The 113,269-nt window shown below is 66.0% G+C and carries 102 protein-coding genes and 1 tRNA gene (2 of these 103 cut by a window edge); 46 read left to right on the forward strand and 57 right to left on the reverse strand.

Going from position 1 to position 113,269, the window contains the following annotated elements; all coding sequences use genetic code 11:
- From AC1DYS_RS17310 to AC1DYS_RS17320, 3 genes are all read left to right on the forward strand, one after another.
- Window positions 1–973: the 3' portion of a TonB-dependent receptor plug domain-containing protein gene (locus AC1DYS_RS17310; protein WP_477901311.1), read on the forward strand. Its footprint begins 653 nt before the window's first position; the window shows 973 of its 1,626 coding nt (coding positions 654–1,626); its start codon lies beyond the left edge, outside the window; the stop codon is at window positions 971–973.
- A gap of 41 nt (window positions 974–1,014) precedes the next feature.
- Window positions 1,015–3,135 carry a TonB-dependent receptor gene (locus tag AC1DYS_RS17315; protein ID WP_477901313.1) on the forward strand — a complete coding sequence of 707 codons (2,121 nt, stop codon included), beginning with the start codon at window positions 1,015–1,017 and terminating at the stop codon, window positions 3,133–3,135.
- 72 nt (window positions 3,136–3,207) lie between these two features.
- A complete protein-coding gene (locus tag AC1DYS_RS17320) occupies window positions 3,208–3,846 on the forward strand; it encodes a glutathione S-transferase (protein WP_477901315.1) in 639 nt (212 codons plus the stop codon).
- A gap of 27 nt (window positions 3,847–3,873) precedes the next feature.
- On the opposite strand, the gene AC1DYS_RS17325 is transcribed toward AC1DYS_RS17320, so the two are convergent.
- Complete coding sequence (locus AC1DYS_RS17325) at window positions 3,874–4,140, reverse strand: hypothetical protein (protein WP_477901317.1); 267 nt, start codon at window positions 4,138–4,140, stop codon at window positions 3,874–3,876.
- A gap of 476 nt (window positions 4,141–4,616) precedes the next feature.
- Here AC1DYS_RS17325 and AC1DYS_RS17330 point away from each other — a divergent pair, with 476 nt between their 5' ends.
- A complete protein-coding gene (locus AC1DYS_RS17330) occupies window positions 4,617–6,641 on the forward strand; it encodes a putative bifunctional diguanylate cyclase/phosphodiesterase (protein ID WP_477901319.1) in 2,025 nt (674 codons plus the stop codon).
- A gap of 24 nt (window positions 6,642–6,665) precedes the next feature.
- Here AC1DYS_RS17330 and AC1DYS_RS17335 read toward each other — a convergent pair whose 3' ends face one another.
- Window positions 6,666–6,866, reverse strand: coding sequence for a hypothetical protein (locus AC1DYS_RS17335; RefSeq protein WP_047494050.1), 201 nt, complete (start codon window positions 6,864–6,866; stop codon window positions 6,666–6,668).
- 64 nt (window positions 6,867–6,930) lie between these two features.
- Complete coding sequence (locus AC1DYS_RS17340) at window positions 6,931–8,037, reverse strand: DNA alkylation repair protein (RefSeq protein ID WP_477901321.1); 1,107 nt, start codon at window positions 8,035–8,037, stop codon at window positions 6,931–6,933.
- 154 nt (window positions 8,038–8,191) lie between these two features.
- Here AC1DYS_RS17340 and AC1DYS_RS17345 point away from each other — a divergent pair, with 154 nt between their 5' ends.
- The 4 genes from AC1DYS_RS17345 (at window position 8,192) to AC1DYS_RS17360 (ending at window position 14,005) form a co-directional block, all read left to right on the forward strand.
- Complete coding sequence (locus AC1DYS_RS17345) at window positions 8,192–9,181, forward strand: ABC transporter substrate-binding protein (RefSeq protein ID WP_477901323.1); 990 nt, start codon at window positions 8,192–8,194, stop codon at window positions 9,179–9,181.
- Between the two features lie 6 nt (window positions 9,182–9,187).
- Window positions 9,188–11,530: a PAS domain-containing protein gene (locus AC1DYS_RS17350; RefSeq protein ID WP_477901325.1), complete on the forward strand. Its 2,343-nt coding sequence runs from the start codon at window positions 9,188–9,190 to the stop codon at window positions 11,528–11,530.
- Window positions 11,531–11,546: 16 nt separating this feature from the next.
- Complete coding sequence (locus AC1DYS_RS17355; protein ID WP_477901327.1) at window positions 11,547–12,518, forward strand: ABC transporter substrate-binding protein; 972 nt, start codon at window positions 11,547–11,549, stop codon at window positions 12,516–12,518.
- Window positions 12,519–12,760: 242 nt separating this feature from the next.
- Window positions 12,761–14,005, forward strand: coding sequence for a hypothetical protein (locus tag AC1DYS_RS17360; protein WP_477901329.1), 1,245 nt, complete (start codon window positions 12,761–12,763; stop codon window positions 14,003–14,005).
- 33 nt (window positions 14,006–14,038) lie between these two features.
- On the opposite strand, the gene AC1DYS_RS17365 is transcribed toward AC1DYS_RS17360, so the two are convergent.
- The 15 genes from AC1DYS_RS17365 to AC1DYS_RS17435 all read right to left on the reverse strand — a co-directional run bounded on the left by AC1DYS_RS17365 (window position 14,039) and on the right by AC1DYS_RS17435 (window position 33,700).
- Window positions 14,039–15,103, reverse strand: coding sequence for a PEP-CTERM sorting domain-containing protein (locus AC1DYS_RS17365; RefSeq protein ID WP_477901331.1), 1,065 nt, complete (start codon window positions 15,101–15,103; stop codon window positions 14,039–14,041).
- A 460-nt stretch (window positions 15,104–15,563) separates the two neighbouring features.
- On the reverse strand, window positions 15,564–16,229 hold the full coding sequence (locus AC1DYS_RS17370) for a hypothetical protein (protein ID WP_477901333.1): 666 nt from the start codon (window positions 16,227–16,229) through the stop codon (window positions 15,564–15,566).
- 202 nt (window positions 16,230–16,431) lie between these two features.
- Window positions 16,432–16,506, reverse strand: a tRNA-Arg gene (locus AC1DYS_RS17375).
- 68 nt (window positions 16,507–16,574) lie between these two features.
- On the reverse strand, window positions 16,575–16,799 hold the full coding sequence (locus AC1DYS_RS17380; protein ID WP_477901335.1) for a hypothetical protein: 225 nt from the start codon (window positions 16,797–16,799) through the stop codon (window positions 16,575–16,577).
- 137 nt (window positions 16,800–16,936) lie between these two features.
- Complete coding sequence (locus AC1DYS_RS17385) at window positions 16,937–17,881, reverse strand: carbohydrate kinase family protein (protein ID WP_477901337.1); 945 nt, start codon at window positions 17,879–17,881, stop codon at window positions 16,937–16,939.
- 165 nt (window positions 17,882–18,046) lie between these two features.
- Window positions 18,047–18,982 (reverse strand): AraC family transcriptional regulator, encoded by a 936-nt coding sequence (locus AC1DYS_RS17390; RefSeq protein WP_477901339.1) that lies wholly within the window; start codon window positions 18,980–18,982, stop codon window positions 18,047–18,049.
- Between the two features lie 17 nt (window positions 18,983–18,999).
- On the reverse strand, window positions 19,000–19,788 hold the full coding sequence (locus tag AC1DYS_RS17395) for an L-iditol 2-dehydrogenase (RefSeq protein WP_477901341.1): 789 nt from the start codon (window positions 19,786–19,788) through the stop codon (window positions 19,000–19,002).
- A gap of 4 nt (window positions 19,789–19,792) precedes the next feature.
- Window positions 19,793–21,166: a D-arabinitol 4-dehydrogenase gene (gene dalD, locus AC1DYS_RS17400; RefSeq protein WP_477901343.1), complete on the reverse strand. Its 1,374-nt coding sequence runs from the start codon at window positions 21,164–21,166 to the stop codon at window positions 19,793–19,795.
- A gap of 9 nt (window positions 21,167–21,175) precedes the next feature.
- A complete protein-coding gene (locus AC1DYS_RS17405; protein WP_477901345.1) occupies window positions 21,176–22,222 on the reverse strand; it encodes an ABC transporter ATP-binding protein in 1,047 nt (348 codons plus the stop codon).
- Window positions 22,223–22,249: 27 nt separating this feature from the next.
- Window positions 22,250–23,065 carry a carbohydrate ABC transporter permease gene (locus AC1DYS_RS17410; RefSeq protein ID WP_477901347.1) on the reverse strand — a complete coding sequence of 272 codons (816 nt, stop codon included), beginning with the start codon at window positions 23,063–23,065 and terminating at the stop codon, window positions 22,250–22,252.
- A 5-nt stretch (window positions 23,066–23,070) separates the two neighbouring features.
- The gene (locus tag AC1DYS_RS17415) at window positions 23,071–23,928 is read right to left on the reverse strand and encodes a carbohydrate ABC transporter permease (protein WP_477901349.1); all 858 of its coding nucleotides are present in this window, start codon (window positions 23,926–23,928) and stop codon (window positions 23,071–23,073) included.
- Window positions 23,929–24,064: 136 nt separating this feature from the next.
- A complete protein-coding gene (locus tag AC1DYS_RS17420; protein WP_477901351.1) occupies window positions 24,065–25,372 on the reverse strand; it encodes an ABC transporter substrate-binding protein in 1,308 nt (435 codons plus the stop codon).
- An 845-nt stretch (window positions 25,373–26,217) separates the two neighbouring features.
- Window positions 26,218–30,585: a translocation/assembly module TamB domain-containing protein gene (locus AC1DYS_RS17425; protein WP_477901353.1), complete on the reverse strand. Its 4,368-nt coding sequence runs from the start codon at window positions 30,583–30,585 to the stop codon at window positions 26,218–26,220.
- Window positions 30,586–30,596: 11 nt separating this feature from the next.
- Complete coding sequence (locus tag AC1DYS_RS17430; RefSeq protein ID WP_477901355.1) at window positions 30,597–32,507, reverse strand: autotransporter assembly complex protein TamA; 1,911 nt, start codon at window positions 32,505–32,507, stop codon at window positions 30,597–30,599.
- Window positions 32,508–32,512: 5 nt separating this feature from the next.
- Window positions 32,513–33,700 (reverse strand): vWA domain-containing protein, encoded by a 1,188-nt coding sequence (locus AC1DYS_RS17435; protein ID WP_047494102.1) that lies wholly within the window; start codon window positions 33,698–33,700, stop codon window positions 32,513–32,515.
- A 143-nt stretch (window positions 33,701–33,843) separates the two neighbouring features.
- Between AC1DYS_RS17435 and AC1DYS_RS17440 the strand changes: the two genes are divergently transcribed.
- Both AC1DYS_RS17440 and AC1DYS_RS17445 read left to right on the forward strand, forming a co-directional pair.
- A complete protein-coding gene (locus tag AC1DYS_RS17440; protein WP_477901357.1) occupies window positions 33,844–35,022 on the forward strand; it encodes a GGDEF domain-containing protein in 1,179 nt (392 codons plus the stop codon).
- A gap of 93 nt (window positions 35,023–35,115) precedes the next feature.
- Entirely contained in the window at window positions 35,116–35,787 is a 672-nt protein-coding gene (locus AC1DYS_RS17445; protein ID WP_477901359.1) for a hypothetical protein, read from the forward strand.
- A 14-nt stretch (window positions 35,788–35,801) separates the two neighbouring features.
- Here the strand turns inward: AC1DYS_RS17445 and AC1DYS_RS17450 are convergent, their stop codons facing one another.
- The 3 genes from AC1DYS_RS17450 to AC1DYS_RS17460 are packed head-to-tail and all read right to left on the reverse strand — an operon-like array spanning window position 35,802 to window position 39,320.
- Entirely contained in the window at window positions 35,802–37,814 is a 2,013-nt protein-coding gene (locus AC1DYS_RS17450; RefSeq protein WP_477901361.1) for a S9 family peptidase, read from the reverse strand.
- A gap of 58 nt (window positions 37,815–37,872) precedes the next feature.
- Window positions 37,873–38,466 carry a GNAT family N-acetyltransferase gene (locus AC1DYS_RS17455; RefSeq protein ID WP_477901363.1) on the reverse strand — a complete coding sequence of 198 codons (594 nt, stop codon included), beginning with the start codon at window positions 38,464–38,466 and terminating at the stop codon, window positions 37,873–37,875.
- Window positions 38,466–39,320, reverse strand: coding sequence for an AAA family ATPase (locus AC1DYS_RS17460; protein WP_477901365.1), 855 nt, complete (start codon window positions 39,318–39,320; stop codon window positions 38,466–38,468). Before AC1DYS_RS17460 ends, AC1DYS_RS17455 begins: the two co-directional genes overlap by 1 nt.
- A gap of 150 nt (window positions 39,321–39,470) precedes the next feature.
- On the opposite strand from AC1DYS_RS17460, the gene AC1DYS_RS17465 reads away from it, so the two are divergent.
- Together AC1DYS_RS17465 and AC1DYS_RS17470 are read left to right on the forward strand one after the other, a co-directional pair.
- On the forward strand, window positions 39,471–40,136 hold the full coding sequence (locus AC1DYS_RS17465) for a c-type cytochrome (protein WP_477901367.1): 666 nt from the start codon (window positions 39,471–39,473) through the stop codon (window positions 40,134–40,136).
- A gap of 132 nt (window positions 40,137–40,268) precedes the next feature.
- Entirely contained in the window at window positions 40,269–41,516 is a 1,248-nt protein-coding gene (locus tag AC1DYS_RS17470) for a cyclic di-GMP phosphodiesterase (RefSeq protein WP_477901369.1), read from the forward strand.
- A gap of 3 nt (window positions 41,517–41,519) precedes the next feature.
- On the opposite strand, the gene AC1DYS_RS17475 is transcribed toward AC1DYS_RS17470, so the two are convergent.
- Window positions 41,520–42,227, reverse strand: coding sequence for a GntR family transcriptional regulator (locus AC1DYS_RS17475; RefSeq protein ID WP_477901371.1), 708 nt, complete (start codon window positions 42,225–42,227; stop codon window positions 41,520–41,522).
- Between the two features lie 114 nt (window positions 42,228–42,341).
- Between AC1DYS_RS17475 and AC1DYS_RS17480 the strand changes: the two genes are divergently transcribed.
- Both AC1DYS_RS17480 and AC1DYS_RS17485 read left to right on the forward strand, forming a co-directional pair.
- Window positions 42,342–43,328, forward strand: coding sequence for a Bug family tripartite tricarboxylate transporter substrate binding protein (locus AC1DYS_RS17480; RefSeq protein WP_477901373.1), 987 nt, complete (start codon window positions 42,342–42,344; stop codon window positions 43,326–43,328).
- A 33-nt stretch (window positions 43,329–43,361) separates the two neighbouring features.
- Window positions 43,362–44,636 (forward strand): glucarate dehydratase family protein, encoded by a 1,275-nt coding sequence (locus AC1DYS_RS17485; RefSeq protein WP_477901375.1) that lies wholly within the window; start codon window positions 43,362–43,364, stop codon window positions 44,634–44,636.
- A 19-nt stretch (window positions 44,637–44,655) separates the two neighbouring features.
- Here the strand turns inward: AC1DYS_RS17485 and cueR are convergent, their stop codons facing one another.
- A complete protein-coding gene (gene cueR, locus AC1DYS_RS17490; protein WP_477901377.1) occupies window positions 44,656–45,051 on the reverse strand; it encodes a Cu(I)-responsive transcriptional regulator in 396 nt (131 codons plus the stop codon).
- Window positions 45,048–47,222: a heavy metal translocating P-type ATPase gene (locus AC1DYS_RS17495; protein ID WP_477901379.1), complete on the reverse strand. Its 2,175-nt coding sequence runs from the start codon at window positions 47,220–47,222 to the stop codon at window positions 45,048–45,050. The genes cueR and AC1DYS_RS17495 overlap by 4 nt, the downstream gene beginning before the upstream one ends.
- A gap of 107 nt (window positions 47,223–47,329) precedes the next feature.
- Here AC1DYS_RS17495 and AC1DYS_RS17500 point away from each other — a divergent pair, with 107 nt between their 5' ends.
- The 4 genes from AC1DYS_RS17500 (at window position 47,330) to AC1DYS_RS17515 (ending at window position 50,874) form a co-directional block, all read left to right on the forward strand.
- Window positions 47,330–47,524: a heavy-metal-associated domain-containing protein gene (locus AC1DYS_RS17500; protein WP_477901381.1), complete on the forward strand. Its 195-nt coding sequence runs from the start codon at window positions 47,330–47,332 to the stop codon at window positions 47,522–47,524.
- A gap of 204 nt (window positions 47,525–47,728) precedes the next feature.
- Entirely contained in the window at window positions 47,729–49,306 is a 1,578-nt protein-coding gene (locus tag AC1DYS_RS17505) for an ABC transporter substrate-binding protein (protein ID WP_477901383.1), read from the forward strand.
- Between the two features lie 157 nt (window positions 49,307–49,463).
- Complete coding sequence (locus AC1DYS_RS17510) at window positions 49,464–50,471, forward strand: Bug family tripartite tricarboxylate transporter substrate binding protein (protein WP_477901385.1); 1,008 nt, start codon at window positions 49,464–49,466, stop codon at window positions 50,469–50,471.
- Window positions 50,472–50,496: 25 nt separating this feature from the next.
- Window positions 50,497–50,874, forward strand: coding sequence for a nuclear transport factor 2 family protein (locus AC1DYS_RS17515; RefSeq protein WP_477901387.1), 378 nt, complete (start codon window positions 50,497–50,499; stop codon window positions 50,872–50,874).
- Between the two features lie 110 nt (window positions 50,875–50,984).
- Here the strand turns inward: AC1DYS_RS17515 and AC1DYS_RS17520 are convergent, their stop codons facing one another.
- Window positions 50,985–51,416, reverse strand: coding sequence for a DUF1841 family protein (locus tag AC1DYS_RS17520; protein WP_047494144.1), 432 nt, complete (start codon window positions 51,414–51,416; stop codon window positions 50,985–50,987).
- Between the two features lie 25 nt (window positions 51,417–51,441).
- Here AC1DYS_RS17520 and AC1DYS_RS17525 point away from each other — a divergent pair, with 25 nt between their 5' ends.
- Window positions 51,442–52,185 carry a sulfite exporter TauE/SafE family protein gene (locus AC1DYS_RS17525; RefSeq protein WP_477901390.1) on the forward strand — a complete coding sequence of 248 codons (744 nt, stop codon included), beginning with the start codon at window positions 51,442–51,444 and terminating at the stop codon, window positions 52,183–52,185.
- A gap of 70 nt (window positions 52,186–52,255) precedes the next feature.
- Window positions 52,256–53,392 (forward strand): iron-containing alcohol dehydrogenase, encoded by a 1,137-nt coding sequence (locus AC1DYS_RS17530; protein ID WP_477901392.1) that lies wholly within the window; start codon window positions 52,256–52,258, stop codon window positions 53,390–53,392.
- Window positions 53,393–53,419: 27 nt separating this feature from the next.
- Here the strand turns inward: AC1DYS_RS17530 and AC1DYS_RS17535 are convergent, their stop codons facing one another.
- The 3 genes from AC1DYS_RS17535 to kefF are packed head-to-tail and all read right to left on the reverse strand — an operon-like array spanning window position 53,420 to window position 56,909.
- Window positions 53,420–54,400 carry a M14 family metallopeptidase gene (locus AC1DYS_RS17535; protein ID WP_477901394.1) on the reverse strand — a complete coding sequence of 327 codons (981 nt, stop codon included), beginning with the start codon at window positions 54,398–54,400 and terminating at the stop codon, window positions 53,420–53,422.
- A complete protein-coding gene (gene kefC / locus AC1DYS_RS17540; protein ID WP_477901396.1) occupies window positions 54,397–56,247 on the reverse strand; it encodes a glutathione-regulated potassium-efflux system protein KefC in 1,851 nt (616 codons plus the stop codon). Before kefC ends, AC1DYS_RS17535 begins: the two co-directional genes overlap by 4 nt.
- Window positions 56,247–56,909, reverse strand: a complete 663-nt coding sequence (gene kefF, locus AC1DYS_RS17545; protein ID WP_477901398.1) for a glutathione-regulated potassium-efflux system oxidoreductase KefF — start codon at window positions 56,907–56,909, stop codon at window positions 56,247–56,249. Before kefF ends, kefC begins: the two co-directional genes overlap by 1 nt.
- A 126-nt stretch (window positions 56,910–57,035) precedes the next feature.
- Here kefF and AC1DYS_RS17550 point away from each other — a divergent pair, with 126 nt between their 5' ends.
- The 4 genes from AC1DYS_RS17550 to AC1DYS_RS17565 all read left to right on the forward strand — a co-directional run bounded on the left by AC1DYS_RS17550 (window position 57,036) and on the right by AC1DYS_RS17565 (window position 60,819).
- Window positions 57,036–57,653, forward strand: a complete 618-nt coding sequence (locus AC1DYS_RS17550; RefSeq protein WP_477901400.1) for a ParA family protein — start codon at window positions 57,036–57,038, stop codon at window positions 57,651–57,653.
- On the forward strand, window positions 57,650–58,102 hold the full coding sequence (locus AC1DYS_RS17555; protein ID WP_477901402.1) for a MaoC family dehydratase: 453 nt from the start codon (window positions 57,650–57,652) through the stop codon (window positions 58,100–58,102). Before AC1DYS_RS17550 ends, AC1DYS_RS17555 begins: the two co-directional genes overlap by 4 nt.
- Window positions 58,103–58,201: 99 nt before the next feature.
- Complete coding sequence (locus AC1DYS_RS17560; protein WP_477901404.1) at window positions 58,202–58,936, forward strand: response regulator; 735 nt, start codon at window positions 58,202–58,204, stop codon at window positions 58,934–58,936.
- A gap of 5 nt (window positions 58,937–58,941) precedes the next feature.
- The gene (locus AC1DYS_RS17565; protein ID WP_477901406.1) at window positions 58,942–60,819 is read left to right on the forward strand and encodes an ATP-binding response regulator; all 1,878 of its coding nucleotides are present in this window, start codon (window positions 58,942–58,944) and stop codon (window positions 60,817–60,819) included.
- Window positions 60,820–60,849: 30 nt separating this feature from the next.
- Here AC1DYS_RS17565 and panC read toward each other — a convergent pair whose 3' ends face one another.
- The 10 genes from panC to AC1DYS_RS17615 all read right to left on the reverse strand — a co-directional run bounded on the left by panC (window position 60,850) and on the right by AC1DYS_RS17615 (window position 71,556).
- The gene (gene panC / locus AC1DYS_RS17570; RefSeq protein ID WP_477901408.1) at window positions 60,850–61,683 is read right to left on the reverse strand and encodes a pantoate--beta-alanine ligase; all 834 of its coding nucleotides are present in this window, start codon (window positions 61,681–61,683) and stop codon (window positions 60,850–60,852) included.
- A gap of 1 nt (window position 61,684) precedes the next feature.
- Entirely contained in the window at window positions 61,685–62,557 is an 873-nt protein-coding gene (panB, locus tag AC1DYS_RS17575) for a 3-methyl-2-oxobutanoate hydroxymethyltransferase (protein ID WP_477901410.1), read from the reverse strand.
- Complete coding sequence (bioB, locus tag AC1DYS_RS17580; RefSeq protein WP_477901412.1) at window positions 62,554–63,540, reverse strand: biotin synthase BioB; 987 nt, start codon at window positions 63,538–63,540, stop codon at window positions 62,554–62,556. Before bioB ends, panB begins: the two co-directional genes overlap by 4 nt.
- A gap of 74 nt (window positions 63,541–63,614) precedes the next feature.
- On the reverse strand, window positions 63,615–64,424 hold the full coding sequence (locus AC1DYS_RS17585) for a segregation and condensation protein A (RefSeq protein WP_052197946.1): 810 nt from the start codon (window positions 64,422–64,424) through the stop codon (window positions 63,615–63,617).
- Window positions 64,425–64,485: 61 nt separating this feature from the next.
- Window positions 64,486–64,686 (reverse strand): DUF3460 family protein, encoded by a 201-nt coding sequence (locus AC1DYS_RS17590; protein WP_477901414.1) that lies wholly within the window; start codon window positions 64,684–64,686, stop codon window positions 64,486–64,488.
- Between the two features lie 71 nt (window positions 64,687–64,757).
- Entirely contained in the window at window positions 64,758–65,429 is a 672-nt protein-coding gene (locus AC1DYS_RS17595; RefSeq protein ID WP_477901416.1) for a hypothetical protein, read from the reverse strand.
- 35 nt (window positions 65,430–65,464) lie between these two features.
- Window positions 65,465–67,135: a SulP family inorganic anion transporter gene (locus tag AC1DYS_RS17600; protein WP_477901418.1), complete on the reverse strand. Its 1,671-nt coding sequence runs from the start codon at window positions 67,133–67,135 to the stop codon at window positions 65,465–65,467.
- A 4-nt stretch (window positions 67,136–67,139) separates the two neighbouring features.
- A complete protein-coding gene (gene metG / locus AC1DYS_RS17605; RefSeq protein WP_477901420.1) occupies window positions 67,140–69,194 on the reverse strand; it encodes a methionine--tRNA ligase in 2,055 nt (684 codons plus the stop codon).
- A 73-nt stretch (window positions 69,195–69,267) separates the two neighbouring features.
- Window positions 69,268–70,323 (reverse strand): cupin-like domain-containing protein, encoded by a 1,056-nt coding sequence (locus AC1DYS_RS17610; RefSeq protein WP_477901423.1) that lies wholly within the window; start codon window positions 70,321–70,323, stop codon window positions 69,268–69,270.
- Between the two features lie 18 nt (window positions 70,324–70,341).
- Complete coding sequence (locus AC1DYS_RS17615; protein ID WP_477901425.1) at window positions 70,342–71,556, reverse strand: acyltransferase family protein; 1,215 nt, start codon at window positions 71,554–71,556, stop codon at window positions 70,342–70,344.
- Between the two features lie 166 nt (window positions 71,557–71,722).
- Here AC1DYS_RS17615 and apbC point away from each other — a divergent pair, with 166 nt between their 5' ends.
- Window positions 71,723–72,814 (forward strand): iron-sulfur cluster carrier protein ApbC, encoded by a 1,092-nt coding sequence (gene apbC, locus AC1DYS_RS17620; RefSeq protein ID WP_477901427.1) that lies wholly within the window; start codon window positions 71,723–71,725, stop codon window positions 72,812–72,814.
- Between the two features lie 145 nt (window positions 72,815–72,959).
- Window positions 72,960–75,797 (forward strand): ligand-binding sensor domain-containing diguanylate cyclase, encoded by a 2,838-nt coding sequence (locus AC1DYS_RS17625; RefSeq protein ID WP_477901429.1) that lies wholly within the window; start codon window positions 72,960–72,962, stop codon window positions 75,795–75,797.
- 6 nt (window positions 75,798–75,803) lie between these two features.
- Here the strand turns inward: AC1DYS_RS17625 and AC1DYS_RS17630 are convergent, their stop codons facing one another.
- Window positions 75,804–76,343, reverse strand: a complete 540-nt coding sequence (locus tag AC1DYS_RS17630) for an Mpo1 family 2-hydroxy fatty acid dioxygenase (RefSeq protein WP_047494195.1) — start codon at window positions 76,341–76,343, stop codon at window positions 75,804–75,806.
- A 101-nt stretch (window positions 76,344–76,444) separates the two neighbouring features.
- Between AC1DYS_RS17630 and AC1DYS_RS17635 the strand changes: the two genes are divergently transcribed.
- From AC1DYS_RS17635 to ypfJ, 4 genes are all read left to right on the forward strand, one after another.
- Entirely contained in the window at window positions 76,445–77,848 is a 1,404-nt protein-coding gene (locus tag AC1DYS_RS17635) for a C13 family peptidase (protein ID WP_477901432.1), read from the forward strand.
- A 126-nt stretch (window positions 77,849–77,974) separates the two neighbouring features.
- Window positions 77,975–78,541 carry a deoxycytidylate deaminase gene (locus AC1DYS_RS17640; protein ID WP_477901434.1) on the forward strand — a complete coding sequence of 189 codons (567 nt, stop codon included), beginning with the start codon at window positions 77,975–77,977 and terminating at the stop codon, window positions 78,539–78,541.
- Between the two features lie 146 nt (window positions 78,542–78,687).
- The gene (locus AC1DYS_RS17645) at window positions 78,688–78,963 is read left to right on the forward strand and encodes a hypothetical protein (protein ID WP_477901436.1); all 276 of its coding nucleotides are present in this window, start codon (window positions 78,688–78,690) and stop codon (window positions 78,961–78,963) included.
- Window positions 78,964–79,058: 95 nt separating this feature from the next.
- Window positions 79,059–79,937: a KPN_02809 family neutral zinc metallopeptidase gene (gene ypfJ / locus AC1DYS_RS17650; protein ID WP_477901438.1), complete on the forward strand. Its 879-nt coding sequence runs from the start codon at window positions 79,059–79,061 to the stop codon at window positions 79,935–79,937.
- Here the strand turns inward: ypfJ and denD are convergent.
- Complete coding sequence (denD, locus tag AC1DYS_RS17655) at window positions 79,934–80,962, reverse strand: D-erythronate dehydrogenase (protein ID WP_477901440.1); 1,029 nt, start codon at window positions 80,960–80,962, stop codon at window positions 79,934–79,936. The genes ypfJ and denD overlap by 4 nt on opposite strands.
- Complete coding sequence (locus AC1DYS_RS17660) at window positions 80,959–81,678, reverse strand: FadR/GntR family transcriptional regulator (protein ID WP_477901442.1); 720 nt, start codon at window positions 81,676–81,678, stop codon at window positions 80,959–80,961. The genes denD and AC1DYS_RS17660 overlap by 4 nt, the downstream gene beginning before the upstream one ends.
- Before the next feature lie 177 nt (window positions 81,679–81,855).
- On the opposite strand from AC1DYS_RS17660, the gene AC1DYS_RS17665 reads away from it, so the two are divergent.
- From AC1DYS_RS17665 to AC1DYS_RS17685, 5 genes are all read left to right on the forward strand, one after another.
- Window positions 81,856–82,929, forward strand: coding sequence for an ABC transporter ATP-binding protein (locus AC1DYS_RS17665; protein WP_477901444.1), 1,074 nt, complete (start codon window positions 81,856–81,858; stop codon window positions 82,927–82,929).
- Window positions 82,930–82,995: 66 nt separating this feature from the next.
- Window positions 82,996–84,324 (forward strand): ABC transporter substrate-binding protein, encoded by a 1,329-nt coding sequence (locus tag AC1DYS_RS17670; protein ID WP_477901445.1) that lies wholly within the window; start codon window positions 82,996–82,998, stop codon window positions 84,322–84,324.
- A gap of 79 nt (window positions 84,325–84,403) precedes the next feature.
- Window positions 84,404–85,264, forward strand: a complete 861-nt coding sequence (locus tag AC1DYS_RS17675; RefSeq protein ID WP_477901918.1) for a carbohydrate ABC transporter permease — start codon at window positions 84,404–84,406, stop codon at window positions 85,262–85,264.
- A 23-nt stretch (window positions 85,265–85,287) separates the two neighbouring features.
- Window positions 85,288–86,130, forward strand: coding sequence for a carbohydrate ABC transporter permease (locus tag AC1DYS_RS17680; protein WP_477901920.1), 843 nt, complete (start codon window positions 85,288–85,290; stop codon window positions 86,128–86,130).
- A 103-nt stretch (window positions 86,131–86,233) separates the two neighbouring features.
- On the forward strand, window positions 86,234–86,677 hold the full coding sequence (locus AC1DYS_RS17685) for a DUF1801 domain-containing protein (RefSeq protein ID WP_477901446.1): 444 nt from the start codon (window positions 86,234–86,236) through the stop codon (window positions 86,675–86,677).
- Here the strand turns inward: AC1DYS_RS17685 and AC1DYS_RS17690 are convergent.
- Window positions 86,674–87,384 (reverse strand): FadR/GntR family transcriptional regulator, encoded by a 711-nt coding sequence (locus tag AC1DYS_RS17690; RefSeq protein WP_477901448.1) that lies wholly within the window; start codon window positions 87,382–87,384, stop codon window positions 86,674–86,676. The genes AC1DYS_RS17685 and AC1DYS_RS17690 overlap by 4 nt on opposite strands.
- Window positions 87,385–87,608: 224 nt before the next feature.
- Here AC1DYS_RS17690 and AC1DYS_RS17695 point away from each other — a divergent pair, with 224 nt between their 5' ends.
- The 8 genes from AC1DYS_RS17695 (at window position 87,609) to AC1DYS_RS17730 (ending at window position 97,468) form a co-directional block, all read left to right on the forward strand.
- On the forward strand, window positions 87,609–89,252 hold the full coding sequence (locus tag AC1DYS_RS17695) for a sugar ABC transporter ATP-binding protein (protein WP_477901450.1): 1,644 nt from the start codon (window positions 87,609–87,611) through the stop codon (window positions 89,250–89,252).
- 10 nt (window positions 89,253–89,262) lie between these two features.
- On the forward strand, window positions 89,263–90,246 hold the full coding sequence (locus AC1DYS_RS17700) for an ABC transporter permease (RefSeq protein WP_477901452.1): 984 nt from the start codon (window positions 89,263–89,265) through the stop codon (window positions 90,244–90,246).
- 74 nt (window positions 90,247–90,320) lie between these two features.
- On the forward strand, window positions 90,321–91,277 hold the full coding sequence (locus AC1DYS_RS17705; RefSeq protein WP_477901454.1) for an ABC transporter substrate-binding protein: 957 nt from the start codon (window positions 90,321–90,323) through the stop codon (window positions 91,275–91,277).
- A 19-nt stretch (window positions 91,278–91,296) separates the two neighbouring features.
- The gene (locus AC1DYS_RS17710; RefSeq protein ID WP_477901456.1) at window positions 91,297–92,313 is read left to right on the forward strand and encodes an aldo/keto reductase; all 1,017 of its coding nucleotides are present in this window, start codon (window positions 91,297–91,299) and stop codon (window positions 92,311–92,313) included.
- Between the two features lie 103 nt (window positions 92,314–92,416).
- Entirely contained in the window at window positions 92,417–93,427 is a 1,011-nt protein-coding gene (locus AC1DYS_RS17715; protein ID WP_477901458.1) for a zinc-binding alcohol dehydrogenase family protein, read from the forward strand.
- 115 nt (window positions 93,428–93,542) lie between these two features.
- Entirely contained in the window at window positions 93,543–94,673 is a 1,131-nt protein-coding gene (locus AC1DYS_RS17720) for a mannitol dehydrogenase family protein (protein WP_477901460.1), read from the forward strand.
- An 18-nt stretch (window positions 94,674–94,691) separates the two neighbouring features.
- Window positions 94,692–96,221 (forward strand): UxaA family hydrolase, encoded by a 1,530-nt coding sequence (locus tag AC1DYS_RS17725; protein WP_477901462.1) that lies wholly within the window; start codon window positions 94,692–94,694, stop codon window positions 96,219–96,221.
- Between the two features lie 278 nt (window positions 96,222–96,499).
- Window positions 96,500–97,468: an alpha/beta hydrolase gene (locus AC1DYS_RS17730; protein ID WP_477901464.1), complete on the forward strand. Its 969-nt coding sequence runs from the start codon at window positions 96,500–96,502 to the stop codon at window positions 97,466–97,468.
- Between the two features lie 48 nt (window positions 97,469–97,516).
- Here AC1DYS_RS17730 and AC1DYS_RS17735 read toward each other — a convergent pair whose 3' ends face one another.
- Genes AC1DYS_RS17735 through AC1DYS_RS17755 form a run of 5 tightly spaced genes read right to left on the reverse strand, consistent with a single transcriptional unit; the run spans window position 97,517 to window position 102,214 of the window.
- Window positions 97,517–98,497, reverse strand: coding sequence for a sialic acid TRAP transporter substrate-binding protein SiaP (locus AC1DYS_RS17735; protein ID WP_477901466.1), 981 nt, complete (start codon window positions 98,495–98,497; stop codon window positions 97,517–97,519).
- A gap of 32 nt (window positions 98,498–98,529) precedes the next feature.
- Complete coding sequence (locus tag AC1DYS_RS17740; RefSeq protein ID WP_477901468.1) at window positions 98,530–99,483, reverse strand: tripartite tricarboxylate transporter substrate binding protein; 954 nt, start codon at window positions 99,481–99,483, stop codon at window positions 98,530–98,532.
- 45 nt (window positions 99,484–99,528) lie between these two features.
- A complete protein-coding gene (locus tag AC1DYS_RS17745; RefSeq protein WP_477901470.1) occupies window positions 99,529–100,932 on the reverse strand; it encodes a TRAP transporter large permease in 1,404 nt (467 codons plus the stop codon).
- Window positions 100,929–101,510, reverse strand: coding sequence for a TRAP transporter small permease (locus AC1DYS_RS17750; protein ID WP_477901472.1), 582 nt, complete (start codon window positions 101,508–101,510; stop codon window positions 100,929–100,931). Before AC1DYS_RS17750 ends, AC1DYS_RS17745 begins: the two co-directional genes overlap by 4 nt.
- On the reverse strand, window positions 101,507–102,214 hold the full coding sequence (locus tag AC1DYS_RS17755; protein ID WP_477901474.1) for a FadR/GntR family transcriptional regulator: 708 nt from the start codon (window positions 102,212–102,214) through the stop codon (window positions 101,507–101,509). The genes AC1DYS_RS17750 and AC1DYS_RS17755 overlap by 4 nt, the downstream gene beginning before the upstream one ends.
- A 193-nt stretch (window positions 102,215–102,407) precedes the next feature.
- Here AC1DYS_RS17755 and AC1DYS_RS17760 point away from each other — a divergent pair, with 193 nt between their 5' ends.
- Window positions 102,408–103,175 (forward strand): SDR family oxidoreductase, encoded by a 768-nt coding sequence (locus AC1DYS_RS17760; protein WP_477901476.1) that lies wholly within the window; start codon window positions 102,408–102,410, stop codon window positions 103,173–103,175.
- A 22-nt stretch (window positions 103,176–103,197) separates the two neighbouring features.
- Window positions 103,198–104,061, forward strand: coding sequence for a fumarylacetoacetate hydrolase family protein (locus tag AC1DYS_RS17765; RefSeq protein WP_477901478.1), 864 nt, complete (start codon window positions 103,198–103,200; stop codon window positions 104,059–104,061).
- A 72-nt stretch (window positions 104,062–104,133) separates the two neighbouring features.
- On the opposite strand, the gene AC1DYS_RS17770 is transcribed toward AC1DYS_RS17765, so the two are convergent.
- The 5 genes from AC1DYS_RS17770 to AC1DYS_RS17790 all read right to left on the reverse strand — a co-directional run bounded on the left by AC1DYS_RS17770 (window position 104,134) and on the right by AC1DYS_RS17790 (window position 108,351).
- On the reverse strand, window positions 104,134–104,574 hold the full coding sequence (locus AC1DYS_RS17770; protein ID WP_477901480.1) for a hypothetical protein: 441 nt from the start codon (window positions 104,572–104,574) through the stop codon (window positions 104,134–104,136).
- A gap of 63 nt (window positions 104,575–104,637) precedes the next feature.
- Window positions 104,638–106,602, reverse strand: coding sequence for a tetratricopeptide repeat protein (locus AC1DYS_RS17775; protein WP_477901482.1), 1,965 nt, complete (start codon window positions 106,600–106,602; stop codon window positions 104,638–104,640).
- A 120-nt stretch (window positions 106,603–106,722) separates the two neighbouring features.
- Window positions 106,723–106,992: a hypothetical protein gene (locus AC1DYS_RS17780; RefSeq protein ID WP_477901484.1), complete on the reverse strand. Its 270-nt coding sequence runs from the start codon at window positions 106,990–106,992 to the stop codon at window positions 106,723–106,725.
- 68 nt (window positions 106,993–107,060) lie between these two features.
- Window positions 107,061–107,705 (reverse strand): DsbA family protein, encoded by a 645-nt coding sequence (locus AC1DYS_RS17785; protein WP_477901486.1) that lies wholly within the window; start codon window positions 107,703–107,705, stop codon window positions 107,061–107,063.
- Window positions 107,706–107,709: 4 nt separating this feature from the next.
- Window positions 107,710–108,351 carry an NAD(P)-dependent oxidoreductase gene (locus tag AC1DYS_RS17790; RefSeq protein WP_477901488.1) on the reverse strand — a complete coding sequence of 214 codons (642 nt, stop codon included), beginning with the start codon at window positions 108,349–108,351 and terminating at the stop codon, window positions 107,710–107,712.
- A 99-nt stretch (window positions 108,352–108,450) separates the two neighbouring features.
- Here AC1DYS_RS17790 and AC1DYS_RS17795 point away from each other — a divergent pair, with 99 nt between their 5' ends.
- Window positions 108,451–109,353, forward strand: a complete 903-nt coding sequence (locus AC1DYS_RS17795; RefSeq protein WP_477901490.1) for a LysR family transcriptional regulator — start codon at window positions 108,451–108,453, stop codon at window positions 109,351–109,353.
- Window positions 109,354–109,366: 13 nt separating this feature from the next.
- Here the strand turns inward: AC1DYS_RS17795 and AC1DYS_RS17800 are convergent, their stop codons facing one another.
- The 5 genes from AC1DYS_RS17800 to AC1DYS_RS17820 form a co-directional block, all read right to left on the reverse strand.
- Window positions 109,367–110,518, reverse strand: a complete 1,152-nt coding sequence (locus AC1DYS_RS17800; protein WP_477901492.1) for an alpha-hydroxy acid oxidase — start codon at window positions 110,516–110,518, stop codon at window positions 109,367–109,369.
- 74 nt (window positions 110,519–110,592) lie between these two features.
- Entirely contained in the window at window positions 110,593–111,516 is a 924-nt protein-coding gene (locus AC1DYS_RS17805) for a LysR substrate-binding domain-containing protein (RefSeq protein ID WP_477901494.1), read from the reverse strand.
- Between the two features lie 49 nt (window positions 111,517–111,565).
- Window positions 111,566–112,267: a cupredoxin domain-containing protein gene (locus tag AC1DYS_RS17810; RefSeq protein ID WP_477901496.1), complete on the reverse strand. Its 702-nt coding sequence runs from the start codon at window positions 112,265–112,267 to the stop codon at window positions 111,566–111,568.
- Window positions 112,268–112,296: 29 nt separating this feature from the next.
- Window positions 112,297–112,749: a group I truncated hemoglobin gene (locus AC1DYS_RS17815; RefSeq protein ID WP_477901498.1), complete on the reverse strand. Its 453-nt coding sequence runs from the start codon at window positions 112,747–112,749 to the stop codon at window positions 112,297–112,299.
- Between the two features lie 16 nt (window positions 112,750–112,765).
- Window positions 112,766–113,269, reverse strand: partial view of a DUF3034 family protein gene (locus AC1DYS_RS17820; protein WP_477901500.1) — the 3' portion only. 483 nt of this gene lie beyond the right edge of the window; the window shows 504 of its 987 coding nt (coding positions 484–987); its start codon lies beyond the right edge, outside the window; its stop codon occupies window positions 112,766–112,768.

Consider the following 113,269-nt stretch of genomic DNA (forward strand, 5'->3'; position numbering starts at 1 on the left):
CTACGACATCGACGTGCAGGACGCACATTGCACCGAGTTCGACCCGCGGTGCGACTACACCAGCGCCGACCGCAAGCATGTGACAGGCGGCATCGACGCGAACGTGACCAACCTCTACGCCAAGAACCGTTGGCAGGCGACGCCCGACTGGGCCTTCACCACCGGTGTTCACTACACGCACGACGGCTACCTCAAGCGCCACTACACCGAGCCGCGCCTCGGCGTCGAATGGAAGTGGTCGGCCGACACCGTCGTCAGTGCCGGCTGGGGTCGCCACAACCAGTTTCCTGCCGGCGACCAGGTGATCGGCGGCATCGGCAACCCCAGCCTGTGGCACCTGCGCGCCACGCACAGCGTGCTCGGCGTGTTGCAGCAATTCGGTGAAGGGTGGTCGTGGCGTGTGGAGGCCTACCAGAAGAAGTTCAGCGACTTCGTGGTCGCCGACCCGGTGCTCAACTACGCCAACGGCGCGAGCGGTGAATCGCGCGGGCTCGAGCTGCTGCTGAAGAAAGAGGCCACGTCGAAGTTGTCGGGCTGGTTCTCGCTGAGCCTCTCGCGTGCCCGCCGCCAGAACGACCGCGCCGGCGAAGCATTTCCGTTCGACTTCGACCAGCCGGTGATCGCGAGCCTGGTGGCGCAGTACAAGCTGTCCGACCGCTGGCTGCTCGGCAGCCGCTGGAGCTACCACACCGGCTCGCCCGACACGCCCATCGTCGACGCAGACAGCTACCCCGACGGCCGCCCGCGTCCCATCTACGGCGGCCTCAACTCGGAGCGCCTGCCGGCTTACCACCGGCTCGACGTGCGCGGCGACTTCATCCTCTCGCCCAGGTACCGGTTCTACGCCGAGGTGATCAACGCCTATGCGCGCAAGAACGTCTCAGGCTACAGCTACAGCGCCGATTACTCGTCGCGCAAGCCGGTGACGCAGCTGCCGTTGCTCGTCTCGTTTGGGGTGATGGTCGGGTTCTGACGGTCTGCATCCACGGTCACCCTGGCTGCGTAAGAGCGCAAATGAAAAGTCCCGTCACAGCAGCGCATCGCGCGCTGGCGCTCACCGCGTTCCTGGCCTGCGGCGCCACGTCGCTGCAGGCGCAGCAGAGCCCAACCCCCTCGGCTGACGCGCCGACCGTTGTCGCGGCCCGGCTCGACACGGTCGAGGTCACCGGCCGCCATTACGACAACGCCGTGGGTACCACCGACGCCGCGTCGCAAGGTGTGATCCGCGCCGAGGTGTTGAAGAGCCGCCCGACACTGCGTCCGGGCGAGGTGCTCGAGTTCGTGCCCGGCCTCATCGTCACGCAGCACTCGGGCGACGGCAAGGCCAACCAGTATTTCCTGCGCGGCTTCAACCTCGACCACGGCACCGACTTCGCGACCAGCGTCAACGGCTTGCCGGTCAACATGCCGACGCACGGCCACGGCCAGGGCTATTCGGACCTCAACTTCCTGATCCCCGAGCTGGTCGACCGCATCGAATACCGCAAGGGTCCGTACTTCGCGAAGAACGGCGACTTCGCTTCTGCCGGCTCGGCCGACATCGTCTATCGCAACACGCTGGCCGCACCCTTCGGCGCGCTGGCGCTTGGCGGGAACGGATTTCGACGCGGCGTGTTCGGCGGTTCGGGCGAGGTGGCCGAAGGCACGCAGCTGCTCGGTGCCGTCGAGCTGCAGCGCAACGACGGCCCGTGGACGGTGCCCGAAGGCCTGCGCAAGTCGAATGCCGCTGTCACCTTGAGCGGCGGCACCGCAGCGCGAGGCTGGAGCGCGAGCGTGATGGGCTACGACGCGCACTGGACGTCGACCGACCAAGTGCCTGAGCGTCTCATCAAAGCCGGCAGCTACAACGGCCAGCCCTTCGATCGCTTCGATTCGCTGGACCCGACCGACGGTGGCGATACCCGCCGCAGCAGCCTGTCGGGCGAATGGCACGACCAGTCCGGTGCAGGCAGCACGCGCGTGGCCGCCTATGCGATCGACTACAGCCTCAAGCTGTTTTCCAATTTCACCTATGAGCTCGAGCGAGGCGCTCAAGGCGACCAGTTCTCGCAGCAAGACAAGCGGCAGGTCTTCGGCCTCAGCGCGAGCCATGCCATCGACCACCGCATCGGCGACCTGGCGGCACGCAGCGAGTTCGGCGTGCAGCTGCGGCACGACCGCATCCGCGTCGGCCTGTTCGACACGGTGGCGCGCGAGGTGGTCGGCACCACGCGCGACGACAAAGTGCGCGAAACGATGCTCGGCATCTACGGCCAGACCGCTGTGGAGTTGACGCCATCGCTGCGCAGCGTTGTCGGCCTGCGCGCCGACAACGTGCGCTTCGATATGAACAGCCTGTCGGAGCCCGCCAACTCGGGCCGGGCCAGCGGCAACATGCTGTCGCCCAAGCTCTCGCTCATCTTCGGCCCGTGGGCGAAGACCGAGTTCTTCTTCAACGCCGGCCGTGGCTTCCACAGCAACGATGCGCGCGGTACCACGGCCACCCTCGACCCCAAGACCGGCGACCCGGTGGACAAGGTGCCCGGCCTCGTGGCCTCACGCGGGTTCGAGGTCGGCGCACGTACCGAGTGGATTCCCGGCCTGCAAAGCTCGCTCGCGCTGTGGAAGCTCGACTTCAACTCCGAGCTGGCCTATGTGGGCGATGCCGGTGCCACCGAAGCCAACCGCCCCAGCACGCGCCGCGGTGTGGAGTGGAACAACCGCTGGATTCCGTTGCGCTGGCTGCTGGTCGATGCCGACCTGGCCTGGACGCATGCACGCTTCTCCGATGACAACGTGGCGGGCAACCGCATCCCCAACGCCGTCGACAAGGTCGGCTCGGTCGCCGTGACGGCGCGCGACCTCGGCCCCTGGTCGGCCAGCCTGCAGTGGCGCTATCTCGGCTCGGGTGCGCTGATCGAAGACAACAGCGTTCGCTCGAACGCGTCGCTCACCACCAACCTGCGCGTGAGCCGCAAGCTCTGGCGCGACGCAGAGTTGACGCTGGACGTGTTCAACCTGTTCGACCGCGAGGTCAACGACATCGAGTACTACTACGAGTCGCAGCTCGCCGGTGAATCGGCGCCGGTCGCCGACCGCCACGTGCACCCGGCCGAACCACGCACGGTTCGGCTCACGCTGAAGGTCGGCTTCTGAGCTTGCCGCGGGTCACGGCCGCGAAGATACTGCCCGGCGCACCGTCCACTTGTTGCCTCATCCGGAGTTCCCATGCAATTGATCGGCATGCTCGATTCACCCTATGTCCGCCGCGTGGCGGTTTCCTTGCAGCTGCTCGGCCTGCGGTTCGAGCACCAGCCGGTCTCGGTGTTCAGCACCTTCGCGCAGTTTCAGAGAATCAACCCCGTGGTCAAGGCGCCGTCTCTGGTGTGCGACGACGGCGTCGTGCTGATGGACTCGACGCTGATCCTGCAATACGCCGAGGCGATGGCAGCACCGCGCGCGAGCCTCATGCCGCGCGGCATGGCGGAGCTGAAGCGCTCGCTGCGCATCACCGGCCTGGCACTGGCCGCTTGCGAGAAGAGCGTGCAGATCGTTTACGAACATGAGCTGCGGCCTTCTGAAAAACTGCACCAGCCCTGGGTGAGCCGCGTCACCGGGCAGCTGCTCGCCGCCTATGGCGCGCTCGAGGCCGAACTCACGCACCAGCCGCTCGTGGCAAGCCGCGCAGGCATCGACCAGGCCGGCGTGAGCACCGCCATCGCCTGGCATTTCACGCAGCAGATGCTGCCGCAGGTGGTGGTCGCGGCGAACTACCCGGCCTTGCAGGCGTTCTCACGCCAGGCCGAAGCGCTGCCTGAGTTTGTGGCTGCGCCACACGGCACGGGCACGTATCGGCACGCAGGCTGATCGCGACCGGCCCACAAGAGGAGCGGCCTATCTGCCGCTGTTCTTGTGGTCGTCGGGCTTCGGGAACAGCTCGTCGAACAGATCGTCGGGAACCGTGTTGGGGTTGTCGTCGATATCGACGCCATTCAGCAGGTCGTAGGACGAACCCACCCAGTTGCCCGGAGACCCCTCCGGCAGGTCTTTCTTCGGCCGTTCAGGGGGTGCGTTGGGGTCGACCCATTCGCCCATCGGCGCGCGCTCCGTCATGCGCCAGACGAGGCGTTTGGGTTTTGCGTGCGTGGGCTGTCGTGCCATCGCTGCGGTGTGGTCGATAGGGTGCGGTGCTGCTGGAAATCAGGGGTCCGGTTCAATCTAGTCGGCATCGCGCCCGAGGTAAATCCCCAGCTTCCCATGACCCGATTCAGCTCGGGGATTTGCAAATCCTCCCGATCGAACAATGGGCATGAGGACATGGGCGGCACGCGCTCATCGTGTCCGCATAAACCCTTGCAAACGGACACGTCGGTAGTCTCGGCGCCACGTTTGCCCACTGATGGGGCGCTGTTGCGGCCTGCTTGATCGTGACTTAATCGAGCAGCGCGAAGCACTGCTGCCCTGAAGCGCTACTACGTCACGAACGGGTTTTGCCTCGCTCACTATCATCGTTTGTCTGGCAGATTTGTCGCTCTCAACAACCGGCAACGCTGACAACTGGCACCCGCTTCTCCCAAGCGCTGGTGGCCTCAAGAAAAGAACAAAGGGCAACGATGGTGCTGACGGCAGCGTGCTTCATGGCGACGACCGCTCTCTACCTGGTGGCCAGTGAAATCGGCGGCCGGGCGCCGCGCGTTTCCCGCTCCTCCTTTGCCCGCCTGCTGTCGATGGCTGCGGTGCTGCTCATGGCCTATGGGCTGTGGTGGCCTGCACAGGCGTCTCAAGTCGACCCGACCTTCGGCACCAGCCTCGGCGTGCACGCGCTGCTGTCGTGGTTGGCTTGCCTCGCGCTGCCGGCCTTCGGCTGGCTGGCTGCCAACCGCATCGCCAAGCGCGCCTACTTCCAGGCGCTGCAGGCCGTCGCTGCCACGCTGGTTGGCGCCTATGTGCTGGCCATGGTGCAGATGCCCGGGCTCTTTCGCGTGGCGACGATCGACGGCCAGCTGGCCATCGGCTTGTCGGTCATGCTGCTTGGCACGGCTGCCATCACGGCGCACATGAACCTCGCCAACGCAGCACGCTTGCGCGTGCTGCGGGTCTTCTCCGCCCTGACTGTTGCCGGCGTCGGGGTGTTCGCAACCCTGGCGGCCAGTTCCGGGTCCACCACCATGCGCTGGTCGGACCTGATCGACCTGGCCATGGTCTTCGCGCTCACGTGGACGCTCATGGCCATCATGCGGGCCAAGGTGCGCGCGGCCAAGCCGGTGGCCCTGGCGACCCCGGCCGCCACTATCGACAGTCTCACCAGCCTGCCCACGCGGCTTTTCTTCGAAGAGCGCATGCGCGCGGAAGCCAAGCGCAGCGATGCACGCGGCGCGCCATTCGCCGTGCTCTTCATCGACCTCGACGGCTTCAAGCCCGTCAACGACACCTTCGGCCACAACTGCGGCGACCAGGTGCTCAGGCTGGTCGGCAAGCGCCTGGCGTGGCTGACGCGCAAGGCCTACCAAGCCGCGCGCGTCGGTGGCGACGAATTCCTGCTGCTGGTGCCCAACGCCTCGTCACCCGAGATGGCCGAGAAGGTCGCGCAGAGCGTGATCGACACGCTGGGCAAGCCCTACAAGGTCGAAGGCCGCGAGATCAACATCGCCTGCTCCATCGGCATCGCCCTCCACGAGGGTGGCAGCAGCCCGGTCGACAAGCTCATCGCCCGCGCCGACGTGGCCATGTACGCCGCCAAGCGCGCTGGTGGTTCACGCCATTGCTTCTATGCGCCCGACATGGACATGGACGCGGAGCAGAACTTCGACCTCGTTCGCGACCTGCGTAAAGCCGTCGCGAAGAACGAACTCGAGCTGCACTTCCAACCCAAGATGGATGCCGTCACCGGCAAGGTCACTGCCGTCGAAGCGTTGCTGCGTTGGCAGCACCCCGAGCTCGGTCTGATCTTGCCCGACCGCTTCATTCCACTCGCTGAGCGCAATGGCCTCATGGGTCCGCTGGGCAACTGGGTCATCGAAGCGGCCTGCGTGCAGGCGCGCCTGTGGCGCGACAAGGGGCTGCGCATGCGCGTGGCGATCAATCTCTCCGCCCACCAGATGCGGCAGGACGACCTCTCCGATCGCATTGCCGATGCGCTCAAGCGGCACCGCATCCACCCTTCGCTGCTGACTTGCGAGATCACCGAAACCGCGACGATGGAAGACACCGGCAAGACGCAGGAGACCTTCCGCCGCCTCGGCGTGCTGGGCGCCCACCTGTCGATCGACGACTTCGGCACCGGCTACTCCAGCCTGGCGTACCTGCGCAAGCTGCCCGCCAAGGAGCTGAAGATCGACCGCAGCTTCGTGATGGACCTGGAGCACAGCGCCGATGCGCGCGCCGTGATCGACGCGGTGCTGAAGCTCGCCCACGCGCTCGGCCTCAAGGTCGTGGCCGAGGGCGTCGAGAACCAGCGCCAGCAGCAGATCCTCACGGCGCTCGGCTGTGACGAGTTGCAGGGTTTCCTGTTCGCCAAGCCGATGACGGCCCGCGCACTGTTGCTGTGGGCGATGGCCGAAGGCGACCCGACGGCATCGTTCAACGCGTCGCTCTTCGGCAGCACCCGCGAGGCCAGCCGCAACACCGCGGCCACGAGTTTCCAGGCGACTCTCGAGGAGTAGCCGGCCGCCGAGCGGCCAGCGCGCTTATTCGCCCGGCTGCACCACCTGCGTGATGTCCGCATCCACGCCCATCAGCACACTGGCCAGTGACAGCGCGCGCCACAGGTGCGGCGGCATGTCGAGAATGCCCTGCGGCGTGCGCGCCTCGGCGATCCATGTCCGGATGTTCGTGTGCTGCTCGGGGGTCAGCAGGTGACGGCTCAACATCTCGTTCAGTGTCTGCATGGCGGCCTCGTCGGTTTGGTCAATCGGGGGGTCGGTGCCTGAACGTAGCAGATATCGCGCCCGCTCACGTGCTCAGGGTGAAAGCCGTGCGGCCGCGGGGCTGGCCGTTGACGAACACCTCCACCTCGTGCCGGCCGGCGTAGTGCACGCGCGTCGTGAAGTTCTTGATCGACTGGCTGCGCGAGAGCTGTTCCACCGCGTGCGGCGCGAGCGTGAAGGTCTTCAGCTTGAACACCTTGACCGCCGTGCCGCCCGACTTCTTCACGTAGTGGATGCCGTAGTCGACCACCAGCCGCTGGCTCTTCGCCGAGGTGGAATGCAGCGCCACCGACAAGGCGATGCTCTCGCCCAGGTGGATGGCCTTCGGTGAAACCTTCAGCCCTTTCAGCTCGACCTCGGCCGCCTCGCCCGCACCCATCACTGCCAGTGCGCGCCGGTCGCCCTTCTTGACCAGACTGCGCAGCGCGTGCTTTGCAATCCACGCGGTGCCCGGGCTGTCGAGCGACCAGCCCTCGATGCGTTCGAGCGCCCACTCGGGGTTGTCCTTGGTGATGTCGTTCAGGCTGTTCGCCACCGACCGGCGCACGTAGAGGCTGGGGTCGTCCTTCAGGTTCTCGAGGATGGGTGCCAGCGGGCTCGGGTCGGCCATCAGCGGCTTGATCTGGAACGACCACGGCAGGCGCGGCCGGCTGCCTTCGCTGGCGAGGCGGCGCACGTGCTCGTTCTTGTCGGTCGACCAGCGCTTCATCACCGCCAGCGTGCCTTCCAGGTCGCGCTGCAGGAAGTGGCGCACCGCGTACTCCGACGAGCCGAAGCGGGTGAAGAACTTCAGCGCCTCCATCGAGGCTGGCACGTCGTCGGCCCCATACAAGGCGGCGTACTCCGGCAGCGCCATCGTCACGAAACCGTGGTTCAGCCGGGGCGCCAGCTCGCGCAGCACGCCCAGCGCCTGGCGGTAGTCGGTGGGCAGCGTGGCGTGAAAGCCCTCGGCCACCCGGCGCAATCGCTGCATGATCGACAGCGAATCGAGGTCTGCCAGCACCAGCGCCAGGAAGCGCTTGGTGTCGAAGCCGGGGAACACGGCGGCCGTTTCTGCCGCGATGTGGCGCATGCGCCGAGCGTCGAAGATTTCCTTCAGGGCGGGTGTGGCGTCGCTCTCTGCGTCCGGCATGCAAGTCTCCGTGGCGAAGGTGTGGCGAGCATGATGCCGGCAAAAATACCGCGCCGATCAAGCCGCGAAACCGGCCGCTTTTCCGCCCATTCCGGGCCGTGCTCCCGAGAGATGCTCCCGGGTGCGACCCTCTCGGTAGGGTCGAGGAGCCATTTTGTCCACATCGTTCGTCCGCCAGGCCTTGCAACACCTGAGCATGGCGCTGCTCATCAGCCTGCCCACGACGGTGCTCGCAGCCGAGGGCCTGCGGCTGGCCGTGTCGAAGTCACCTCAGTCCCTGCCCATCTTCGTGGCGCTAGACCAGGGCTTCTTCACCGAGCAAGGGATCGACGTGCAGGTGATCGACTGCGTCGGCGGCGTCAGCTGCATGCGCGAGCTGCTCGACGGCCGGGCCGACGCGGCCACCGCATCGGAAATGGCGGTCGCCTTCGGCGCCTTCCATCGCAATGACTACGCCATCGTCTCCACCATCGCCACCAGCAGCAGCAACCTGAAGCTCGTCGCCGGCGCGCGAGCAGGCGCCCTGGCCACGCCACGCGACTGGGCCGGCAAGCGCGTCGGCACGTCCCTCGGCTCGGCGGGGCATTATTTTCTCGAGCTTCACCTGCTGGCGATCAACGTCGACCCGCGCGGGCTCACCATCGTCGACATCGCACCCGACAAATCAGTGAGTGCGCTGCAAAGCGGCCAAGTCGATGCCGTCGCCGTCTGGGAGCCCTTCGGCTACCTCGCTGCCAAGGCGCCCGGCTCCACGGGCAGGGTGCTGCCGCGTGCCAGCGCCTATGTGCAGACCTTCAACCTGGTGGCGGCGCGGCGCCTGTTCGGTGCGCGCGATGAGGCCCTGGCCCGCCTGTTGCGCGCCGTGGAGCGTGGCGAGCAATTCATTCAAGACAGGCCCGAAGAAGCCAAGGCTATCCTGCGCAAGCGATTGGCGCTGGACGAAGGCTTCGTCACTTGGTTCTGGCCCACGACCAGCTTCCGGCTGGGCCTCGACCCGGCGTTGGTGCGCACCATGGAAAGCGAAGCCCGCTGGGCCATGCGCGAGGGCCAGGTGCCCGCCAAGGCCAGCCCGAATTTCATGGGCTTTCTGCACACCGTGCCGCTGATGAACGCCAAGCCTTCGGCCGTGAGCGTCGGCCGGTAACCAGCCATGCGGATCCGCAGCCTCTTGCTCGCAGCCATCGTGGCGGCCGCCCTGCTGGGCACGCTGGCCGCGGGCGTGGTGGCGATGGCGGCCAGCCTTGAGAACGCGGCGGCCGAGACGCAGTCTCGTGCGCAGAACGTGTCGCATGAAGTGACGGGCCTGCTGACGCTGACGCAGGAGTACGCGCGCTATCTCGAGCCCCGCGCTGCCGAGCAATGGCATCTGCGGCATGCCTCCATCGCCAAGGCGCTGCTGCTCGACGACGGCACGAGCCAGGGCAACAGCGCCGTGGTCGGCCTGCGCGACCTCGCGCGCGACCTGCCGGAGCTGTTCTCGCGCCTGCAAGACATCCCCAAGACCAACGAGCCGTTCGACGTGCGCCGCCGCGAAGCCTTGCTCGACCAGCTGCTCACCAGCACGCAGGCGATGAGCGACTACGCCGACCAGTGGTTCCAGGACGTTGCGGTGGCGCGCCACCGTGCGCAGGAGCGCTTTCAGATCGTCGCCCTCGCCGCGCCGGTGGTCATGCTGCTGATGTTCATGCTGCTGACGTGGGTGGTGCGCCGGCGCTTGCTGCTGCCCGTGCAGCGGCTGGCCGAGGCCGCTGCGCTGGTCGGCAAAGGCCAACTGGGCCACCGCATCGGCAACGACACGCCCGACGAACTCGGCGAGCTCGCGCGCCGCTTCGACGCGATGACCGCAGCCGTGAGCGCCAGCCGTGACCAGGCCGCCCACGCCGCCAAGCGCCTGCGCGCCGTGACCGACAACCTGCCGACCTTCATTGCTTACATCGACACTGGCGGACGCTTCCGCTTCGCCAACGACCAATATCGGCGCCTGCCCGGCGTGGACCCGGCCGCGCTCATCGGCAAGACGGTGAAGGAAGGCCTCGGCGACGAGGCCTATGCCGTGATCGGCCCCCACCTGGCTGCCACGCTCGCCGGCGAGCGGCAGCAGTTCGAACGCACGAGTCTGGTGGACGGCAAGCCCGCGTGGCTGCTGTCCGAGTACCTGCCCGACATCGATGAAAACGGCCAGGTGATCGGCCTGTACGCGATGACGGTCGACGTCACCGTGCACCGCGAGGCCAGTGCGCGTGTGCGAGACAGCGAGACGCGCCTGCGCGCCATCACCGACAACATCCCGGCGCTGATCGGCCACTTCGACCGCGACGAGCGCTGCCTCTTCGCCAACACCACCGTGCGCAAGGTCACCGGCCTGGTGGGCGCCGACTTGTCGGGTCACACACTGCGCTCCGGCATCAGCGAGGAAATTTATGCATTGCATGAGCCGCACGTGCAGGCGGCGCTGCGAGGCGAGCGGCGCAGCTTCGAGTGGCACATGGTTCGCAAGGGGCGCGATGCGTACTTCATCGCCAACATCGTTCCCGACAGCAGCGCCGACGGCTCGGTCTGCGGCTTCTATGTAATGAGCTTCGACGTGACCGACGTGCGCCAGGCTGAGGTCTCACGCGCGCGCAGTGAGCAGCGCCTCCGCCAGATCACCGACAACCTGCCGGTGCTCATCTCCTACATCGATAACCAGATGCGCCTTGGTTTCGCCAACGGCACCTTCAAGTCTTGGTTGGGCGTCGACACCGAAGGGATGATCGGCCGGCCATTGCGCGATGTGGTCGGTGCCGAGGCCTTCGAAGCACGCCGGCAGAAACTCGAACGGGCGCTGCAGGGCGAACGGGTGGAATTCGAAGGCGAAGTCACCGGCCAGGGCGTCACACGGGCCACGCAGACTGCGTACATCCCCGATCGCGACGCCTCGGGCGCGGTGCAAGGCGTCTACGCGCTCACCAGCGACGTGAGCTCGCTCAAGCGCGTGGAGCAGCAGCTGCAGGCGCTCGCGCGGTTCGACACGCTGACCGGCCTGCCCAACCGTCTGCACTACAACGAGAAGCTGCCCGAAGCCCTGGCCCGCTGCGTGCGGAATGGCTGCGGCGTGGCGTTGATGTTCCTGGACATCGACCACTTCAAGGCCATCAACGACTCGCTGGGCCACGCCGCCGGCGACGCGGTGCTGAAAGAGTTTGCCAAGCGCCTGCAGAAGTCGGTGCGCGGCACCGACACCGTGGCGCGCCTCGCGGGCGACGAGTTCGTCGTCATCCTCGAAGGGCTGCACGATGCAAACGTGGTCACGCTCATCGCAGACAAGATCATTGCCGAGATGAACGCGCCCTTCGTCGTCGACCAGCAGATCCTCAAGGTGACGACCAGCGTCGGTATCTCGCACCACGATGCGAGCGAGGGCGACATCACGCCCGGTGCGTTGCTCGAGCGAGCCGACAAGGCGCTCTACGAAGCCAAGAGCGCTGGCCGCAACGTGCACCGGATGGCCTGATCTCCGACACTGACCCATGCGCCGCATCCTCTCCACTGCACTGCTCCTGTCGGCCAGCTGGCTGCACATGGTGCCGGCCATCGCGCACGAGCTCAGGCTCGCGGTGTCGGCCGGGCCGGTGTCCCTGCCGGTCTATGTGGCCGAGGCCAAGGGGTACTTCAAGAGCGAAGGCGCCGACGTGAAGATGCTCGACTGCCGAAGCGGCCGGCAGTGCGTGGAAATGCTGCAGCAAGGCCAGGCCGACGTCGCCACCGCCGCCGAACTGCTGGTGAGCCTGAACGGCCTGGCCAAGGCCGATCTCTCCATCGTTGCCACGCTCAGCAATTCGCACCAGATGCGTGTGATCGCGCGCCGCAGTGCCGGTGTGTCGCAAGCGCAAGACCTGAAGGGCAAGCGCATCGGCACCGTGGCCGGCACTTCGGCCGAGTACTACCTCGACACGTGGCTGCTGTTCCAGGGAGTCGATCGCGCGGGTGTCACGCTCGTGCCTCTGCCGGCTGAGCGGATCGCCGCGGCGATGCAGAGCCGTGAAGTCGATGCCGTCGCCATCTGGGAACCCATCGCTTCCACCGTGGCCGATGCGTTGAAAGACGATCTGGCCACCATGCCCACACCGCGTGTCTACACCCAGCACTTCGCTCTGGTGACCGGCCGGCGCAAGGCGGCTGCGATGGATGCCGAGATCGTCAAGCTGCTGCGCGCCCTGGCGCGCGCCAGCCAGCTCATCGCCAAGGAGCCTGCAGCTGCAAGGCAAATTCTTGCCACGCAATTGCACATCTCAGATGCGCAAGCCGCCAGCCACCTCGCAGCGCATGACTATTCGCTGAACCTCGACCAGTCGCTCGTCAGCACGATGGAAAGCCAGGCCCGCTGGGCTCTGCGCACCGGCCAGGTGGAGAAGGGCGGCAGCGCCGTCAACCTGCTGCGGGCCATCGACCCCAGCCTGCTCAAGATCGCCGTGCCTGGCGCCGTGACCTTGGTGCAATGAACCGACGGTCGGTCGATCTGCCGGCACGTTGTCGCGCGCCCTTCAACAATTGAAACCAGCAGCCACGCACCGGCAGCCGCAGTGAAACGCGCGCTGCCGACACTGCGCGATGGGTCAAGCCGCTGCACTGCGCAACGGTTCACCCGTCGACAAGGATGCGCATGAGCTTCATGGTGTGGGCCCTGGCCACTGGGCCGTTTCGACAAGGCATTGCTAGCGGCGGGAAAGCACGCCAATCCGTGGTGAGCACATCGACGCTACGTTTCGCGCTGCTTGCTCTGCTCACGGCGCTGCTTGTCTCGCTGTTGGCCGGCTGCAGCGGCAACCCGCCGCTGCAGAACGCCACGCTGGCCCATGGCCCGTTCGAGATCGTGGCGAAAGGCCGGCGCATCTCGAGTGGTGGCTTCCCCAACAACAGCGGCAACCCCTTCAGCACCGTCGAGGTCACCTCGTTCTCTGTGCGCTGGAAGGGCAAGGACGTGATGGTGCCCGGCGTCGGTGACCGCTTCTGGCGCGTGCTGCGTCTGGCCGATGCACCGAAACCCGCGCTGCTGGTCGGCATGACCGACTTCCACCTCGTCTACGAAGACCAGGGCCAGCTCGTCGTCAAAGACTTCGGCGACACCGGCGGCATGGCCGAGGTGCAATGGCTCGACGCCGAGCAAGGGCAGCCCGGCGAGACCACGATGTACGGCCTGGAGAAGGCCTCGATCGACGAGGGCACCGATCTGCGCGGCGGCCGCTGGCTGCGCTTGAGCAACGCCACCGTGCTCGACGTGCACACGCTCACCGGCTATTCCGTTCAGCCGTGGGTCACGCCCGGCCAGGCACTCTCCGGCCTCAGCGCCGGCAAGGATGCGAAGGCCCACGCTTTCTCGCCGGGCCACACGCAGTACGTCACCACTGCGACCGATTACGCGAGGACGGGCAGCACCGAACGCTACGAGGCCTTGCTGCTGGTCGACATTCCCACCGGTCAGGCCTATGGKCTCAAGGTCGATCACCAGCACATGCGCTACGTCGACACGCAAGACATCACGCCCTTGTGGGTCGCGCACTACTTTCAATGGACGCGTGATGCCAAGGGAGCCGAGCGCCTCGTGCCGCGAACGAACGTGAAGCCGGTGGCATGGAAGGGCCGCTACAGCCGATTCAGCAGCGGCACCGAGTACCGCGTGGCGCCGGTTGGCACGGCCATGGACCGCGAGTTCCAGCGTTTTCTCATCGAACGCATGGATGCGAAGCTCGCACCCGACTGGCTCGATCCGCTTCACGACCAGCGCCGCACCTACACCTTGCCCGGTTGCGACCACGTGCTGGCCGTCAGCGCATCCGACATCGAGACCCGGCACGAAGTCGGCCTCTACGTGCCCACGCCCAAGCAGCCACCGTGGGTGCGCTGCCAGGACACGATCCGCCGCATCGGCGAAGCCTTCGACGCCGAGCTCGCGACGGGTCGCCTCGACAAGCTCTTCGTGTCGCCGTGAGCTTGCGATGAGCCGCCTTGTCGACTGCCTTCCTTACGACGCAGCTCCGCCACGCAGGCGCCGACGTGCGGCCGCGCCGAACACGGCCAGTCCGGCGCCCATCAGCGCGAGGCTGGCCGGTTCTGGTATCGCCGGAATCGACAGCACGAAGCCCTTGCCTGAGTTGTACTGCGCGTTGTAGGCCGAGCCCACGATCCAGCCGTGGTCGTTGATGGCCGTCGCGGACACCAGGCGCCAGCCCGCGTCTCGGTCGGCCTGGCCGAGAAAGCTGTTGAGATCGATTGACTGACCGCCGTGCCACAGCATGGCGGTCATCGGATCACCAAACGTTTGGTCGTATACGGTACCAACCACCCAATTGCGGTTGTTCACGCCGAAAGCGACCGAGTCAATGCCGCCGAGAAAGGTGCGCTGCGTGCCATCCCACAGCGCCGCGCGCCGGTCCACGGTACCGACGACGAGGCCGCGATCGTTCAGGTTGTAGGCACTGCCCCTGCCGAGGTCGATGACGTTGCCGTTCTTCTGCCAGAGCGCGGCATGCGTCTGGCCGGCCACCTCACTTGTGCCAGCCACCGCACCAGCCTCGTTGATCGCACGGGCCTCGCTGGAGCCGCCGAGCGTGCCGAGAGCGTGGCCGCCTGTCGAGTCCCACAGCATGGCTTGCCCGCCAAAGGAACCCACCGCGGCACCGGAGTCATTCAACCCCCAGGCGGTAGACGGTATGACCTCGCCAGCAAGCAGGGTGGGGCGCGTGGTGCTGCTGTTCCACAGCGCGGCGCGCGAGGTGTCCTCGCCTGCAACCTGCCCGCGGTTATTGATGGCGTTGGCGAAAGTGGCGATGTAGCAGCAGTCCCCGTAGGACGGCAGGTAGGTCCCCCCCACCGGAGATCGGGAGGCGTCCCAGATCACGGCAGCGGGGAAATGGGACTCGCCCACCGTGCCCGCAATCTGGCCGTGGTTGTTGATGTCCGTGGGCGTCCAGAAGCGGTTGCCCTCGGTGGGCAGGTAGCGGAGCGTGTAGTTCTGTGCGACGGCCGTACCGGCCGCGAGCGCGAAGGTCAGCCCGAGGACGATGCCGCGAAATAGAGTCAGCTGCATGGTGTTGCTCCGGTTGTCGTGGATGTGTCTGCGTCGTGCCCGCCGGCGGCGTGTACCGCGCCAGCGTTGGCTATGGAATGACCGGCGTCGCCGTCCGCACGCAGAGGCGGCGGCGTCGCGAAGTGATCGGTCTGAGCGCGTGCCGCGAAGGGGCTGGCAAGAAGTGCAGCAAAAGCGGCCAAAGCGACAAGAATTGCCGCAACGCTAGGTACCGACGTCTTGACCATGCACACCTCCCGAAAGGATGGACATGCGCGAGTCAGAGCGGTGTCGCGGTACTGCTTGTCGAGCAAAGCGATGGCCTGCGCAGCGGACTGGAGGCAATCGGCGTTCCTACAGAGAGGCCTCTACTCCACCTGCGGCGACTTCATCCACGCAACCAGCGCGGCGCCGATGCAAGTGTCAACTTGCCAGTTGTGCGCGAATTCACTGGGTTTGTAGGGGGCGAGCCGATCACTCATCACTTCGTAGTGGCTGATGCCGGTTCGGCCTCGGTCCGGAAAGACTCCATGCGATGCCGGAGAGCGTCACTCCACTCCAAGAAGCATTGAGCGAATTGAGCTGCTTCGGATTCCGAAAGCAGCACCCTTCCAAAAAAGACTGAGTCCAGGTCCTCCTTCTTTACCCGGAATCCAATCTGAACTTGCTTTCCTTCCTGGACGGCGGTGACGAGGCTCAGAACGGACTCGAGCGATGTCACGTACATGAGGGCATGTTTATGCGTCTGCGCTGCTAAGGGTCCTCCTGCCAATGGTGTGGTTGCAGGTGAGCCAGGAGCCTTGAGCCATACGTTTTTGATGGGCACTTCTGTGCCCCGGGCAAGGTCTTGTGCCAAGAAGGCTTGCATGGGAACAGCCGTCAAGCCGCCCTTTACCAATCCACCGGCTAGGTTAACAACGTTGAAGGACACGTCGAAAATCTTGACTGCTCCGGTTCCTGGCACAGGATTGGGAATGCCAACTATCCTGACTCCGCAGCCGGTGATCGTCCCGCCCTCCATGTACTGGAGAGGTTGCCCTGTCAACCTGGCCTCTGTAACGGTTCCGGCGAAGACATGAGGGCCAGAGCACAACAACAACGCCGTCGCGAATGTGCGAACCGCAGGCCGATAGCTGTAAGTCAACATGATGCCTCCCGATTCGGGCAGGCTAACAGACACCCGACGTGTGGCCGCACTCCCGTGACGCTGGCCGTGTGGCGTGTTGCTCAGTTTCGGCGTCACATTGAGCTTGGCAAAGTGCGCGACAAGCTCACCTTCTTCGCATTGCGCGACGTCGAGTAAGAGTCAGTCGTCTTGTTCCCCAATGTCATTCTGCAACTTGCTCGGGTGGTCCCGCCGACAGGAATCGAACCTGTATTTGCCGCTTAGGAGGCGGCCGTTCTATCCATTGAACTACGGCGAGTGGGGCGCGAGGGCCTCAGGGGGAGGGCGCATTCTACAAACGCAGCGCGACAAGGCGCTGCGGGGGCGCTATCGGGCGGCTTCGCGGTTGACCCACTCGATGCCGGCGGCCTGGGCTGCGGCCACGGCTTGCTCTTTCGTCGGGAACGAGTCGAGGTCGAGAAAGCGCTGTGAGCGCGTGCGCTCGCCGCCCAGGTAGGTGATGGCCACGCGGGCTTGGTAGAGGCCGTCTTCGCGCAGCAGGGGCGAGCAGCTCAGCAGATAGTCTTTGTACAGGTGGCGGTGTGCGTCCATGGCAGCACGTGACAACGAAGTGCGGCCGCAAGGTTACGAGGCTTTTGCCCGGCGCCAAAGGTGTGTTGGACGCCTGCAGGGCCTCTTGCGACTTTCTTCACGACACTGCCCTGGGGCTGCCGGGCGGCCTGCGGGAGTCAGGCTTTCGGCACGTGGGCCGGCAGTTCCGAGCGCTTCGGCGGGTTGGCACCGCGGCGCGAGCAGGTGATGGCCGCGGCGAGGGCCGAGAACTGCAGTGCCTCGCGCAACTGCGCGGCCGACAGGGCGCCGAGTGTGGCGATCGACAGCAGGCCGTGCTCGGCCAGCCAGGTGACCAGCGCCGACTGGAAGCTGTCGCCGGCGCCCACGGTGTCGACCACATTCACGCGCTCGGCCGGCACCTGCACCGAGGCCGAGCCGCTCCAGGCCTGTGCGCCGTCGCCGCCGAGCGTGACGACGAGCAGCTTCACGCCGCTGGCGAGCACGTCGTCGGCGAACTTCTGCACGCCCACGCCGGGCAGCAGCAGCTGCAGGTCTTCGAGGCTGATCTTCAGCAGGTGGGTGCGCGGCAGCATCCAGGTGAGCATGGCGCGCCAGCGCTCGAGGTCGGGCTCGACGTTGAGGCGGATGTTCGGGTCGAAGCTGATCGGTGTGCGCAGGTGCTCGCGCTCGACCAGTGCACGCAGCGTGGAAGCGACGGGCTCGACGACCGTGGTGTACGAGCCGACGTGGATGCCGCTTACCGTGGCGGGCAACAGCGCGAGCGCATCGAGCCCAAGCTGGCGGTCGGCGGCGCCGTGGCCGTAGAACGAATAGGCGGGCACGCCTTGCGCATCGGTGCCGATGAGGCTGAGCGTGGTGGGTGCATCGGTGCGCGCGGTGGTGGCGGTGTTCACGCCTTCATCGCGCAGGCCCTGCATCAGCCGCTCGCCGAGAAAGTCGCGCGAGACGGCGCCGAAGAAGCCAACCGGCTGTGCCAAGCGCGCCAGGCCCACCGCGGCGTTGAAGGGCGAGCCGCCCACGCGCGCATCGAGTGCCGTGCCGGTGGCGGTGTTGCCCTCGGCAAACACGTCCATCAAGGCTTCTCCGCAGACCACGAACATGCATCTCTCCGTTGATTCAATACTGGTGGCACGAGGCCGGGTTGAGGGCGCGGCGGCACCGCGGCCGCTGCGCGCGCTGGATGGTAGCCGGGCGGCGTATCCGGTTCGTTGGCCGTTTCGGCACGCAGGTGCCGAGGTCGATGCCCCAGTCCATGGAAGTCGGGGTCACGCGTGCCGGAAGCGGTGGTCCGATTGGCGCCGGAACTCGCTCGGCGTCATGCCCTTGATCTCGAGGAAGCGGCGGTTGAAGTTGGCCACGTTGTTGAAGCCCACTTCGTAGCAGACGTGCGTGACCAGGCGGTCGGTTTCCATCAGCAGGTGGCAGGCACGGTTCACGCGCACGCGGTTGACGAAGTCGGTGAAGGTGTTGCCGGTGGCGCGGCGGAAGAAGCGCGAGAAGCGGCTCTCGCTCATGCCCAGCTCGGCCGCAGCCTGGCTGGCGGTGAGCGTTGCGCCGCCGTCACCGGCGATGCGGTCGACGATGGCGTTGATCTGCTCGAGCTCGGTGTCGTTGTCGTCACGCTGCATCTGCACGTTGGAGAGCAGGCGGTAGTCGGTGCTGCGTGCCAGGTCGGCGAGAAAGTCGCAGAACGCCGCGAAGCGGCGCATGCCGCGCGCGTTCTTCACCGTGAGCCAGTGCGCATGCGCCTGCTCCGACATGCCGAAGAACTCGATGCCGTGGCGCGCCCGCTCCAGCAGCGGCAGCACCTCGGCCAGCTCGGGGATCATCTCGGCCGCATGCGCGATGGGCTCGTGGCTGAACTGGATGGCGAGGTCGCGCTCGGGCACGCCGCCTTCGGGCAGGTCGATCGAGACCCAGTTGTGTGGCAGGCGTGGGCCGCACAGCACCAGGTGGCCGGGGTGGAAGGGGCCGATCCAGTCGCCGACGAAGGCCTTGCCCGAGGTGGCGGTGATGAGGTGCAGCTCGTATTCGTCGTGAAAGTGCCAGCGCGCCAGCGGCGTGGGGAAGCCGTGCGCCAGGCAGCGCACGAGGCCCACGTCTTCGGTGGCTTCGTAGCCCAGCGAGGCCGGGCGGCCGTGGTTGTGCTCCAGCTCGGGCTGGCGCTGGCGGGGCAGGCTGCGGTCGCGGGGAGTGGGCATGGCGGGCCTCGAATGCATCAGCTCATGACATTACCGCCATCCACGTTCAATGTCTGTGCGGTGATGTACGAGGCCTCGTTGCTGGCCAGGAAAACGGCGGCGCCGGCCACGTCGGCCGGCGCGCCCATGTAACCCAGCGGCACGGCCTTGCCGACGGCGATCTTCTTCTCGCCGGGCTGCAGGTTTTCGTAGCGGGCGAAGAGGGCGTCGACGCCTTGCCACATCGGCGTGTCGATCACGCCGGGCGAGATGGCGTTGACGCGGATCTGGTGCGGCGCCATGGCCAGTGCTGCACTCTGCGTGTAACTGATCACCGCGGCCTTGCTGGCGCAGTAGTGCGACACCAGTGCCTCGCCGCGACGCCCCGCCTGCGAGGCGAGGTTGACCACACAGCCGCGCTTGCCGGCGGCCACCAGGCGCGCCAACACCGCCTGCATCACGAAGAACATGCCCTTCACGTTGACGTCGAACAGGCGGTCGTACATGCGCTCGTCGGATTCGAGCAGCGGCGCCATGTCGAAGATGGCGGCGTTGTTGAACAGCACGTCGACGGTGCCGAAGCGTTGCGCGGCCTTGTCGACCAGCGGGCCGATCGAGGCCACCTGCGTCACGTCGGCGCTCGCATAGGCCAGCGTGTCGGGGTTCGCGGCCATCAGCGCTGCGAGGCCGGCGCTCGGCGTGGCGGAGATGTCGACCGCCGTGCAGCGCGCGCCCTCGGCGAGAAAGGCTTCGGTCACCGCGAGGCCGATGCCTCCGTTGGCGCCGGTGAGCAGGGCGTGGCGGCCTGCGAGTCGTGGTGATGTCATGGGGTCACTCCGTGATGAAAGCTTGCACGCGGCGGTCTGCCGCACGAATGGCGGCTTCGAGCGTGGCGTTGCCGGCGAGCGGGCCCCACAGCAGCGGGTCGCGGCAGAAGGCGCCGAGCGGGTCGGGCGCGGCGAAGAAGGCGTGTGCGACGGCGGGGTCCATCACGCCGTCCTGGTAGGTGTAGCTCAGCTCGCCGCGGTGCCAGCGGCCGAGGAAGGCGAAGAACAGCGCGGGCAGCATCGCGGTGGCGTCCATCGGTGCGCCGCGGGCGATGCATTCGCGCAGCGTCGGCACGATGAAGCCGGGGATCTTGGAGAAGCCGTCCATCGCGACACGCTGGTTGGTGTCGCGGACGTTGGGGTTGCCGAAGCGTTCGAGCACCACGTCGCGGTACTTGGCGAGGTCGATGGGGCTCGGGTGCTCGGGTGTGTCGAGGCAGGGGACCACGTCGTTGGTCACGTAGTCGTGCGCCATCTGCCGGATCGCAGGCATTGCCATGTCTTCGTGGATGAAGCTCAGTCCCTTCAGCGTGCCGGCCCAGGCCACGCAGCTGTGGGTGGCGTTGAGGATCCGGATCTTGGCTTCTTCGTGCGCATGCACCGAGGCCACCATCTCGACACCCACGCGTTCCCAGGCCGGGCGGCCGGCGATGAAGTCGTCTTCGATCACCCACTGGATGAAGCTTTCGCCCATGACAGGGGCGCGGTCGTCCCAGCCGGTGGCGGCGCGCACGCGCTCGGCGACGTCGGGCAGGGGGCGCGGCGTGATGCGGTCGACCATGTCGCAGGGCGAGGTGGTGGCGGCCTGGGCCCACTCGCGCAGCGAGGTCTCGCCGCGCAAGGCCAGGAACTCGAGCAGCCCGGCGCGAAAGCGCGTGCCGTTGCTGCGCAGGTTGTCGCAGTTGAGCAGCGTGACCGGCGTGCCGGTTCGCTTGACGCGCTCGCGCAGGATGGCGGCGATGGCGCCGTAGATGGTGGTCGTGGCACCGGCCAGGTCGGCGCGCAAATCGGCGTGGCCCGGGTCGAGCTTGTTCTGGTCGTCGAGGTAGTAGCCGGCCTCGGTGACGGTGAACGAGATGATGCGCGTGGCCGCGTCGGCGCCCACGTCGATCAGCCGCGCGAGCGAGGGGTCGAACGGGATCACCTCGCGGATCGACTTGATGCGCTCGTAGCGCCGCTCGCCGGCGGGCGACACGGTCTCCAACGTGTATTCGCCGTTCTGTGCGGCGAGTGCAGCCATGGTGTCGGCCATGTCGTTGCGGATGTTGCCGCCGACGATGGACCAGCTGGTGTCGCCTTTCTCGCGCAGCTCGTGCAGGTAGACGGCCTGGTGGGCGCGGTGAAACGAGCCGAGCCCGATGTGCAGGATGGTGTTCATGAAAGAGGTCTAGTGCGCCGCGACTTTGTGGCCCTGGCGGTCGAAGAGATGGAAGGAGGCGGGTGCGATGTCGAGCCCGACGGAGTCGCCCGGTGCAAGCAAGGTGCGCTCGGCCTGGCGCGAAACGATCTGCACGCCGTTGCCGTTGTGGCCTACGCTGGTGTAGATGAGCGTGTCGGCACCGAGCGACTCGATCAGCTCCACGCGTGCGGGCAACTTGCCGCCGCCCGCAGGCCGAACCATCACGTTCTCGGGCCGCACGCCGATGAAGCCATCGGGTGCGTGCGAGGCGCCCACCACCTCGCGCAATTCGGGCAGCTTGGCCGTGTCGACCACGTTCATCTGTGGCGTGCCGATGAACTGCGCGACGAACTGGTTGGCCGGTTTGTCGTAGAGCTCGAGCGGCGAGCCGACCTGCTCGATGGCGCCGTCGCGCAGCACGACCACGCGGTCGGCGAGCGTCATCGCCTCGACCTGGTCGTGCGTCACGTAGATGGTGGTGGCGCCGAGGTCGCGGTGCAGCTTGGCGATCTCGATGCGCGTCTGCCCGCGCAGCGCGGCGTCGAGGTTGGACAGCGGCTCGTCGAACAGAAACACCTTGGGCGCGCGCACGATGGCGCGGCCGATGGCAACCCGCTGGCGCTGGCCACCGGACAGCTCCTTCGGCGTGCGGTCGAGGTACTTGGTGAGGTTGAGAATTTCGGCGGCGTGGCCGACCTTCTGCTTGATCACCGCCTTGTCGACATTGGCCAGGCGCAGTGCGAACGACATGTTGTCGAACACGCTCATGTGCGGGTAGAGCGCGTAGCTCTGGAACACCATGGCGAGGTCGCGCTTCGATGAAGGCAGGTGCGTGATGTCGCGCCCGTCGAGCTGCACGCTGCCGCCATCGATGTGGGTGAGGCCGGCGATCATGCGCAGCAGCGTCGACTTGCCGCAGCCCGAAGGCCCGACGAAGACGATGAACTCGCCCTTGTTGATCGTCAGGTCGATGCCCTTGATGGCACGCACCTCGCCGAAGACTTTTTCGACGCCCTTGAGTTGGAGGAATGACATGTTCAGGTCCTTTTCTCTGTTCGTCGATTACTTCACTGCGCCGAAGGTGAGGCCTTGCACTAATTGCTTCTGGCTGAACCAGCCGACGACGACGATGGGTGCGATGGCCATCAACGACGCTGCCGACAACTTGGCCCAGAAGAGGCCTTCGGGGCTGGAGTACGACGCGATCAGCGTGGCCAGCGTGCCGGCCTTGGCCGAGCTGAGGTTGAGCGCCCAGAAGGCTTCGTTCCAGCTCAGCACCAGGCACAGGAGGCCGGTGGAGGCGAGCGTGCCCATGGCGAGCGGGCGGATCACGTGGAGAAACTCGCCCCAGACGTTCGCACCGTCCATGCGCGCCGCTTCGAGAATGTCGGACGGGATGTCCTTGAAGCCCGAATACAGCATCCACACCATGATCGGCAGGTTGGACAGCGTGAACACGATGATCAACGCGGGCAGCGAGTCAAGCATGCCGGCGGTCTGCGCCATCACGTATATGGGCACCAGCGCGCCGACGGCCGGCATCATCTTGGTGGAGAGCATCCACATCAGGATGTCGCGCGTGGCCGGGCTGCGGAAGAAGGCCATCGAGTACGCAGCCGGTGCGGCGATCGCGAGGCCGAGGATCGTCGACACGAAGCTCGTGATGACCGAGTTCTTTGCGAACAGCAGGTAGTCGCTGCGCAGGTTGACTTCTGCAAAGCTCGCCAGCGTCGGCGTGAAGAACAGCTGCGGCGGCACCGAGATGGCTTGCTGCTCGGTCTTGAAGGCGGTGAGCACCAGCCAGATCAGCGGGAAGACGATCAGCAGCGTGATGATCCAGGCTGCGAGCGTGCGGATGACGAGTGAGATGTGCTTCATGTTCATCAATCCAGGTTCTTGCCGATCATGCGGATCAGGAATGCCGCGGCGATGTTGGCCAGCACCACCGCGAAGAGCGCGCCGGCCGAGGCCACGCCCACGTCGAAGTTCATCAGCGCCTGCTTGAAGATCAGGAAGGCGACGTTGGTGCTGTCGTTGCCCGGCCCGCCACCGGTGGTGGTGAAGATCTCGGCGAACACGCTCAGCAGGAAGATGAGTTCGATCATCACGACCACCGCGATCGGCCGCGCCAGGTGTGGCAGCGTGAGGAACCAGAACTTCTGGAAGGCGTTGGCGCCGTCCATGCCCGCGGCTTCCATCTGGTCGCGGTCGAGCGACTGCAGCGAGGTGATGAAGATCAGGCAGGCGAAGGGCAGCCACTGCCACGACACCATCAGGATGATCGAGAACAGCGGGTGGTCGGTGAGCCAGTCGACCGGCGTGGTGCCGAAGAAGATCGCCACCTGCGCGAGCACGCCGTATACCGGGTTCATCATCATGTGCTTCCACAGCAGCGCGTTGGCCGTGGGCATCACGAAGAAGGGCGAGATCAACAGCACGCGCACGATGCCGCGGCCAGGGAAGGGGTCGTTGACCAGCAGCGCGAGCGCGGTGCCCAGCACCACGGTGATGACGATCACCGAGCCGAGCAGGACGATCGTGTTCCACACCGACGCGCCGAAGTCGGGATCGGTGAAGAAGTATTCGAAGTTCTCGAGGCCGGCGAAGGTTTTCTCGCCGGGCTGCATCAGGTTGTAGTGCACCGCCGAGAAGTACAGCGTCATCAGCAGCGGCACGATCATCCAGAGGAAGAGCGTGACCACCGCGGGCGCCATCAGGGCGCGGGGGAGGAGTCTTTTCATGGTGTTCGCCGGTGAGGGGACCGCTTCCTTTCGTCACCCGCGCAGACGGGGTCCAGGGAGAAGCGATCGTGGATTCCCGCCTGCGCGGGAATGACGGCAAGTTGCCCGAGGGCTCCCTCAGGAGCCCTCGAAGCCTTTACTTGTAGTACCCACCTTTTTTCATTTCGCGCTCGGCCGCGGTCTGGCTGGTCTTCAGCGCCTGGTCGACGGTCGACCGGCCTGAAAGCGCCGAGCTCATCTGCTGCCCAACGGCAATGCCGATCGCCTGGAACTCGGGGATCGCGGCGAACTGCACGCCGACGTACGGGCTCTTCGGCAAGGTGCTGTCGTTCGGGTTGGCGGTGTCGATCGCCTTCTTCTCGGCCTCGGCGAACTTGGCGGCCTTCAGGAACTCAGGGTTCGCGTAGGTCGACTTGCGCGTGCCGGTGGGCACGGCGGCCCAACCCTTTTCCTTGGCGACGAGGTTGATGTACTCCTTCGACGTGGCCCAGGTGATGAACTTCTGTGCCGCCGGAGCGTTCTTGGTGCCGGCCGGGATGCCGAGCGCCCAGGCCCACAGCCAGTTCGCGCCCTTCTCGGTTGCGCTGTACGGCCCTTGCGCGAAGGCGACCTTGTCAGCCACCTTGCTCTGCTTCGGGTCGGTGATGAACGAGGCGGCGATCGTCGCGTCGATCCACATGCCGCACTTGCCTTCGTTGTAGAGCGCAAGGATCTCGTTGAAGCTGTTCGCGCTCGACCCGGGCGGCCCGTACTTCTTCAGCAGGTCGACGTACATCGTGATTGCGTCTTTCCACGGCTTGGTCTCGAGCTGCGGCTTCCAGCCCATGTCGAACCACTGGCCGCCGAAGCTGTTGACCATGGTCGTGATGAACGCCATGTTGTCGCCCCAGCCCGGCTTGCCGCGCAGGCAGATGCCATAGACACCGGCCTTCGGGTCGTGGATCTTCGCGGCGGCATCGCGTACCTGCTCCCAGGTCGGGCGCTCGGGGAAGGTGACGCCGGCCTTGTCGGTGAGGTCCTTGCGGTACATCAGCATCGAGCTCTCGCCGTAGAACGGCACGGCGTAGAGCTTGCCCTCCACCGACAGGCCGTTGCGCATGGCGGGCAAGAGGTCGTCGACGTCGTACGCAGCTTCGGGCTTGATCTCCTGCAGCCAGCCCTTCTTGCCCCAGATCGGCGTCTCGTACATGCCGATGGTCATCACGTCGAACTGGCCGCCCTTGGTGGCGATGTCCGTCGTCACGCGCTGGCGCAGCACGCCTTCTTCGAGCGTGACCCACTTCAGCTTGATGTCGGGGTTGGCCTGTTCGAAGAACTTGCCGAGCTTCTGCATCTCGATCATGTGACCGTTGTTCACGGTCGCGATGACGAGGTCGGTCGCCGATGCTGCCGTACCCGCGAGGGCGAGGATGCATGCGATGGCAAGGCTTGCCTTCATCTTCATTGGGTGTCTCCTGTCGATTTAGGTTTGGTGTTCTGCAGGTGCGCAGACAGGGGCAAAGATAGGGCTCCGGCCTGACCTCGCTTGATACTTTGTGCGCACGGACATGTACGTCTTTGCATCGATTACTTGGGATTTGCCCTAGTCGGTCGGGATTGCGTATTGGTTTTGGGTGTTTGAGCCCTTGTTCTTTTCCCGCTTCGCGTGGGTAGTTCTTCTGCCTGCCGGCGGGTGCGCCGGGTGTTCGCCCCGGCGGGCGAGTCACTTTCATTTGTCGCGTCAAATGAAAGTAACCAAAGCAAAGACGCTCTCCACTTTGCTGTACCGCTTCGGCTGCTTCCTTCCGCGACCTGTCGCCTGCGGATAGATCCGGACCACGGCACACCTGTTCAACGTACCCCACCGCTCGGCTCGCTTCGCATCGCCGAGATCGAAGCCGATGCGAAGCGAGGCGTGGACAGGGAATGTTTGCGCAGCAAACGACCGTATTGCTCTTCGGGCCCCGTGGGGGGCGTCGAGGAGCGCAGGGGTTTGGGGCCGCGTGCGCAGCACGCTTCGTCAACTGACTTCGCGCGGTTGTCTGAGCGCAGCGGCCGCAGGCCGCGTAGCGAGTTCGGCGCGAGGCCCCATACACCGAGCACCGCAGAGCAGTCCGGCCCTAGCCGGACCACCCCCGTCGGGGTCGCCTTTCTTTGCCTTCTTTCTTTGGCGAAGCAAAGAAAGAAGGTCGCCCGCCGGGGCGACATCCCGGCAGCAGCCTCACGCAGTGAGAAAGAGCCTCATGCGAATGCAGGCACCGCATCAAGGCCACGAGCCTTCGACAAATCAGCCCAAACGAGCAGCAGAACTCACTCCCACCGCCAGGTCCCAATCAGATCGATCGACCGATCGATACCCGACTGCATCCGCATCACAAACCGCTGCGCAATCCGATACGTCACCTGGAAGCTCCCCGTACTGGTATTGAGGTTCTGCTCATACGCGATGTACACCCGCTTGGACAGCTGCTTGCCGACCGACACCACGGTCTCCTTGGTTTCGCCAACTTCGTTCTGGCGCAAGCCGACGTCGTCGATGCCAAACGCCTTGGTGATCGCACCGGGCCCACCGTCTCCCTCGCCCGCCAGCAAGGCGAATGCGGCGCGCTGCACCAGCGCGGTGTCGGAGCGGCCGAGGCCGTCGCTTGCGCGGCCGAGCAGCAGCCACGAGAGCTTCTCGTTGTTGGTCATGTCGGGTTCGGAGAACAGGCGCACGCGCAGGTTCTGCAGCGGGCCGGTGACCTGCACGCCGACGCGCACATCGAGGTTGGGACGGGTCGCTTCGATGTCGAGCCGCATGTCGCTCGGCGCGCCGTTGAAGGTGATGACGCCGCGGCTGATCTCGAGCTTCTGGCCGTAGTTGGCGAAGGTGCCGTCGACGGCGTTGACCGTGCCGTTGAGGGCCCACTTGCCGTTGGGGTGGCTCACGCGCAGCTCGCCGGTCAAGCGTGTGTCGATGCCGAGGCCGCGCATTCGCAGGTTGTTGCCGAGCTTGACGAGCAGGTCGATCGTCAGCTTGTTGGTGCCTGCGGAGTTGGGCAGGGGCGGGGGCTCGCCGCTGTCGTTGGGGCGGCCGGTGACGACCACGTCGTCGCTCAGGCTCGGGGAGCTGAGCCGCGTGAAGTCGATCAGGCCTTCGTCGGCGGTGAAGCTGCCCTCGGCCTTGATGACATCGCCGTCGATCGCGACCTGGCCTTCGCCGCTGGCGACGACGCGCAAGTCGACGCGGCCGAGCAGCTGGAACTTGTCGGCGACGAGCTTCAGGCGGCTGTGCCAGGTGTCGTCGAGGTTGGCATCGCCTTCGAGCCGGACCGTGCCGGAGCCGCCGTGGGCGATGAACTTGTTGATCTTGGCGGTGTTGCCGCGCAGCGAGATGTCGACCTCGCCATCGGTGAGGTTCACGCCTTCGACGGTGTTGCGAACGCCGATGCCGCTGCCGCGCACTTCGCCGGTGTATTCGGGGTGGTTGAACTTGCCGCCGAGGCTGGCGCTGACGTTGAGCTTGCCGTCGAGCCGCCAGCCGGCGGGCACCCACGCACCCCAGGTGCCGAGGTTGGCTACCTGCGCTTCGAGCACGCCTTGCACCGGCGCGTCGGCCGAAGGCCAGGCTTGCTGCGGCGAGGTGTGCACGACCATCGCGCCCCCCAGCACGCCGAGCTGCTGGCCCGCCAGGCCGGCGGTGAAGTTCCACACGCCGTCTTCGGCATTCAGGCCGACGCGCAGGTCGCTCAAGCCCAGCGCCCGGGTGCCGCTTTCTTCGGTCACGGTCAGGTCGCCGCGGGTGCGCTCGAGCACGATGTCAGCGCTGAACTTGTCGGTCTGGCGCACCACCACCTTGCCGGCGATCTGCAGGTCGCCGCCCCAGCCGAAGTTGGGCTGGATGCGGCGCATCAGCGGCGCCACGTCGAGCGGCTCGAGCTCGGCCTGCATGTCGAGCTGCTGTGTCTGCACGCCCTGGCCGGACTGCCAGTCGATGCGGTTCCAGCGCAGGCCGGCACCGACGATGTCGGCGCGGCCGGCGCTGACGATGGCGCGAGTCGCCGGGCCGCCGGTCACCTCGACGCCCACGTTCTTCGTCAGCAGCATGGGCGCCGCGCCGGGCTGGGTGGTGCGCAGTTCGAGTTGCTGCAGCACGCCCTTCCAGGCCCAAGGCGTTTCGGGTTCCTTGGCGTTGGCGCTTCTGCCGGCGAGCACGCCGCCGCTCAAGCTGCCGTGGGCACCGGCCGAGAGCAGCGTGCGGGCGGGGGGCGGCGCGGCGGCTGCGGTCGCCGCAGCAGCGGCTGCCACTGCCGAGGCGGACCCGGTCGCAGGGATGGGCGTGGCCGGGGCGACCTGCACGCGGCCCTGCACGCTGTCGACCCAGACCGGCGGTGCGGCCTTCAACTCGGTGCGCAGGCTGAAGTCGTGCGAGGCCGCGCTGCCCTTGAGCGACAGCACGGTGTTGCCGATCTGTTTGTTGGACCAGGCGGCCTGGCCGATGTCGAGTTGCACGTCGAGCGGGGCGTCGGCGGTGCTGCCGAACTGCCAATGCGCTTCGCCCTGGCCCACGGCCCAGCTGCCTGCACGCACGCTGGCCAGGCTGGCCTGTCCTTTCGACGTGAGTTCGGGCCAGCGGCCATTGGCTTCGACATCGGCGTTCAGCGTGCCGCTCAGGCCCTGGACCAGTGCTGCGGCCTCACCAGGTGGCACCACCAGCCGCAGCAGCGGCACCAGGCGGGCGAGTGCCGGTGCACGGGCCTCGGCGGACCAATGGTCCTTGCTGCCGACGGCGTCGGGCGTGAGCTGCCCATCGAGCTTGATGTGGTTGCCGCCGACGTCGAGTTCGAGGTTCGTGCTCAACGGGTCGGCCACGTTGGCGTGGCGCAGGCCCACGTTGCCGGCCAGTGGCACATCGGCCACCACGCTGTTGTCGACCTTGACCGTGGCCTCGCCGCGCAGTCCGGCGAGGCGGTCGACCAGCGTGCGCTTGTCGGCCTCGTTGGCGAGGCGGATGGTGTCGGGCACGTTGAGCGCCAGATCGCCGTTCAGGTTGATGCGGTGGTTGCCGTCTTGCCAGCCGCTGCCGGGGCCGGTTGGCAACCAAACACGCGGGTCGAAGTCGACCAATGCGGCCTTGGCCTTCATCTGCCAAGCGCTTGCCTGGCGGTCGGCGGTGCCGGTGACGGTGGCGCGGGCGCCACCGGCCGAAGCGCGCAGCTCGCGCAGCTCGACGCGCTCTTCGGTGCCGACGGCGTCGAGCTTCAGCTGCACCGCGCGCGATGGCGAAACGAGATGGCCGTTCAGGTCGGCCAGCGCAGTGAAGGTGGGCAGCACCGAGTCGCCGCTGGCGGTCTTGGGATGTGTCTTGCCCGACACCTTGATCGGGCCGCTGAGAACCATGGCGGCGAGGTGCGAGTCGAGTGCGCCGGGTTGCAGCTTGGTCAGGTCGGCCTGCACATCGAAATCGCCGGCGTTCCAGCGTGCGCTGCCTTGCAGCGTGCCGGCGGGCGTGCGGCCGTCGGAAAGCTCGGCTTCGAATTGGGTCAGCTCGATGCTGTCGAAGCGGTCGGTGCTGGCGCGGGCATCGAGCTTCAGCGTGGCGACCGGCAACTGCTGTGCATCCCAGCGGCCTGGCTTTGCGTTGCTGAGGTCGGCATGCGCGGTGAGTTCACGCGGCTTGGCCTTGTCGGGCGCGGCGATTCGCACTGTGCCGCTCAATGAGGTGAGCGGCGCTTTCTCGAGCAGGGCCGACAGGTCCAGGCCTTGCGTGGTCGCGTCGAGCTGCGGCAGCAGCCAGGGCTCGATGGGGGCGACCTGCGCCGTCGCGTCGAGCGACTGGCCTTGCGCACGCAGCTTGGCCTGGGTGTTGAAGCGGGCCAGCGGGCCTTCGGCCTTCAGCTCGGCCTGCCAGTCGGCGCGCAAGGTCTTGGCCCACGTCGGCAAGCTTGTGGTGGCTGGGCTGCCGCTCGCGCTGGCAGATTGCACCGCGCGCAGATCGACGTCGAGCGCCATCGGCGCTTCGGCGCCGATGCGCACGTGGCCGGCAAGCTGCATCGGCTCAAGTTCCAGGCCGAGGTCGTCGATGCGGTGCTGACGGCCATGGTCGGCGCCGAACTGCAGCTTGGCGTGCACCTTGCGCAGCGGGCGGCCTTCGAGCCCGGGCAGCCAGGCTTCGGCAACGCGGAAGTCGTCGACCTGCAGCTCCATCGGCAGGCGCAGCTTCGTGGGCAGCGTCGGTGGCTTGCTGCTGGAAGTCTGGCTCGGGGTGACGGTGACGGTCACGCGGTCGGCCGTCAGCGAGTCGACGTGCACCCGGCCCCAGGTGTTGGGCTCGCGGGTGTACGACACGCTGAGGTGGCTCCACACCGGCCGGTCGATGACGATGCGTGTGCCGCCGGCAGTGATGATGATTTGTTTGGCCTTCAGGTCGCCGATCAGCGTGCCCTCGGGTTCGACCACGTCGACGCCGATGCCAGCCACCGACAAGCGAGCCAGCAGCCAGGCGGTGCCGGTGGCGCTGCCTGCCGCCCAGAACAGCGCGCCAACCGTGCCGCTCAGCAGGCCGATCACGAGCACGACCACGCCGATGCTGATGAGCACGCCGCGCATGAGGCGGCTGCGCTGCTTAGCTTCTGCCTTGGCCTCGACGCTCGTTGGCGCCTCGGGTGGTGGCGAATCAGGCGGCAGATCGGACGGCATGGACGTGCTCATCAGTAGGCGATGCCCACGCTGAAGTGCAAACGGACGGCACTCACCTTTTGCCCGTAGGCCAGGTCGATGCGCAGCGGGCCGACCGGGCTGCGCCAGCGCACGCCCACACCGTAGCCCAGCGCCCATTGAAAGTTATCCCACTCGTTGGTGGCGTTGCCGGCATCGACGAAAGTGGCCCACCACACCGACGGCAGCTTGGCGCTGAAGGGGTGGGCGATTTCGGCGCTGACGGTCACCATCTTGCTGCCGCTGACCAGCACGCCGTTCTCGAGCGGGCCGAGGTCGCGGTAGCCGTAGCCGCGCACGGAGTCATCGCCGCCAGCGCGGAACAGCAGCGGGTCCGGGATGCCGACATCCGGCTTGGCGAACACTTCGCCGAACTCCCCGCGTACCTGCGTGTACCAGGAGTTGCCGAGCGGCCAGTAGAGCGTGTTGCGGGTGTAGAGGCGCGTGAACGGGCCGTTGCGCAAGGGTGGGCCGCTGGCCGGGCTGTGCGAACGCGCGAATCCGCCGGCCACCTGGATGGACGAGGTGAGGCCGCGTGTGGGCAGGATCAGGTCGTCGACATCGCGCCACAGCCAGTCGTAGTGGGCCGAGAGAGACCGGCTGGTTTTTTCGCCGGCATCGTTTTCCACGGTGGCGTTGAGCAGCTGGCCGTAGATCCGGCGCTGGATGCGCTCGGTGTCGAGCGTGCGGCCGACGCGCGCTTGCCATGAGAGCGTCGTGTCGTCGTCTGTGTCGAGCCGCGTGACGTTGCCCGAGACGAAGCGTCGGTACTGCGCTTCGCCGGGGTTGCCCAGCAGCTCGCCATCCCACGAGCGCTGGTAGCGGCCGATCTCGAACTTGTTGTGCGCCAGCAGGTTGAAGCCGAACGGCCGGCGGTGGGTGTGCTCGAGCGTGAAGCGCTCGCGCGTGTTGTCGCTGTAGCCCACGCCGGCGATGGCGGTCTGCAGTTGCTGCTCGGTGACCTTCACCAGCACCGGCACCGCAGCGGCTTTTTCGGGGTCGGGGTCGATCTCGACCGTGACGCTGTTGAACAGGCCGAGTTTGCCCAGCCGCTCCTGGAAGTCGAGCAGGCGTTTCTCGGTGTAAGGCGTGCCGGGGCCGAAATCGGCGACGTTGCGGATGGCGCCTTCGTCGTAGCGCTTCAGGCCTTCGATGCGCAGCTCGCCCAGGTAGAACTGCGGGCCGCTGTTGACCAGCACCTCGAGCTCGACCTCGCGCGTCTTGGCGTCGACGTGGGCATAGGTGGCCGTCCACGAGGCCGTCGGGTAGCCCTCGGCCCGCAGCACGGCCAGCGTGCTGTTCTTGGCGCTGTTCCAGGTGGACTGGCTGAAGCCGCTGCCGGGCGGCAGCGGCCAGCGCTTGCGCAGTCGGTCGAGCAGCTCGCGGGCAGGGCCTTCACCGGCGTCGACGCGTTCCTGCAGGTTGCCTTCGGCCGTCAGCTCGAACTTGGCAATGGTGGCGCGCGGGCCCGGGTCGACCTTCAGCGTGATCAGCGGCGTTTCGCCCGGCGGGTCGTCGCGTGTGACCGTGACCTGCGCGTTGAAGTAGCCCTCGGTCTCGAGCAGTTGCCGCGCCTGCGCTGGCGAGGCAGCTGCCAGGCGGACCAGTTCGGCGTTGGTGATGCCGTCGGTCTGCGGCGCGTTCTGGAAGCGCGCGAGATCGAGATAGGTGACCAGCAGCTTTTCCAGGTCCTTCGGTGCGTCGACCGCCATGCGGTACGCCACGGTGGAGGGCGCCGAGGCTGAATCGGCCGGTGGCGTGGCGGCCGCTGGTGCAGCGGCGGCGGGCGGCGAATTGCTGTCTGGCTTCGGTTCGAGCGGCTCGCTGCCGCGGAGCGCCGCACAACCGGAGAGGCACGCAGCGGCAACCCAGCCCAGTACGCACCAGGCAGCACGACGGTGCAAGTGAATCATTTGCTCAGCAGGCGCATGGCCCCTTCAAGGCCTTGCAGCGTGAGCGGGAACATGCGCTGGTTCATCAGCTGCTGGATGATGGAGATGCTCTGGCGGTAGCTCCACACACCTTGCGGCTCGGGGTTGATCCAGGCGAACTTGGGGAAGGCGTTGGTCAGGCGCTGCAGCCATTCGGCACCCGCCTCTTCGTTGTTGTATTCGACGCTGCCGCCGGGTTGCAGGATCTCGTAGGGGCTCATGGTCGCGTCGCCGACGAAGATCAGCTTGTAGTCCTTGTTGTACTTGCGCAGGATGTCCCAGGTCGGGAACTTCTCGCTGTAGCGGCGGCGGTTGTTCTTCCACATGAAGTCGTAGACGCAGTTGTGGAAGTAATAGAACTCGAGGTGCTTGAACTCCGCCTTGGCGGCGCTGAAGATTTCTTCGACGCGGTGGATGTGCTCGTCCATCGTGCCGCCCACGTCCATCAGCAGCAGCACCTTCACCTTGTTGTGCCGCTCGGGCACCATCTTGATGTCGAGGTAGCCGGCATTGGCTGCGGTGGAGCGGATGGTGTCGTCGAGATCCAGCTCTTCTTCGGAGCCCTCGCGCGCGAAGCGGCGCAGCCGGCGCAGCGCGACCTTGATGTTGCGCGTGCCGAGTTCGAGGTTGTCGTCGTAGTCCTTGAACTGGCGCTGGTCCCACACCTTCACCGCGCTCTTGTTGCGGCTCTTGTCCTGCCCGATGCGAATGCCTTGCGGGTTGTAGCCGTAAGCGCCGAAGGGCGAGGTGCCGCCGGTGCCGATCATCCGGTTGCCGCCTTCGTGGCGTTCCTTCTGTTCCTCGAAGCGCTTCTTCAGCGTTTCCATCAGCTCGTCCCAGCCCATCTTCTCGATGGCGGCCTTTTCTTCGGCGCTGAGCTCGAGCTCCATCTTCTTGCGCAGCCAGTCGAGCGGGATGTCTTGCGTGAAGTCGGTGAGCAGCTCCACGCCCTTGAAGTAGGCGGCGAAGGCGCGGTCGAACTTGTCGAAGTTGGCTTCGTCCTTCACCAGCGATGTGCGGGCCAGGTAGTAGAACTTGTCGACCGTGGGCCCGGACTCTTCATCATCGATCACGCCCTCCTTGATGGCTTCGAGCAGGGTCAGGTATTCCTTGACCGAGACTTTCAGCTTGGCGGCGCGCAGGGTGAAGAAAAAATCGATGAGCATGGGGCGATTTTGAGGCAAGCGCAGGCGATCTGTGCAAACCGACCTTACCGGGCGGAAATACCCGATGCTATAAGGGTCGGCGCCAGTCTTCGGCGTTTGTCGGGCACCCCGTTTGCCCTCTCCCGCTTTCGTCCCGACGCTGCATGCCCATCTTGTCCGCCACCGAAGTTGCCTTCCTGCTGGTTGCCTGCCAGCAGGTGGTGCTCGCACTGGGGTGGCTGGTTGGCGCGATGGTGCTCAGGCTGGACAGGCGCTGGGTCGCGCAGTGGTCTGCCTACGCGCTGCTGACGGGTGTGTCGCTGGTGCTGTTCGTGTGGGCCACGCACGTTCAAGACATTCACACCGAAGAACTCCGCTCGCTGGCCAACGTCTGCTTGGTCGCCGGCACGCTGCTGATGCAGCGTGGCGTGCGGCAATTCGTCGGGCGGCCCGGGAACGCTGGGTTCTACCTGGCACTGCTGGCGGCCGTGCTCGGTGTGTCGTGGTACTGCTTGGCGACCCACAGCGGTGCGTTGCGCGTGATGTCGATCTCGGGTGTGCTGGGCGCCCTGTGCATGGTGGCCGCCGCGGACGTTCTCCGCTACGCCCGCCGCGAGCTTGAACTGCGCTTTGGTTTTTTGCTGGCTGTGCCCTTGCTGCTGGGCGGGCTGGTCTTCATGGCGCGCGGCGCGAGGGCGGTGGTCGCGCCTGAGACCGTCGTGGCGGAGCTCTCGGCCAACAGTTCACTCAACCTCGGCTCGGCGCTGCTGTTCCTGGTCACCGCGCTGGTGTTCCACCTGACGCTGGTGGCGCTGGTGGGTGCGCGCCTGATGAGCGAGCTGGGCCGCCTGTCGCGCCATGACGGCCTGACCGAGCTGCTGAACCGCCGTGCGATGGACGACCTGCTGCGCGACGAAGCCCGCCGTGCCGTCCGCACCAACCAGCCGTTCGCGCTGCTGATGGTCGATGCGGACTACTTCAAGGCCATCAATGACCGCTTCGGCCATGCCGCCGGTGATGAAGCCCTGCGCTATCTCGCGCAGATACTGAACGCGCTGATGCGCGACAGCGACCGGGTCGGCCGCTTCGGCGGAGAGGAGTTCATCGTCCTCTTGCCCAACACCTCGTCGACCGAGGCGCTGAACGCCGCCGAACGTCTGCGCGACGCGCTGCTGAGGCGGCCGTGGGTCTGGCAAGGCGAGAGCCTGCGCCTCACGGTGAGCACCGGCGTGGCCGCGTGGCGCGGGCCGCACGATGAGGTCGACCTGCTGCTCAAGCGCGCCGATGCAGCGATGTACCGCGCGAAGTCGCTCGGGCGAGATCGATTCGAGTTCGACCAGTAACTTCAGGTAACGCTGAATAAGCCGAATAGGGCACTAAATCCCTGGGTGCTTGTCGTGACAGCGGGCGCACAAGATTGCATGATTCGGCCCAGCATGGCGACCAGAGCAACACCGTGGTGGCGAATAGCGGTGGCCCTGGCCCTCGTGGCTGGGCTGTGCTCGCCCAGCTGGGCTGGTGGTGGCGGCCTTCAGTTGCCTGATTGCCCGGTGGCCGCCTTCGGCGAAGCCTCAGCCTCACAGCATGCGGCCATGCTGTCCGACGGCTGCAACTACGACAGCTCGCGTTTGAAGCTCGAAACACCACGGGCCAAGCCGGTGGACTCGGGCCCGAGCCTCGTGAAGGCCGAGTACAGCGCGCTGAGTTCAATGCGCTTCTCATCGCTGGTGGGCACGTTCAAGTTCGACTGGTCAGGCTTGCGCCAGAGCGATGCCAATGGCGGCTTGCGCACCGCGCGCACGGCCTTGTCGGTGGGCGGCCTGGTGCGTCTGGTCGAAAGCCTTTCGCTGCAGACGAGCTTCGGCCTCGAGCACACCGCCGGGCCGCGCACGCGCACCATCATCAGCAGCGTGTGGCAGCCGACCAAGGCGGGGGTGCTGTTCGCCGAATGGGCGGGCAGCGAAGCCGGCACCGAGGCACGCCGTGTCGGCGGGCGCTGGTGGCTGGTGCCGCGCACCTTGGCGATCGACCTCGGCGCACGCTACGTGCCCGACGGACCCGGCTGGAGCGACCAGCGGGTCGGGGTGTCGCTCAACTTCGGGCTCTGAGGCCCGAGACCTCTTCAGGCCTTTTTCTTTGCGCGGCTCACGCCGGGGTCGTACTGCTTCAGCCAGCTGAAGAACTCGCCGTACCAGAGCTTGGAGTTGCGCGGCTTCAGGATCCAGTGGTTCTCGTCCGGGAACCACACCAGCCGCGCGTCGACGTCGCGCGCCTTCAGCGTGTTGTAGTAGGCCAGGCCTTGCTGGTCGGGCACGCGGTAGTCGAGCGCACCGTGGATCACGAGCGTGGGCGTCTTCATGTGCTTCGCGAAGGCGTGCGGGCTTTGCGAATGGATCTTGGCGAGGTCGTCCCAGTACCAGGTGCCGAGGTCCTTGGCGTGCCAGGTGAAGGCGTCGTCGCTGAACATGGCAGTCCAGTCGAAGCAGCCGGCGTGGCAGATGTAGGCCTGGTAGCGGCCCGTCTTCACGTGGCCGTTCATCCACGCGACCATGTAGCCACCGTAGCTGCCGCCGGTGGCGAAAACGCGCTTGCTGTCGATCCACGGCTTCTTCAGCAGGAAGTCGGTCGCGGCCTCCACGTCCTGCAGCTCGAGTTCGCCCCAGCGGTGGGTGATGCTGTCGAGGAACTCGTAGCCGAAGCCGCTGGAGCCGTGGTAGTTGACGCAGGCCACCACGTAGCCCTGTGCAGCGAACACATGGTTGTTCCAACGGTAGTGGAAGGTGTCGCCGGCGGCGGCGTGCGGGCCGCCATGGATGCTGTGCAGCAGCGGGTACTTCTTCTTCGCATCGAAGCCGGGCGGGTAGATGAGCCACACCTGGACCGGCTCGCCCTGCGCGCCGGTGACTTCGATGGCCTCATGGTGCCCGATGCGAAACGCGCTGAGCTTCTCGTCGTTGAATGTCTCAAGCCGCAGCGCGGGTTCGGTGCCGCGGTGGCTGTGCACACGCACCGGGTGGTCCATGGTGTCGGCTGCGGTGACGAGCACCTCGCCGGCCACGTCGAACTGATGCACCCAGCCGCCGCTCACGGCCACGGTGGGGGTGCCGGTCTGGAGGCTGAATTGATAGAGGTGGCGGCGGCCGTGTTCTTCGGCGGTGAAGTACACGGCGCTCGCATCGCCGGCCCAGCGCAGCGGCGTGTTGACCTCGTGGTCCCAGTGCGCGCTCAGCACCTTGTGCTTGCCACCGAGTTCCATGACGGCGAGCTGATGGTGGCGCGTGTGGCGCTTGCCCTGGTGGGCGGCGACGAAGGCGATCCGCTTGCCGTCGGGGCTGTAGCGCGGGGCTTCGAAGTTCCAGGCCTTGTCTTGCGCGAGCGGCGCAATCTTGCCGCTGCGCACGTTGATCTCGGCGAGTGCGCGGCAGGTGTCGATCTGCTTGCGCACGCCGGGGTCGTGCGCGAAGGCGATGCTCTTGCCATCGGGCGAGATGTCGAACCCGTCGGCATCGGGCTCGGTGCGCACCAGTTCGTAGGCGGTGTCCTCGAACAGGTCGCGCACGCGGCCGGTGGCCACGTCGAGCACGTGCAGGTGTGCCACGCGGCCCATCGGCACATGGTGGTCCCAGTAGCGGTACTGGGCTTCGCTGGTGACGTAGGCGGTTTCCTTGCGGTCCTTGAACTCTTTGTAGGCCTTGGCCTGTGCGTTCGTGCCTTTCAACTCAGGCCAGACCCAGGCGACGAAAGCGATGCGCTTGCCGTCAGGGAACCACTTGAATGCCTCGATGCCGGGCACGAATTGGCTGACGCGCTGCGCTTCACCGCCATCGGGGGCGATGACGTAGAGCTGCGGCGTGTCGTCCTTCTTGCCCTGCTGCTCGCGCTTGGCGATGAAGGCGATGCGATCGCCCGCGGGCGACCACGCAGGCTGGCCGTCCTTGTCGCCACAGCTCGTGAGCTGGCGCGGTTCACCGCCGAAGGTCGAAAGCAGCCACAGGCTCGAATGGCCCTTGTTCTCTTCCATCGAGTAGTTGGTGACCGAGGCCACGGCCTGAGCGCCGTCGGGCGACAGCGTCACCGCGCCGATGCGGTCGAAGGTCCAGATGTCGTCGACGGTGAGTGTCTTGCGTTGTGCCATGAGTTTGTCGTTGGAGTTGAGAGCCGCTCGATGCGGCGAGGCATGAAAAAAGCCGCGCTCAGCGCGGCTTGTGGAGTTGGTACATCAACTGGGCCTTCACCTCAGGCCATTCGCCCGCGGCCAAGCTGTACATGACGGTGTCGCGCACCGTGCCGTCGCGGCGCAGCGCGTGGTGGCGAAGCACGCCGTCGCGCTTGGCGCCCAGGCGCTCGATGGCACGCTGGCTGGCGAAGTTGAAGTTGTCGGTGCGCCAACCCACGAGCTTGGCACCCAGGGTCTCGAAGGCGTGCGTCATCAGCATCAGCTTGACGGTGGTGTTGACGTGGCTGCGCTGCACGCTCTGTGCGTACCAGGTGTAGCCAATCTCCAGGCGCTCCACGGCCGGCACGATGTCGTGGTAGCTGCTGCTGCCGAGCACCTTGTCACTTGACTTGTCGATCACCGCGAAGGCGAGGCGATTGCCTTGCTCGTGCTGCTTGAGCGCCGTCTCGATGTAGGCCGCGGTGTCTTGCGGCTCGGGCACCGAGGTGATGCGAAGGTTCCACAGCTCGCCATCGGCGGCCGCAGCGAGCAGGCCGGCGAGATGCGCCTGGCTCAGCGGTTCGAGGCGAAGGCGCTCGCTCTCCAGTGTGGTGGGCAGTACCGGCTGCATCAGCGATTGTGCTTCTGCATGAAGACAAGCTTCTCGAACAGCGACACGTCCTGTTCGTTCTTCAGCAGTGCGCCCACGAGCGGGGGCACCGAGACCTTGTCGTCCTTGCTCTGAAGAACTTCGAGCGGAATGTCTTCGGCCACCAGCAGCTTGAGCCAGTCGAGCAGCTCGGAGGTCGACGGCTTCTTCTTCAGGCCGGGCAGGTTGCGCACGTCGTAGAAGTTCTTCAGCGCTGCGGCGAGGAGCTCTTTGCGCAGCTTGGGGAAGTGCACATCGACGATCTTCTGCATCGTCGTGGCGTCGGGGAACTTGATGTAGTGGAAGAAGCAGCGGCGCAGGAAGGCGTCGGGCAGCTCCTTCTCGTTGTTGGAGGTGATGAACACCAGCGGGCGATGCACTGCCTTGATGAGCTCACGCGTCTCGTACACGTAGAACTCCATGCGGTCGATTTCGCGCAGCAGGTCGTTCGGGAATTCGATGTCGGCCTTGTCGATCTCGTCGATCAACAGCACCACCGGCTTCTCGGCCGTGAAGGCCTGCCACAGCACACCCTTGACGATGTAGTTGTGGATGTTCTTCACGCGCTCGCCGCCGTCGATGTCCGACAGCTGGCTGTCGCGCAGGCGGCTCACGGCGTCGTACTCGTACAGCCCCTGCTGCGCCTTGGTGGTCGATTTGATGTGCCACTGCATCAGCGGCATGCCGAGAGCCTGCGCCACTTCTTCGGCCAGCATCGTCTTACCGGTGCCCGGCTCGCCCTTGATCAGCAACGGGCGCTTCAGCGTGGCCGCTGCATTCACTGCGAGCATCAGGTCATCGGTGGCGACGTAGTTCTCAGAGCCGGTGAATTTCATGGAGCCGCCGTGGTGGAAAGGTGTCGGGCCAGTATATAAGCGCCGCATCGGCGATCGCTGTCCTGCAGATGACACCGGGCTGGTCAAAAAGGGGCCGGCGCAGGCATCCCTATAATCCGCCGTTACTTCGAAGACCCGCCCCGTCGGACCATGAAAAAACTGCTCTCCACGATCTTCGCGCTTGCTGCTTTTGGCGGCGCTACCTTCGCTGTCCAGGCGCAAGACATCAAGGCCAGCGCAGCGGCCGGCGAAAAGAAGGCAGCCATGTGCATCGGCTGCCACGGCATCCCCGGCTACCAGGCCAGCTTCCCTGAGGTCCACAAGGTCCCGATGATCTCGGGCCAGGGTGCGAAGTACATCGCTTCGGCGCTGAACGCGTACAAGAAGGGCGAGCGCAAGCACCCGACGATGAAGTCGATTGCCACGTCGCTCACCGACCAGGACATCGCCGATCTGGCCGCGTTCTACGAAGAGCAGGGCAAGAAGGCCGGGACTGCCGAAGGCCAGTCGGCCCCCCAGCCGAGCGAGCAGGTCGCCAAGCTGATCGAGCAGAGCAAGTGCAACACCTGCCACGGCCAGAATTTCAACACCCCGCTGGACCCGAGCTACCCGAAGCTGGCTGGCCAGCATGCCGACTACCTGTACGTCGCGCTCAAGGCCTACCAGACCGCCAACAACCCGCAGGTTGGCCGGGCCAACCCCATCATGATGGGCATGGCTGCACAGCTCACGCACGCGCAATTGAAGGAACTGGCGCAGTACCTCGCGTCGCTGCCGAGCGAACTTCACACCGTGCCGCAAGCCAGGTTCCGCTGAACGAGATCACACTTAGTTCACGCAAAACGCCGCTCTCATGAGCGGCGTTTTTGTTTTTGGCGGCGAGAGTCAAGTTGCGGCCTGGTGTGCCGATAGAAACCGAGCGCCCAGTCCTCGAACGCTCTCCCTTCCATGCTGAAAAAGATCCAGATCCGACAGCTACGCCTGGGCATGCACTTGCACTCGCTGGAGGGGCCGTGGCTCAACCATCCCTTCTGGAAGACCAAGTTCGTGCTCGCTGACAAGAGCGACCTCGACAAGCTGCTTGCCAGTGGTGTCGAAGCCTGCGTCATCGACACAACCAAGGGACTCGACGCGCTGGCTGAGCGCCCTCAGCCCGAGCCCGTTGTCGCGCCGCCGGTTCCGGCGCCGGCTCCGGCCGAGGCACCGGCCATCCTGACCCAGACCACCAGCATGGCCGGCGAAATGAAGCGCGCCGCAGCGTTGATGTCCACGTCGAAGCAGGCCGTGAAGGCGCTGTTCTCGGAGGCACGCCTGGGCAACGCCGTCGACGCCGCAGAGTGCCTGCCGCTGGTGGACGAGATCGCCGGCTCCGTCTGGCGCAACCCGGGTGCACTGGTGAGCCTGGCGCGGCTGAAGACACACGACGACTACACCTACATGCACTCGGTTGCGGTGTGCGCGTTGATGGTGTCGCTGGCCCGTCAGCTGGGCCTCGACGAAGCCAAGACGCGTGACGCCGGCCTCGCCGGGCTGTTGCACGACCTCGGCAAGGCGATGATGCCTTCGGAGGTGCTGAACAAGCCCGGCAAGCTGACGGATGCCGAGTTCACCATCATGAAGAACCACCCGATGCGCGGCCACGAGCTGCTGCTCGAAGGCGGCACGGCCACGGCGGGTGCGCTCGATGTATGCCTGCACCATCACGAGAAGATGGACGGCACAGGCTACCCCCACGGCCTGCGCGGCGACCAGATCACGCTGCTCGCGAAGATGGGCGCGGTGTGCGACGTGTACGACGCCATCACTTCCGACCGGCCCTACAAGAACGGCTGGGACCCGGCCGAATCCATCCGCAAGATGGCCGAGTGGCGCGGCGGTCACTTCGACGACGCGGTGTTCCAGGCCTTCGTGAAGAGCGTCGGCATCTACCCCATCGGCTCGCTCGTGCGCATGCAGTCGGGCCGGCTCGCGGTGGTGTGCGAGCAGAACCCGGAGTCGCTGGTGTCACCTCAGGTCAAGGTGTTCTTCTCGACGCGTTCGCAGCTGCACATCCCGCCCGAGATGCTGAACCTGGCGAACCCCGCCTGCACCGATCGCATCGCCGCGCGCGAATCGAATGCGCAGTGGAAGTTCGCTCGCCTCGATGAGCTGTGGGCCGGGCCCGATGCACTCAAGCGCACCGGCGTGGCCGCCTGACGTTCAGCTTTCTGCGGTGAAGTAGTCGGGGTGGGCGAGGCGAATGGCCTCGACCTGGCTCAAGGTGCCCGAGAGGTGCTCGCGCAAGCTGTCTTGTGCAGCCTGGGCGTCGCCTTCGGCGATGGCGTCGACGATGCGGCGGTGGTCCCGAAGAATGGTGCGTTGCTTGCCGACGGTGGGCAGGTTCAGCATGCGCAGCCGGTCCAGGTGCCCGCTGCGTTTGCGTACCAGCGGGTAGAGGTCCGGCACGCCGGCGGCTTCGTACATCAGCCGGTGGAACGCACGGTCGGCGGCGATGAACTCGTGGTACGCGGAGCTGCCGGTCAACGAGGCCTGCACGTCGATCTGTGCTCGCAAGCGGGCGACGAGCCGCGCATCAGGTTGGGCAGCAAGGGTGCGAACCACTTCTGATTCGATCGAGCGCCGCAGGAACTGCGCTTGCAGGGCCGACGCGACATCGATGCGGCTGACCACCGTGGCGTGCTGCGGAAAGATGTCTACCAGGCCTTCTTCGCCCAGCTTGATCAGCGCATCGCGAATCGGCGTCTGGCTGAGGCCGAACTGAGCGGCCAGCTCTGTACGCGACAGCACCGTGCCCGGTGCCATCTCCAGCGACAGGATCTGCTCCTGCAGCTTCTCGAACACTTGCGGTGCCGCTTGGCGTGAGCGGTCGAACGCGGGCGGTCGGCGTGTGGACGGGGTAGGGGGCATGGCCCAAATTCTAGTGGTGGGGTGTCATTGACGTACTAATGTATTAGTGCTTTACTTGCAGCAAAGAAGCTCATTCATTGAGCCGCGCGCTCGTCCTTCCCTTGGAGACACACCATGAACCGCCGACATCTCTTGCCGCGCCTCGCCGCGGTGTTCACCGTCTTGCTCGGTGCCCACGCCGTGGCACAGACACCCGACTGGCCGCAGGCCAAGCCCATCACCTACGTGGTGCCATTCACCGCCGGCGGCTCGACCGACGTCGTCGGCCGCATGGTCGCGGAGAAGCTGCAGCTCGCCCTCAAGCAGACCGTTGTGGTCGACAACAAGCCCGGGCAGGGCGGCGCCATCGGAGCGAGCTTTGTCGCCAAGGCACTGGCCGATGGCTACACGCTCTTCGGCGGCACCATCAGCACGCATGCCATCAATGCCAGCCTCTACAGGAACCTCAGCTATGACCCGGTGAAAGACTTCGAGCCAGTGGCACTCGTGGCCTACCTGCCCAACGTGCTGCTGGTCGACCCCAATCTCGGCGTCAACTCGGTCGCCGAACTGATTGGGCTGCTGAAGAAGGACGAGAAGCGCCGCACCTTCGCGTCGTCGGGCTCCGGCACGTCCACCCACCTGGCCGGCGAAATGTTTGCTGACCTGATCGGCGTGCCGCTCACGCACGTGCCGTACAAGGGCACGCCGCCGGCCATGGTCGACGTGTCGGCCGGGCAAGTCACCTTCATGTTCGACCAGATGACGGCGGCCCTGCCATTGCTGCAGTCCGGCAAACTGAAGCTGCTGGCGGTGACCACGGGCAAGCGCATCGCGCTCTCACCAAACACCCCGACGATGATCGAGGCGGGCGTGCCGGGATTCGAGATGTCATCGTGGCAGGCGATCTACGCACCGAAGGGCACGCCCAAACCCATCGTGCAGCGCCTGCATGCCGAGATCGCCAAGGCGCTCAAGATGCCCGACGTGCAGGCCAAGCTGGGTGGGCAGCTCGGCATGGAGATCGTTGGCGGCACCCCTGAAGAGCTGTCGGCACTGATGGCGCGCGAGATCCCGCGCTGGGCAGCGCTGGTGAAGAAGTCCGGCGCATCGGCCAACTGAATATTTCCAACGAACGCGAGAGAAGCCGAATCGATGCACCGCGACACCCGAATCACCGACATCCGTATCACCCCGATCGCCTTCCGCGACGGCCCGTTGCTCAACGCTGCCGGCATCCACGAGCCCTGGGCGCTGCGGGCCATCGTCGAGCTCGAAACCAGCGACGGCCGGGTCGGCATCTCCGAGACCTACGGCGACGAGCCGATGCTGCGGGTGCTAGAGCAGGCAAAAGCGTTGGTACTCGGCCTGTCGCCCTTCGACCTCAACCGCATGGAAGAGCGGGTGCGCGCCACCATCCGGCCCAGCGCCGGTGCCGTGGAGTTCGAACTCGCACCGGGTTCGCACACCGCCAAGAACGCGGCCAAGGTGACCAGCACCTTGGAAGTGGCCATGCTCGACCTGCAAGGCCAGCGCCTCGGTGCGCCCATCGTCGACCTGCTGGGCGGTGCCGTGCGCGATGCCGTGCCCTACAGCGCCTACCTCTTCTTCAAGTACGCCGAGCACATCGACAAACCCTATGCGCCGGATGCGTGGGGCGAGGCCATCAGCCCGGCGCAGATCGTTGCGCAGGCACGCCGCATGATCGAGCTGTACGGCTTCCAGAGCATCAAGCTGAAGGGTGGCGTGTTCGAGCCGGCGCACGAGATCGCCTGCATGCGGGCGCTGCACGAGGCCTTTCCCGGCTTGCCCTTGCGCCTGGACCCGAATGCCAACTGGTCGCTTGAGACCAGCATCCGAGCCGCGCCCGAACTCGATGAACTGCTGGAGTACTACGAAGACCCGACGCCAGGCCTGCAGGGCATGGCCGAACTGGCGCGCCATACGCGCCTGCCGCTGGCCACCAACATGGTCATCACCACGCTCGACGACTTCCGCAAGGGCGCCGAGATGGGCTCGGTGCGGGTGCTGCTGTCGGACCACCACTACTGGGGCGGCCTGCGCGTCACGCAGACGCTCGCACGCATGTGCGCGCTGTGGGACCTGGGCATGTCGATGCACTCCAACTCGCACCTGGGCATCAGCCTGATGGCGATGACGCACGTGGCGGCCAGCATCCCCAACCTCAGCTACGCCTGCGACACCCACTACCCATGGCAGGAAGAAGAAGTGGTAAAGGGCGGCCGCATCGCTTTCGACCGCGGCGCGGTGAAGGTGCCCACGTCGCCCGGCCTGGGTGTGGAGCTCGACCGCAACCGACTGGCCGAGCTGCATGCGCAGTACCTTGCCTGCGGCGTGCGCAATCGAGACGACTTGTCTCAGATGCGCAAGTACGACCCGGCTTTCACCGGCAAGACGCCGCGCTTCTGAGCACCGCGTCCGGGACGGATCAGGCCCGGCCGCCGGCCAGGTCGTCGAGGATCGGGCAGTCCGGCCGCCCGTTGCCCTGGCAGCAATGCGCCAGGTGCTCCAGCGTTCGCTTCATCGCCTGCATCTCGTCGATGCGCCTCTGCAGATCGTCGGCATGGGCCTGGGCGATGCGTTTCACGTCAGCGCTGGCGCGCCGGCGGTTGCGCCACAGGCCGAGCAGGGTGTCGATCTCCTTCATGCCGAACCCCAGGTCGCGCGCACGGCGAATGAAGCGCAGCGTGTGCACGCTGGCGTCGTCGTAGACGCGGTAGCCGGCGTCGGTGCGCGGCGCCGGAGGCAGCAGGCCCAGGCTTTCGTAGTGGCGGATCATCTTGGCCGTGACCGCTGATTGCTTCGCTGCTTCGCCGATGTTCATGTGTTCGTCCCTTCAGGTTTCCAGCGTTTGAGCAGCAGCGCGTTGCTGATCACGCTGACGCTCGACAGCGCCATCGCCGCACCCGCGACCACGGGGCTCAGGTAGCCGAAGGCGGCGAGCGGAATGCCGACCAGGTTGTAGGCAAAGGCCCAGAACAGGTTCTGGCGGATCTTGGCCGTGGTGCGCTGTGAAATGGAGAGCGAAGCCATCACCAGCGACAAGTCGCCGCGCATCAGGGTGATGCCTGCGGTGGCCATGGCGACGTCGGTGCCGGTGCTCATCGCGATGCCCACGTCGGCCGCCGCAAGGGCCGGCGCATCGTTCACGCCATCACCCACCATCGCCACCTTGGCACCATGCGGCGGCCCGCTGCGAAGCGCCGCGATGACGCCTGCCTTGTCGCCGGGCAGCACCTCGGCGTGCACGTCGGTGATGCCCAGTTGATCGGCGACGGCTTGCGCGCTGCCGCGGTTGTCGCCGCTGATCAGCACGGGGCGCACGCCATGCGCCTTGAGGGCTGCGATCGCGGTAGCCGCCTCGGGCTTGATCGGGTCGCCGAAAGCCAGCAAGCCCAGCAACTGCGGTGATCCATCGGTGCGTGCCAGCCACGACACCGTGCGGCCTTGCGATTGCAGCGTGGCGGCGTTGCTCATCATCGGCGTGGTGTCGACGCCCAACTCGCGCATCCACGGGCCGCTGCCCAAAACCAAGGTTTCGCCGTTGAACACACCTTTCACGCCGCGCCCCGCCACGGCTTGCACCTGCTGCGCCGGTGTGGCTTGTGGCACCGCATCGAGCACGGCGCGCGCCAGCGGGTGTTCGCTGCCCGACTGCAGGGCGGCAGCACGTGCGAGCAGGTCGTCGCGGGTCAATGACAACGATCGGGCGTCGACGAGGGTCGGCTTGCCCTGCGTCAGCGTGCCGGTCTTGTCGAACGCGATCACGGTGACGGCGTGCATGGTCTCGAGTGCCAGCGCGTCCTGCACCAGGATGCCGTGCTTTGCCGCCGTGCCGGTGCCGGCCATGATGGCCGCCGGTGTGGCCAGGCCCAGCGCACATGGGCAGGCGATCACGAGCACGGCGACCGCGTGCAGCAGCGCGGTCGAGATGTCGCCGTTCCACGCCCACCAGCCGATGAAGGTGACGAGTGCAGCCACCACCACCGCGGGCACGAAGACGGCGCTCACCCGATCGACCAGTTGCTGGATCGGTGCCTTGCGCGCCTGCGCCGATTCGACCAGGCGAACGATGCGCGCCAGCGCCGTCTCGGCGCCCACCGCCGTGGTCCGCAGCACCATCAGCCCTTCGGCATTGATGGCTCCGCCGGTGATGCGGCTGCCCGGCCCCTTGGTGACGGGCAGGCTTTCGCCGGTGAGCAGAGATTCGTCCATGTGGCTCGCGCCTTCGAGCACCACGCCGTCGACCGGTGCTCGCTCGCCGGGGCGCAGCACCACCTCGTCGCCGACCTGTACCGCGGCCACGGGCACGCTCTCTTCGCGCCCTTGGCGCCGTACGCGGGCGGTGTCGGGCCGGAGCGCCTGCAGCGCCCGCAGGGCCTCGGTGGTCTGCCGTTTGGCGCGGGCTTCCAGCCACTTGCCGAACCTCACCAGCGTGATCACCACCGCGGCCGATTCGAAGTACAGCATCGGCATGGCCGGGGTGTCGTGCCACAGATGCCACACGCTCAACCCGTACGCGGCGGTGGTACCCAACGCGACGAGCACATCCATGCTGCCGCTGCCGGCGCGCAGCGACTTCCAGCCCGCGATGTAGAAGCGCCCGCCGAGCCAGAACTGCACCGGCGTGGCCAGCAGCAGCTGCAGCCAGCCCGGCAGCATCCAGTGCTGGCCGAACGCGTCACCCAGCATGGGCAACACAAGCGGTGCCGACAGCGCTGCCGCGAGCGCGACCTGCCAGCCGTGCGTGGCGGGCGGCCCGGCCGAGGCGATTTCATGGGCGGTGTAGCCGGCGCCTTCGACGGCGGCGATCAGGTCGGCGGTCTGCCCGCTGCTCTTCTGGCGCACCACCGTCGCCTGCTCGGTGGCAAGGTTGACGCTGACCGATTGCACGCCCGGCACGCGTGACAGCGCCTTCTCGACGCGGTTGACGCACGAGGCGCAGGTCATGCCCTCGATCGGTAGCTGCAGGGTGAGGGTGGCGTTCGAATCCATGCATGGAGCTTAGACCTTCCCATGATGGCAAGGTCAAGGATCGACCTCATGCTTGACCTTGCCATCATGGGAAGGTGAATACTTCGGGCTCATTCAAGAGGATTCCCATGATCGAACTGACCCTCCCCACCATGACCTGCGGCCATTGCGTTCGCACCGTCACCGACACCGTGCGCAAGCTCGACCCCGCGGCCAAGCTCGACATCGACTTGCCGAGCCACAAGGTACAGATCGAGTCGAGCCGGCCGGCGGTCGAGTTCACGGCAGCCCTGACCGAAGAGGGTTACGCACCCGCCACCTAAGAGCCTGAGAGTCTTTCGCTCATGCCCGCTCATCACGCCAAAAGACGACGGCTCGTCGTTGCAAATGCTCGCCATAGCCCGAGCTATGGCTGTGCTTTGCGCCTAGATCCGTCGCCTTTTGACGCGCTGCTCGGGCACGTCCGAAAAACCCTCAGGCTCTGAGCCCGCCCATAAACTCGCGGCTTTCGTCTTGCAGGAGTACGCATGGACCGCCGCTTGCGCTCGTTGACCCTTTGCCTGGCTGCCTGCTTTGCGGCCACCGCCGTCCATGCGCAGACCCTGCGCTGGGCATCGCAGGGCGATGCGCAGACCATGGACCCGTATTCGCAGAACGAGCTGCTGACCAATGCCATGAACGGGCAGGTCTATGAGACGCTGGTCAGCCGCGGCAAGACCATGCAGCTCGAGCCGGCGCTGGCCACCGAATGGCAGCAAGCATCGCCCACGCAATGGCGTATGAAGCTGCGGCCGAACGTCAAGTTCCACGATGGCAGCCCGTTCAGCGCCGACGACGTGGTGTTCTCGATCCAGCGCGCCAAGGAGGCCTCGTCCGACATCGCGGTGTACGCCAACGCGGTGGGCGCGCCGAAGAAAGTCGACGCGTTGACGGTCGAGTTCAACCTGGCGAACGTGAACCCGATCTTCCTGCAGCACCTCGGTTTGCTGCCGATCATGAGCAAGGCCTGGGCGGAGAAGAACAAGGCCACCAAGCCGATCGACTTCAAGAACAAGGAAGAGGGCTACGCCTCTTTCAATGCGAACGGCACCGGGCCCTACATGCTGGTCTCGCGCCAGCCCGACGTGAAAACCGTCTACAAACGCAACCCCAACTGGTGGGGCAAGTTCGACGGCAATGTGCAGGAGGTGGTCTACACCCCGATCAAGAGCGACGCCACCCGCGTGGCCGCGCTCATCTCGGGCGAGGTCGATTTCATTCTCGACCCGGCGCCGCAAGATCTGCCGCGACTGCGCAACACCGGCGGCGTGAGGGTGATCGAAGGCCCGGAGAACCGCATCGTCTTCATCGGCATGGATCAGCTGCGAGACGAGCTGCTCTACAGCAGCGTGAAAGGCAAGAACCCGTTCAAGGACGTGCGCGTTCGCAAGGCGCTCTACCAGGCGGTCGACATCGAGACCATCAAGGCCAAGCTGATGCGCGGGCAGTCGCTGCCTACCGGGGGCATCACCTCGTCTCCGTTGGGCGCCTATAACGACCCTGAACTGGACAAGCGCCTGCCCTACGACATGGAGGGCGCCAAGAAGCTGATGGCCGATGCGGGCTACCCGCAAGGCTTCGAAGTGACGCTCGACTGCCCGAATAACCGATACATCAACGATGAAGAGATCTGCCAGACGCTGGCCTCGATGTGGGCGCGGCTGAACGTGAAGGTGCGCGTCAACGCCATGCCGCGCTCGTCCTATTTTCCCAAGGTGCAGAAGTACGACACCTCGATGTACATGCTCGGTTGGGGTGGCCAGATCACCGATGCCGAAGTGACGATCACGCCGGTTTTGCGCGGGCGTGGCGAGGGTGGCATCGGCGCCTGGAACTTCGGCGGCGCGAAGGATGCCCAGCTCGATGAACTCGCCGTTGCGTCCAGCAAGGAAGCCGATCCGAAGAAGCGCGAGCAGCTCATCAAGGCACTGCTCAAGCGGCACAACGAGCTGGTGCTGAACATTCCGCTGCACCGCCAGGTCATCCCGTGGGCCGCGCGACAGAACGTCGATGCGGTGCACCGCCCCGACAACTGGCTGGAATGGCGATGGATCACGCTGAAGTGATTGAAGTGACAAAAGGCGGCAGGTCGGGACGCTGACGGACGCACTGTCGGCGCGAGGCAACGAAGTCTTGGCGGACCGCGAAACTTTTCATTTCTGCGCTTGCAACGAAGACGGCGCTCCGCACAATCGCGCGCACATCTTTTGCTGCGACGCACCCATGCACTCATCCCTCACGCGCCGACGTTTGTTGCTTGCCGCTGCGGCGGGCCCTGTGGCTCTTCACACGCCGAACGCGATGGCCGAGGCCTGGCCCACCAAGCCGGTGCGCATCGTGGTGCCGTTCGCCACCGGTGGCACCACCGACGTGCTGGCGCGCGTGCTGGCGCCCCATCTTGAGCGCACGTTCGAGCAGCCTTTTACGGTGGACAACAAGGCCGGCTCCGGCGGCAACCTTGGTGCGGCCGAGGTGGCGAAGTCGCCACCCGATGGCTACACATTGTTGATGGGCACCGTGGGCACCCAGGCCATCAACGGCGCCCTCTATGCGAGCCTGCCTTTCGACCCGGTCAAGGACTTCGCGCCCGTCACGCTGGTGGCCAACGTGCCCAATGTGTTGGTGATGAACCCCGCCAAGATGGAGGCGGCCGGCATCCACAGCGTGCTCGACCTCGTCAAGTACGCGAAGGACAACCCCGGCAAGCTCAATATGGCGAGTTCGGGCAGCGGCACCTCCATCCACCTGACCGGTGAACTCTTCAAGACCATGACCGGCACGGTGATGCCGCACACGGCCTACAAGGGCTCAGGCCCTGCGTTGGCCGACCTGGTCGCCGGCAAGATGGACGTGATGTTCGACAACCTGCCGTCGGCGTCGCCGTTCATCAAGTCGGGCAAGCTGAAAGCACTCGCGGTGACCAGCACCACGCGCTCGTTCTCGATGCTCGAGCTGCCCACCATCGACGAGGCGGGCGGGCCGCTGCTCAAGGGCTTCGATGCAACGTCGTGGTTCGGCATCCTGGCGCCGGTGGGTACCCCGCTCGAGATCGTCGGCAAGCTGCACGCCGAGATATCCCGCTCGCTCGGCACCGAGGCCATGCGCCAGACGATGCTGGCGCAAGGTGCCATTCCCAGCGGCATGGGCTCGGCCGCGTTCGGGCGGCTCATCACGTCGGAGTCCTACAAATGGGCCAAGGTGATCAAGACATCGGGTGCGCACGCGCAATAGACTGAAGCTCCTTTGAGGAGCTGCCATGCCGAGTACCGACACGCTGGAAAGATTCATCGCGAGAGTGGAGCAGAACGCCCACGCCGAGGCGGTCGAAGAGTTCTACACCGCCGACTCGACGATGCGCGAGAACATGGGCCCGCCGCGTGTCGGCCGCGAGCTGCACGTGGCCAACGAGCGCAAGGTGATGGCGCGTGCTGCATCGGTCACCTCACAATGCGTGCGGCCGGTGTTCGTCAATGGCGACCACGTCGTCATCCGCTGGATCTTCCACTTCGAATGGAAAGACGGCAGCTTCACCCACATGGAAGAGCTGGCCTACCAGCGCTGGGAAGGCGAGCGCATGGCGGAAGAGACCTTCTTCTACGATCCCGCGCAAAGACTCCCCCAGAAGCCAGCCTAGCGTCCCGCACGCGCGAAGCGCCGTGCCTCATCAAGCAACGCCCGCGGATCCGGCTTTGCCGGTCCGCCAGGCGGCGCCCCCTGGGGGCAGGAGCGAAAGCGACTGGGGGGCTACCTCGTCGCGCGGCGGCGGATGCAATCGATGTACTTGTGGCCGTCGGGTGGTAAACCGCTGCGCTGCGACTCCCACATCATCTCGCCCAGACACTCCATGACCTCGTGCTGCGCTTCGTGCGCGGAGCCGCGCTTGGCGGCGAGCAAGGCATAGGCCTGCTTGATGCCGCGCGGCTGGTCGATGCTGACCTGCTCGCTGATCGACAGGTGCATCGACAAGTGCAGGAAGGGGTTGGTGCGGCCGGCCTCGACGTCGTAGACGGCGGCCAGTGCCGCGTCCACGTCGTTGAGTTCGGCGTGGTACTCGGGGTGCTCGCCGATCCAGTCGGCGGCCACGGTTTCCATCGGGGTGAGCGGCAAGCCTTGCTCGCGCTTGCGGTGGGTGTCGCAAAAGAAACGGCGAACGTCGTTTTGGGATGGGGCGAACATCGGAGAATTCTCGCTTTTCTTATCGATGATCACCGACCTTGGGTTTTATGCCGTGGCCGTGCCCGCGGTGTTGATGATGGGGCTGGCGAAAAGCGGCTTCGGCGCCGGCTTCGGCGCGCTGGCGACGCCGCTGATGGCGCTGGCCATTCCCGTGCCCCAGGCCGCAGCCATCATGCTGCCGCTTCTGCTGGTGATGGACGCCACCGGCGTCAAGGCGCTGTGGTACCAGCGTGACCGCGCGCTGCTGCGCCTGCTGCTGCCGGCGGGGCTGTTGGGCACGGTCATCGGGTTCCTCATGTTTGGCGTGCTGCCGACGCACACGGTGTCGGGCATCGTGGGTGCGTTGACCTTGCTCTTTCTCGCTCAGCGGCTGCTGTTTCCGCCGCGCGTTGATGCGCCGCCTCCGCCGCGCTGGCTGGGAGTCTTGCTGGGCTCGGCCTCGGGCTTCACGAGCTTCGTCGCCCACGCCGGGAGCCCGCCGGTAAGCGCCTATGTGCTGCCCTTGCGCCTGCCGCCGATGGTTTTCACAGCGACGATGGCGATCTTCTTCGCGACGCTCAACCTCTCCAAGGTCGTGCCCTATGCCTGGCTGGGCCTGATCGACCTGCGCAACATGAGCACGGCGCTGGTGTTGATGCCGCTCGCGCCGGTTGGTGTGTGGATCGGCGTGCGCCTCGTGCCCCACATTCCACCGGCGCTTTTCTACAAGCTGGTCTATGTGGGCATGCTGCTCACCGGCCTCAAGCTGCTGTGGGACGGCTTCCACTGACAATTTGGAACGCCCGTGCACTTCGGGTCAAAATGTCGTCTCGCACAGCTCATCAACCGAAGGACAGACCATGCCGACCCGCAGCTTTTTGATGACGGCCGAAAACATCATGGGTGCCGGGTGCTTGCCCGATGCCATGACGGTCGTGCAGTCGCGCGGCTTCAAGCACGCGCTCATCGTGACCGATGCACCGCTCACCGCCCTGGGCGTCACCGAGCAGGTCGTTTCGCTGCTGCGCGAGCGGGACATGGCGGTTTCGGTCTTCGATGGCGTGCAGCCCAATCCGACGGTCGCCAACGTCGAAGCCGGCTTGGCCGCGCTGCAGGAGGTTGGGGCCGATTGCATCATTTCGCTGGGCGGCGGCTCGCCGCATGACTGCGCCAAGGTGATTGCGGTGCTGGCCACCAATGGCGGCTCGGTGATGGACTACCGCGGCGTCAACAAGGTGAAGAAGCCGCCACTGGCGCTGATCGCCATCAACACCACCGCCGGCACGGCCAGCGAGATCACGCGTTTTGCCGTCATCACCGATGAGACACGCCACCTGAAGATGAACATCGTCGACCGGCAGCTGGCGCCGATGCTGTCGGTGAACGACCCCGAGCTGATGCTTGGCATGCCGCCATCGCTTACCGCCGCGACCGGCATGGACGCGCCGACGCACGCGGTCGAGGCCTATGTGACCGATGCCTGCGCGCTGCACGCCATCAGGCTGATCGGCCAGTTCCCTGCCGCGCGCGGTGGCGAACGGAAAGGACGACATCGAAGCGCGCGAGAACATGTGACCTGTGCGCAGTTCCTTGCCGGCATGGCGTTCAACAACGCCTTCCTCGGCTACGTGCACGCAATGGCGCACCAGCTGGGCGGGCAATACAACCTGCCGCATGGCGTGTGCAACGCGCTGCTGCTGCCGCATGTGGAGGCCGTCAACGCGAGCGCCTGCGCGCCACGCATGGGCGACGTGGCGCGAGCGCTCGGCGTCGATACCGCCGGGCTGAGCGCCGAGGCTGCAGCGCAGAGCGCGGTGAAGGCCATGTTCGATCTGGGGCGCACGGTGGGCATCCCGGCCAAGCTGTCCGACCTGGGCGTGCAGCGCGAAGACATCCCGATGATGGCCATCAACGCAATGAAAGACGGCTCGGGCGCCACCAACCCGCGCAAGCTCACGCAGGCCGAGATCGAAGCGATCTACGAAGCGGCGTACTGAACCCTGAGAACCCGCGCCGCGGGAGATTCAACCGCGGCGGTTCAAGGCCCGGCTGCTCTTGAGCGCAAAGTAGAACCACTCGTTGCCCGGTGTCGCCGCCGGGTTGGGGAACACGATGAAGCCGTCGCTCGGCGCGCGCAGCACGGTGCCATCTGCGCGGGTGCCGATGGCCTCGCCGGCCTTCACCGGGTCGTAGCTGGCCCACTCGCGCGCGAAGCGGTCGTCGGCGTGGTGGCGGTCGGTCACCTCGGCCAGGCGCAGCAGTTCGATGTCGGCGCGCGCCGCCGGCGCCGGCTCGTCCACCAGCTTCAGGTGCGCGAGCGTGTTGCGGATGGCGCGGTAGGCCACTTCCGGCGAACGCGGGTCGGCATGCTGGCCGCATTCGAGCGTGATGGCGTAGCCGCCCTGGCTGCGCATGTACTCGGTGGTGCCCACGCCATAGCTGGGGTCGGTGCTGAGCATCTGTGCGCGGTCGGTCGGGGTGGCGCGTTGCAGCCGGTTCTTCACGCCCATGGCATAGGTGTCGAGCCAGCCTTCGACGATGCGGCGCGGGCCCAGGCGCAGCGCCAGCGCTTCTTCTTCGGCGGCGTGGGTAAAGGGCTCCAGCGTGCCCTTGTTGTCGGGCGGGCCGATCATTGCGAACGGTTCGCCGGCGGTATGGAAGGAGTGCAGGTCCAGCAGCACCTCGTGCGCGGCCAGCAGCGGGCACAGCACGTTGCCGATGCGGTCTTCGTAGTCTTGCGGATCGTCGTTGGGCCGCAGGTTGCGGTTGAGGTTGCGGTCGCCTGAGCGCTGGCCTTTCTGGGAGGCCAGCGGGTTGGTCACCGGAACGAAGGTCACGCTGCCGCGGGTGATCTGCAAGCTGCCGCTGTCGAGCTCGGCGAGCACGCGTTCGATGCCGCGTGTGCCGCAGGTCTCGTTGCCGTGCACGGCGCCGAGCACGATGAGCCGCCAGCCCGGCTGCAGCGCGTTGAAGCTGTGGGTTCGCAGGAATGATGTCGATGTCATGGTGCACCCTCGCTCGACTCAGCGACCGTTTCGTTGCTCCAGCCCGCTCGTTGCTTGCGCTCCTGGGCCTCTTCACGCTCCTTGGCCCAGAGCTGCTCCAACTGCTGCCGGCCTTGCTTGGCCACCGCGATGAGCTTGGCCTCGTCGGTGCGGTGCAGCGCCATCTCCTCCAGCAGCTCGATGTTATGGCGCCTGAAGCGCAGTGCCAGGTTGCGCGCCTGGTGGCGCTGCCAGCCCATCGCCTCGAGCACGGTGCGTCCGGTCATCAGTGCCGAGTCGAGCGTTTCGCGTTCGATGAGCGTGACGCCGCGTTCACGCAGGCCGTAGTAATGCGTCACGTTGCGCGCGCGCGCAATGACGGTCAGCTGCGGAAAGTTTTCTTTCACCACGTCGACGAGCTTCAGGCTCTGCTCCACGTCGTCGATGGCCACGACGATCACGCCTGCCTTGGCAGCACCGGCCGTGCGCAGCAGGTCGAGCCGCGTCGCGTCGCCGTAGAAGACCTGCCAGCCGAACTTGCGCAGGCTTTCGACCTGCTCGGCGTCGTGCTCGAGCACGGTGGCGCTGATGCCGTTGGCGAACATCAGCCGGCCGACGATCTGGCCGTAGCGGCCGAAGCCGGCAATGATCACCGGCGCGTTTTGAGGCTCGCTGATCTCGTCGACATTGACCGGCTTGTGCTTGGCCAGCAGCGGGATCCACCACTTGTCGGCCGCCACCAGCAGCAACGGCGTCAGCAGCATCGAGATGGCGACGGCCGCCACCAGCAGCGACGAGGTGGCCGCGTCGATCACGTTGGCCTGTGTCGCTGTCTGGAACACCACGAAGCCGAATTCGCCGCCCTGTGCCAGCAGGATGATGAACACCGGCCGCTCGGGCTTGGGCAGCGGCATTGCGCGCCCCATGCCCCACAGCACGGCCGCCTTCAGCGCGAAGAAGCCCAGCACGACGGCGGTGATGAGCAGGGGCTGCTTGAGCACCACCGCGAAGTCGATGCTCATGCCCACGGCGATGAAGAAGAGACCCAGCAGCAGGCCCTTGAAGGGCTCGATGTCGGTCTCGAGTTCGCGCCGGTATTCGCTTTCAGCCAGCAGCACGCCGGCGAGAAAGGCCCCCAGTGCCATCGACAGGCCCACCGCCTGCATCAGCGCTGCGGTGGCCACCACCAGCAGCAGCGCGGCGGCGGTGAAGATCTCCGGTGTGGCACTGCGGGCGATCCAGCGCAGCGCGGGGCGCAGCAGCAGACGCCCGCCCAGCACGATGGTGGCGATCACGCCGATCGCCTTGGCCGCCGCCAGCCACGCGCCGCCTTCGGCATGCACACCCTCGGTGGCCGCCAGCAGCGGCACCAAGGCGAGGATGGGGATGGCCGCGATGTCTTGCAGCAGCGCCACGCTGAGGAGGCTTTGCCCGCTGGTGGTGGCCATGAGGTTGCGCTCGCCGAGCACGCCCAGGCCGATGGCGGTGGACGACATTGCCAGCCCGAGCCCGCCGACCAGCGCGAGCTGCCAGGGAACGCCGAACGCCATGGCGATGGCCATCAGCACCGCAGCCGAGCCGAAGAGCTGCACGCTGCCCCAGCCGAAGATCGGCTTGCGCAGCGACCACAGGCGGCGCGGCTCCAGTTCGAGGCCCACGAGAAAGAGCATCAGCACCACGCCGAACTCGGCGAAGTGCAGCATGTCTTGCGGGTCGGTCACCAGCCGCAGGCCCCATGGCCCGATGGCAATGCCCGCTGCCAGGTAGCCGATGATGGAACCGAGCCCGAGCTTCTTTGCCACGGGAACGGCCAGCACAGCCGCGCCGAGGTAGACGAGGGTGCCGGTCAGCCAACTGCCGTGTTCCATCAGGCAGCCTCGGCGTTGTGTACGGCCAATGCGCCGTCGACGGTGTTGGCGGCTTCTTCTTGCGGGCGAGCCGAGAGCGGCACCTCGCAGGCGACGCACTCTTCCATCCCTTCGAGCTCGGGCCAGGCCGGGTAGCTGGCGAGGTGAGCGGACAGCGTCCTGGCATGCGCGTCGAGGTCGTGGTGGCTCACCTTGTGGGCACCGTGCAGCACCATGGGCGGCAGGAAGCGCATGCCGCAGAGGGCGGCGGTCTGTTCGTAGGGGGGCATGAAAGCTTCGAAGTGATATCGGTTGTAGCTGGTGGGTTGGTACGAATCGTCGGGGCCGCCGGTGCTGGCGACCAGCCACAGGTCTTTGCCCTTCAGCACTTCGCCACCGGGCCCGTAGGCCCACCCGAAGGCGAGCACCTCGTCGACCCAAAGCTTCATCAGCGGGGGCATGTGGTACCAGTGGATCGGGTGCTGCCAGACCACCAGCTGTGCGGCTGCGAGGGCGGCCTGCTCGGCAGCCACGTCGATCAGATAGTCGGGGTAGAGCGAGTAGAGGTCGCGTACCTGCACCCGCGGCACCTCGGCGGCGGCGCGCATCAGCCGGCGGTTGATGCGCGACAGCTCCATGTGCGGGTGGGCCGTGATCACGAGGATGTCGGTCGCTTGGGTCATGGGTAAGTCTTGAGTTAGGAGAAGCGGGCGCCCGTTAACATAACCGCAAACGTCAGGCTGTACTGGACAAGTCCCCGCCATGCGCGGCGAAGACTTCTTAAGTAAGTCCATAACTCGGGAGCAAGCATGCCGGTGATCGTGGTGGCTAATCCGAAGGGAGGGGTGGGCAAGACCACCTTGTCGACCAACGTGGCAGGTTACCTCGCCCACGCCGGGCATGCGGTGATGCTGGGAGACGTGGACCGCCAGCAGTCGGCGCGCACATGGCTCTCGCTGCGCCCCGAAGCGCTGCCCAAGATCACCAATTGGGACGTTGCGCACGACGAGGTCGTGCGCCCGCCCAAAGGCACCACCCACGTGGTACTCGACACCCCCGCCGGTCTGCACGGCAAGCGGCTCGACGAGGTGATGAAGATCGCAGACAAGGTGATCGTGCCGCTGCAGCCGAGCATCTTCGACATCCACGCCACCCATGCGTTCATCAGCGAATTGCTGGCGCACCGCCGCGGCGACAAGGTTTCAGTGGGTGTGGTGGGCATGCGCATTCGCGAGGGCACCATCTCGGCCGACCAGCTGCGCAGCTTTCTTGGCACCTTGGAGACGCCGGTCGTCACCTTCCTGCGGGACACTCAGAACTACGTTCACCTCGCTGCCCGCGGCCTCACCCTGTGGGACGTGGCGGCCAGCCGGGTCGAGCGCGACATGGAACAGTGGCAACCCCTCATCACCTGGATCAGTGCATGAAGATTTTCGAGAAGATTTCGGACCTGCAGTCGCTCGTCGGCCAGGAACTCGGCGTCAGCGAGTGGATGACCGTCACGCAGGAGCGGATCAACAAGTTCGCCGACGCGACCGGCGATCACCAATGGATCCACCTCGATGCCGAGCGCGCCAAAGAGGGCCCCTTCGGCACGACGATAGCGCACGGTTTTCTCACGCTGAGCCTGTTGCCCGAGATGACGGCCTCTGCCTTCCGTGTCACGGAAACGAAGATGGGCGTGAACTACGGGCTGAACAAGGTGCGCTTCCCGTCGCCGGTGCCGGTGAACAGCCGCCTGCGCGGGCGCTTCAAGCTCATCGAATACATCCCGCTCGAAGGTGGTGCGCAAATGACCGTTGAATGCACGATGGAGCGCGAAGGCTCGACCAAGCCGGTGTGCGTGGCCGAATCGCTGGCCCGTCGGTACGCCTGAAACCGGGGAGACACACCTTTCGACCCCCATTGGAGGGAGGCTTTGTCTGCGAGGCCTGGCATAGGATCGCCACTCGCACACACCTATGGGGGAACAACAATGAAGGTCTTGCTGGTCGATGACCACCCGCTGATTCTTTCGGCGCTGCAAACGGTCATCAAGGGGTTGGGGGACCACGTCAACGTGGTCGGTGCGGGCAGCGCCCGTGCCGCCCGCGAGGCACTGAAGGCCGCGGACGATTTCGACCTCGTGCTGCTCGACCTGCAACTCGGCGATGCCGACGGCTTCGACCTGCTGGTCGAATTCCGCGCCGCCTACCCGGCGCTGCCGGTGGTGGTGGTTTCGGCCTCCGACCGCGCCAGCGACGTGATCCGCTCCATCGACCTCGGTGCGATGGGCTTCGTGCCCAAGCGCGCCACCAACGAGACGCTGTTCGAAGCCTTGCACATGGTGATGTCGGGCGGCATCTACGTGCCGCCGATGAGCATCGGCGTGGACCCACCCGCCACGCGGCGCAGCACCGACGTCGTCAACGGCCAGCTCAACGTCGTCAACAAGGAAGCCACCGACAGCGGCTTCCAGACCCAGCCCAGCCTGGCCTCGCTCGGGCTCACCCCGCGCCAGACCGATGTGCTCGCATTGCTGTTGCAGGGCAACCCCAACAAGCTGATCGCTCGCGAACTGGGCCTCTCGGTCGAGACCGTCAAGGACCATGTGGCTGCCGTGCTGCGCGCACTCGGCGTGAGTTCGCGCACGCAGGCCGTGCTGGCCGTCAGCCAGATGAGCCAGCAGCATGGCGGCTTCTCCGCCTGGCGCGGTAGTACGCCGCGTTGACACCGATGGTCACGATCCAGCCCGGCCGCGACAAACTCGCATCATCGGGTGCCCCTGAAGCCGCGGCCGACGTCGACGCCGCGACCCGCGCGATGCTCGAAGACCAGGCCTCTGCCGAGCGCGTGGCCGACATCTATGCCTACTTGCCCACCACCACGGTGGCGATGATCCTGGGTGTGAGCGTCACGGTGAGCCAGTTCTGGAAGCTGGTGCCGCGGCCCGGCATGCTGGCGTGGCTGACGGTGCTGGGCATTCTCGGCCTGGTTCGGGCCTGGATGTCATACGGCTTCGGCCACCGCAAGAATGACGATCGCGAGGCTCTGCTTCGCTGGTACCAGGCCTGGCGCGCCACGACCTTGTGTGCCGGCATGCTGTGGGGCGTGGCGGCGTGGTTCTTCTACGGCTACGGCGGCGCCTCGGAGAAGGTGATCCTGATCCTCACGATCTACAGCTTCTGCATGGCCGGCATGCAGATTCTTTCGCCGCAGCACAACACCTTCTACGAATTCTGCGCACTGTGCCTGGTGCCGCTGATCGTGCGCGTGGCGCTGCCCGGCGATTCGAAGAGCCTGCTGCTGGCGGCCTACCTGCTCGTCGTCTTCGGCATCACGGTGATGCTGGCGCGCCTGTACCGAAAGAACAATGAAGGGCTGATGCAGATCAAGGTGCGCGCCGATCAGCTGTTGATCCAGCTGCGTGCCGAGAAGGCCGCGGCCGACAAGGCCCGGCAGGAGGCGGAGGTGGCCAACAGGGCCAAGACGCAGTTCTTCGCCGCAGCCAGCCACGACTTGCGGCAGCCCTTGCACGCCATGGGCCTGTTCGCAGAAGCGCTGCGCCAGCGCAGCCACGATGAAGAGGTGACCCATCTCGTGGCCAGCATCAACGGCTCGGTGGATGCCCTGGAGGGGCTGTTCTCGGAGCTGCTTGACATCACCAAGATCGACACCGGCGGCGTCGACGTGACGCCCGAGCACTTCAACGTCGGCGAGATCTTCCGCAAGCTGCGCCTGCACTTCGAGCCGGTGGCCTTCGAGAAGGGCCTGAGCCTGCGCTTCCGCGGAGCGGGCCACAACATCCATGCCGACCCGGTGCTGGTCGAGCGCATCATGCGCAATCTCGTCTCCAACGCCATCCGCTACACCAACGACGGCAGCGTGCTGGTGAGCTGCCGGCGGCGTGATGGCCATCTGTTGCTGCAGGTGTGGGACACCGGCATGGGCATCCGCGAGCGCGAGCAGGAGCACATCTTCGAAGAGTTCTATCAGGTGCCCTACAGCGAAACGCTGTCGCCGCAGCAGCGCAAGGGGTTGGGTCTGGGGCTGGCGATCGTCAAGCGCCTTGCTGGGCTGATCGACGCGCCGCTCTCGCTGCGCTCCGAACTGGGCCGCGGCACGGTGTTTTCGTTGCAGCTGCCGGTCGGCAAGGCGCCCCGCGTCCGCGGGCCGAGCGACGTGGCCGGCAAGGCACCGCTCGGCATCACGCTCGACCGCAAGTTCATCGTCGTCGTTGAAGACGAACCGGCGGTGCGCGGCGGGCTCGAGGTGCTGCTGAAGGGCTGGGGGGCGCAGGTGGCGTCGTTCGAGACGGTCGAGGCCAGCCAGGCCTGGGCTCAGGCGGCCGACCCGATCAGCTCCCGGCCCGATCTGCTTATCGTGGACTACCGACTGGAGCAGGGCCGCACCGGTGTCGAAGCTATTCAGGCCTTGCGCCAGCGCTTCGGCAGCGAGGTGCCGGCCATCATGGTCACCGGCAGCACCATGACCGGCCACGAGGCCGAAGCCCAGGAACACGACTTCCACCTGCTGGTGAAGCCGGTGGTGCCCAACAAGCTTCGGGCCATGATCGGCTTCAAGCTGGGCGTGCGGTCACCTTCGAATTCCTAGTCCGCTTGGCCCAGGCCGAGTGGGCCGGTGTCAGAACTCGAGGTTGTCGATCAGCCGGGTGTTGCCGAGGCGGGCGGCACCCAAGGCCACCAGCGGAGCGATGGCATCGCTCGTCTGGGGCGGCAGCAGGTCGCTGCGGCGGCGTACCGTCAGGTAGTCGGGCTGCCAGCCACGTGCCGACAAGGCGTCGCGGGCTTGCGCTTCGAGCTGATCGAGCGCTTGCGGTTGGGCGCGAAATCCCTCGGCCAGCTGCTTCAGCGTTTGCGACAAGGCCAGCGCTTCGGTCAGTTCGGTGGGGCTCAGGTAGCCATTGCGTGATGACAGGGCCAAGCCGTCGCCTGAGCGGCGCGTTTCGCCGCCTTCGATCGCCATCGGCAGCGCGAACTGCTCGACCATGCGGCGGATCACCATCAGCTGCTGGTAGTCCTTCTTGCCGAACACCGCGATCTTGGGCTGCACGATCGAGAAGAGCTTCATCACGACGGTGCTCACGCCGGTGAAGAAGCCGGGGCGGAAGTGGCCTTCGAGGATGTCGGCCAAGGCTGGGTCAGGGATCACCTTGAAGGCCTGTGGCTCGGGGTACATCTCGCGCTCGTCCGGTGCGAACACGAGATCGCAGCCAGCACCTTTCAGCAGCTCGGCATCGCGCGGCAGCGTGCGCGGGTAGCGGTCGAAGTCTTCATGCGGTGCGAATTGCAGCCGGTTGACGAAGATGCTGGCCACCACCGGTACGCCATGCTGCTTCGCCTGGCGTACCAGGGCGAGGTGGCCTTCGTGCAGGTTGCCCATCGTGGGAACGAAGGCGCATGACTGCGGACCCGGCAATGCCGCCCGCAGTTCGGCGATGGTGTGCAGAATCTTCATGTCAATAGCCGTGCAGTGCATCGTCCGGGAAAGTGCGCGACTTCACATCGGCCACATAGCGCGCAATCGCCGCTTCAATCGATGGCGCGCCATCCATGAAGTTGCGCACGAAGCGCGGTAGCTTCCCTTGAGTCACGCCCAGCATGTCGTGCAACACCAGCACCTGGCCCGAACAGCCCTGGCCGGCACCGATGCCGATGGTGGCCATTGCCACCTTGGCGGTGATTTCACGGGCCACCGCCGAGGGCACAAGTTCGAGCACGGCCATCGCGGCGCCGGCGTCGGAGAGTTCTTTGGCGTGCTGGAGCAGCGTGGCCGCGCCATCGGCGCTGCGGCCCTGGATGCGATAGCCGCCCAGCGCGTGTACCGACTGCGGCGTGAGGCCCAGGTGGGCACACACCGGCACGCCGCGGTCGACGAGAAAACGCACTGTCTCGGCCGTCCAGCCGCCGCCTTCGAGCTTGACCATCTGCGCGCCGGCCTGCATCAGTGCGGTGGCGCTGCGCATGGCCTGCTCGGGCGACTCTTGATAGCTGCCGAAGGGCAGGTCGCCGATCAGGAAGGTGTTGCGGTTTCCCGCCGCCACGCAGCGCAGGTGGTACGCCATCTCATCCACCGTCACCGGCAAGGTGCTGGGGCGGCCCTGCAGCACCATGCCGAGCGAATCGCCGACCAGCACGCAGTCCACGCCAGCAGAGTCGACCACCTTGGCGAAGCTCGCGTCGTAGCAGGTCAACATGACGATGGGTTCGCCGGCCGCCTGCATCTCGCGCAGCTTGTGCAGCGTCATCGGCTTGCGCTCTTTCGCAGCCGATGCACCACCGCCGTAGAGGTTCGGCACCGAGGCGGCCGCGCCGGCGGCGGCGTCCGTCATGACGTCTTCATCCCCAACCGGTCGAGCAACTCGCGGTCGGCTTGAACGTCGGGGTTGCCGGTGGTCAGCAGCTTGTCGCCGTAGAAGATCGAGTTGGCGCCGGCCATGAAGCACAGCGCCTGCACGGCGTCGCCGAGTTGCTGGCGGCCGGCCGACAGGCGCACACGCGAGGTGGGCATCGTGATGCGGGCCACGGCGATCGCGCGTACGAACTCCAGCGGGTCGAGCTTGGCCTGGCCGTGCAGCGGCGTGCCTTCGACCTGCACCAGGTTGTTGATGGGCACCGACTCGGGGTACGGGTCGAGATTGGCGAGGGCGGCGATCAGCGCGGCGCGCTGCGTGCGCGTCTCGCCCATGCCGACGATGCCACCGCAGCACACCTTCACGCCGGCACCGCGCACGCGCTGCAGGGTGTCGAGCCGATCCTGGTACTGGCGGGTGCTGACGATGTCGCCGTACTTGTCGGGCGCGGTGTCGATGTTGTGGTTGTAGTAGTCGAGGCCGGCCTCTTGCAGCGCTTCGGCGTGGCCGTCTTCAAGCATGCCGAGCGTGGCGCAGGTCTCCAACCCGAGCGATTTCACCGCGCTGATCAGCTCGGCCACTTTCTCCACATCGCGGTCCTTCGGGCCGCGCCAGGCGGCGCCCATGCAGAAGCGCGTGGCACCGGCGGCCTGTGCGCGGCGGGCCGCGTCGAGCACGGCTTCGGGTTCCATCAGCTTGCTGGCTTCGACGCCGGTGTCGTAGCGGGCCGCTTGCGGGCAATACGAGCAGTCTTCCGGGCAGCCGCCGGTCTTGATCGACAGCAGCGTGGAGAGCTGCACCTCGGTTGGGTCGAAATGCGTGCGGTGCACCGTCTGTGCCTGGTGCATCAGCTCGGCGAAGGGCAGCGAGAACAGCGCCTCGACCTCGGCCACCGACCAGCGCTCGGGGGTGTCGACAGGAGCGGCGGGGCGGGGGTGGACACGAACGGCGGCTTCTTGCATGGATAGGTCTCCAGGGGGCACGGCGCGCAGTCTAACGAGATGCGCCGGCGCGGTGGCGGGATGGTCGTGGGGCCTCAGGCCGGCTGGTAGGCCAGGCGCACGTAGATGGGCGCGAACGCCTCGGCTTGCGTCACTTCGAGCAGGTGCTCGCGCGATAGTTCGAGCATGGCGATGAAGGTCACCACCAGCACCTGCGGGCCGCGGCTCACGTCGAACAAATCTTCGAACATGGCAAAGCGACGGCCCTGCAGGCGGCGCAGCACGATGCTCATGTGCTCGCGCACGCTGAGCTGCTCGCGGGTGATGGTGTGGTGCTGGGTGAGCTTGGCGCGCTTCAGGATGTCTTGCCAGGCGGCACGCAACTCGTCGGCGTCAACGTCGGGGAAGCGGGGGCTGAGCGACTGCTCGATGGTTACCTGGGCCCGCAGGAAATCGCGGCCGATCACCGGCAAGCGGTCGAGCCGGGCGGCGGCCAGCTTCATCTGCTCGTATTCCAGCAGGCGGCGCACCAGCTCGGCACGCGGATCTTCGGGTTCTTCACCTTCGGCCACCTTTTTCGGCGGCAGCAGCATGCGGGACTTGATCTCGATCAGCATCGCTGCCATCAGCAGGTATTCGCTCGCCAGCTCGAGGTTGGTTTTGCGGATCTGTTCGACGTAGGCCAGGTACTGGCGCGTCACGCTGGCCAGCGGGATGTCGAGGATGTTGAAGTTCTGCTTGCGGATCAGGTAGAGCAGCAAGTCCAGCGGGCCTTCGAAGGCCTCGAGAAACACCTCCAGCGCATCCGGAGGGATGTAGAGGTCGTGCGGCATCGTGAACAGCGGCTCGCCATACAGGCGCGCGACAGCCACGTGGTCCACGACTTCCGGCGCCGGCGGCGCCATCACTTCATCACTCACAGGGGTCTCAAGCGGTCAGCCCGGCGCGGCGACGTGGGGGCCGTCATCAGCGCTTGGTCTGATAGACGTAAGGCTGCTGCGCAATCCGCGCATCGTTGTATTCGGCCTGCGTGGAGCGGTCGATGGGCTTGTCCCACAGCAGCGCACGGCCCTGGCGTTGCTCGTCTTCCAGCGTCGGCTTCTTGGCCTTGAGCTCATCGATGAACGACGTGACGTCGGATTTGTAGGCTTTCCAGAACAGCGGCATGGTGATGGGGCGCCAGAGTGAAGGCCGCGATTTTAGCGGGCTTGGAAACTGGCCCCGTTCAGCGGCCCCCTTCAGGCCTCGACCCGGCGCACGTTCTCCGCCTGCTGCAGGAACTGGTTTGGCTCGCCCACGATCCAGCGGGCCAACTGGTCGAGCAGGTCGGAACCCACCTTGTGCGCAGGGAAGTCGGCCGTCACGGTTTCCAGCGTGTCGAAGTTGCTGATCTGGAAGCGCAGCTTGCCTTCGTCGTGGTTGGGTAGTAGGCGAGCCGACAGCGTCAGGTCGGCGGTGAAGCTGAACTTCACTTCTTCCAGCCGGCCATTGTTGGGGTCGCGCACCCATTGGGTGTCGGGCGTGATGCCCGCCTGCCGCAGGCGTGATTCCAGCTTTTCAATTTCTGGCGGGAAGTCCTTGCTCATCTTGACCGTGCGACCTGTCTTCTGCAAGCCGTGGATCACGATGAAGTCGTAGACCTCAAGTTCCCGCAGCTGTTTGCGGCGCGCGTCGACACGAAAGTCGCAGCGCTTCAGGCCGTCGATGGCTGTGGTCTTGTCCAGCAAGATGCGCAGCGGCGGTGTCGGCAGCAGCACATTGAGTTGCGGCGCCAGGTCCGTCCAGTACTGCAGCGTGGTCTTGCAGGCGGCTTCGACGAGCGCCGCGTTGCGTGCGAGCGTGGCGAAGTCAACTGTCTGCTGTGTCTTGAGCGCGTCTGCTTGGCGCTTCAGGTCGTCTAGAAACCCCATCTTGTTTTCCCCTCGGGCGAAGCGAAAAGCATAGCTCAGGCGACCTCGGTCGCGCGGGCCAGCGCAGCCCCCAGGTGAGCGGTAATGTTCACCTCGCCCAGCTCGGCGTCGAACGCAGCGCGGTGGATCATGGCACGCGGCTGCTCGTTCAGGTCGCACAGCACGAGCTTCACGCCCTGGCGCGCCAGCGCGCGGCGCAGCTGCATCAAGACGTCCAGGCCCGAGTTGTCCATCGACACCAGCTGGTGCATTTCGAGCACCACGGCGCGCGTGCCTTCGGGAAGGCTATGCGCCACGGCTTCGACCTTGCTGACGGCGCCGAAGAAGAGTGCGCCATAGAGCCGGTACACCCGCACGCCGGGCGGGCTGTCGGGCGCAAATTCGACCCGGAACAGCATGCTCATCCGGTAGATGAAGAAGCAGCAGGCGAGCACCAGGCCAACCTGCACCGCCACCGTGAGGTCGAACACCACGGTGAGGAAGAAGGTGCCGAGCAGTACCGTGCGGTACGGCACGCTGAAGTGGCGCAGGCGGGCGAACTCGTGCCACTCGCCCATGTTCCAGGCGGCGAACAGCACGATGCCGGCCAGCACGGCCAACGGCACGTTCAACGCCAGCGGGGCCGCGGCCAGCACGATGACCAGCAGCGTCAGCGAGTGAACGATGCCGGCGACCGGGCTGTAAGCCCCGGCGCGGATGTTGGTCACGGTGCGGGCGATGGTGCCGGTGGCTGGGATGCCGCCGAAGAAGGGCACCACCATGTTGGCCACGCCCTGCGCCATGAGCTCCTGGTTGGGGTCGTGCCGGGGGCGGTCGATGAGGTTGTCGGCAATGCGCGCGCACAGCAGCGACTCGATGGCACCGAGCAGTGCGATGGTCAGCGTGGGGAACAGGAGCTCCTTGGCGCTCTGCCAGCTGAATGGCGGCAGCTCGAGCGACGGCAGGCTCTGGGGGATGCCGCCGAAGCGTGTGCCGATGGTCTCGACCGGCAGCTTCAGCGCGAAGGCGAGCACTGAGAGGATGAGCAGCGCGACGATGGGCCCCGGCACGCGCGAAGCCGTGCGCAGCGTACGGCCTTCGAGTAGGGCCGGCGGCAGCAGCGAGCCGTTGGCGAACAGGCGCGGCCAGCCGAACAGCATCAGCACGCACAGCCCGCCGAGCCCCAGCGCGTAAGGGTTGAAGCTGCCCAGGTGCGTGAACAGCGCATAGACCTGTGCGAAGAAGTCGCTCGGCAGCTTGTCGATCCGCAGGCCCAGCAGGTCCTTGATCTGCGAGAACGCAATCAGCACCGCGATGCCGTTGGTGAAGCCGATCACGATGGTCACCGGGATGTAGCGCACCAGCGCACCGAGCTTGAACAAGCCCATCAGGAACAACAGCGCGCCGGCCAGCGCGGTGGCGATCAGCAGGTTGGTCAGCCCGTAGCGCAGCAGGATGCCGTAGACGATGACGATGAAAGCGCCCGCCGGCCCGCCGATCTGCACGCTGGAGCCGCCGAGCGCCGAAATGATGAAGCCCGCGATGATGGCGGTGAAGATGCCCTGCTCGGGTTTGACACCCGAGGCGATGGCAAAGGCCATGGCCAGCGGCATGGCCACGATGCCAACGGTGACGCCGGCGCCCAAGTCGGCGAAGAAGTGCTGGCGCTGGTATCCCTTCAGTGCATCCAGCAGGCGAGGCCGAAATGGATGCAGGTGAAGGGACATGGGCTCAGCGTACCCGCAGGCCCGGTGTGGCGCCTGGCCAGGGCTCGAGCACGTAGAGCCCGGGGTGGTTCTTCTCGTCCGCGTGCGAGGCGGCCAGCACCATGCCTTCGCTGATGCCGAACTTCATCTTGCGCGGGGCGAGGTTGGCCACCATCACGGTGAACTTGCCGACCAGGTCTTCGGGCTTGTAGGCGCTCTTGATGCCGCTGAAGACATTGCGCGTCTTGCCCTCGCCCACGTCGAGCGTGAGCCGCAACAGCTTGTCGGAACCTTCGACGTGTTCGCAGTTGACGATCTTCGCGATGCGCAGGTCGACCTTGCTGAAGTCGTCGATCTTGATCTCGGCGGCCAGCGGCTCGCCGCCGGGGGGCGGCGCTTCGACAACGGCGGGTTCGAACAGGGCGTCGAGCAGCTTGGGGTCGACGCGCTGCATCACGTGCTTGTACTCGCCGATGGTGTGCGAGCCCAGCGCGCGGTTCGCGTCGTCGAAGCTCATCGGCGCCACACGCAAGAACGCCTCGATCTGCGCTGCCAGGGCCGGCAGCACCGGCTTCAGGTAGATCGTGAGCAGGCGGAAGGCCTCGATGCACACGGTGCACACGTCGTGCAGGCGTGCATCCATGCCCTCCTGCTTGGCCAGCTCCCAGGGCTTGTTGGCGTCGACGTACTCGTTCACCCGGTCGGCCAGCAGCATCACCTGGCGCAGCGCCTTGCCGTAGTCGCGCGACTCGTAGAGCTCGGCGATCATTTCGCGATCGGCACGCAGCAGCGTCAGCAGCGCTTCACCGTCTGCGGCAATCTTGCCCAGCTCGCCGCCGAAGCGCTTGGTCAGGAACCCCGCGGCACGGCTGGCGATGTTGATGTACTTGCCGATCAAGTCGGAGTTGACCCGTGCGATGAAGTCGTCGGGGTTGAAGTCGATGTCTTCCACGCGGCCGTTGAGCTTGGCGGCCAGGTAGTACCGCAGCCATTCAGCGTTCATGCCCAGCTGCAGGTATTTCAGGGGCGAGATGCCGGTGCCGCGGCTCTTGCTCATCTTCTCGCCGCTCAGTGCGAGGAAGCCGTGCACGAAGATGTGGTTCGGGACCTTGCGGCCGCTGAAGTGCAGCATCGCCGGCCAGAACAGCGTGTGGAAGGTGATGATGTCCTTGCCGATGAAGTGGATCTGCTCCACGTTCGGGTCGGCCATGAAGGCGCTGAAGTCACGCCCGGTCTTGTCGAAGTAGTTCTTCAGCGATGCGAGGTAGCCCACCGGCGCGTCGAGCCACACATAGAAGTACTTGCCCGGCGCGTCGGGAATCTCGATGCCGAAGTACGGCGCGTCGCGGCTGATGTCCCAGTCGTTCAGGCCCACGTGGCCCAGCTCGTCGGTTGTGAACCATTCCTTGATCTTGTTCAGCACTTCTGGCTGAAGGCGGGGCGTGCCATCGGCCGCCGCCTCCGCGGTCCAGGCTTTCAGGAACTCGACGCAGCGGTCCGACGACAGGCGGAAGAAGAAGTGAGAGCTGCTCTTGAGCACCGGCGTCGCGCCGCTCAGCGCGGAGTACGGGTTCTTCAGGTCGGTGGGTGCGTAGACGGCACCGCAGTTCTCGCAGTTGTCGCCGTACTGGTCCTTCGTGCCGCAGCGCGGGCATTCGCCCTTGATGTAGCGGTCAGGCAGGAACATGCTCTTCACCGGGTCGAAGAACTGCTCGATCACCCGCTCCTCGATCAGCTCGTTCTCACGCAGCGCACGGTAGATGTCTTGCGCCAGCGCGTGGTTCTCGGGACCGTCGGTCGAGTGCCAGTTGTCGAAGCCGATGTGAAAACCGTCGAGGTACTGCTTGCGTCCGGCGGCGATCTCGGCCACGAACTGCTGCGGCGTCTTGCCGGCTTTCTCGGCCGCGATCATGATCGGCGCGCCGTGCGCGTCGTCAGCGCAGACGAAGTGCACCTCGTTGCCCACCATGCGCTGGAACCGCACCCAGATGTCGGCCTGGATGTACTCCATCATGTGCCCGACGTGGAAGGGCGCGTTGGCGTAGGGCAGGGCGGTGGTGACGAAGAGCTTGCGGGTCATGGGGCGTCTCGATGCGGATGCCGGGCCAACCCGGCAAGAGAGCCGTCGATTCTAGGTGCGCGCCGCAGCCCGGTCACCAGTTGTGGATCGACGGATTCTTGAAGCTGTACTGGTTCGGCACCGCGAGGTTCGAATACGAGAAGGACAGGCTCACGTCGAGCGAGCGCACCTGGTGCCACCAGCCCAGCGGCAGGAACACCGTGTCGCCGGGTTCGGCGATCACCTCCAGCACCTTCACGTCCTTGAAGTCGGGGTAGCGGTACAGGTCGGGCGCGTCGAGGTCGATCGGGCTGTAGACCTCGTAGTGGTTGTACAGGCGCGGCGTGTCCAGCGGCGAGATGAAGCGCCAGCGCTTGCGGCCGACGATCTGCGTGTGCATCAGCATCAGCGTGTCGTGGTGCAGTGGCGTCACCGTGCCTGCCGGGCCGAACCAGAACGACGAGCGTTGCGGCAGCTCGTCGCGGTTGCACACCTCGTGCAGCGTGCCGATGTCTTTCAGCAGCGGTGCGAACTCGGGGCGCCGAAGGGCCTCGTTGTTGGCGGTGAGGTAGTAGTCGTTGGTGGCGCCGCCAGCGAGCACCTGGTCGACGAAATCGGCCAGCCGAACCTTGCGCTGGTGGTTCATCTTGTTCTGCTCGTACTTCGGGTCGGCGCTGCGCTCGGCCTGGATCTGCACGTCGAGGTGGCCGAAGCGGGTCTTCAGGTCTTGCGGCGACCAGTTCTTGAGCGCCGGCCAGTCGGCGGCCACGCCGGTGAGCACCAGCGGGCGGCTGCCCCACACGTAGCGCTCCATGAACTCGTGCAGCGGCACGTGGCTGCGCTTCTCGACGCGCTCGTAGTGAGGCGCCATCTCCCACAGCTTCTGCTGGTTGGCCATCACCGACTCGAGCTTGTATTGCAGCTGCTGGATCTTGCGCGCGGCCAGGTAGGCCGGGTCGGTTTCCATGCGCGCTATGGCGATGGCGCAGGCCTTCGGGTCGAGGCCGCTCTGCGCCATCGTGATCACCATCGACTCGGGCGTGCAGTTGCGCAGCCGGTTCTCGGCAATCCACTGCAGCCATTCGGCGTCAACGGGCTTGGTGCCGGGTTTCAGTTCGCGTGGGGGAGGACAGGTGTCGATGGAGCTCATTGAGGTGCTTCAAAAAAACTAGGCCAGCGCCAGTGTGCCGGCGGGTTGCTTGGTGCCGCGCAATCGCCGGCGCCACGGGACTTCGATCTTCCGGTAGCAGACCACCGAGAGTGCCACAGTCCCGGCGAGGAACAGCGCGTGCACGAGCGGTGTGCCGGCCGAACCAAGAAAGTTCATGCGCAGGAAGGTGGTGACCGACCAGTGAATGATGTAAAGCGCATAGCTCGCCTCGCCCAGCAGCACGAGCTGGCGGTTCTCCAGGCGCGTGCCGAGCCAGGTGGGCCCGCTGGCGAGGGCAAGGATCAGCATGGCGAAGGGCAGGATGTAGGCGGCGTACTTCACCGACACATCGGCGAGCCACCACCACGCGCTCGGCCCGGTGTAGTCGACTGACATGACGCGCAGCGCAATCGCCACCAGGCAGGCGACGATCGTAAGGTTACGGCCGCGCTCGCTGTTGAACAGGGCCGAGCCCGCGTATCGCAGCTGCCCGCGCGTGTTGAGAAAGTAGTGGCCCGCCAGGCATCCGGCCAGGAACTCGCTGTAGCGCAGCAGCGGGTTGTAGACCATCACGATGTACTGAGTCTGCGGCTCGAAGCGCCAACGAAAGTTCATCGCATGGATCACCAGCGCATACAGCGCCGCGCCCAGCGCGATGGTGGCCGCGAAGGCCAGGATCAGCCACCCTACCTTGCGAACATGCCGCGCCAGCAGCACGGTGACGAATGGAAAGGTGGCGTAGAAGAAGAACTCTGCCGCGACGCTCCAGGCAGGCGTGTTCCAGAACATCGCGTAGGGCACGGCGGGTACCCAGGCCTGCAGGCCCACGAGGTTGAGCAGCCACGATGCCCAGTACAGGTGCCCATCGTTCGCCAGTTGGCCGGCTTGCGCGCGCTCGATCAGGTGCCACGGCGTGTCGAGCAGCAGGCCCAGCACGTAGATCGGGTAGATGCGCGCGAGCCTGAAGCGCTGGAAGCGCCAGTAACTGCCGTCGGCCACGCCTTGCGAGAACCAGTCGCGGTACTTGTAGGTAAGGATGAAGCCGCTCAGGATGAAGAAGAACGTGACCCCGAACTGCCCCGCGACGATGACCTTGAACAGCCACTGCGGCATGTTCCCCAGCAGGTCGCGGTAGTGCAACACCACGATCGCCAGTGCCGCCACGAAGCGAAGGCTTGTCAGTGCGTGGAGCGGCGGGCTCTTGTCGTCGGAAGAAGTCTGGGGCTGATCCACGGACTGAGCCTTGGGTTGAGTGTCTGCAAGATTGTAAGAAGCGGCATGTAGTACAGGGGGCGTTCTGGCGTCTGCTTACGCTTGCTACAACAACCCCCTGGAGCCGCCTCAATCCGGGCAGGCGACTAGACTGCGTATTCCTCCCGCAACTTCCGCCTACCCACCCATGGCCCCCAGCGAGCAGGCGCTCTTAGCCGCCATCCAGACCGTCATCGACCCCAACACGGGCAAAGACTTCGTCAGCACGAAACAGCTGAAGAACCTGCGCATCAACGGCGGCATGGTGTCATTCGACGTCGAGCTGGGCTACCCGGCCAAGAGCCAGATCGCGTCGTTGACCGCGGCGCTGACCCAGGCCGCCAGCGGCGTCGAAGGCGTGGCCGGTGTGTCGCCCACGCTGGTGACAAAGATCGTGCCGCATGCCGTCCAGCGCGGCGTGCAGCTGCTTCCCAAGGTGAAGAACATCGTCGCCGTGGCCTCGGGCAAGGGTGGCGTGGGCAAGAGCACCACTGCAGTCAACCTGGCGCTGGCGTTGGCGGCCGAAGGCGCCAGCGTGGGGGTGCTCGATGCCGACATCTACGGCCCCAGCCTGCCGATGATGCTGGGCCTGTCGGGCCGGCCGCAGAGCGAAGACGGCAAGACCATGGAGCCGATGCGCAACCACGGCGTACAGGTGATGTCGATCGGCTTCCTGGTCGAGGCCGACAACGCGATGATCTGGCGCGGCCCGATGGCCACGCAGGCGCTCGACCAGCTGCTGCGCCAGACCAACTGGCAAGACCTCGACTACCTGATCGTCGACATGCCACCCGGCACCGGTGATATCCAACTCACGCTGAGCCAGCGTGTGCCGCTCACCGGCTCGGTGATCGTCACCACGCCGCAGGACATTGCCCTGCTCGATGCCGTGCGCGGCATCAAGATGTTCGAGAAGGTCGGCGTGCCCATCCTCGGCATCATCGAGAACATGGCCATGCACGTGTGCTCCAACTGCGGCCATGTCGAGCACATCTTCGGCGCGGATGGCGGCCGGCGCATGGCCGAAGAGCTCCGCATGGACTACCTCGGCGCCTTGCCGCTGAACATCGGCATTCGCGTGCAGACCGATTCGGGCGCGCCGACCGTCGTCAGCGACCCCGACGGCGAGATCGCCGGCATCTACAAGGCGATGGCGCGCCAGCTCGCGGTGAAGATCGCGCAGCGCACGAAAGACTTCTCGTCGAAGTTCCCGACCATCACGGTGTCCAAGGACACCTGATCGGCTCGAGGCGCGGCGCCGGCCATTTTTCCGGAGCTGCGCCGGCATCTGCTCGCTATCATCCAGCGGCCCGTGGACCGGGTACCGCTCGGAGGTAAGGGTGCATCGATACCTGAGGCAAGCGCGACTGCTGATACTGCTTGCCATGTTGTCGATGGCCGGCGTTTCGGGCCGGGCCGAGCAGATGTCGGTTCGAGAGTACGGGCAGGTCGACGGCCTCGACAACCTCACGGTGCGCGCGCTGGCCCAAGACCCGGCCGGCTTTCTGTGGCTGGGCACCGACAACGGCTTGTACCGCTTCGACGGCACCCGCTTCGACCGCATCGGACGTGAGCAGGGCCTCGGCGCCGTGAGTGCGCTGTCGCTCGATGCGGCCGGGCGCCTCTGGGTTGGCCTGCAGGGCGGGCTCTGGGTCTGGGAGAAAAGCACGCTGCGCGAAGTGCGCCGCGATGGGAAGCGAATTCCGGTCGTGCTGCCGCGCGCGTTCGCCAGTGCCTCGCCCGATCGGCTGTGGGTCGTTAGTGACTGGCGGCTGCTCGAACTGACCACGCGCGACGGCGGGCGCGACTGGCAGGTGAGCGACGGCCCTCGCCCCGTGCAATCCGACATGGCGGAAATCTCCAGCGTGGCGCTGCACGACGGTGACCTCTGGATGGGTTGCGGGCGAGCCTTGTGCCGCCTGCACGACAACCAGGTGGAGCCCTGGGGCAGCGAGCGCGGCGTACCGGGCGACCATTGGTACGGTTTGCTGCGCGACCGCAAGGGCGCGCTGTGGGCACGCGGTTCGAACCGCGTGGTGGAGCTTGCGGCTGGTGCTGCAGCCTTCATCGATCGCACGGATGCGATGACGCCGCCCGACCCGTCTGAGACCGACTTCCCCTTGGCAGAGGACGCGCAGGGCCGCATCCTCACCTCCGCACCGGGTCGCTTGCTGCGCTGGAACGGGCAACGCTGGCAGCATTTCTCGGCCAGCTCAGGCTTGCCCCAGGGTGGCAAGCTGCGCGCGCTTCTTGCCGACCGCGACGGCGGCCTGTGGATGGGCATGGCGGGCGGCGGCTTGCTGCAGTGGCGGGGCTACGGCCTGTGGCAGAACTGGTCGACGGCCGATGGCTTGGCCGGCCCCGTCGTCTGGGCGCTGAAGCGTGGTGCCGGTGGGCGCCTGTACGCAGCGACCGGTGACGGCCTGTCGGTGCTCGACGAGATCGAGGGCCGCTTCATACCGGTCCAGGGCGAGGTGAGGGGGCAGCGCGAGCTGTCTGCACTGGAGGACGACGGTGCCCGGCAACTGTGGGTTGCCTCGAGCGCGGGTGTCCTTGTGCCGGTGCAGCAGGGGCAGGCAGCGGGGCAGCGTGCCGTGATGAAAGGACTGCCCGCCATCTACCGCATGCGCCGCGACACCAGCGGCACGCTGTGGATGGTCACCGAGCAGGGGTTGTATCGCTGGACCGCTGGTGCGGGCAAGCCTCTGCGGGTCAGCAGCGACGCGGAGGCCGGCATGTTCACAGACCTGTGCGAAGACCACAGCGGCGCCATGTGGTTCGCGGGCGCGGAGGGTCTGTTCCATCACGCCGGCGGCCAGCTCGCGCGCCGCCCGATGTGGGGCGCCGATGGCCACGAGTACGCAGCGGGCCTGAGCAACGTCGCCTGCCTGCGGGACGGCACCCTGGTTGTCGCCGATACCGAGGGCGGACTTCGCCAGCTGCGAATGGATGGCACGCGGGTGGCCGCGGCCGACGTCACGCCCCCGTCGCTGAACGACCGGAGGGTGCTGGCGCTGCTGGAAGACAGCCGCGGTTGGCTGTGGGCCGCCTCCGACAACGGGGTCGCTGTGCGGAACGGCAAGCAATGGCGCACGCTGACCCAGCGGCAGGGTCTGGTATGGAACGACGCCTCCCTGAACGCCCTGTACGAGGACGGTGACGGCAGCGTCTGGGTCGGTACCAGCCGCGGCATTTCACGCATGGTGGCGCCGCAAGCGCTGTTCGCGCCGGCCGCGTTGCCGCAGGTGAGGGTGCTGTCGGCAATGCACGAGGGCCAGGCACAACCCACCGACCGCTCGTTTTCGCTTCCGCCGACCGGCGGTGCGCTGCAGATCATGCTGAGCGCTCCGCTGTGCTGCGACCCCACGGCGCGCACGCTCGAATACCGGCTGGCGGGCCTGGACGCTGGCTGGACGCGCTCGCCGCATCCAGACCTGCGCCTGAGCGGTCTCGCGCCGGGCCACTACCGCTTCGAGGCGCGCGTGGCCGATCTGGAGCGTGAACAGCAGTCGCAACCCGTGGTGCTTGAATTCGGCATCGAGCCGCCCTGGTGGGCCACTCGCACGTTCTACCTTGCCGGCGTGCTGAGCTTGCTCGCGGCCACGGCGCTCGCTTATCGCTGGCGCGTGCGCGCCTTGTTGCAGCGAAGGCAAGAGCTCGAGCGCCTGGTGGCCGAGCGCACGCGTGAGCTGGAGGCATCGCATGAGCAGATGCGCGAGCTCGCCACGCGAGACGAACTCACGGGCGCCTGGAATCGGCGCGCCTTGATGGAGATCGGCACGCGCGAGTTGCTGCGCGCGCAGCGTGAAGGCCGCCCCCTGACGCTGGTAATGGCCGACATCGACCACTTCAAGCGCATCAACGATGGCCACGGCCACCCGGCGGGCGACGCCGTGCTGCGCGAGTTCGTGCGCCGCTTGGTGCAGGTGGTGCGGCCGTATGACGCGGTGGGCCGCTACGGTGGGGAGGAATTCGTGCTGGTGCTGCTGGGCGCCAGCACTAGTCGTCCGGAGGACCGAGCCCGGCTGTCGGCGATCCATGCCTGCGTGGGTGCGTCACCCATCGCCATGGGCAACGGCGAATCGCTCACGGTGACCTGCTCGTTCGGCGTCGCCAGCCTGTCTCAGGGGGCGCCGACGAGCATCGAGGACCTCATCGCCGCAGCCGATGCCGCGCTGTACCGCGCCAAGCACGCGGGCCGTGACCGCGTTGAGTACGCGTGAGCCACCTCAGGCCGGGTGCGCCAGGTCGCGGATGTGCGTGGGGCCGACGCGGCGCTCGATCTCGGCAAGCATCGGCTTGTTCCAGCCCATCGAGAACAGGGCTTCGGCGGTGACGAACAGCGGGCCGACGAGCAGGCCCACGATGTCGTCGACGAAGGCGGGCTTGCGGCCCTCGTAGTAGTGGCCGACGAACTGGATCACCCAGCCGATGGCGAAGGCGCCGACGCCCCAGCTCAGCCAGCTGAAGACGCTGCCGTCGGCAACGGCATGCGCCAGCGCGATCAGCACGCCGGTTGCGGCGGTGACGGCCAGACCCAGGCTGAGCGGGCCGCGCCGGCTCAGGTACCAGGCGCCCGTCAGGCAGAAGGCGATCCACGCGCCGGTGAGCTCGAGCCCGGTCACGCTCAGGTGCAGGCGGGCCAGCAGCACGGCGACACCGAACACGATCATCGGCACGCCGACAAAGTGGGTGACGATGTTGCGGCGGTCACGGTGGTAGGCCGCGTATTGCGAAAGCAGGTCCAGCGTGGTGCGTTGGGTTGTCATGGCGTTCTCCACACGAGGCAATCGTTCGTATTTTGGGCCGCTCGGGGCCGTATGACCATGGTATTTCCACAGGGCTAGGATCGGTGTTTCGGAGGACACGGATGACAGGGTTGATCGAGGAAGAACGCACCGAGATGGGCTCAGGCCCCATGCAATGGCTGGCCGAGGGCTTGCGAAGCGCCGTGTTCCTGCGGGCCGAGCTGGCCGGGCTCCGCGTCAGCCCAGCGGCCATCGTGCTGTTGACGGCTGTGGTCGTGGGGCTGGGGGTGTTGCTGCAGCGCCTCGGCATTGCCGGCCCGGCGGTTTTCTATTGGCAGGCCGTGGCCAGTGGCTGGCTCACCACGGTGCTGCTGCTGTGGGCGTGCTGGCTGGTGGCGCGGGCACGCAGCGGTTCGCCCGATGCGGCCACGCTGTTCGGCGTGCTGCTGATCCAGCAGTTGCTGATCTCGGCACCGCTGTGGGGGCTCTACCTGCTGGTGCCGCACCTGCCGGGCTTGTCGCCGCAGGCAGCGGCCTGGCTGCAGTGGGGCATCCCTTTCGCCGTGGTGGGCTGGGTGTCGCTCGCCGGCGTGGTGTTGCTGTTGCGTCACACGCCGCCCGGCGGCACGCGCGCCGCCGTGCTGCTGACCTTCGTGCTGGCCGGTGCAGCCGACCTGTACGCCCCGCCGATGCAGTTTTGGTACCCCGACGAGACCACCGAGCGCGCCGCTGGCGACGACAAGCGCCTGCACCTGAAGCAAGAGGTGATGGAGGCCCAATCGGGTGTGCTGATCGCCGCGCTCGATGCCTTGCAGCCGCAGCGCCCGGGTGTGGCCGATGTCTACGCCATCACCTTCGCGCCCTATGCCGGTGAAGACGTGTTCCGCCGCGAAAGCAAGCTGGTGTCTGACCTGATGCAGAGCCGCTTCGATGCGCAGGGCCGCACCATCCAACTCATCAACCACGCCCAGACCGCCGGCGAGCTGCCCTGGGCGACCGGGCTCAACCTGCAGCGCGCCATCAACCGCGCTGCCAGCCTGATGGACCGCGACGAAGACGTCCTGTTCATCCACCTCACCTCCCACGGCGCTCAAGACGGCAAGCTGGCCGCGAGTTTCTGGCCGGTCGAGGTCGATCCCATCACCCCGGCCCAACTGCGTGCCTGGCTCGACGAAGCGGGCGTGCGCTGGCGGGTGCTGTCGATCTCGGCCTGCTACTCGGGTTCGTGGCTGCCGGCCCTGTCAGAGCCCGGCACGCTCGTGATGACGGCCGCCGATGCCGAGCACACCTCGTATGGCTGCGGCCACAAGTCGGAGCTGACCTTCTTCGGCCGCGCGATGTATGGCGAGCAGCTGCGAACGACGCATTCGTTCGAAGTGGCCCACGCGCAAGCGCGCAAGGTGATCGAACAGCGCGAGAAGGAAGCGGGCAAGACCGACGGCTACTCCAACCCGCAGATTGCCGTGGGCGAAGCCATTCGCCCCAAGCTCGCCGCACTGGCCGCGCGGCTCGACGCCGCGCAGTAGCCCCCAGGCAATGCCCGGGGGCAGGCCGTAAACTTCATTTGCTCGGCTGCGAGGCACGCCTTTTCGCGGCGCTTCGCAGCCGAGTCGAGCTTCATTGACCGTCGACCACTTTCGATTGCCCAAGGCATGCAGAACGAACCGCTTATCCATTGGCACTCGATGTTCATGGGCGTTGCCTTGCTCGCGGCCGCGCGCTCGAAGGACGCCCGCAAGCGCAACGGCGCCTGTATCGCGAGTCCGGACAACAAGATTCTTGGCGTCGGCTACAACGGTCTTCCGCGGGGATGCAACGACGAGGACCCGACCTATTGGAGCGACATCGACGGCGACCCCGTTCAATCGCGGCACAGCTACATCGTTCACGCCGAGGTGAATGCGATTCTCAACTGCGTGGTGCTTCCGCTGAACGGGAGCACGATCTACACGACGCAGTTCCCGTGCCCGCGCTGTGTGCAGTCGATCATCCAGGTTGGCATCAAGAGAGTCGTCTTTCTCGAGAAGAAGTCTCATCAGGTCGCTCTCAACCTGGCCTCCGACAAGATGCTCGTTGACGCGGAAATCGAGGTTCTTTCCCTGGATGAGCTTGAAGCGACGGCCGCGGCCTGGTGCGACAAGCTCGACGACTTCATCCGAGACACCGGCCCGGCGGTGCATGGCGCGTCGGATCCTGTGCAACTGCCGGGATCGGCCTAGCCCGTCCCGTTCGCTTCGCCGGTGTGCGGTAGTTCTCAGGCCTGGGCCATCGCCTGCCAACTGGCCGGATGACAGGTTCAATTCCCACGATCCCGGCATCGTGGTCTGGCTATCGTGTGGGCACACGCTTCAGATGGAGCCCGCACATGTTCACCTCGTTTTCCGCTTTCGATTCGATGCCCCCGAGCAGCTCCTTGCCCGCCCGGCCGGTGGCGCTGATCGACGACCTGAAGGCACTCGGCCGCTTCCGCGCCAAGATGGCTGAACAGGCGCAGTCGGTGAACGTGGCACGCATGATGTTCGACCGGCCCTACGCCTTCGATCGCATCGCGCTGGCCCACAGCAGCGCCGATGAGTCGCTGCAGCGCCTCGCCTTGCAGCTGTTTGCGCAGTACGCCAAGACAGACGAAACCTCGCACTGAGTCGTCCTCAAATCCTACGAAGGGCTGCTGTCGAAGCAGCCCTTTTGCTTTGTGGCTTCGCTACCATCCCCCATCGGGCTACAAGGGGACACACCATGAAATGGGAAGGCAATCGCGAGAGCGACAACGTCGAAGACGCGCGTGACAGCGGCGGTGGTGGCGGTGGTTTCTCCTTCGGCGGAGGCCGCGGCATCGGGCTGGGCACGGTGGCGATCGCCGTCGTCGCCGGTTGGATCTTCGGCATCAACCCGCTGACCGTGCTGGGCCTGCTCAGTGGCGGTGGTCCGGCTCCACAGGAGCAGCAGGCGCCCGCGCACCGCCCGCCGGCCGACGACAAGATGGCCAAGTTCGTCTCGGTGGTGCTCGCCGACACCGAAGACGTTTGGCGCCCACAGTTCAAGCAGAGAGGCGGCACCTATCAGGAGCCCAAGCTCGTGCTGTTCCGTGGCAGCGTGCCCACAGCCTGCGGGCAGGGCCAGTCGGCCATGGGCCCGTTCTACTGCCCCGGCGACCAGAAGGTCTACATCGACCTCGGCTTCTACGAAACCATGCGCACCCGCCTGGGTGCACCCGGTGACTTTGCGCAGGCCTACGTGATCGCCCACGAGGTCGGCCACCACGTGCAGAACCTGATGGGCATCACCGGCAAGGTCGACGGCATGCGCGGCCGCGTGAGCGAAGCGCAGCAGAACGCACTCAGCGTGCGGCTCGAACTGCAGGCCGACTGCTTCGCCGGCATCTGGGCGCATGATGCGCAGAGCGCCCGCCAGATCCTGGAGCAGGGCGATCTGGAAGAGGCCTTGAATGCCGCCTCGCAGATCGGCGACGACACCTTGCAGCGCAAGTCGCGCGGCACCGTGCAGCCCGAGACCTTCACCCACGGCACGAGCGCTCAGCGTGTCACCTGGTTCAAGAAGGGCCTGCAGACCGGCTCGGTGGAGCAGTGCAACACCTTCGAGACGCGCGCCCTCTAGGTTTTCAGGCCCGCGAGTGTCTGGCTTGCAGTGGATGAAGCTGCGCAGTCCGCGATGTACTGCCGGATGATGTCGGCGAAGTTCTCGTGCGGCAGCAGCCCCAGCCTCGCGGCACGTGCCGCGGTGGCGCCTGCCGGCCAGTTGGCCACGATGCCGGCGATGCGCTCGTCGCGCTCGAAGCGCACGCGGGCCCGTACCGCCGGGCCGGCCACCTCGGCCAGAGCCTCCAGCATGTCGCCCACGCGCACGTTGAGCGCCGGCAGGTTCAGCGCGGTGCGGCCGTTGAAGGCCTCGCGGCTCGCCTCGTAGACGGTGATCAGGCCATCGATGGTGCGAGAGGGCGACGACACCGGGTGCGACACCTCGGGTGATACCGGGCAGACCGACTCGACCCCCGCCAGCGGCTCACGGATGATCCCCGAGAAGAACGACGAAGCCGCGCCATTGGGCCGCCCCGGCCGCACGGTGACGGTCATCAGCCGCGCAGCACGCCCGTCGATGTAGCCCTTGCGGGTGTAGTCGGCCACCAGGTGTTCGCACACCAGCTTGTGTGTGCCGTACGAGGTTTGCGGTGCGGGCAGCGTGTCGTCGGCCACCAGCGCGGGCAGCGGCACGGCCGGGTCGGGGCCGAACACCGCCACGGAGCTCGAGAACACCAGCCGCGCGGGCGGCGCACCGGCATTCACCTGGGCGCGAAAGGCGTCGAGCAGCGCGCGCGTGCTGTCGAGGTTGGAGCGCAGGCCGAGGTCGAAGTCGGCCTCGCATTCGCCCGACACGGCCGAGGCCAGGTGAAACACGCCGTCGAACGCTTCATTGCGCAGTGCCTCGCATTGCGACAGCAGGGAACCGACGCGCGCTTCCACCTGGGCGCCATGTCCGCCGTTGAGCAGATCGGCAGGCGGGGCCACCTGGTCGGCCAGCACCAGCGTGTCGATGCGCTGGCCGGCCAGCGTGCCGCGGGCCAGCAGGGTGCGGGCGAGGCGGGCGCCCAGAAAACCGCCGCCCCCAGTGATCAACAGCTTCATGCGGGTTCCTTTTTGCTGAGTCGTTTGCTGCGAGCAGGCAACAGGCCGGTGATTTGCAGGCGGCGGTCGCCGCGCCGCATGTGCTTGATCGCAACGCGCCGCGCTGCGGCCGGGTCGTGTGCTGCCACGGCTTCGAAGATGGCGCGGTGCTCGTCGCCCACCTGTTCAATGAAATCGGTGCGCCAAGCTTCGTTCGCCCGCGTCACGCGCATGGCTTCTATGAGGTACTGCTCCAGAAACTCCAGCAGGCGGATGAACTGCGGGTTGCCGGTCGCTTCGGCCAGCACGCGGTGAAAGGCGAAGTCTTCTTCCACCCCATCGCCCTCGGCCTGCTCCACGTCGCGCAGCGCGCGCTTCAGCGCGGCCACTTGCGAGCGCGTGGCGCGCTCGGCGGCAAGCGCGGCAATCTCGCCATCGAGTGCACGGCGCACCTCGCGCACCTGCACCACGGCCGCCATCGAATTCAACACATCGCTGTCGAAGCTCAGCGCGCGCGTGAGCGGTGGCGGTGCCACGAACACGCCCGAGCCCTGCCGTGACAGCAGCAACCCGCGCGACTTGAGCTGGTGCACGGCCTCGCGCACCACCGTGCGCGACACGCCATGTGTCAGCGAGAGCTGCTGTTCGGTGGGCAGGCGGTCTCCTGGCGACAGCGCGCCGGATGCGATCTGCGCGCCCAGTCGGGCGGCCAGCTGGTCCGAAAGGCGCTCGACCACGAGGTGAGCATCAGGCGCAGTGGAGAGCCGAGGCCTAGACACAGGGGAAAGCCCGATGGAAAGAGTGATCAGGTCATCCTACAACTTTGCTCCCGGTACCGGATCGAGGTTTGCCCTCATGGTTCTCCATGGCAACGGTCTCGATACTCCAGCGCGGCACCCAAAGGAGCCCCTTGCATGGCGAGCGTCAGTATCCAGTCGGTCAAGAAGCAGTTCGGCGCAGTCGACATCCTGCATGGCGTCGACATCGCCATCGATGATGGCTCGTTCACCGTGCTGGTAGGCCCCTCGGGGTGCGGCAAGTCGACGCTGCTGCGCATGATCGCGGGGCTCGAGGAGATCACCGGCGGCGAGATCCGCATCGACGAGAAACGCGTGAACGACCTGCCACCCAAGCAGCGCGACATCGCGATGGTGTTCCAGAACTACGCGTTGTACCCACACATGACGGTCGGCAAGAACATGGCCTTCTCGCTGATGCTGGCGAAGATGGAGGCGTCGGCCATCGAGGCCAAGGTGTCGCGCGCGGCCGAGATTCTTGCGCTCACGCCGCTGCTTGACCGCTACCCACGCCAGCTCTCGGGCGGCCAGCGCCAGCGCGTTGCCATGGGCCGCGCGATCGTGCGCGACCCGAAGGTGTTCTTGTTCGACGAGCCGCTGTCCAACCTCGACGCCAAGCTGCGCGTGGCCATGCGCAGCGAGATCAAGGAGCTGCACCAGCGCCTGAAGACCACCTGCATCTACGTGACCCACGACCAGATCGAGGCCATGACCATGGCCGACAAAATCGTGGTGATGCGCGACGGCCGCATCGAGCAGACGGGCAGCCCGCTCGAGCTCTACGACCGGCCGGTGAACAGCTTCGTCGCGGGATTCATCGGCTCGCCGGCGATGAACTTCCTGCCTGGCACCTTGCGGCGGCGTGCCGGTGCGGCGCGTGTCGAGCTGGGCGACGGCACGGAGCTCGATGCGCCGCTGGGCGCCGGCGGCAACGATGGCCAGCCGGTGCTGATCGGCACGCGGCCCGAGCATCTCACGCTGTCGTCGGACGTAGGCATTCCATCGCGCGTGGTGGTGGTGGAGCCGACCGGCGCCGAGACGCTGGTGTCGTGCCGCCACGAAGGCGCCGAGTTGTCGGTGGTGTTCCGCGAGCGCCATGACTTCGCGCCCGGCAGCACCATCCGCCTGCTGCCCGACGTCGAGCGTTCCCATCTCTTCGACGCGGGCACCGGCGCTCGGCTGGTGGCTTGAATCGCCCAGTTCCGCGCGTTCCATTCGCCCAAGACATTCACCCAAGAAACCCAGAAGGAGACAACGATGAAGCACTTCAATCGCCGACGGTTCCTGGAAAGTTCGGCCGGTGCGGCCGCGGTGGCCTCGCTCGGTGTGGGCAGCGTGGTGTGGACGCCGCTTGCGCATGCGCAGGGCGCCAACTTCAAGCCCGAGAAGGGCGCCAAGCTGCGCGTGCTGCGCTGGAGCCGCTTCGTGCAGGGCGACATCGACGCCTACATGGCCAACGTGAAGCGATTCATCGAGAAGACTGGCATCGAGGTGCGTGTCGACAACGAAGGCTGGGAAGACGTTCGCCCCAAGGCTGCGGTGGCCGCCAACACCGGTGCCGGGCCTGACATCATCTTGTCGACCAACGACGACGCCAACCTCTACCCCGACAAGCTGCTCGACGTGACCGACCTCGCCGAGTACCTCGGCAAGAAGTACGGTGGCTGGTACCCGGCTGGCGAGGCTTTCATGCGCCCCGACGGCAAGAAGTGGATCGGCCTGCCGCTGGGTGCTGCGGGCTCGTTGATCGTCTACCGCGACAGCCTGGTCAAGGCGGCGGGGTTCGACACTTTCCCGAAAGACACCGACGGCTTCCTCAAGCTCTACAAGGCGCTGAAGGAAAAAGGCACGCCGGGTGGCATGGCGCTCGGCAACGCCACCGGCGACAGCGTGTGGACCAACTGGCTGGTGTGGGCGTTCGGCGGCAAGCTGGTCGACGCCAGCAACAAGGTGGTGATCGACAGCCCCGAGACCTTGAAGGCGCTGGAGTACGCGAAGGAGCTGTACGCCAACTTCATCCCCGGCACGCTGTCGTGGCTGGACCCGAACAACAACAAGGCCTTCCTCGACGGGCAGATCGCCGTCACCAACAACGGCATCTCGATCTACTACGCGGCCAAGAATTCGCCGGACCCGAAGGTCAAGGAGATGGCGGCCGACATCAACCATGCGGTGTTCCCTGTCGGGCCGGTGGGCGTGCCGACCGAGTCGCACCTGTTTTTCAACCAGATGGTGATGAAGTACACCAAGTACCCGCAGGCCGCGAAAGAGTTCTTGCGTTTCATGATGGAGCAGGAGCAGTTCGACCCGTGGCTGCAGGGTGCCGGCGGCTACGTGGCGCAGCCGCTGCGGGCTTATGAGAAGAGTGCGATCTGGTCGTCGGACCCGAAGAACACGCCTTACCGCGATTCGGTGAAGAACCTGCGCCCAGCGGGCTACGCCGGCAAGCTGGGCTATGCCTCGGCCGGTGCGGCAGCCGACTTCATCATCCCGAACATGGTGGCCGAAGCTGCCAGCGGGTCCAAGACGCCGAAGGAAGCGGCCGAACGGGCGCAGAAGCGTGCAGAGCGCTACTACAAGGTCTGACGCGCCGGTGACAGCGGCGCGTGCTGCGCCGCTGCATTGGCTGGAGCGCCTGCAGAACAGCCGCAACGCGCTGGGGCTGATGTTCATGCTGCCGGCGGCAGTGCTGTTGCTGCTGTTCCTCACCTACCCGCTGGGGCTGGGCACCTGGCTCGGCTTCACCGACGCCAAGGTGGGCCGCGCGGGCAGCTGGATAGGGCTTGAGAACTACGAGTTCCTGTGGGGCGACAGCGTCACGCGGCTCGCGCTCTTCAACACCTTGTTCTACACCACGGTCGCGAGCGTGCTGAAGTTCGGCCTCGGGCTTTGGCTGGCCATGCTGCTCAACCGCAACATTCGCTTCAAGACCTTCTTCCGCGCCGTCATCCTGCTGCCTTACATCGTGCCGACCGCCTTGTCGGCCATCGCCTTCTGGTGGATCTACGACGCGCAGTTTTCCATCATCAGCTGGGTGCTCGTAAAGCTCGGCATCATGAACCACTACATCGACTTTCTCGGCGACCCATGGAACGCGCGCATCTCGGTGATCGTCGCCAACGTGTGGCGCGGTGTGCCCTTCGTCGCGATCACCTTGCTCGCCGGCTTGCAGACCATCTCGCCCTCGTACTACGAGGCCTCGGCCATCGATGGCGCCACGCCGGCGCAGCAGTTCCGCCACGTCACGCTGCCGCTGCTCACGCCCATCATCGCGGTGGTAATGACCTTCTCGGTGCTGTTCACCTTCACCGACTTCCAGCTCATCTACGTGCTCACGCGCGGCGGGCCGCTCAACGCCACGCACCTGATGGCGACGCTGTCGTTCCAGCGCGCGATCTCGGGCGGCGCACTGGGTGAAGGTGCGGCGATCTCCATCGCGATGGTGCCTTTTCTGCTCGCGGCCATCCTCTTCAGCTTCTTCGGCCTGCAGCGGCGGCGCTGGCAGCAGGGGGGCACCGACAAATGAGCGCACAAGCCGACATCGGCGGCATGGGCTACCTGGAGACGCGGCGCACTCGCGCGATCACGGTCTACCTGCCGCTCTTCGCCTTCCTGCTGGTGCTGCTGTTCCCGTTCTACTGGATGGGCATCACCTCCGTGAAGCCCGACAACGAACTGCTCTCGCGCGAAGGCAACCCGTTCTGGGTGCATGCGCCGACGCTCGCGCACTTCAAGAAGCTGCTGTTCGACACCGCCTACCCCGAGTGGCTGTGGAACACCGTGCTGGTGTCGGTGGTGTCCACGCTGTTCTCGCTGGCCGCTTCGGTGTTCGCCGCGTATGCGATCGAGCGGTTGCGTTTTCGCGGCTCCAAGCAGGTGGGGCTGGCGATCTTTCTCGCCTACCTGGTGCCACCGTCCATCCTCTTCATTCCGCTGGCCGACGTGGTGTTCCAGCTCGGCCTCTTCGACACGCGCTGGGCGCTGATCCTCACCTACCCAACCTTCCTGATTCCGTTCTGCACCTGGCTGCTGATGGGCTACTTCCGCTCCATCCCCTTCGAGCTCGAGGAGTGCGCACTGATCGACGGCGCCAACCGCTGGCAGATTCTCAGCAAGATCGTGCTGCCGCTCGCGGTGCCCGGTCTCATCTCGGCCGGCATCTTCGCGTTCACGCTGTCGTGGAACGAGTTCATCTACGCTCTGACCTTCGTTTCCTCGAGCGAGATCAAAACGCTGCCCGTGGGCGTGGTCACCGAGCTGGTCGAAGGCGACGTGTACCACTGGGGTCCGCTGATGGCCGGCGCGCTGTTCGGCTCCCTGCCGGTGGCGTTCATCTACTCCTTCTTCGTGGAGTACTACGTGTCGGGGCTCACGGGGTCGGTGAAGGAGTAGGTGGTCTCTGGCAAACTGAAGTGACGTTCAGATCAGGCTTGGCCTCACATGAACTGCTCATCGACTAGGCGGTGGCACAGCGTTGCGAGAGTTAAGGAACACGATGACGCCATTCGCCAACGCCGGGGTCGAGAAAGTGTTTGAAGCCTACCCAGCGGATGTGCGCCGAAAGCTGCTGGCGCTTCGCGAACTCATCTTCCGTACCGCCTTGTCAACCGAGGGTGTCGGCGAACTCGAGGAAACACTGAAGTGGGGTGAGCCTGCCTACCTCACGTCGAAGAGCAAGAGCGGCAGCACCATACGCATCGACTGGAAGAAGGCTCGCCCGGACGAGTACGCCATGTACTTCAACTGCCAGACGACGCTCATCGAAACCTTCAAGACGTTGTTCCCGAAGGAGTTCCAGTTCGAGGGCAATCGAGCCATTGTCTTCAAGGTGTCAGAGGCTGTGCCGGCTGACTCGCTCGCCTTCTGCGTGGCCGCTGCGTTGACCTATCACCGAAGCCGCGAGCGCGCGCACCTGCCGCTTCGTCCACCGCAGCGCTAGCCGCCTACCCAACGCTCTTCTGATGCCTTGAGGTGCGAGCGCAGCGCCGATTGCGCGGCCAGCGGGTCGCGGGCTTCGAGTGCGCGGTACACGGCCTCGTGTTCCTTCAGCGCGGTGTTCCAGGTTCGCGTGTTCTCGAAGCGCACGCTCAGCTGCGACGAGATGGGGCTGTGGCGTTCGTCGAAGAGTTCCCCCACCAGACGCACCATCACCGAGTTGCCGCTCATTTCGGCGATCGTGAGGTGGAACTGGCGGTCATGCGACAGCGGCGAACGGCCGTGGGCGATCTCAGCGCGCATGCCTTCGATGCTCTCGCGCAGGCGTGACAGCGCTTCGGTGCTCACGTGTGCGCAGGCCAGCACCACCACGTCGCCTTCGACGGCGGCGCGCGCCTGCATGAGTTCGGTCGGGCTTTCGCCCATGGCAGCGGTGCTCTTGGCGGGCCGCTCCGGCGGGTTGCAGACGTAGACGCCCGAGCCGCTGCGGATCTCGACGCTGGCCTCGATGTCGAGTGCGATCAGCGCCTCGCGCAATGAGGGCCTCGACACACCGAGTTGCTGTGCGAGGTCGCGCTCGGGTGGCAACTTGCTGCCGGGTTTGAATTCGCCGCGCTGGATCAGGTCGCGGATCTGGTCGGCGATCTGTTGATACAGGCGCCGCGTTTCGACGGGCTTGAGTTGGACGGCGCTGGCGAGAGGGGTGGGCACGGGTGGCAGTCAAAGTGGCCTGACCATCATAACGGAGCGATCGATGGTCGCGGTGTTGAGTCGCCGCGGCACCGCTGCAACTCGACTCCCATGGGAAAACACCTAATTCCGTGCCGTCATGAGAGGTGACTTCGTCAGTGAGTCGAGTGCTTTTGGTCAGGCCAATTAACGCAAATTGGCAAGGTGGCTTTACCAAAGCGAGCAACTTGGCTAGCATCCCGTTCATGAAACGAAGCGGGCACGCCAACGTGACTCGCTCGGACGTACCCGGAGACAACGCCTTGCCATTGCGCCTCGCCAACCACGACGCATCGCTTCAACGAGGGAGCAACGAAGCCGCCGCGCTCAGCGCCTCGGCCGAGCCTTTGTTGCGCCTCGACGGCATCACCAAGCGCTTCTTCAACGTGACGGCGCTTGAAGGCGTTTGCCTCGAGCTGAACCGCGGAGAAGTGCATGCCGTGTGCGGCGAGAACGGCGCGGGCAAGTCGACGCTGATGAAGGTGATCAGCGGCCAGTTCGGGCCCGACGAAGGCACGCTCACCTACAAGGGCGAGGTGCAGCACTTCGGCTCTACGCACGAGGCGGAGGCGGCCGGGATCGCCATCATTCACCAGGAGCTCAACCTCGTTCCGCACCTGTCGGTGGCTGAGAACATCTTCCTGGCCCGCGAGCCGCGCAAGGGCTGGTTCATCGACCGCACCCGCCTGCATGCCGACGCGCTGAAATGCCTGCAGCGGCTGGGTGTTGACATCTCGCCGCAGGCCATCGTGCACACCCTGTCGGTGGCGCAGCGCCAGATGGTGGAGATCGCCAAGGCGCTGTCGCTCGACGCCGAGCTGCTCATCATGGACGAGCCCACCTCGTCGCTCACCGAGTCGGAGACCGGCCAGCTGTTCAAGGTGATCCACGAACTGCGACGCAGCGGTGTGGGAATCCTCTACATCTCGCACCGGCTCGATGAGATGGCCGAGATCGTCGACCGGGTGACCGTGTTACGCGACGGTCGCTACATCTCTACGCACCCTTTCGCCGACACCACCGTCGACGCGATCGTCGAGCGCATGGTCGGCCGCTCGCTGGACGACAAGTTCCCGCCGGCCACGCGCGTCCCCACGGACGACGTGCTGTTGTCGGTGCAGGGTCTGGAGCGCGAGGGCGCCTTCAGCAATGTCTCGTTCGAGCTACGGCGCGGCGAGATCCTCGGCTTCGCCGGCCTGATGGGTGCCGGCCGCACGGAGGTGGCGCGTGCCATCTTCGGTGCCGACCCGCTGGACGGCGGCACGGTGAGCCTGGGCACCGAGCAGCTTTCCGTGCGCTCGCCCATCGACGCCATCGGCCACGGCATCGCCTACCTGTCGGAAGACCGCAAGGCGCATGGGCTGGCGCTCAACATGACGGTCGCGCACAACACCACGCTGGCCAACGTGGCCGCGGTAGCGAGCCGCCTGGGCTTCATCCGTTTCGTCGACGAAGCGGCCGTGGCGCAACGCTATGTGGATGCCTTGTCGATCCGCACGCCCTCGGTCCACCAGCGTGTGCGCAACCTGTCCGGCGGCAACCAGCAGAAGGTGGTGATCGGCAAGTGGCTGTTCCGCGACTCGCGTGTTCTGTTCTTCGATGAGCCCACGCGCGGCATCGACGTCGGCGCCAAGTTCGCGATCTACCAACTGCTCGACCAGCTGGCGGCGCAAGGCATCGGCGTCGTGCTGATCAGCTCCGAGCTGCCCGAGATCATGGGCATGACCGACCGCGTGGTCGTGTTCCACGAAGGCCGTGTCACGGCGACCGTCAACACCCGCGAGACCTCGCAAGAAGAACTGATGCACCACGCTTCGGGCCGAGCCCAGCCCGTGCGCGCCGCTCACTGAAAACAACGACATGAACGACCGACAAAAAGACCTGGTTCAAAAGTTTGCGGCCCTGGGCAGCCTGCTGGCCCTGATGCTGGTGTTCTCGTTCGTCAGCCAGTCCTTCTTCTCGATGGGCAATGCGCTGACGGTGGCGCTGCAGGTCACCTCGATCGCCTACCTCGGCATCGGCGCCACCTGCGTGATCATCACCGGCGGCATCGACCTCTCGGTGGGCTCGATCCTCGCGCTTTCTGGCGTGGTGGCGGCACTCGCGGTGAAGGCCGGCTGGCCGGTGCCCGCGGCCATGTTTGCCGGCCTCGTGGTCGGTGCGCTGTGCGGGCTGGTCAACGGACTTTGCGTCACGCGGCTGAAGCTGCCGCCCTTCATCGCTACGCTGGGCATGATGCTGGTGGCGCGCGGCATTGCATTGCAGATCACCGAGGCGCGTGCCATCGGCGGGCTCGGCGACAGCTTTGCCGAACTGGGCAACGGCTCGCTGTGGCGCATCGTGCGTGTCGGTGCCGATGGCTTCCCCGACGTGGTGTTCCCCGGCATTCCCTACCCGGTGCTGCTCATGATCGTGCTGGCGGTTGCAGTGGCGGTCATGCTCAACCGCACCACGCTCGGCCGCCATCTGTATGCCGTCGGCTCCAACAGCGAGGCGGCGCGTCTGTCGGGTGTCGGCATCGGTCGCGTCACGGTGTTTGCATACGTGCTGTCGGGCACGCTCGCCGGGCTCACGGGCTGCGTGCTGATGTCGCGCCTGGTGACGGCCCAGCCCAGCGAAGGGCTCATGTACGAACTGGATGCGATTGCGGCCGCGGTGATCGGCGGCACGTCGCTCACCGGCGGCGTCGGCACGATCTCGGGCACGCTGATCGGCGCCTTCGTGATCGGCATCCTGCGCAACGGATTGAACATGGGCGGCGTGTCCGCCTTTGTGCAGCAAATCATCATCGGCCTGGTCATCCTGCTCACGGTGTGGATCGACCAGATGCGCAATCGACGATGAACCTTACCGGGCGACCACAAGCCCGGCCCAACGAGAGACGAGAGACAACTTTTCATTTACGCAAAGGATCTGAAATGAACACGCTTCTGAAAACCCTGCTGGCCTCCGCGCTGGCCACCACCTTGAGCGTTGCTGCCGGCACGGCCGCCGCAGCCGACAAGGAGATCGCCGTCATCGTCAAGACCGCCAACTCCGACTTCTGGCAGAACGTGAAGAAGGGCGCCAACGACGGCATCACGAGCGCCAAGGGCTACACCACCACGTTCCAGGGCGCAGCCTCCGACACCGACCTCGCAGGCCAGGTGGCATTGGTAGAGAACGCGATCAACCGCAAGGTCGCCGGCATCGTGCTGGCACCTTCCGACCCCGATGCGCTGATCCCTGCGATCAAGAAGGCGTGGGAAGCGAAGATCCCGGTGATCCTGATCGACTCGGCCGCCTCCGATTCGGGCAAGGACTACTACCAGTCCTTCCTCGCCACCGACAACAAGAAGGCGGGCGAGCTGTGCGCGCAGGCCTTGATCGCCAAGATCGGCACCACCGGCAAGATCGCGATCATGTCGTACACCGCGGGCTCCGGTTCCGAGATCGGCCGTGTGGGAGGCTTCAAGGAGTACATCCAGAAGAACTCCAAGCTGCAGATCGTCGGGCCGTTCTATTCCAACTCGCAGATGGGCACGGCACTCAACCAGACCACCGACGTGCTGGCCGCCAACGCTGACCTGAAGGGCCTCTTCGGTGCCAACGAACCTACCGCGATCGGCATGGGCCGCGCGCTCGTGCAGTCGGGCAAGGCCGGCAAGGTGGTGGCCATCGGCTTCGATGGCAACTCCGACCTGCAAGGCTTCGTCAAGGACGGCACGCTCGAAGCCATCGCCGTGCAAAGCGCCTACCAGATGGGCAACCTCGGCGTGAAGACGGCCATCGAAGTGTCGCAAGGCAAGAAGGTGCCGAAGTTCCTGGACACCGGCGTCGTGATGGTCACCAAGAGCAACATCGAAAAGCCTGAAGCCAAGAACGTTCTCTACTGACCGAGCGACGAGGGCAGGCATGAAGATCACGGACCGCCGACGCGTGCCCCGGGCGGAGTTGTCGGTGCCCGTGTTCGGGCTCGGCTGCTCGCAGCTCGGCGGCCTGTACCAGCCCCTCTCCGAAGGCCGCGCCGCCGAGGTGGTGCGGGCAGCATGGGACGCTGGCGTGCGCTACTTCGACACGGCGCCGTTCTACGGCTACACGCTGTCGGAGTTGCGCCTCGGCGCGGCGCTGCGCGAGCGGCCGCGTGGCGAGTTCGTGCTCAGCACCAAGGCCGGCAGGTTGATGCTGCCCGATGCCAGCGTGCGCCCAGGCGACGACGGCTGGGCCGCGCCGCTGCCGTTCCGCCCGCACCCGGACTACAGCTACGGCGGCATCTTGATGTCGTTCGATGACAGCCTGAAGCGCCTGGGCGTGGAGCGTGTCGACATCCTCTACGTGCATGACATCGGGCGCGTGACGCACGGTGAGCAGCACCTGCACTATTGGCACCAGCTCACGCAGGGCGGCGGCTTTCGTGCGCTCGAAGAGCTGCGCCGAGAAGGGCGCGTGCGCGCGGTCGGCCTGGGCGTGAACGAGTGGCAGGCCGTGCACGACGCCATGCAGGAGTTCGACCTCGACATCAGCATGCTCGCCGGCCGCTACACGCTGCTGGAACAAGCCAGCGCCCCGCTGCTCGACGCGTGCGTCAAGCGCAGGCACGCGATCGTGGTGGCAGCACCGTTCAATTCGGGCGTGCTCGCCGGTGGCAACACCTTCGACTACGGCGCTGTGCCGCCCAAGGTGATGCAGCGCGTGCAGGCGCTGCGGGCAGTGTGCAAGGAGTTCGAGGTGCCGCTGCCGGCGGCTGCGCTGCAGTTCCCGCTGGCGCACCCTGCCGTGGTGTCGTGCTTCGCCGGTGCGCACGATGCAGCCCAGTTGCGGCAGAACATTGCGTGGCTCGAGATGCCCTTGCCCGATGCGTTCTGGGAAGCGCTTCGCCAGCGCAGGCTGGTCGACGAGCATGCGCCGCTGCCCTTCGGCGTTGAGGTGTAGGTACGCTGCTCGCAACCCACGACAACCAGATCCTGAAACCCAGTGAACACCGGCCGCCCATTGCGCTCGGTGCTCCACCTCCATTGATCTCCTGAGGACATCCATGCTCACCGTCATCTGCCAGACCCCCGGTACCTTGCTCGCCGAGGAACGCAGCCTTCCCGTGCGTGGTGCCGACGAGGTGCTGCTGCGCGTGAAGCGCGTCGGCGTCTGCGGCACCGACCTGCACATCTACACGGGCGACCAGCCCTTCCTGGCTTATCCGCGGGTCATGGGCCACGAGCTCTCCGGCCTGGTGGAAGAGGCTCCTGTCGGCAGCGCGTTGAAACCGGGCGATGCGGTCTTCGTCATGCCCTACCTGTCTTGTGGCCGCTGCGTCGCCTGCCGCCAGGGCAAGACCAACTGCTGCGTGAACATCGAGGTGCTGGGCGTTCACCGCGACGGCGCCTTCACCGAGTACCTGTGCGTGCCACAGCAGTTCGTGCACAAGGCCGAGGGCGTGTCGCTCGACCAGGCGGCGATGGTCGAGTTCTTGTCCATCGGCGCGCATGCCGTGCGGCGTGGAGCGGTGAAGGCAGGGCAGCGCGTGCTGGTGGTGGGCGCGGGGCCAATCGGCATGGCGGCGCTCATCTTTGCGCGGCTGCGCGGCGCTGCCGTCACCGCGCTCGACACGCGGCGCGACCGGCTGATCTTCTGCGAGCAGCACCTGGGTGTGGCCGCTGCGGTGCAGATCGGTGCCGACGATGAAGCGCAGCTGTCGGCGCTCACCGAGGGAGAGTACTTCGACGTGGTGTTCGACGCCACAGGCAACGCCCGCGCCATGGAACGCGGCTTCAAGTTCGTGGCCCACGGCGGCACCTATGTCATGGTGTCGGTGGTGCGCGACAGCATCAGTTTCTCCGACCCCGAGTTCCACAAGCGCGAGACCACGCTGCTCGGCAGCCGCAACGCCACGATGGAAGACTTCGAGACCGTGCTGGCCGCCTTGCGTGCAGGCCAGATACCCGATGCGGCGCTCAACACCCACCGCATGCCGCTCGGTCGCGTGCCGGCCGACTTTGCTTCGCTGCTCGACCCGTCGCAGGGGGTGGTGAAGGCGCTCATCGAATGCTGAGTGCGGCGATGACGAAGTGGTTCGCAAGCGCGCGGGCCGAGCGCCGGGCCGCTCCCAAGCCGGCCCGGTTCCCCTTGGGGGATCGGCCGATGTACCCATCGGACGAGGGGCCGACATGACCATGCCTATCCTGCAGTTTGGAACCAGCCGCTTCTTGCAGGCTCACGTTGATCTGTTCGTGTCACAGGCGATGGCCACGGGCCAAGCGCTTGGTGGCATCGCGGTCGTGCAGACGACGCGGAGCGCCGAGAGCTCAACTCGTGTGGCCGCCTTGTCGGCAGGAGGAGGCTATCCGGTGCGCGTCCGCGGTGTGCGCCAAGGTGCCACGGTCGACGTGACGCTGCGCGGCGAAGCGGTGCGCGAGGCGGTGAACGCCGACACGCAATGGGCGCGCGTGCGCGAGTTAGCGTGCGACGCGCAGGTGATCGTCTCCAACACCGGTGACAGCGGCTACCAGCTCGACGAGCACGACGACGCTGTCTTGCTGACTCAGCCCGAGCGGGTGCCGCGCAGCTTTCCGGCCAAGCTGCTGGTGCTGCTGCATGGCCGCTGGCTTCAGCGGCCCGATGCGCCGCTGTCCATCTACCCCTGTGAGCTGGTCTCGCGCAACGGCGACGTGCTGCGTGGCGTCGTGATGCAGCTCGCGCAGCAGTGGGCCGCACCAGCCGGCCTGTTGGCCTACCTGGAGCGCCATTGCGTGTGGGCCAACTCGCTGGTCGATCGCATCGTCTCCGAAGCCCTGCAGCCGGTCGGCGCAGTCGCCGAGCCCTACGCGCTGTGGGCCATCGAGCGCCAGCCCCGCCTGGTGCTGCCCTGCACGCATGAGGCCATCGTGCTGACCGACGACCTGGCACACCATGAGCGGCTCAAGCTGCTGCTGCTGAACCTCGGCCACACCTTTCTGGCCGAGCGCTGGCTCCTTGACCACCGCCCGCCGGGTGAGACCGTGCTGCAGGCCATGCACGATCCGGCGATGCGGGGCGAGCTCGAGACCGTGTGGGTCGACGAGGTGCTACCGCTGTTCGACGCGCTCGGCCAGCGCGAGACGGCCTTGGTTTACCTCGACGAACTGCGCGACCGCCTGCTCAATCCCTACCTCGCCCACCGGCTGGCCGACATCGCGCAGAACCATGCGCAGAAGAAGCAGCGACGCTTCGCCCCGGCAGTGGCGCTGGCTCGTGAGCTGAAGCTGCCCTTGGCGCAAACGCGGCTGCACGCCGCGCTGGAAAGCACTACCCTTGGCTGACCCCTTGCGAGACACACCATGAGTACCGAACCCGCACCCCTCATCCTTTTGAGCGATGCCGACAACGTGGCGGTGGCACGCCATGAGATTCCAGCCGGCACGGCGCTGTCGATCGGCGGCGTCAGCATCGTCAGCCAGGCCGTCATTCCTTCAGGCCACAAGGTCGCGCTGCGGGCCATTGCCGAGGGTGAGGTGGTGCGCAAGTACGGCCAGGTGATCGGCATGGCCACGCAGGCCATCGCTGCGGGTGACCACGTGCACGTCCACAACCTGGGCATGGGGGGAGACAGCCACGACCACCACATCGGTGCCAGCTACCGGCCGGTGCGAGGGGCCGCGTCGACCGCCAGCTTCCAGGGCATCGTGCGGCGCGACGGCCGCGTGGGCACGCGCAACTACCTGGGCGTGATTGCGAGCGTCAACTGCTCGGCCACGGTGTGCCGCTACATCGCCGACGCCTTCAAGGGCGATGCGCTGCGCGACTACCCGATGGTCGACGGCGTGGTGGCCATCACCCATGGCAGCGGCTGCGGCATGGGCGGCAGCGGCGAAGGCATCGAGCTGCTGCGCCGCACGCTGCGCGGCTATGCCGACCACCCTAACTTTGCCGGCGTGCTGGTGATCGGCCTCGGCTGCGAGGTGAACCAGATTGCGCCCTTGGTCGAGAGCCTGAACGCGCGCGAGCCGGGGTTGGTGGCGGCGCTCACCATCCAGGAAGAAGGCGGCACGCGCGAGGCCGTCGACCAGGGCTTGGCCTTGCTGCGCGACATGCTGCCGCATGCCAACGCGGTGGAGCGCACGCCGGTGAGCGCAAGCCATCTCACCGTGGGCCTGCAGTGCGGCGGCTCCGACGGCTACTCGGGCATCAGCGCCAACCCCGCGCTCGGTGCCGCGGTCGACTTGCTGGTGGCGCAGGGTGGCACGGCCATCCTCTCCGAAACGCCCGAGATCTACGGCGCCGAACACCTGCTGACCGCACGCGCCGTGTCGCCCGCGGTGGCTGACAAGCTGATGCAGCGCATCCACTGGTGGGAGGGCTACACCCGGCAGCACAACGGCGACATGAACAACAACCCCTCGCCGGGCAACAAAGCGGGTGGCATCACCACCATCCTCGAGAAGTCGCTCGGCGCGGTGGCCAAGGGCGGCAGCACCGGCCTGATGGCGGTCTACGAATACGCCGAGCCGGTGACGGCACGCGGCCTGGTGTTCATGGACACGCCGGGCTACGACCCGGTGTCGGCCACCGGGCAGGTGGCGGGCGGCGCCAACCTCATCTGCTTCACCACCGGCCGCGGCTCCACCTACGGCTGCAAGCCCACGCCCTCGCTCAAGCTCGCCACCAACAACACGCTGTTCAAGCGCATGGGCATGGACATGGACTTCAACTGCGGCGAGATCGTCGAAGGCCGGCAAAGCGTGGCCGAGGCGGGCGCTGCCCTGTTCCAGCTGATGCTCGCGACTGCGTCGGGCGCGCCCACCTGCAGCGAGAAGCACGGCATGGGCGACAACGAGTTCGTGCCCTGGCAGCTCGGCGCTGTGATGTGACCGTCTCGTCATTCCCGCGAAGGCGGAAATCCACGATGTGCCGCGATGCCGTCGCGGCCTATGATCCGCGTGGCCTCTGCGCCGTGCCCCACTGCCTGGGCAGCGAACGCGGAATGGTCGGTGGACTCACCTGGCTTCAGAAGCCGTCGGCCTGCGACGACGCCTTTCAAGAACCGGCGTCGCCTTTGGGTCACTGACCCGGCGATGGTTGAAGGCGCGTTGGGCGGCGGTCGCCCGCGGTGAGTTCCTGTTGCCGCCGCCGCAAGAGGACTCTTCCCATGTCACGCTCATCCTTCCCCACGGCCGCGCTGGCCGCCGTGATGCTTGCCACCGGCATGCATGCCGCCCCTGTGTTCGCCGCGCCTTTGAAGCCTGGTGACGAACTCCCGCTGTGGCCCGGCACGCCGCCGGGGTCGCAAGGTGTCTCCCTCACCGAGACGAGTACCGATGCCGGAAAGCCCGGCGACCCGCAGCGCACGCTGGCGGGCATTGCCGTGCCCACGGTCACGGCGCATTTGCCGGCGCAGCCCAACGGCACGGCGGCCCTTATCACGGTGGGCGGGGGCTACACCTCGCTGGTGATCGACAAGGAGGGCACCGACATCGCCAAATGGCTCAACACGCTGGGCGTGACGGCCTTTGTGCTGAAGCACCGCCTGCCTGGCGAAGGCCATGCGAGCGGCCCGCAGGTGCCGCTGCAGGACGGCCAGCGCGCGATGCGCCTGATTCGCTTGCATGCAGCCGAATGGGGCCTCAACCCGCAGAAGATCGGCCTCTTCGGCTTCTCATCGGGTGGCCATGCGGCCTCGATGATCGGCACCGCCTATGCCCACAAGGTGTACGAGCCGGTGCAAGATGAAGCCGGCGTGAGCGCCCGGCCCGACTTCATGGTGCTGGCCTACGGCCCGCATTCGGGCAACGCGAGAAAGTATCTGATCCTGCCCGAGCAGAAGCCCGTGGAGCCGCCGCAGAAGCAGGCGCTGTACGACGAGTACCCCACCGACCGCCTGGTCGACAAGATCACCGCGCCCACCTTCCTGGTGACCGCCGACAACGACAACCGCGTTGACCCGCGCAACAGCACCCGCTTCTACGACGCGCTGAAGGAGGCAGGCGTGCCCGCCGAACTGCATGTGTTCCAGGACGGCAAACACGGCTTCGCGATCCGCAATGCCGTGGGCTACCCGATCGCGATCTGGACGCAGCTGTGCGAGAACTGGCTGCGGGCGGGAGCGTGGATTCGCTAGGCCGGCGCGTCATTCCCGCGAAGTCGGGAATGACGCAGACAGGGGTTCTTACTTGATCGCCTGCACCCGGTCGTACAGCGCCTTCGGCCACGGTGCATCCGGGCTCGTCAGCGACTTCTGCACCGCTGCGATGAAGGGGCCGCGGTCGACCTTGAGCACCGAGACACCGCGCTTCTGGAAGTCGGCGACGAGGCGGTTCTCGGCCTCGACGATGTCGCTGGTGGCGCGGGTCGACGCTTCCCACAGCACGTCGGAGAAAAGCTTCTTGTCGGCCTCGGGGAGCTTGGCCCAGGTGGAGCTGCCGACGATGGTGAGCAGCGATTCGGTGATGTGGCCGGTCAGCATGATGTGCTTCTGCACTTCGTAGAACTTCTTGGCCTCGATGGTGGGCAGCGGGTTCTCCTGGCCATCGACGGTGCCGTTTTGCAGCGCAAGGTAGACCTCGGCGAATGCGATGGGGGTTGGGTTCGCGCCCACGGCTTTCGGGAACATGGTGAACAGCGGTGCATCGGGCACGCGCAGCTTCATGCCCTTCATGTCTTCGGGCTTCAGGATGGGCTTGTTGGCCGTCATGTGGCGCAGGCCGTAGTAGGTGCAGCCGACAACGTGGTGGCCACCGCTCTTCTCGTCGTAGGCAGTGGCAAGCTCTTTGAAGATCGGCCCATTGCGGAAGGACTGCCAGTGGGCGTAGTCGCGAAACATGAAAGGCGCTGCGGCGATCGATATCGGCGGATAGGTGCGACCCGCGAAGGCCACGCCGGTGTAGATGATGTCCACGGTGCCAAGCGTCAGGCCCTGGTTGATCTCGGTCTCCTTGCCCAGCGTGGAGGCGGGGAACACTTCGATCAGGTATTTGCCGTTGCTGCGTTTCTTGATCTCTTCGGCCGCCCACAACGCTTGCTTGTGATACGGCTCGCCGATCTCGTAGACGTGGGCCCACTTGAGCTGCGTCTGGGCCCAGGTGCTGCCTGCGCCAAGTGCCAACAGCAGCGCAGCGCAGCCGGTCTTCAGGGTGGTTCTCTTGTTCATGCGTGTCTCCTTCAGGTAGTGCGTGTGTCGGCTCAGTTCTTCAGACCAAGCTTGGGGATGAGGGTCTTGAAGGTCTCGTTGTCGCGCGCCATCACGGCGCGAAAGGCGTCGTCGTCGGCATAGGCATAACCGAGTGCCAGCTTGTCCATGGCCTCGTGCATGGCGGGCTCTTGCATGGTCTTCTGCGTGGCGGTCTTCAGGATGTCGACCACGTCTTTCGGCGTGTTCTTGGGCACGCCCAGGCCGCGCCAGGTGCCCACGCTCAGGTCGATGCCACGCTCCTTCAGCGTGGGTACTTTCTCGAAACCTTTCTGGCGCTGGTCGGCCATCACCGCCAGCATCTTCAGCTTGCCGGTGGCCACGTGGGGTGCCACCTCGGCGGGGCTCACGGCCACCGCATCGATGTGGCCGCCGAGCAGGCTCAGCACCGCGGGGTTCGCGCCGGGGTAGGGGATGTGGCTGAACTTCGCGCCGGTGCAGTCTTCGAGCGCGGCGGCTGCCAGGTGCCAGATCGAGCCGTTGCCCGAGTTGCCCATCTTGGTTTCGCCGTTGGCTTTCTTGGCCGCGGCGATGAACTCCTCGATGGTGTTCCACGGTGCATCGGCCTTCACGGTGATGGCGGCGGGGTCGGCGTTCATACGCGCGATGGGCGTGAACTCTTCGTGGCTGAACTTCTGCAGACCCAGGTGGGGCAGGGTAGTGAGCTCCACCGTCATCAGCGCGAGCTTGTAGCCATCGGGCTTGCTGTTCAGCACATCGCTCCAGCCGATCACGCCGCTGGCGCCCGGCCGGTTGTAGACCACGATGGGTTGCGCGAAGTGCTTGCGCGCGACGTCGGCGAATGCGCGCGCCAACGCGTCGGTGCCGCCGCCGGCGTTGTAGGGCACGACCAGTTCAACCGGGTGGTTCGGATAGTCGGCCGCGTGGGCTGGCAGCGCGGCGAACGCGCCCAGCAGGCTGGCGGTGAGGAGGAGGCGACGGTTCATGAGAGTTCTTTCAGGAAGCATGAGGAAGGTATGAAGACGATGGACTCAGCCGAGCACACGGGGCAGCCACAGCGCGATGGCGGGAACGAAAGTGACCAGCGCCAGCGACAGCAGCAGCGGCACAAGCCACGGCAGGATGGCCATCGTGGTTCGCTCCACCGACAGCTTGGCCACGCGCGCCAGGACGAACAGCACCAGACCCATCGGCGGGTGCAGCAGGCCAATCATCAGGTTGAGCACCATCACCAGTCCGAAGTGGATGGGGTCGATCCCGAGATGGCGAACGATGGGCAGCAGGATGGGAACGAGGATGGTGATGGCCGCGGTGGGCTCGAGGAAGCAGCCGACGAAGAGCATCAGCGCATTCGCCAGCAGCAAAAATTTCCACGGTTCATCGGCGAAGGTGAGGATCCACGCGGCGATCATTTCGGTGGTGCGCGTGGCCGTGAGCATCCAGCCAAAGATGGACGCGGCCGCTACGATGAGCAGCACGGTGGAGGTGGTTTCCACCGTGTCCATTGACGCCTTGACGAACAAGCGCCAGTTGATGGTGCGGTACCAGACCACGCCGAGAAAGAGCGACCAGGCGCAGGCGGCGATGGCGCCTTCGGTGGCGGTGAAGAGGCCGGTGGTCATGCCGCCGATCAGCAGCACCGGCGTCATGATGGGCAGCACCGCGTTGAAGCGGAACTTCCAGTCGGCAGACAGCAGCAGTGCCAAGGCGATGGGCACTGCGTACGTCATGTTCGCGCCGGCGCGTGCCACCAACCACAGCGCGAGCGGCAGGCCGACCACCAGCGCGAGTTCGATCAGCGCCTTGCGAACGCGGGCCCACTGCCAGGCGATGTCGCGGCCCCAGCCCTTGCGGTGCGCGAACCAGGCGACGGTGAGCATCATCATCACCGTCATCACGAGGCCGGGTATCAGCCCCGCGAGGAACAGCGCGCCCACCGAGACGTTGGCGAACATGCCGTAAATGACGAAGGGCAGCGAGGGCGGAATGATCGGGCCCAGCGTGGCCGAGGCGGCGGTGACACCGACCGCGAACTCGGCGTCGTAGCCGTGCTCGCGCATGGCCTTGATCTCGATCGTGCCCAGGCCTGCCGCATCGGCGATGGCGGTGCCGCTCATGCCGGCAAAGACCACCGAGCCGACGATGTTCACGTGGCCCAACCCGCCGCGCAGCCAGCCCACCAGTGCCAGCGCGAAGTTGTAGATGCGCGTGGTGATGCCGGCGCAGTTCATCAGGTTGCCGGCGAGGATGAAGAAGGGCACGGCCAACAACGGGAAGCTGTCGATGCCGCCGACCATGCGGTGGATCACCACATAAGGCGGTGGGTTGCCGGTGGCGATGACGTACACCAGCGCCGCACCGGCCATCGCGATGGCGACCGGGATGCCGGCGCCCATCATCGCCAAGAAGAGCAGCTTGAAAGCACCGGCGTTCATGTCGGCTCCTCGGCAAGCTCAGGCTGCTCGAGCACCGAGGCACCTCGCTTCCAGTTGGCGATGGCCACGCCGATGGCGCGCCAGGTCATCAGCACGAAGCCCACGAGCACCGCGCCGTAGACCAGCCCCATCGGCAACTCGACCACGGCCATGCGGCTGCCGCCGATCTTCATGATCAGCTGCCAGGTCATGAACACGCAGGCGGCGAAGAAGCTGATGCGCACCACGTCGACCAGTGTGGACATCCAGCGCATCAGGCCGTGCGGCAACACGCGGTAGAAAAAATCCACCTGGATGTGGTTGTTCTTTCGCACGCCCATCGCGGCGCCGATGAATACCGTGCCAATCAAGAAATAGCGCGCGATCTCTTCCGTCCACGCGGCCGAATCGTTGAGCGCGTAGCGGGTGAAGAATTGGTAGAACACGATGAGGCCGAGCACCCAGAACAGCGCGACGGCAAGCCAGTCTTCGGCGGCGTAGTGCGAGAGGTCGATGGCCTCGTCGTGGATGTCGAATTCGCCCTCGGCGTTCAACACGGGCGCGGCTTCGTCCACCGCGGGTTTTGCAGGCTGGTTCACTGGGTCTCCTCGGGGCGCCAGCTGGAGGCAAAGCGCAGTTCGGCGTTTTTCATGTGTTTGCGCATGGCGTTGCGGGCCGTGCGGCCGTCGCGCGACGTGATGGCATGCAGGATCTCGGCGTGCTCGTCCACTGCCTGGCGCCAGATCTCCTTGCCGGAGAAGTGCGACTCGAACTGCAGGTACAGCGGGCCGCGGCGCGCGTCCCACAACTGGCGGGTGAGCATCACCAACGCGCTGTTGGCGCTGGCTTCGGCGATGAGCAGATGGAAGCGCTGGTCGGCCTCGAGTGTCACTTCGTTGTGCGTCGGCGAGGCGCGCATGTCGTCGAGCGCGCGCTTCATGCCGCCCAGCTGTTCCGGCGTGGCGTGCGTGGCGGCCAGGCTGGCCGATTCTGATTCGACGATCCAGCGCGCCTTGATCAGATCGAAGGGCCCGGGCAACGGCGCGAGCGGGTCGACCGGTGCACTGCGGCGACGCTGCGACACGAACACACCTGCGCCGCCGCGCACCTCGACCACGCCTTCGACCTCGAGCGCAATCAGCGCTTCGCGCACCGACGGCCGGCTCACGCTGAGTTGCGCGGCCAGGTCGCGCTCGGCCGGCAGCCGGGCACCGGTCGGGTACTCACCGCTCCCGATCATCTGCATCAGCTGGTCGGCGATGAGTCGGTAGAGGCGACGGTTGTCGGGGTGCGGCTGGGGCATGAGGCTGAGAGGCAAGGAAAAGGGAGCAACGAAGGGAAGGGCGAACAGCAAGAAAATTGGCCTGACCAATTTATCGTCGCATCCGCAGCGCTCGGCTTCAACAGGGGTTCTTACGACTGGGGTTACTCCCGAGGACCTGTCAAAAAGTGGCCTGACCACTTGATAATGGAGCGTCACTTTCACGGAGTCATCGATGACATCACCCCAAACCGGGCGACTGCAAGGCAAGACGGCCTTGATCACCGCCGCCGGCCAAGGCATCGGCCGCGCCACCGTCGAGGCCTACGTGCGCGAAGGTGCGCGCGTGATCGCTGCCGACATCAATGCCGAACTCTTGGCCCAGCTGGCGCGCGACACCGGCTGCGAGACACGCCTGCTCGACGTGACGAATGCCGATGCGGTGCGCGATGCGGTCGCTGCGATCGGCCCGCTGCATGTGCTGTTCAACGGCGCGGGCTATGTTCACGCCGGCACCATCCTCGACTGCGACGAGGCGGCGTGGGACTTCTCGTTCAACCTCAACGTGCGCTCGATGTACCGGCTCATTCGCGCCGCGCTGCCCGACATGCTGGCGCAGGGCGGAGGCTCCATCATCAACGTGGCCTCGGTGGCCAGCAGCATCAAGGGCGCGCCGAACCGCTTCGTCTACGGCACCACCAAGGCCGCGGTGATCGGCCTGACCAAATCAGTGGCAGCCGACTTCGTGGCGCGCGGCATCCGCTGCAACGCCATCTGCCCCGGCACGGTGGAGTCGCCTTCGCTGCGCCAGCGCATCGAGGCGCAGGCCCAGGCGGCGGGGCAGACGCTGGCGCAGGTCGAGGCCGCGTTCGTGGCGCGCCAGCCCGTGGGTCGGGTGGGTCGCGCAAGCGAGATCGCCGCGCTCGCCGTGTACCTCGGCAGCGACGAATCCGCGTTCACCACCGGCACCACGCAGGTCATCGACGGCGGCTGGTCCAACTGATTTTCTTAACCAAGGTTGACGAATGAAACTGATGCGACATGGCGCCAAGGGCGCCGAGAAACCCGCGCTGGTCGATGCCCAAGGGCGCGTGCGCGACCTGTCCGCCGTGCTGCCCGACATCACTCCGGAGACGCTGACGCCCACCGGCCTGAAGCGCCTGCGTGAGATCGATCCCGCGACCTTGCCGGTCGTCGCTCAGCCCGGCCGCATCGGGCTGCCGTGGCGTGGCATGGGCAAGTTCATCTGCGTCGGCCTGAACTACGCCGACCACGCCGCCGAGTCGGGCGTGCCGGTGCCGCCCGAGCCGGTGCTGTTCATGAAGACGACCAGCGCGCTGATCGGCTGCAATGACCCGGTGGTGTTGCCGCAGGGCTCGCTGAAGAGCGACTGGGAGGTCGAGCTCGGTGTGGTGATCGGCAGCCAGACGCGTTACGTCAGTGAAGCCGATGCACTGAAGCACGTGGCCGGCTACTGCGTGGTGAACGACCTCTCGGAGCGCGAATATCAGCTCGAGCGTGGCGGCACCTGGGACAAGGGCAAGGGCTGCGACACCTTCGGCCCTGTCGGCCCGTGGATGGTCAGCGCCGATGAGGTGCCCGACCCGCAGGCGCTGGGCATGTGGCTCGAGGTCAACGGCAAGCGATTCCAGAACGGCAGCACCTCCACCATGGTGTTCGGTGTGGCCTCGCTCGTGAGCTACATCAGCCGCTTCATGACGCTGTACCCCGGCGACCTGATCAGCACCGGCACGCCACCTGGCGTGGGCCTCGGCCAGAAGCCGCCGCTGTACCTGAAGCCCGGCGACGAGATGCGCTTGAGCATCGAAGGCCTGGGCGAGCAGCGGCAGAAGGTGTTTGCCTGGGACCCGGTGTTGATCGACGGCTGAGCAACGGAACGCGACTGAAACGGCCGCTTCGTACGGCGGCCGGATTAGAAGGCGAGAGGGGAATGGTTGGCGTTAGTCGCCATCACGATCACGCCGAACCCACTCGGCGATTTGTCTGTCGAACTCCTCATACCGCGAGTCGCAGAACAAGCGACAGAGTTGCTCCGTATTCGGCCTGCCGACCATGCTGAACGCGGCCGTTTCTTCAACCATCTTGATCTGGCCAAAGCCGAACAAGCTTTTGCGCGGCGCCGTCCATTCGACGGCGATGAAGTAACTGTCGTTCAGCTTTTCATCGCTCGCAAGAGCGGTGATCCAAAGTTTGCGCTTGTCGGCCTCGTTCTGCAGGATCAACGCCGCCATCGGCCCGTCCTGCGTCTCGTCCCACTGGTTGTTTTGTTCCACCCAAGGGAACGCATCGAAGGCGCGCAGGAAGGCGTTCACATCAGTGGTGCCCTGTTGATCAACTTGCTCGTCGGCATAGCCAACTCTTTGTATAGCCCAGGTCAGCATTTGAGCCTCTGTAAAAGTAACGGGAACCAGGCCTTAGTGTGCAGTGGTGTGCACCCCTCAGCATCAGGGCAGTTGGGCAAGTTTTGACCACACAGTGAGCATTTTTTCAAACTGTGTATCGATAGGCTCTAGGCGATGCAGCACGGCATCCCGGCGCAAGTTTTCCACGATGGGGGCTCCGCCCAGTCGTATCGCTTCGCGGATGGATTGTTCTGCCATGGCAGCGTCACCACTCAAAAATTGGGCATAGCCCAAATTCGCCAATACCGCAGAGCATTCCTCTGGCGCGCAAATGGATCGCGCCTTTTGCAAGTCGGTCACTGCGCGGGCCAGCAAATGTGCCGGACTTTGGGCCTTTTGCGGCCATTGCTTTGACTGCACCATCCGTGCATCAGCGGCGTTACTTAGAGCTCGGGCCACCAAGGCGCTAATTTCAGCGTCTTCATCAGTGGCGAAACGCTCCGCTAAGACATCGTTAATTCGTCTTTCTTCTTGCAGGTCACCTGCAAAGCCAGAACCTGCGGCCATATTGTTGAGGCTCAGGGCTAGCACTTTGCGCACGCCAGGCGCGGTGTCATCATCAAATCTGGCATAAACCAACTGGTAAATGGGTGCTGCTTCTGCATACTTTTCTTGCAAGGTCAGTTGCTGAGCCTTGTTGTAGAGCTTGGCGGCCACCAACTCGCGCAACTGTGGATCAGGGTCGGCACAAAAAATTCTTGCGGCGCGGTCGTAGTTCGCCAATACGCTGCGCGCATCGGCGAATTCTTTGACACTGACGCCTTGGTTGAAGAAAGCAAATGCCACCTGCTCACGCATGCCATGCGCAAGGTCTGTGCGGTAACGCTGAACCACCCGCTCATACACATCGATGGCATGCCCATAGCGTTTCAGCCTGTGCAGCATGGCCCCCATATTCACCATGCCTTGCAGCACAATTTCTTGCACGTCGGCATCATCCTGGTAGTCCAGCGCTTTACTCAGTAACGCGTAGCTGGCAACAGAAGCTTCCAGTTGATCCCGCGCAGCCAGTGCTACGCCTATGTTGAACACAGACTGCATCGCCACCAAACGTAGCGGTGCGTGGCGGCTGGTGCCGTAGCGGGTGTACACCGTGTCGTACAGCGCCATAGCCGCATCGGTGCGCCCCAGGTCCGCCAAGCTGATGGCCTTGCCATACAAGGCCCTACCAACCTCTGCCAATACCGGCGCCGCTGTGTCAGCCGCAAAACGCTGCACTACGAAGTCGTAGGTGTGCAGTGCTTGAGCGGTTTCGCCTAAACGTTGCAGGCCGATGGCCTTGTTCACTTGGGCTTGCGCTACCCTTTTGCGCAGCAGCGGCGACGGTGCGCTTCCATAACGCGCTTTTATTTGGTCACACACGGCAATGGCGGCTGGCACATCTGTACGCGCAAGCAACACGGCACTATTTACCAGCGCCACCGCTACGCTGGCTTGCAGGGACGACTCAGTCTCTGTACCAAAGCGGGCGTCAATGAGCTTGTAGGCCTCAAGAGCAGCTGCTGTGTTGCCCGAATTTTTCCAACTGATGCCGGTGTTAAACAACGCATCGGCCAGCTTTTTCTTCAGCACCAGCTCCTGGCGTTGGCCGTATTGACGGTCGATCAGCGCATACACCGCGCGCTCGGATTCAAGTTGTTGCTGTTGGCCCAGGTCGTAGCCTTTATTGATCAACGCTTTGAGCACTACCACCAGCACATTGGGGGCGGCGTCTTGGCCAAACCGTTCGTATACCTGGTCGTAGGCTACCGGAGACTGAACCACATCACCGCTGCGTGACAGATGGAGGGCTCTGTTAAACATGCCCTGCGCCACTTGCTCACGCACCACTGGATCGGGGCTTTTGCCAAAGCGGGCATACACCAGCTCTGGCACTGGCACATCGGAATACGAGTTTGCAGCGTCGCTGGTGTAGGCCAAGTTGACGGTTTGGCCATGGGCCATACAAGCGGCCAGCAACCACCCGACCAATACCTCCACCGACAGCGCCAGAAGTTTGCAATGCATGTCCGCAGTGTAGGGAGCGGCGCACCTTGCAGAGACGGGCATCCCACACCTCGTCTTCTTGAGCAGTGCGGATGAAATTCGCACGCGGCAGGCGGCCTGAACCTCGGCACTGGATATGGCTCAACGCCCCAGCGAACTCAACCAGTCGCAGCGCAACCGGCCCGACTTGTGCAGCCTGCGGCGCAGGGCCACGTACAGGCTCGGCGCCATGAAGAGCAGCAGGCAACTCAGCGCCAGGCTGGGCCACCGGAGAATCAGTGCGGCCGGTTCGCCCATCCAGCCGAGTACCCACGCCGTGAGAACGCTGTCCCAGGCGTGGTATTCGATGGGGCGCTCGGGCTTGTGGGCGACGTGCCAGAGCTTGATGGCCTGAAGCTGCTGCAGGGTCATGCGTTGCTCCCGATGGATTGGGACACGCCGTCAGCCTAGAACGAAAAAGCCCTCAGCTCAAATGCAGCTCAGCCGAGTGTGGCCAATTGCCGCGCGAGCGACTTGTCGTTGAACATCCACTGCCCGGGCAGCAGCCGCAAGCCCTTCTCGCTGGGCCACACCAGGGTCGGCACGCCCTGCACGCCGATGGACTTCATGATCTTGTGAGCCCGGCCCATGCGCTTGTCGGTGGCGTGCGGCAGCGTCGGGTCGGCCATGCGCGCCATCCAGGTCTCGGCGTCGTCGCCCAACGAGGCGGCGAGGGCCTGGGCGATCACATCGGGGTCGCTGATGTCGCGCCCGGCGACGAAGCGCTCGCGTTGCAGCGCGTGCAGGCCGTCGAGCTCGCGCAGCACGTTCCACTTCGAGACAGCGGTCAGTGCGTACGTGGCAGGACCGCTGTCGAACGGCATCTCGGGGTTGCCCAGCACCTTGCGTCGGTAGATGTCGCTGAAGCGCTGGCCGCTCATGCTGGCGATGCGTGCGTCGGTGTGCTCGATGTGCTGCGCCATCGCGGCGTCGATGCGCTTGTCCGGGGCCCCACCGAAGAGACCGGTGGGTACCGGCTCGACGATGCACCCGTTCAGGTCGGCGAGGCCATGGATGGCCGGCATGGCGCCGTAGCACCAGCCGCACATCGGGTCGTAGAGAAAAATAAGATGGTCAATCGCCATCCGGTCAGTATGCGACAGTGAAGCGCTTCCGGATGTGGCGGGGCGTCTCGATTTCATCGGCGATGGCAACGGCCAGGTCGGCCACCGAGATCTTGGCGGGGTGGTCGCCGTCCATCAGCAAATCGTCGGCACCGATGCGGAATTTGCCGGTGCGCGGGCCCGGCTCCAGCAGCGCGGCGGGGGACAGGAAGGTCCAGTCCAGCGTGGTGTCCTTGCGGATGATGTTCAGCGCTTCGCGGGCAGCCAGCGCGCCTTGCTTCCACTCGGCCGGGAACTGGGGTGTGTCCACACCCTGCACGCCAGGTGCAACGTACAGGCTGCCGGCACCGCCGACCACCAGCACGCGCTTCACGCCGCTGCGGCGCACGCCGTCGAGGATGGCCTGGGTGCCTTGCAGGAAGATGTCGTGGATCTTCGGTTCCGTCCAGCCCGGGTTGTAGGAGTCGACCACGGCGTCCACGCCTTCGACGGCCTGGGCCACCAGGGCGGCGTCGAGCGCGTCGGCCTCAACCACCTTGAGCTTGGCGTGGCCGGTGTACTTGCCCGGGTTGCGGGCCAGTGCCGTGACCTCGTGGCCGCGTTGCAGCAGCTCTTGCAGAACCGCCGAACCAACGAAACCCGTGCCACCGATGAGTGCGATCTTCATGTCCAACTCCAGTCAAATTGCGATGGAGTGACGATATGAGCTTCACAATCGCGGCGGAAGTCTGTCAAATCGAACAAGTTTGTTTAGCAGGGCTTCACGGTGGACGATCTTAAGCGCATGGCGGTTTTCGCCTCGGTGGTGCAGCACGGCTCCATGAGTTCGGCGGCGCGGTCCATGGGCATGAGCACCTCGGCCGTCAGCCAGCAGGTGCGGCAGCTGGAGCAGGCAAGCGGCGTCACGCTGCTGCACCGCTCGACCCGCAAGCTCACGCCCACCGATGCCGGCGCGCGCTTCGCCGAGCATTGCATCGCGATGGTCAGCGCGGCTCAGCAGGCCAAGCAGCAGCTGGTGCTGGCGCACGATGCGCCCAGCGGCGAGCTGCGCATATCGGCGCCGGTCGGTTTTGCGCGCCACGTGGCGCCGGCGCTGGCACCGCTGCTGGCGGCCTACCCCGAACTCAAGCTGCGTCTGCTCGTCGACGACGCGATGATCGACCTGATCGACGCCCGCATCGACCTCGCGCTGCGCGCCGGCCGGCTGGCCGATTCATCGTGGGCTGCCAAGCGCCTGTGCAGCTTCGAGTGGGTGCTCTGCGCCTCGCCCGACTACCTGCGCCGCCACGGCACGCCGGTGGCGCCGGCCGACCTGCTGGCGCACCAGTGGATGGTGGGTTCGCGTGAAGGCTCCGCCCTGCACTTGCAGCTCGAAGGACCGAGCGGCGAGCAAGAAAACCTGCGCCTCGAAGCGCGCATCGCGACCAACAACCAGCTGACGCTCGAGCAGATGTGCGCCGCCGGCCTGGGCCTGGCCGTGGTGACCCATCCCGACGTGCACGGCGCCCTGCGCGCCGGCCAGCTGGTGCGCGTGCTGCCCAACTGGCGCCTGCCCGAGATTCCGGTCTGGGCCGTCACGCCGCAACGCGAAAACCAGCCCGCCAAGGTGCGGCACGCGATCGCCGCGCTGCAAAGCTATTTGACTGCCGCGCCGGGAGTGCTGGTGTGAACAGGCCCTGGCATCAGACCGGAAACGTGCCGGGCAGCAGGATGTTCCTGTCGACGGTGCGGATGTCGGTGTGCCCGCAGAAGGCCATCGTGATGTCGAGTTCCTTGGCGATGATCTCCAGGCTTCTCGTCACGCCGGCTTCGCCCATCGCGCCCAGGCCATAGAGGAACGAGCGGCCGATCAACGTGCCCTTGGCGCCCAGGGCCACGGCCTTGAGCACGTCTTGGCCTGAGCGGATGCCGCCGTCCATCCACACCTCGATGCGCGAGCCCACTTCGGAGACGATGGCGGGCAGCGCCGAGATCGACGAGGGCGCGCCGTCGAGCTGGCGGCCGCCATGGTTCGAGACGACCATCGCGTCGGCGCCGCTGTCAGCGGCCAGGCGGGCGTCTTCGGGGTCCATGATGCCTTTCAAGATCAGCTTGCCGCCCCAGCGTTTCTTGATCCACTCGACGTCGTTCCAGTCGAGCTTCGGGTCGAACTGCTCGCGCGTCCAGGTGCTCAGCGAACTCATGTCGCTCACGCCCTTGGCGTGGCCGACGAGGTTGCCGAAGCTGTGGCGTTTGGTGCCGGCCATGCCCAGGCACCAGCGCGGCTTGGTCATCAGGTTGAGGATGTTGACGAGCGTCGGCTTCGGCGGTGCCGTCAGGCCGTTCTTGAGGTCCTTGTGGCGCTGGCCGAGCACCTGCAGGTCGAGCGTCAGCATCAGCGCCGAAACACCTGCGGCCTTGGCGCGGTCCATCAGGCGGTCCATGAAGTCGCGGTCGCGCATCCAGTAGAGCTGGAACCAGAACGGCGCCTTGGTGTGGGCGCGAATGTCTTCGATCGAGCAGATGCTCATCGTCGACAGCGTGAACGGCACTCCGAACTTCTCGGCCGCGCGCGCCGCGAGGATCTCGCCGTCGGCGTGCTGCATGCCGGTGAGCCCGGTCGGCGCGATGGCCACCGGCATCGCCGTCGACTGCCCTGCCATCTCGGTGCGCAAGGTGCGGCCTTCCATGTTCACCGCCACGCGCTGGCGCAGTTTGATGGACTGGAAGTCGCTCTCGTTGGCGCGGTAGGTGCCTTCCGTCCACGAGCCAGAGTCGGCGTAGTCGTAGAACATGCGCGGCACGCGCTTTTCGGCCAGCACGCGCAGGTCTTCGATGTTGGTGATCACGGGCATTGGGAGTCTCCGGGTGTTCTCGTTCGGCCGCGGCGATGCTACGGGCGACCGCGCCTCGCTGCGCGGAAAGATTTTCAGGCCCGGCGCGAAAGCGCTTCCGAGACGGCCAGCAGCCCGTCGCGGGCCACCCGCGCACTGATCTCGGCCAACCAGGCCACGAAGGCCTCGGCGGCCTCGTCGGCGGCGTGCGGCAGCACGTGGTAATGGGTGGCGGGTGGCACGCTCAGGTCGAACAACGGCTGCAGCACGCCATAGCCGATCCAGCGCCGCGCCAGGCTCGGGCGCATCAGGCCCACGCCCTGGCCGCTCACCGTGGCCTCCAGCGTGAGCCCGAGGTCGATGAAGCGGGGGCCTTGGGCGGGCTCGGGCCAGTCCAGCCCGGCGGCGCGCCACCAGGGTGTCCAGGGTTCGATCGGCGTGCGCAGCAGCGGGGCGTGGGCCAGGTCGGCCGGCTCGCGCAGCGGCGGCAGGCGGGCCAGCAACGCCGGCGCTGCCATGGGCAGCACCACGTCGCGCATCAGCGGTGTGCCGAGCGCGGTGTCGACGTCGCCATGGCGTACTTCCACGTCAGCCTCGGTGCCCGAGACGTCGAGGAAGGGAATCGACAGCACCACCTCGAGCTCCACCTCGGGATGGGCGTGCGTGAACGATTCGAGTTGCGGCACCAGCACCTCGCGCGCGAAGGTGGGCGGCGCGCTGACGCGCAGGCGGCGCGCCTGCTGCTGCGCACGCTGGTGTTGCGGCATGGCGGCCAGCAGGGCCAGGGCGGCGCTGACCTGCGTCAGGTATTCCTTGCCCACGGGCGTGAGCGTGAGCGTGCGTGCGGCGCGGTTGAGCAGGGGGGTGCCCAGCAGGTCTTCGACCGTGGCCACGCGCTTGCTCACCGCGCTGGCGGTGACGTGAAGAGCTTCGGCGGCGCGCTCGAAGCTGCCCAGGCGGGCGGCGGCTTCGAATGCGCGCAGGCCGTCGATCGACGGCAGGCGCAGGGGCGATGACATGGCGGGACTCTACGTCAGCGCCACGCCCTCTAGGGTTGCCGCGCGAGGCTCAGCCGCGGCGTCGACGTGGCACGAAGTTGAGCTGCGTGCTCGTCTTGACGGGACTCGCGCTCACCTGCACTGGCACGGGCGTCTGGTCTTGCAGCTGGTCGGGGTGCCACAGCGTGAGCTGGCCAGCGCCGTCGGGCACGCCCTCGATGCTGGCCACGCCATTGGCGTCGGTCTTGGCGAACCAGGGCGTGTCGGCGACGTAGACCTGCCCGCGCATGGAGCCGTGGATGTGGCAGCCCAGCGCGATGGGGCCGGCTTGGTCGACCTTCACCTCACCGGTCGAGGTGCCCGAGCCTTTTTTCTTGGGTGCCGGCGCGTTGCCGTACGGGTCGGTGCCGCCGGGTGAACTGGAGGGCGCCGCATCGAGCCGCATCTCGAAGCTCTTGGCCGCGGGGATGCTGCCCAGCGGGCCGCTGGGTCCCGAGCGCACGTGGTGGTCGTAGTCGTCTTTATTGACGAAGCGCAGCGTGCTGCCGACGGGCACCACCGTCAAAAAGGGAACGAAGCGAGAGCCCTCTTGCGTGATGACCACGGGGCTGGCGGTCGGCGTGGGCTTGGCCTTTGCAGCGGGCTCCAGCAGCACCACGACATCCGGTGCCGGCTTGCCGTCCTTGTCGAGCACCGTGAGTTGCACGGTGCCGGCTTGTGCGAAGCCCGTGCCGGCGGCGAGCGCCAGAAGCGCGAGGGTGTGTTTGATCATGTTGGACTCGTGGGTTTGATCTGGGCGACTCAAGGCGTGTTGATGATGTCGCGGTGCATGGGCGCGAGCTTGGAGAGCAGCTTGTTCTGCGCGGTGAACGGAATGCCTTGCGCATCCATGCTCTGCTGCAGCACCTCGACCAATGCGTTGAAGTTGCTCTTGGTGATGTCCATGCCGGAATGGGCCTTCTTCATGTCGGGGCCCTTGCGCTTGCAGGGACCGCCCGAGACCTCGCAGAACTGCGTGACCAGTTCGTCCTTGACGTGCTGGTGGTCAACGTCCTTGAAGAACGGGCCCATGCGCGAGTCGGCGAGCAGCCGGGTCATGAAGTCGTCCATCAGCTTGGTGAGGCCGGGTTGGGCGCCGAGTTGCTGGTACAGGGTGTCGTCGCGTGCGGCGGCGGTTTGCGCCTGAGCGGTGCCTGCCAGGAGCGCGGTGCCGAGCAACAGGGCACGGCCGAGGTGGGAGAGGGTGCGTGTCATGGTCGAAGCTCCTCGATCAGAAAGCGATCTGCGCAGAGAGATAAAAGCCGGTCTGGCGTTTGTCGACCACGCCGGGAACGATCTTCCCGAGGTCGACATAGGCAGCAGTGAGCGAGAAGGTCTTGCACGGCGCCCACGCGACGAACACGTCGGCCCAGTCGTCTTCTTTCAGCGCACCGGCACCGAGCACGGTGTTGTCCTTGAAGTTGTCGGGCTTGGCGCGGTACTCCACACCGGCCACCCAGTTCTTGCTGAAGAGGTAGGCGAGGCTGAATTCGGGCATCAGCTTGTAGCTCGTGTGATCGGTGGCGCCGAAGCCGAGCAGGCCGTTCTGGTTGGCCTTGGTCGCGCGCAAAGTGCCGTTGACCAGAATGCCTTGCGCGAGGAAGAGCTTGGTCGCGCTCAGGTAGAGGTCGGTGCCGCTGTCCTTGGTGCCGAAGAGCTGCAGCACGCTCTGGTTGCCCAGCGCCGCGAGCGAATCGCCCAGGCGGCCGGGGCGGGCCTTTTTGTATTCGAGGCC

The sequence above is a fragment of the Rhizobacter sp. P2_G4 genome (assembly GCF_056403575.1).

Coding starts and splice junctions, on each gene's coding strand:
- AC1DYS_RS17315 (WP_477901313.1), top strand. CDS start 1,015: ATGAAAAGTCCCGTCACAGCAGCGCATCGCGCGCTGGCGCTCACCGCG.
- AC1DYS_RS17320 (WP_477901315.1), top strand. CDS start 3,208: ATGCAATTGATCGGCATGCTCGATTCACCCTATGTCCGCCGCGTGGCG.
- AC1DYS_RS17325 (WP_477901317.1), bottom strand. CDS start 4,140: ATGGCACGACAGCCCACGCACGCAAAACCCAAACGCCTCGTCTGGCGC.
- AC1DYS_RS17330 (WP_477901319.1), top strand. CDS start 4,617: ATGGCGACGACCGCTCTCTACCTGGTGGCCAGTGAAATCGGCGGCCGG.
- AC1DYS_RS17335 (WP_047494050.1), bottom strand. CDS start 6,866: ATGCAGACACTGAACGAGATGTTGAGCCGTCACCTGCTGACCCCCGAG.
- AC1DYS_RS17340 (WP_477901321.1), bottom strand. CDS start 8,037: ATGCCGGACGCAGAGAGCGACGCCACACCCGCCCTGAAGGAAATCTTC.
- AC1DYS_RS17350 (WP_477901325.1), top strand. CDS start 9,188: ATGCGGATCCGCAGCCTCTTGCTCGCAGCCATCGTGGCGGCCGCCCTG.
- AC1DYS_RS17355 (WP_477901327.1), top strand. CDS start 11,547: ATGCGCCGCATCCTCTCCACTGCACTGCTCCTGTCGGCCAGCTGGCTG.
- AC1DYS_RS17365 (WP_477901331.1), bottom strand. CDS start 15,103: ATGCAGCTGACTCTATTTCGCGGCATCGTCCTCGGGCTGACCTTCGCG.
- AC1DYS_RS17370 (WP_477901333.1), bottom strand. CDS start 16,229: ATGTTGACTTACAGCTATCGGCCTGCGGTTCGCACATTCGCGACGGCG.
- AC1DYS_RS17380 (WP_477901335.1), bottom strand. CDS start 16,799: ATGGACGCACACCGCCACCTGTACAAAGACTATCTGCTGAGCTGCTCG.
- AC1DYS_RS17385 (WP_477901337.1), bottom strand. CDS start 17,881: ATGTTCGTGGTCTGCGGAGAAGCCTTGATGGACGTGTTTGCCGAGGGC.
- AC1DYS_RS17390 (WP_477901339.1), bottom strand. CDS start 18,982: ATGCCCACTCCCCGCGACCGCAGCCTGCCCCGCCAGCGCCAGCCCGAG.
- AC1DYS_RS17395 (WP_477901341.1), bottom strand. CDS start 19,788: ATGACATCACCACGACTCGCAGGCCGCCACGCCCTGCTCACCGGCGCC.
- dalD (WP_477901343.1), bottom strand. CDS start 21,166: ATGAACACCATCCTGCACATCGGGCTCGGCTCGTTTCACCGCGCCCAC.
- AC1DYS_RS17405 (WP_477901345.1), bottom strand. CDS start 22,222: ATGTCATTCCTCCAACTCAAGGGCGTCGAAAAAGTCTTCGGCGAGGTG.
- AC1DYS_RS17410 (WP_477901347.1), bottom strand. CDS start 23,065: ATGAAGCACATCTCACTCGTCATCCGCACGCTCGCAGCCTGGATCATC.
- AC1DYS_RS17415 (WP_477901349.1), bottom strand. CDS start 23,928: ATGAAAAGACTCCTCCCCCGCGCCCTGATGGCGCCCGCGGTGGTCACG.
- AC1DYS_RS17420 (WP_477901351.1), bottom strand. CDS start 25,372: ATGAAGATGAAGGCAAGCCTTGCCATCGCATGCATCCTCGCCCTCGCG.
- AC1DYS_RS17425 (WP_477901353.1), bottom strand. CDS start 30,585: ATGCCGTCCGATCTGCCGCCTGATTCGCCACCACCCGAGGCGCCAACG.
- AC1DYS_RS17435 (WP_047494102.1), bottom strand. CDS start 33,700: ATGCTCATCGATTTTTTCTTCACCCTGCGCGCCGCCAAGCTGAAAGTC.
- AC1DYS_RS17440 (WP_477901357.1), top strand. CDS start 33,844: ATGCCCATCTTGTCCGCCACCGAAGTTGCCTTCCTGCTGGTTGCCTGC.
- AC1DYS_RS17445 (WP_477901359.1), top strand. CDS start 35,116: ATGGCGACCAGAGCAACACCGTGGTGGCGAATAGCGGTGGCCCTGGCC.
- AC1DYS_RS17450 (WP_477901361.1), bottom strand. CDS start 37,814: ATGGCACAACGCAAGACACTCACCGTCGACGACATCTGGACCTTCGAC.
- AC1DYS_RS17455 (WP_477901363.1), bottom strand. CDS start 38,466: ATGCAGCCGGTACTGCCCACCACACTGGAGAGCGAGCGCCTTCGCCTC.
- AC1DYS_RS17460 (WP_477901365.1), bottom strand. CDS start 39,320: ATGAAATTCACCGGCTCTGAGAACTACGTCGCCACCGATGACCTGATG.
- AC1DYS_RS17465 (WP_477901367.1), top strand. CDS start 39,471: ATGAAAAAACTGCTCTCCACGATCTTCGCGCTTGCTGCTTTTGGCGGC.
- AC1DYS_RS17470 (WP_477901369.1), top strand. CDS start 40,269: ATGCTGAAAAAGATCCAGATCCGACAGCTACGCCTGGGCATGCACTTG.
- AC1DYS_RS17475 (WP_477901371.1), bottom strand. CDS start 42,227: ATGCCCCCTACCCCGTCCACACGCCGACCGCCCGCGTTCGACCGCTCA.
- AC1DYS_RS17480 (WP_477901373.1), top strand. CDS start 42,342: ATGAACCGCCGACATCTCTTGCCGCGCCTCGCCGCGGTGTTCACCGTC.
- AC1DYS_RS17485 (WP_477901375.1), top strand. CDS start 43,362: ATGCACCGCGACACCCGAATCACCGACATCCGTATCACCCCGATCGCC.
- cueR (WP_477901377.1), bottom strand. CDS start 45,051: ATGAACATCGGCGAAGCAGCGAAGCAATCAGCGGTCACGGCCAAGATG.
- AC1DYS_RS17495 (WP_477901379.1), bottom strand. CDS start 47,222: ATGGATTCGAACGCCACCCTCACCCTGCAGCTACCGATCGAGGGCATG.
- AC1DYS_RS17500 (WP_477901381.1), top strand. CDS start 47,330: ATGATCGAACTGACCCTCCCCACCATGACCTGCGGCCATTGCGTTCGC.
- AC1DYS_RS17505 (WP_477901383.1), top strand. CDS start 47,729: ATGGACCGCCGCTTGCGCTCGTTGACCCTTTGCCTGGCTGCCTGCTTT.
- AC1DYS_RS17510 (WP_477901385.1), top strand. CDS start 49,464: ATGCACTCATCCCTCACGCGCCGACGTTTGTTGCTTGCCGCTGCGGCG.
- AC1DYS_RS17515 (WP_477901387.1), top strand. CDS start 50,497: ATGCCGAGTACCGACACGCTGGAAAGATTCATCGCGAGAGTGGAGCAG.
- AC1DYS_RS17520 (WP_047494144.1), bottom strand. CDS start 51,416: ATGTTCGCCCCATCCCAAAACGACGTTCGCCGTTTCTTTTGCGACACC.
- AC1DYS_RS17525 (WP_477901390.1), top strand. CDS start 51,442: ATGATCACCGACCTTGGGTTTTATGCCGTGGCCGTGCCCGCGGTGTTG.
- AC1DYS_RS17530 (WP_477901392.1), top strand. CDS start 52,256: ATGCCGACCCGCAGCTTTTTGATGACGGCCGAAAACATCATGGGTGCC.
- AC1DYS_RS17535 (WP_477901394.1), bottom strand. CDS start 54,400: ATGACATCGACATCATTCCTGCGAACCCACAGCTTCAACGCGCTGCAG.
- kefC (WP_477901396.1), bottom strand. CDS start 56,247: ATGGAACACGGCAGTTGGCTGACCGGCACCCTCGTCTACCTCGGCGCG.
- kefF (WP_477901398.1), bottom strand. CDS start 56,909: ATGACCCAAGCGACCGACATCCTCGTGATCACGGCCCACCCGCACATG.
- AC1DYS_RS17550 (WP_477901400.1), top strand. CDS start 57,036: ATGCCGGTGATCGTGGTGGCTAATCCGAAGGGAGGGGTGGGCAAGACC.
- AC1DYS_RS17555 (WP_477901402.1), top strand. CDS start 57,650: ATGAAGATTTTCGAGAAGATTTCGGACCTGCAGTCGCTCGTCGGCCAG.
- AC1DYS_RS17560 (WP_477901404.1), top strand. CDS start 58,202: ATGAAGGTCTTGCTGGTCGATGACCACCCGCTGATTCTTTCGGCGCTG.
- AC1DYS_RS17565 (WP_477901406.1), top strand. CDS start 58,942: ATGGTCACGATCCAGCCCGGCCGCGACAAACTCGCATCATCGGGTGCC.
- panC (WP_477901408.1), bottom strand. CDS start 61,683: ATGAAGATTCTGCACACCATCGCCGAACTGCGGGCGGCATTGCCGGGT.
- panB (WP_477901410.1), bottom strand. CDS start 62,557: ATGACGGACGCCGCCGCCGGCGCGGCCGCCTCGGTGCCGAACCTCTAC.
- bioB (WP_477901412.1), bottom strand. CDS start 63,540: ATGCAAGAAGCCGCCGTTCGTGTCCACCCCCGCCCCGCCGCTCCTGTC.
- AC1DYS_RS17585 (WP_052197946.1), bottom strand. CDS start 64,424: ATGGCGCCGCCGGCGCCGGAAGTCGTGGACCACGTGGCTGTCGCGCGC.
- AC1DYS_RS17590 (WP_477901414.1), bottom strand. CDS start 64,686: ATGCCGCTGTTCTGGAAAGCCTACAAATCCGACGTCACGTCGTTCATC.
- AC1DYS_RS17595 (WP_477901416.1), bottom strand. CDS start 65,429: ATGGGGTTTCTAGACGACCTGAAGCGCCAAGCAGACGCGCTCAAGACA.
- AC1DYS_RS17600 (WP_477901418.1), bottom strand. CDS start 67,135: ATGTCCCTTCACCTGCATCCATTTCGGCCTCGCCTGCTGGATGCACTG.
- metG (WP_477901420.1), bottom strand. CDS start 69,194: ATGACCCGCAAGCTCTTCGTCACCACCGCCCTGCCCTACGCCAACGCG.
- AC1DYS_RS17610 (WP_477901423.1), bottom strand. CDS start 70,323: ATGAGCTCCATCGACACCTGTCCTCCCCCACGCGAACTGAAACCCGGC.
- apbC (WP_477901427.1), top strand. CDS start 71,723: ATGGCCCCCAGCGAGCAGGCGCTCTTAGCCGCCATCCAGACCGTCATC.
- AC1DYS_RS17625 (WP_477901429.1), top strand. CDS start 72,960: ATGTTGTCGATGGCCGGCGTTTCGGGCCGGGCCGAGCAGATGTCGGTT.
- AC1DYS_RS17630 (WP_047494195.1), bottom strand. CDS start 76,343: ATGACAACCCAACGCACCACGCTGGACCTGCTTTCGCAATACGCGGCC.
- AC1DYS_RS17635 (WP_477901432.1), top strand. CDS start 76,445: ATGACAGGGTTGATCGAGGAAGAACGCACCGAGATGGGCTCAGGCCCC.
- AC1DYS_RS17640 (WP_477901434.1), top strand. CDS start 77,975: ATGCAGAACGAACCGCTTATCCATTGGCACTCGATGTTCATGGGCGTT.
- AC1DYS_RS17645 (WP_477901436.1), top strand. CDS start 78,688: ATGTTCACCTCGTTTTCCGCTTTCGATTCGATGCCCCCGAGCAGCTCC.
- ypfJ (WP_477901438.1), top strand. CDS start 79,059: ATGAAATGGGAAGGCAATCGCGAGAGCGACAACGTCGAAGACGCGCGT.
- denD (WP_477901440.1), bottom strand. CDS start 80,962: ATGAAGCTGTTGATCACTGGGGGCGGCGGTTTTCTGGGCGCCCGCCTC.
- AC1DYS_RS17665 (WP_477901444.1), top strand. CDS start 81,856: ATGGCGAGCGTCAGTATCCAGTCGGTCAAGAAGCAGTTCGGCGCAGTC.
- AC1DYS_RS17670 (WP_477901445.1), top strand. CDS start 82,996: ATGAAGCACTTCAATCGCCGACGGTTCCTGGAAAGTTCGGCCGGTGCG.
- AC1DYS_RS17675 (WP_477901918.1), top strand. CDS start 84,404: ATGTTCATGCTGCCGGCGGCAGTGCTGTTGCTGCTGTTCCTCACCTAC.
- AC1DYS_RS17680 (WP_477901920.1), top strand. CDS start 85,288: ATGGGCTACCTGGAGACGCGGCGCACTCGCGCGATCACGGTCTACCTG.
- AC1DYS_RS17685 (WP_477901446.1), top strand. CDS start 86,234: ATGACGCCATTCGCCAACGCCGGGGTCGAGAAAGTGTTTGAAGCCTAC.
- AC1DYS_RS17695 (WP_477901450.1), top strand. CDS start 87,609: ATGAAACGAAGCGGGCACGCCAACGTGACTCGCTCGGACGTACCCGGA.
- AC1DYS_RS17700 (WP_477901452.1), top strand. CDS start 89,263: ATGAACGACCGACAAAAAGACCTGGTTCAAAAGTTTGCGGCCCTGGGC.
- AC1DYS_RS17705 (WP_477901454.1), top strand. CDS start 90,321: ATGAACACGCTTCTGAAAACCCTGCTGGCCTCCGCGCTGGCCACCACC.
- AC1DYS_RS17710 (WP_477901456.1), top strand. CDS start 91,297: ATGAAGATCACGGACCGCCGACGCGTGCCCCGGGCGGAGTTGTCGGTG.
- AC1DYS_RS17715 (WP_477901458.1), top strand. CDS start 92,417: ATGCTCACCGTCATCTGCCAGACCCCCGGTACCTTGCTCGCCGAGGAA.
- AC1DYS_RS17720 (WP_477901460.1), top strand. CDS start 93,543: ATGACCATGCCTATCCTGCAGTTTGGAACCAGCCGCTTCTTGCAGGCT.
- AC1DYS_RS17725 (WP_477901462.1), top strand. CDS start 94,692: ATGAGTACCGAACCCGCACCCCTCATCCTTTTGAGCGATGCCGACAAC.
- AC1DYS_RS17730 (WP_477901464.1), top strand. CDS start 96,500: ATGTCACGCTCATCCTTCCCCACGGCCGCGCTGGCCGCCGTGATGCTT.
- AC1DYS_RS17735 (WP_477901466.1), bottom strand. CDS start 98,497: ATGAACAAGAGAACCACCCTGAAGACCGGCTGCGCTGCGCTGCTGTTG.
- AC1DYS_RS17740 (WP_477901468.1), bottom strand. CDS start 99,483: ATGAACCGTCGCCTCCTCCTCACCGCCAGCCTGCTGGGCGCGTTCGCC.
- AC1DYS_RS17745 (WP_477901470.1), bottom strand. CDS start 100,932: ATGAACGCCGGTGCTTTCAAGCTGCTCTTCTTGGCGATGATGGGCGCC.
- AC1DYS_RS17755 (WP_477901474.1), bottom strand. CDS start 102,214: ATGCCCCAGCCGCACCCCGACAACCGTCGCCTCTACCGACTCATCGCC.
- AC1DYS_RS17760 (WP_477901476.1), top strand. CDS start 102,408: ATGACATCACCCCAAACCGGGCGACTGCAAGGCAAGACGGCCTTGATC.
- AC1DYS_RS17765 (WP_477901478.1), top strand. CDS start 103,198: ATGAAACTGATGCGACATGGCGCCAAGGGCGCCGAGAAACCCGCGCTG.
- AC1DYS_RS17770 (WP_477901480.1), bottom strand. CDS start 104,574: ATGCTGACCTGGGCTATACAAAGAGTTGGCTATGCCGACGAGCAAGTT.
- AC1DYS_RS17775 (WP_477901482.1), bottom strand. CDS start 106,602: ATGCATTGCAAACTTCTGGCGCTGTCGGTGGAGGTATTGGTCGGGTGG.
- AC1DYS_RS17780 (WP_477901484.1), bottom strand. CDS start 106,992: ATGACCCTGCAGCAGCTTCAGGCCATCAAGCTCTGGCACGTCGCCCAC.
- AC1DYS_RS17785 (WP_477901486.1), bottom strand. CDS start 107,705: ATGGCGATTGACCATCTTATTTTTCTCTACGACCCGATGTGCGGCTGG.
- AC1DYS_RS17790 (WP_477901488.1), bottom strand. CDS start 108,351: ATGAAGATCGCACTCATCGGTGGCACGGGTTTCGTTGGTTCGGCGGTT.
- AC1DYS_RS17800 (WP_477901492.1), bottom strand. CDS start 110,518: ATGCCCGTGATCACCAACATCGAAGACCTGCGCGTGCTGGCCGAAAAG.
- AC1DYS_RS17805 (WP_477901494.1), bottom strand. CDS start 111,516: ATGTCATCGCCCCTGCGCCTGCCGTCGATCGACGGCCTGCGCGCATTC.
- AC1DYS_RS17810 (WP_477901496.1), bottom strand. CDS start 112,267: ATGATCAAACACACCCTCGCGCTTCTGGCGCTCGCCGCCGGCACGGGC.
- AC1DYS_RS17815 (WP_477901498.1), bottom strand. CDS start 112,749: ATGACACGCACCCTCTCCCACCTCGGCCGTGCCCTGTTGCTCGGCACC.